Origin of the sequence: Pseudomonas syringae group sp. 243L2 (assembly GCF_032587875.1) — a bacterium.
Lineage (GTDB): Bacteria > Pseudomonadota > Gammaproteobacteria > Pseudomonadales > Pseudomonadaceae > Aquipseudomonas > Aquipseudomonas amygdali.
In genome coordinates this window covers 57672-172628 of record NZ_JAWHPL010000002.1, presented here as the reverse complement: position 1 = coordinate 172628, position 114957 = coordinate 57672, and the positions used below count along the sequence as shown (strand labels likewise).

The 114957-nt window shown below is 59.5% G+C and carries 102 protein-coding genes and 5 pseudogenes (2 of these 107 running past the window's edge); 56 read left to right on the top strand and 51 right to left on the bottom strand.

Going from position 1 to position 114957, the window contains the following annotated elements:
• Together RYB66_RS00840 and RYB66_RS00835 are read left to right on the top strand one after the other, a co-directional pair.
• Positions 1-423 carry the 3' portion of an FGGY family carbohydrate kinase gene (locus RYB66_RS00840; RefSeq protein ID WP_029241005.1) on the top strand. The gene continues 1053 nt to the left of window position 1, outside the view, so 423 of the gene's 1476 nt are visible here — the last part of the coding sequence; its start codon lies beyond the left edge, outside the window; it ends in the stop codon at positions 421-423.
• A gap of 392 nt (positions 424-815) precedes the next feature.
• Positions 816-2438, top strand: a complete 1623-nt coding sequence (locus RYB66_RS00835; RefSeq protein WP_122358955.1) for a methyl-accepting chemotaxis protein — start codon at positions 816-818, stop codon at positions 2436-2438.
• A 143-nt stretch (positions 2439-2581) separates the two neighbouring features.
• Here RYB66_RS00835 and RYB66_RS00830 read toward each other — a convergent pair whose 3' ends face one another.
• A complete protein-coding gene (locus tag RYB66_RS00830; RefSeq protein ID WP_005753663.1) occupies positions 2582-2917 on the bottom strand; it encodes an ArsR/SmtB family transcription factor in 336 nt (111 codons plus the stop codon).
• Positions 2918-2976: 59 nt separating this feature from the next.
• Here RYB66_RS00830 and RYB66_RS00825 point away from each other — a divergent pair, with 59 nt between their 5' ends.
• Positions 2977-4068 (top strand): NADH:flavin oxidoreductase/NADH oxidase, encoded by a 1092-nt coding sequence (locus tag RYB66_RS00825; protein WP_316884571.1) that lies wholly within the window; start codon positions 2977-2979, stop codon positions 4066-4068.
• A gap of 67 nt (positions 4069-4135) precedes the next feature.
• On the opposite strand, the gene RYB66_RS00820 is transcribed toward RYB66_RS00825, so the two are convergent.
• From RYB66_RS00820 to urtA, 11 genes are all read right to left on the bottom strand, one after another.
• A complete protein-coding gene (locus RYB66_RS00820) occupies positions 4136-4993 on the bottom strand; it encodes an urease accessory protein UreD (protein WP_316893541.1) in 858 nt (285 codons plus the stop codon).
• Positions 4990-5652, bottom strand: coding sequence for an urease accessory protein UreG (gene ureG / locus RYB66_RS00815; RefSeq protein WP_316893540.1), 663 nt, complete (start codon positions 5650-5652; stop codon positions 4990-4992). Before ureG ends, RYB66_RS00820 begins: the two co-directional genes overlap by 4 nt.
• Before the next feature lie 26 nt (positions 5653-5678).
• Positions 5679-7391 carry an urease subunit alpha gene (gene ureC / locus RYB66_RS00810; RefSeq protein ID WP_316893539.1) on the bottom strand — a complete coding sequence of 571 codons (1713 nt, stop codon included), beginning with the start codon at positions 7389-7391 and terminating at the stop codon, positions 5679-5681.
• A 3-nt stretch (positions 7392-7394) separates the two neighbouring features.
• A complete protein-coding gene (locus RYB66_RS00805; RefSeq protein WP_316893538.1) occupies positions 7395-8090 on the bottom strand; it encodes an urease subunit beta in 696 nt (231 codons plus the stop codon).
• Between the two features lie 27 nt (positions 8091-8117).
• Positions 8118-8849, bottom strand: a complete 732-nt coding sequence (locus tag RYB66_RS00800) for an urease accessory protein UreF (protein ID WP_005779762.1) — start codon at positions 8847-8849, stop codon at positions 8118-8120.
• Positions 8846-9286, bottom strand: a complete 441-nt coding sequence (gene ureE / locus RYB66_RS00795) for an urease accessory protein UreE (RefSeq protein ID WP_005746865.1) — start codon at positions 9284-9286, stop codon at positions 8846-8848. Before ureE ends, RYB66_RS00800 begins: the two co-directional genes overlap by 4 nt.
• Before the next feature lie 22 nt (positions 9287-9308).
• Positions 9309-9998, bottom strand: a complete 690-nt coding sequence (urtE, locus tag RYB66_RS00790) for an urea ABC transporter ATP-binding subunit UrtE (RefSeq protein ID WP_005746864.1) — start codon at positions 9996-9998, stop codon at positions 9309-9311.
• A gap of 2 nt (positions 9999-10000) precedes the next feature.
• On the bottom strand, positions 10001-10738 hold the full coding sequence (gene urtD, locus RYB66_RS00785) for an urea ABC transporter ATP-binding protein UrtD (protein WP_016981335.1): 738 nt from the start codon (positions 10736-10738) through the stop codon (positions 10001-10003).
• Complete coding sequence (urtC, locus tag RYB66_RS00780; protein WP_058400225.1) at positions 10735-11877, bottom strand: urea ABC transporter permease subunit UrtC; 1143 nt, start codon at positions 11875-11877, stop codon at positions 10735-10737. The genes urtD and urtC overlap by 4 nt, the downstream gene beginning before the upstream one ends.
• A 1-nt stretch (position 11878) precedes the next feature.
• Positions 11879-12781 (bottom strand): urea ABC transporter permease subunit UrtB, encoded by a 903-nt coding sequence (gene urtB / locus RYB66_RS00775; protein ID WP_005746860.1) that lies wholly within the window; start codon positions 12779-12781, stop codon positions 11879-11881.
• A gap of 66 nt (positions 12782-12847) precedes the next feature.
• Positions 12848-14029, bottom strand: coding sequence for an urea ABC transporter substrate-binding protein (urtA, locus tag RYB66_RS00770; RefSeq protein WP_005753684.1), 1182 nt, complete (start codon positions 14027-14029; stop codon positions 12848-12850).
• A 742-nt stretch (positions 14030-14771) separates the two neighbouring features.
• Here urtA and RYB66_RS00765 point away from each other — a divergent pair.
• The 3 genes from RYB66_RS00765 to RYB66_RS00755 all read left to right on the top strand — a co-directional run bounded on the left by RYB66_RS00765 (position 14772) and on the right by RYB66_RS00755 (position 18308).
• Positions 14772-15920: a transporter substrate-binding domain-containing protein gene (locus tag RYB66_RS00765; protein WP_005746857.1), complete on the top strand. Its 1149-nt coding sequence runs from the start codon at positions 14772-14774 to the stop codon at positions 15918-15920.
• On the top strand, positions 15917-16549 hold the full coding sequence (locus RYB66_RS00760; RefSeq protein WP_005746856.1) for an ANTAR domain-containing response regulator: 633 nt from the start codon (positions 15917-15919) through the stop codon (positions 16547-16549). Before RYB66_RS00765 ends, RYB66_RS00760 begins: the two co-directional genes overlap by 4 nt.
• An 88-nt stretch (positions 16550-16637) precedes the next feature.
• The gene (locus RYB66_RS00755) at positions 16638-18308 is read left to right on the top strand and encodes an amidase (RefSeq protein WP_316893537.1); all 1671 of its coding nucleotides are present in this window, start codon (positions 16638-16640) and stop codon (positions 18306-18308) included.
• 60 nt (positions 18309-18368) lie between these two features.
• Here the strand turns inward: RYB66_RS00755 and RYB66_RS00750 are convergent, their stop codons facing one another.
• The 5 genes and pseudogenes from RYB66_RS00750 to RYB66_RS00730 form a co-directional block, all read right to left on the bottom strand.
• Entirely contained in the window at positions 18369-19343 is a 975-nt protein-coding gene (locus tag RYB66_RS00750; RefSeq protein ID WP_316884554.1) for an aliphatic sulfonate ABC transporter substrate-binding protein, read from the bottom strand.
• A gap of 76 nt (positions 19344-19419) precedes the next feature.
• Complete coding sequence (locus RYB66_RS00745; RefSeq protein ID WP_316893536.1) at positions 19420-20379, bottom strand: D-isomer specific 2-hydroxyacid dehydrogenase family protein; 960 nt, start codon at positions 20377-20379, stop codon at positions 19420-19422.
• On the bottom strand, positions 20376-21722 hold the full coding sequence (locus RYB66_RS00740; protein WP_122321258.1) for an LLM class flavin-dependent oxidoreductase: 1347 nt from the start codon (positions 21720-21722) through the stop codon (positions 20376-20378). Before RYB66_RS00740 ends, RYB66_RS00745 begins: the two co-directional genes overlap by 4 nt.
• A 180-nt stretch (positions 21723-21902) precedes the next feature.
• A pseudogene (locus RYB66_RS00735) lies at positions 21903-22049 on the bottom strand (arginase family protein); the annotation flags it as partial.
• Positions 22050-22067: 18 nt separating this feature from the next.
• A pseudogene (locus tag RYB66_RS00730) lies at positions 22068-22263 on the bottom strand (AraC family transcriptional regulator); the annotation flags it as partial.
• 584 nt (positions 22264-22847) lie between these two features.
• On the opposite strand from RYB66_RS00730, the pseudogene RYB66_RS00725 reads away from it, so the two are divergent.
• The 4 genes and pseudogenes from RYB66_RS00725 to RYB66_RS00715 all read left to right on the top strand — a co-directional run.
• Positions 22848-24377: pseudogene (locus tag RYB66_RS00725) on the top strand (PAS domain-containing protein); the annotation flags it as partial.
• Complete coding sequence (locus RYB66_RS26475; protein ID WP_371913370.1) at positions 24378-25004, top strand: methyl-accepting chemotaxis protein; 627 nt, start codon at positions 24378-24380, stop codon at positions 25002-25004.
• Positions 25001-26482 (top strand): chemotaxis protein CheW, encoded by a 1482-nt coding sequence (locus tag RYB66_RS00720; RefSeq protein ID WP_057413524.1) that lies wholly within the window; start codon positions 25001-25003, stop codon positions 26480-26482. Before RYB66_RS26475 ends, RYB66_RS00720 begins: the two co-directional genes overlap by 4 nt.
• Before the next feature lie 59 nt (positions 26483-26541).
• Positions 26542-26673 (top strand): hypothetical protein, encoded by a 132-nt coding sequence (locus tag RYB66_RS00715; protein WP_016981339.1) that lies wholly within the window; start codon positions 26542-26544, stop codon positions 26671-26673.
• Positions 26674-26760: 87 nt separating this feature from the next.
• On the opposite strand, the gene RYB66_RS00710 is transcribed toward RYB66_RS00715, so the two are convergent.
• Positions 26761-27159, bottom strand: a complete 399-nt coding sequence (locus RYB66_RS00710) for a hypothetical protein (RefSeq protein WP_005746847.1) — start codon at positions 27157-27159, stop codon at positions 26761-26763.
• 94 nt (positions 27160-27253) lie between these two features.
• Positions 27254-28129, bottom strand: coding sequence for an MBL fold metallo-hydrolase (locus tag RYB66_RS00705; protein ID WP_005779744.1), 876 nt, complete (start codon positions 28127-28129; stop codon positions 27254-27256).
• Positions 28130-28238: 109 nt separating this feature from the next.
• On the opposite strand from RYB66_RS00705, the gene RYB66_RS00700 reads away from it, so the two are divergent.
• Positions 28239-29135 (top strand): LysR family transcriptional regulator, encoded by an 897-nt coding sequence (locus RYB66_RS00700; RefSeq protein ID WP_044299887.1) that lies wholly within the window; start codon positions 28239-28241, stop codon positions 29133-29135.
• A 120-nt stretch (positions 29136-29255) separates the two neighbouring features.
• Here the strand turns inward: RYB66_RS00700 and RYB66_RS26470 are convergent, their stop codons facing one another.
• The 11 genes and pseudogenes from RYB66_RS26470 to RYB66_RS00650 all read right to left on the bottom strand — a co-directional run bounded on the left by RYB66_RS26470 (position 29256) and on the right by RYB66_RS00650 (position 42874).
• Complete coding sequence (locus tag RYB66_RS26470; protein WP_371913369.1) at positions 29256-29984, bottom strand: methyl-accepting chemotaxis protein; 729 nt, start codon at positions 29982-29984, stop codon at positions 29256-29258.
• Between the two features lie 129 nt (positions 29985-30113).
• Positions 30114-31040: pseudogene (locus RYB66_RS26465) on the bottom strand (cache domain-containing protein); the annotation flags it as partial.
• Positions 31041-31410: 370 nt separating this feature from the next.
• Positions 31411-31983: a sarcosine oxidase subunit gamma gene (locus RYB66_RS00690; RefSeq protein WP_005746842.1), complete on the bottom strand. Its 573-nt coding sequence runs from the start codon at positions 31981-31983 to the stop codon at positions 31411-31413.
• Between the two features lie 3 nt (positions 31984-31986).
• Positions 31987-34893 carry a 2Fe-2S iron-sulfur cluster-binding protein gene (locus RYB66_RS00685; protein WP_016981342.1) on the bottom strand — a complete coding sequence of 969 codons (2907 nt, stop codon included), beginning with the start codon at positions 34891-34893 and terminating at the stop codon, positions 31987-31989.
• On the bottom strand, positions 34890-35195 hold the full coding sequence (locus tag RYB66_RS00680; protein ID WP_002553898.1) for a sarcosine oxidase subunit delta: 306 nt from the start codon (positions 35193-35195) through the stop codon (positions 34890-34892). Before RYB66_RS00680 ends, RYB66_RS00685 begins: the two co-directional genes overlap by 4 nt.
• A gap of 13 nt (positions 35196-35208) precedes the next feature.
• Entirely contained in the window at positions 35209-36450 is a 1242-nt protein-coding gene (locus RYB66_RS00675) for an FAD-dependent oxidoreductase (protein WP_005779738.1), read from the bottom strand.
• Positions 36432-37334 (bottom strand): bifunctional methylenetetrahydrofolate dehydrogenase/methenyltetrahydrofolate cyclohydrolase FolD, encoded by a 903-nt coding sequence (gene folD / locus RYB66_RS00670; protein WP_005746839.1) that lies wholly within the window; start codon positions 37332-37334, stop codon positions 36432-36434. Before folD ends, RYB66_RS00675 begins: the two co-directional genes overlap by 19 nt.
• Positions 37331-38197, bottom strand: a complete 867-nt coding sequence (purU, locus tag RYB66_RS00665; protein WP_004658059.1) for a formyltetrahydrofolate deformylase — start codon at positions 38195-38197, stop codon at positions 37331-37333. Before purU ends, folD begins: the two co-directional genes overlap by 4 nt.
• A 272-nt stretch (positions 38198-38469) precedes the next feature.
• Positions 38470-39198: a DUF4198 domain-containing protein gene (locus RYB66_RS00660; RefSeq protein ID WP_005746838.1), complete on the bottom strand. Its 729-nt coding sequence runs from the start codon at positions 39196-39198 to the stop codon at positions 38470-38472.
• 38 nt (positions 39199-39236) lie between these two features.
• Positions 39237-41348: a TonB-dependent siderophore receptor gene (locus tag RYB66_RS00655; protein ID WP_005779733.1), complete on the bottom strand. Its 2112-nt coding sequence runs from the start codon at positions 41346-41348 to the stop codon at positions 39237-39239.
• A 224-nt stretch (positions 41349-41572) separates the two neighbouring features.
• Entirely contained in the window at positions 41573-42874 is a 1302-nt protein-coding gene (locus tag RYB66_RS00650) for an Nramp family divalent metal transporter (RefSeq protein WP_002553892.1), read from the bottom strand.
• A gap of 162 nt (positions 42875-43036) precedes the next feature.
• Between RYB66_RS00650 and RYB66_RS00645 the strand changes: the two genes are divergently transcribed.
• Positions 43037-43777, top strand: coding sequence for a carbon-nitrogen hydrolase family protein (locus tag RYB66_RS00645; protein ID WP_005779731.1), 741 nt, complete (start codon positions 43037-43039; stop codon positions 43775-43777).
• A gap of 6 nt (positions 43778-43783) precedes the next feature.
• Here the strand turns inward: RYB66_RS00645 and RYB66_RS00640 are convergent, their stop codons facing one another.
• The 3 genes from RYB66_RS00640 to RYB66_RS00630 all read right to left on the bottom strand — a co-directional run bounded on the left by RYB66_RS00640 (position 43784) and on the right by RYB66_RS00630 (position 45699).
• On the bottom strand, positions 43784-45037 hold the full coding sequence (locus RYB66_RS00640) for an MFS transporter (RefSeq protein WP_316893535.1): 1254 nt from the start codon (positions 45035-45037) through the stop codon (positions 43784-43786).
• Positions 45038-45143: 106 nt separating this feature from the next.
• Positions 45144-45326 (bottom strand): DUF1289 domain-containing protein, encoded by a 183-nt coding sequence (locus RYB66_RS00635; RefSeq protein WP_004665593.1) that lies wholly within the window; start codon positions 45324-45326, stop codon positions 45144-45146.
• Between the two features lies 1 nt (position 45327).
• Entirely contained in the window at positions 45328-45699 is a 372-nt protein-coding gene (locus tag RYB66_RS00630; protein WP_316884523.1) for a hypothetical protein, read from the bottom strand.
• A gap of 342 nt (positions 45700-46041) precedes the next feature.
• On the opposite strand from RYB66_RS00630, the gene RYB66_RS00625 reads away from it, so the two are divergent.
• The 7 genes from RYB66_RS00625 (at position 46042) to RYB66_RS00595 (ending at position 52663) form a co-directional block, all read left to right on the top strand.
• Complete coding sequence (locus RYB66_RS00625) at positions 46042-46542, top strand: type VI secretion system tube protein Hcp (protein WP_316893534.1); 501 nt, start codon at positions 46042-46044, stop codon at positions 46540-46542.
• A gap of 23 nt (positions 46543-46565) precedes the next feature.
• Positions 46566-47084 carry a DUF2778 domain-containing protein gene (locus tag RYB66_RS00620; RefSeq protein ID WP_081023588.1) on the top strand — a complete coding sequence of 173 codons (519 nt, stop codon included), beginning with the start codon at positions 46566-46568 and terminating at the stop codon, positions 47082-47084.
• A 25-nt stretch (positions 47085-47109) separates the two neighbouring features.
• Positions 47110-47379, top strand: coding sequence for a hypothetical protein (locus RYB66_RS00615; protein ID WP_016981348.1), 270 nt, complete (start codon positions 47110-47112; stop codon positions 47377-47379).
• A 122-nt stretch (positions 47380-47501) separates the two neighbouring features.
• Positions 47502-48593 carry an SMP-30/gluconolactonase/LRE family protein gene (locus RYB66_RS00610; protein ID WP_005779725.1) on the top strand — a complete coding sequence of 364 codons (1092 nt, stop codon included), beginning with the start codon at positions 47502-47504 and terminating at the stop codon, positions 48591-48593.
• A 110-nt stretch (positions 48594-48703) separates the two neighbouring features.
• Positions 48704-49540 carry a DUF1206 domain-containing protein gene (locus RYB66_RS00605; protein ID WP_005732959.1) on the top strand — a complete coding sequence of 279 codons (837 nt, stop codon included), beginning with the start codon at positions 48704-48706 and terminating at the stop codon, positions 49538-49540.
• Between the two features lie 199 nt (positions 49541-49739).
• A complete protein-coding gene (locus RYB66_RS00600) occupies positions 49740-51725 on the top strand; it encodes a methyl-accepting chemotaxis protein (protein ID WP_016981350.1) in 1986 nt (661 codons plus the stop codon).
• A 17-nt stretch (positions 51726-51742) separates the two neighbouring features.
• Positions 51743-52663, top strand: a complete 921-nt coding sequence (locus tag RYB66_RS00595; protein WP_005732958.1) for a substrate-binding domain-containing protein — start codon at positions 51743-51745, stop codon at positions 52661-52663.
• Between the two features lie 135 nt (positions 52664-52798).
• On the opposite strand, the gene RYB66_RS00590 is transcribed toward RYB66_RS00595, so the two are convergent.
• Complete coding sequence (locus RYB66_RS00590) at positions 52799-53743, bottom strand: DNA/RNA non-specific endonuclease (RefSeq protein ID WP_005744259.1); 945 nt, start codon at positions 53741-53743, stop codon at positions 52799-52801.
• Between the two features lie 210 nt (positions 53744-53953).
• Here RYB66_RS00590 and RYB66_RS00585 point away from each other — a divergent pair, with 210 nt between their 5' ends.
• From RYB66_RS00585 to RYB66_RS00575, 3 genes are all read left to right on the top strand, one after another.
• The gene (locus RYB66_RS00585) at positions 53954-55567 is read left to right on the top strand and encodes a methyl-accepting chemotaxis protein (RefSeq protein ID WP_005744258.1); all 1614 of its coding nucleotides are present in this window, start codon (positions 53954-53956) and stop codon (positions 55565-55567) included.
• A 164-nt stretch (positions 55568-55731) separates the two neighbouring features.
• Complete coding sequence (locus tag RYB66_RS00580) at positions 55732-57528, top strand: methyl-accepting chemotaxis protein (RefSeq protein WP_316893533.1); 1797 nt, start codon at positions 55732-55734, stop codon at positions 57526-57528.
• A 106-nt stretch (positions 57529-57634) separates the two neighbouring features.
• Complete coding sequence (locus tag RYB66_RS00575; RefSeq protein ID WP_029240937.1) at positions 57635-57946, top strand: DUF6482 family protein; 312 nt, start codon at positions 57635-57637, stop codon at positions 57944-57946.
• A gap of 8 nt (positions 57947-57954) precedes the next feature.
• Here the strand turns inward: RYB66_RS00575 and RYB66_RS00570 are convergent, their stop codons facing one another.
• The 3 genes from RYB66_RS00570 to RYB66_RS00560 all read right to left on the bottom strand — a co-directional run bounded on the left by RYB66_RS00570 (position 57955) and on the right by RYB66_RS00560 (position 61391).
• Complete coding sequence (locus RYB66_RS00570) at positions 57955-58353, bottom strand: RidA family protein (protein ID WP_004658073.1); 399 nt, start codon at positions 58351-58353, stop codon at positions 57955-57957.
• 77 nt (positions 58354-58430) lie between these two features.
• Positions 58431-60404 carry a DNA topoisomerase III gene (locus tag RYB66_RS00565; RefSeq protein ID WP_005744254.1) on the bottom strand — a complete coding sequence of 658 codons (1974 nt, stop codon included), beginning with the start codon at positions 60402-60404 and terminating at the stop codon, positions 58431-58433.
• A gap of 159 nt (positions 60405-60563) precedes the next feature.
• Entirely contained in the window at positions 60564-61391 is an 828-nt protein-coding gene (locus RYB66_RS00560) for an HDOD domain-containing protein (RefSeq protein WP_005744253.1), read from the bottom strand.
• A 333-nt stretch (positions 61392-61724) separates the two neighbouring features.
• Here RYB66_RS00560 and RYB66_RS26460 point away from each other — a divergent pair.
• The 16 genes and pseudogenes from RYB66_RS26460 to RYB66_RS00485 form a co-directional block, all read left to right on the top strand.
• Positions 61725-62756 (top strand): annotated as a pseudogene (locus RYB66_RS26460) (cache domain-containing protein); the annotation flags it as partial.
• Positions 62757-62849: 93 nt separating this feature from the next.
• Positions 62850-63614, top strand: coding sequence for a methyl-accepting chemotaxis protein (locus RYB66_RS26455; protein ID WP_371321914.1), 765 nt, complete (start codon positions 62850-62852; stop codon positions 63612-63614).
• A 257-nt stretch (positions 63615-63871) separates the two neighbouring features.
• Positions 63872-64705 (top strand): phosphonate ABC transporter ATP-binding protein, encoded by an 834-nt coding sequence (phnC, locus tag RYB66_RS00550; RefSeq protein WP_316884500.1) that lies wholly within the window; start codon positions 63872-63874, stop codon positions 64703-64705.
• A gap of 38 nt (positions 64706-64743) precedes the next feature.
• The gene (gene phnD / locus RYB66_RS00545) at positions 64744-65754 is read left to right on the top strand and encodes a phosphonate ABC transporter substrate-binding protein (RefSeq protein ID WP_316893532.1); all 1011 of its coding nucleotides are present in this window, start codon (positions 64744-64746) and stop codon (positions 65752-65754) included.
• A 28-nt stretch (positions 65755-65782) separates the two neighbouring features.
• On the top strand, positions 65783-66571 hold the full coding sequence (phnE, locus tag RYB66_RS00540) for a phosphonate ABC transporter, permease protein PhnE (RefSeq protein WP_002553872.1): 789 nt from the start codon (positions 65783-65785) through the stop codon (positions 66569-66571).
• A 36-nt stretch (positions 66572-66607) separates the two neighbouring features.
• On the top strand, positions 66608-67342 hold the full coding sequence (phnF, locus tag RYB66_RS00535; RefSeq protein ID WP_016981355.1) for a phosphonate metabolism transcriptional regulator PhnF: 735 nt from the start codon (positions 66608-66610) through the stop codon (positions 67340-67342).
• 14 nt (positions 67343-67356) lie between these two features.
• On the top strand, positions 67357-67821 hold the full coding sequence (gene phnG, locus RYB66_RS00530; RefSeq protein WP_005744248.1) for a phosphonate C-P lyase system protein PhnG: 465 nt from the start codon (positions 67357-67359) through the stop codon (positions 67819-67821).
• The gene (phnH, locus tag RYB66_RS00525; RefSeq protein WP_005744247.1) at positions 67821-68417 is read left to right on the top strand and encodes a phosphonate C-P lyase system protein PhnH; all 597 of its coding nucleotides are present in this window, start codon (positions 67821-67823) and stop codon (positions 68415-68417) included. The genes phnG and phnH overlap by 1 nt, the downstream gene beginning before the upstream one ends.
• Complete coding sequence (locus RYB66_RS00520; protein ID WP_016981356.1) at positions 68417-69496, top strand: carbon-phosphorus lyase complex subunit PhnI; 1080 nt, start codon at positions 68417-68419, stop codon at positions 69494-69496. Before phnH ends, RYB66_RS00520 begins: the two co-directional genes overlap by 1 nt.
• 11 nt (positions 69497-69507) lie before the next feature.
• A complete protein-coding gene (locus RYB66_RS00515) occupies positions 69508-70380 on the top strand; it encodes an alpha-D-ribose 1-methylphosphonate 5-phosphate C-P-lyase PhnJ (RefSeq protein ID WP_162491491.1) in 873 nt (290 codons plus the stop codon).
• Positions 70377-71198 carry a phosphonate C-P lyase system protein PhnK gene (phnK, locus tag RYB66_RS00510; protein ID WP_005744244.1) on the top strand — a complete coding sequence of 274 codons (822 nt, stop codon included), beginning with the start codon at positions 70377-70379 and terminating at the stop codon, positions 71196-71198. Before RYB66_RS00515 ends, phnK begins: the two co-directional genes overlap by 4 nt.
• A 41-nt stretch (positions 71199-71239) precedes the next feature.
• Positions 71240-71956 (top strand): phosphonate C-P lyase system protein PhnL, encoded by a 717-nt coding sequence (gene phnL / locus RYB66_RS00505; protein ID WP_005744242.1) that lies wholly within the window; start codon positions 71240-71242, stop codon positions 71954-71956.
• Positions 71950-73095, top strand: a complete 1146-nt coding sequence (locus tag RYB66_RS00500) for an alpha-D-ribose 1-methylphosphonate 5-triphosphate diphosphatase (protein ID WP_005732942.1) — start codon at positions 71950-71952, stop codon at positions 73093-73095. The genes phnL and RYB66_RS00500 overlap by 7 nt, the downstream gene beginning before the upstream one ends.
• The gene (gene phnN / locus RYB66_RS00495; protein WP_004665582.1) at positions 73095-73661 is read left to right on the top strand and encodes a phosphonate metabolism protein/1,5-bisphosphokinase (PRPP-forming) PhnN; all 567 of its coding nucleotides are present in this window, start codon (positions 73095-73097) and stop codon (positions 73659-73661) included. The genes RYB66_RS00500 and phnN overlap by 1 nt, the downstream gene beginning before the upstream one ends.
• Entirely contained in the window at positions 73652-74401 is a 750-nt protein-coding gene (gene phnP, locus RYB66_RS00490; protein WP_005779697.1) for a phosphonate metabolism protein PhnP, read from the top strand. Before phnN ends, phnP begins: the two co-directional genes overlap by 10 nt.
• A gap of 138 nt (positions 74402-74539) precedes the next feature.
• Positions 74540-76915 (top strand): glucose/quinate/shikimate family membrane-bound PQQ-dependent dehydrogenase, encoded by a 2376-nt coding sequence (locus RYB66_RS00485; RefSeq protein ID WP_057405300.1) that lies wholly within the window; start codon positions 74540-74542, stop codon positions 76913-76915.
• 62 nt (positions 76916-76977) lie between these two features.
• On the opposite strand, the gene RYB66_RS00480 is transcribed toward RYB66_RS00485, so the two are convergent.
• The 8 genes from RYB66_RS00480 to RYB66_RS00445 form a co-directional block, all read right to left on the bottom strand.
• Entirely contained in the window at positions 76978-78501 is a 1524-nt protein-coding gene (locus tag RYB66_RS00480) for an amidase (RefSeq protein WP_016981362.1), read from the bottom strand.
• A 122-nt stretch (positions 78502-78623) separates the two neighbouring features.
• Positions 78624-79775, bottom strand: a complete 1152-nt coding sequence (locus RYB66_RS00475; protein ID WP_016981363.1) for a M20 family metallopeptidase — start codon at positions 79773-79775, stop codon at positions 78624-78626.
• On the bottom strand, positions 79772-81199 hold the full coding sequence (locus tag RYB66_RS00470) for a M20 family metallopeptidase (protein WP_005744235.1): 1428 nt from the start codon (positions 81197-81199) through the stop codon (positions 79772-79774). Before RYB66_RS00470 ends, RYB66_RS00475 begins: the two co-directional genes overlap by 4 nt.
• Positions 81196-82209 carry an ABC transporter ATP-binding protein gene (locus tag RYB66_RS00465; protein WP_004665574.1) on the bottom strand — a complete coding sequence of 338 codons (1014 nt, stop codon included), beginning with the start codon at positions 82207-82209 and terminating at the stop codon, positions 81196-81198. Before RYB66_RS00465 ends, RYB66_RS00470 begins: the two co-directional genes overlap by 4 nt.
• Positions 82206-83207 carry an ABC transporter ATP-binding protein gene (locus tag RYB66_RS00460; RefSeq protein WP_029240938.1) on the bottom strand — a complete coding sequence of 334 codons (1002 nt, stop codon included), beginning with the start codon at positions 83205-83207 and terminating at the stop codon, positions 82206-82208. Before RYB66_RS00460 ends, RYB66_RS00465 begins: the two co-directional genes overlap by 4 nt.
• A 16-nt stretch (positions 83208-83223) precedes the next feature.
• Positions 83224-84132, bottom strand: coding sequence for an ABC transporter permease (locus RYB66_RS00455; protein ID WP_057405302.1), 909 nt, complete (start codon positions 84130-84132; stop codon positions 83224-83226).
• 8 nt (positions 84133-84140) lie between these two features.
• The gene (locus tag RYB66_RS00450) at positions 84141-85058 is read right to left on the bottom strand and encodes an ABC transporter permease (RefSeq protein ID WP_003348343.1); all 918 of its coding nucleotides are present in this window, start codon (positions 85056-85058) and stop codon (positions 84141-84143) included.
• Between the two features lie 102 nt (positions 85059-85160).
• Complete coding sequence (locus RYB66_RS00445; protein ID WP_057405303.1) at positions 85161-86681, bottom strand: ABC transporter substrate-binding protein; 1521 nt, start codon at positions 86679-86681, stop codon at positions 85161-85163.
• Positions 86682-86886: 205 nt separating this feature from the next.
• Here RYB66_RS00445 and RYB66_RS00440 point away from each other — a divergent pair, with 205 nt between their 5' ends.
• From RYB66_RS00440 to RYB66_RS00425, 4 genes are all read left to right on the top strand, one after another.
• Positions 86887-87795, top strand: coding sequence for a LysR substrate-binding domain-containing protein (locus tag RYB66_RS00440; protein WP_004667697.1), 909 nt, complete (start codon positions 86887-86889; stop codon positions 87793-87795).
• A 174-nt stretch (positions 87796-87969) separates the two neighbouring features.
• Positions 87970-88875 (top strand): GTP cyclohydrolase FolE2, encoded by a 906-nt coding sequence (gene folE2 / locus RYB66_RS00435; RefSeq protein WP_005779673.1) that lies wholly within the window; start codon positions 87970-87972, stop codon positions 88873-88875.
• An 11-nt stretch (positions 88876-88886) separates the two neighbouring features.
• Positions 88887-89447 (top strand): carbonate dehydratase, encoded by a 561-nt coding sequence (locus RYB66_RS00430; protein WP_005779671.1) that lies wholly within the window; start codon positions 88887-88889, stop codon positions 89445-89447.
• A gap of 51 nt (positions 89448-89498) precedes the next feature.
• Positions 89499-90665, top strand: coding sequence for a DUF1624 domain-containing protein (locus RYB66_RS00425; RefSeq protein ID WP_005744228.1), 1167 nt, complete (start codon positions 89499-89501; stop codon positions 90663-90665).
• Positions 90666-90713: 48 nt separating this feature from the next.
• Here RYB66_RS00425 and RYB66_RS00420 read toward each other — a convergent pair whose 3' ends face one another.
• Positions 90714-91319, bottom strand: coding sequence for a helix-turn-helix domain-containing protein (locus tag RYB66_RS00420; protein ID WP_004665568.1), 606 nt, complete (start codon positions 91317-91319; stop codon positions 90714-90716).
• A 291-nt stretch (positions 91320-91610) separates the two neighbouring features.
• On the opposite strand from RYB66_RS00420, the gene glnT reads away from it, so the two are divergent.
• From glnT to RYB66_RS00395, 5 genes are all read left to right on the top strand, one after another.
• Entirely contained in the window at positions 91611-92945 is a 1335-nt protein-coding gene (glnT, locus tag RYB66_RS00415; RefSeq protein ID WP_005744226.1) for a type III glutamate--ammonia ligase, read from the top strand.
• Between the two features lie 124 nt (positions 92946-93069).
• A complete protein-coding gene (locus RYB66_RS00410; protein WP_004665566.1) occupies positions 93070-93990 on the top strand; it encodes a class II glutamine amidotransferase in 921 nt (306 codons plus the stop codon).
• A complete protein-coding gene (locus RYB66_RS00405; RefSeq protein ID WP_004665565.1) occupies positions 93987-94670 on the top strand; it encodes a protein glxC in 684 nt (227 codons plus the stop codon). Before RYB66_RS00410 ends, RYB66_RS00405 begins: the two co-directional genes overlap by 4 nt.
• 15 nt (positions 94671-94685) lie before the next feature.
• Positions 94686-96026: an FMN-binding glutamate synthase family protein gene (locus tag RYB66_RS00400; RefSeq protein WP_005744225.1), complete on the top strand. Its 1341-nt coding sequence runs from the start codon at positions 94686-94688 to the stop codon at positions 96024-96026.
• A gap of 480 nt (positions 96027-96506) precedes the next feature.
• Positions 96507-97832: an ammonium transporter gene (locus RYB66_RS00395; RefSeq protein ID WP_005779665.1), complete on the top strand. Its 1326-nt coding sequence runs from the start codon at positions 96507-96509 to the stop codon at positions 97830-97832.
• A gap of 169 nt (positions 97833-98001) precedes the next feature.
• Here the strand turns inward: RYB66_RS00395 and RYB66_RS00390 are convergent, their stop codons facing one another.
• Complete coding sequence (locus RYB66_RS00390; RefSeq protein ID WP_004660551.1) at positions 98002-99039, bottom strand: LLM class flavin-dependent oxidoreductase; 1038 nt, start codon at positions 99037-99039, stop codon at positions 98002-98004.
• Positions 99040-99247: 208 nt separating this feature from the next.
• On the bottom strand, positions 99248-99583 hold the full coding sequence (locus RYB66_RS00385) for a hypothetical protein (protein ID WP_004665564.1): 336 nt from the start codon (positions 99581-99583) through the stop codon (positions 99248-99250).
• Positions 99584-99906: 323 nt separating this feature from the next.
• Here RYB66_RS00385 and sfnG point away from each other — a divergent pair, with 323 nt between their 5' ends.
• Both sfnG and RYB66_RS00375 read left to right on the top strand, forming a co-directional pair.
• The gene (gene sfnG / locus RYB66_RS00380; RefSeq protein ID WP_005779663.1) at positions 99907-101007 is read left to right on the top strand and encodes a dimethylsulfone monooxygenase SfnG; all 1101 of its coding nucleotides are present in this window, start codon (positions 99907-99909) and stop codon (positions 101005-101007) included.
• A gap of 334 nt (positions 101008-101341) precedes the next feature.
• The gene (locus tag RYB66_RS00375; protein ID WP_005744219.1) at positions 101342-102925 is read left to right on the top strand and encodes a sensor domain-containing diguanylate cyclase; all 1584 of its coding nucleotides are present in this window, start codon (positions 101342-101344) and stop codon (positions 102923-102925) included.
• A gap of 38 nt (positions 102926-102963) precedes the next feature.
• On the opposite strand, the gene RYB66_RS00370 is transcribed toward RYB66_RS00375, so the two are convergent.
• Together RYB66_RS00370 and RYB66_RS00365 are read right to left on the bottom strand one after the other, a co-directional pair.
• Positions 102964-106107: an efflux RND transporter permease subunit gene (locus RYB66_RS00370; protein ID WP_316893531.1), complete on the bottom strand. Its 3144-nt coding sequence runs from the start codon at positions 106105-106107 to the stop codon at positions 102964-102966.
• A 33-nt stretch (positions 106108-106140) separates the two neighbouring features.
• Positions 106141-107301, bottom strand: coding sequence for an efflux RND transporter periplasmic adaptor subunit (locus tag RYB66_RS00365; RefSeq protein WP_316893530.1), 1161 nt, complete (start codon positions 107299-107301; stop codon positions 106141-106143).
• A gap of 180 nt (positions 107302-107481) precedes the next feature.
• On the opposite strand from RYB66_RS00365, the gene RYB66_RS00360 reads away from it, so the two are divergent.
• Positions 107482-108036, top strand: coding sequence for a TetR/AcrR family transcriptional regulator (locus RYB66_RS00360; protein WP_005779656.1), 555 nt, complete (start codon positions 107482-107484; stop codon positions 108034-108036).
• A gap of 17 nt (positions 108037-108053) precedes the next feature.
• Here RYB66_RS00360 and RYB66_RS00355 read toward each other — a convergent pair whose 3' ends face one another.
• Positions 108054-110552: a TonB-dependent receptor plug domain-containing protein gene (locus tag RYB66_RS00355; protein ID WP_016981975.1), complete on the bottom strand. Its 2499-nt coding sequence runs from the start codon at positions 110550-110552 to the stop codon at positions 108054-108056.
• 394 nt (positions 110553-110946) lie between these two features.
• Here RYB66_RS00355 and RYB66_RS00350 point away from each other — a divergent pair, with 394 nt between their 5' ends.
• The 6 genes from RYB66_RS00350 to RYB66_RS00325 all read left to right on the top strand — a co-directional run.
• Positions 110947-111552: an SCO family protein gene (locus RYB66_RS00350; RefSeq protein ID WP_004658527.1), complete on the top strand. Its 606-nt coding sequence runs from the start codon at positions 110947-110949 to the stop codon at positions 111550-111552.
• Positions 111546-112040, top strand: coding sequence for a copper chaperone PCu(A)C (locus RYB66_RS00345; protein WP_004658526.1), 495 nt, complete (start codon positions 111546-111548; stop codon positions 112038-112040). The genes RYB66_RS00350 and RYB66_RS00345 overlap by 7 nt, the downstream gene beginning before the upstream one ends.
• A gap of 439 nt (positions 112041-112479) precedes the next feature.
• Entirely contained in the window at positions 112480-113310 is an 831-nt protein-coding gene (locus RYB66_RS00340; protein ID WP_316893529.1) for an energy transducer TonB, read from the top strand.
• Between the two features lie 117 nt (positions 113311-113427).
• On the top strand, positions 113428-114156 hold the full coding sequence (locus RYB66_RS00335; RefSeq protein ID WP_002553832.1) for a MotA/TolQ/ExbB proton channel family protein: 729 nt from the start codon (positions 113428-113430) through the stop codon (positions 114154-114156).
• A gap of 1 nt (position 114157) precedes the next feature.
• Complete coding sequence (locus RYB66_RS00330; RefSeq protein ID WP_002553831.1) at positions 114158-114559, top strand: ExbD/TolR family protein; 402 nt, start codon at positions 114158-114160, stop codon at positions 114557-114559.
• Between the two features lie 280 nt (positions 114560-114839).
• Positions 114840-114957, top strand: partial view of a TonB-dependent receptor gene (locus tag RYB66_RS00325; RefSeq protein ID WP_316893528.1) — the beginning only. It continues 2285 nt past the right edge of the window; the window shows 118 of its 2403 coding nt (coding positions 1-118); its start codon is at positions 114840-114842; its stop codon lies off the right edge, out of view.

Here is a 114957-nt window from a genome sequence, read left to right as displayed (position 1 = left end):
CACTGGCAGGCTGACGCCCGCGGGCTGATCTGCGGCTTGACCGAAGGGGCTTCCGGCGCCCACATCATGCGCGCTGCGCTGGAGTCCATCGGTTATCAGATTCGCGATGTATTCGATGCGATGCAGGCTGACATCGGCACGCCGCTCAAAGAGCTTTGGGTGGATGGTGGGGCAACCCGCAATCGCTGGCTCATGCAGTTTCTGGCAGATCTGTTGCAACGCCCGGTGATCCGCAGCCTGTCGCCGGAGGTATCGGCGCTGGGTGCCGCGCACCTGGCGGGCAAAGCCCTCGGCCTCTGGAATAACGCCGCCGACCTGCAAGCGCTGGAAAGACAGCGCGAACGCTTTGACCCCGTTCCCGGCAGGAATCTGCAGGGTTTGTATCTGGAATGGAAGGAAGCGCTGCGGCGGGTCGTATGTTGAGCGATTAGTATGACTTTTCCCAACTAAGGGTGCACGTGACTCACCGATAGTCTCCGCTCAACAAGGCGCAAAAGAGTCATTGCACCGCGCATGTCCAAACTTATATAGAAAATAATAACGTTTTTCCAACGTCAATATTTTAGCGAATTCATGTGCGAAAAATTTACATGCTGGTCGTCATTTAAATTATTTTCTTCAGCCTTATCATTAGTTTGACTAAAACAGCATGCCATTTATGCAGTGTGTTTAAAGCCGGACCCTAAAGTTACGGAAAGCACGGGCGACAACACAGATGTCGAAACGACATCACTCGCGCAGAATAGTTCCACCACCTCTGTCGACTAGATAGCTCATCACCCTGCCACGGACAGGCACGGCTAAGGATTAACATCATGTTCAGCAAGCTCAGCATCTCGCAAAAGCTGTACTTCAGTTTCGTTGCTATAGTCGTTCTAATCGCCGTGCTGGTGTTCAGTGCCTACAGAGGCTTCGAGCAGGTTGAGGACGCTACTAACAGCAACGTCCATACCTATCAGGTACTCAGTGATGCACAACTGGCTCTTGAGCAACTAATCAATATCGAAACGGGTATGCGAGGCTTTGTTATCGCCTCGAAAGATGCCTTTCTGGAGCCGCTGTTAGCAGGTGAAAAGCGTTTCACCGAAGAGCTCGATTCGCTCAAGCGCCTGACCGCCGATAACCCGGAACAACAGCGTCGTCTGGCCTCGCTGGGTGAAACTCAGAAGCGCTGGCTCGATGAAGATATCCATCCGATCATCGCCCTGCGCCGCGACCTGACCGCTCGCAACATGTCCGATGACGAGCTGGACAATCGCATTACCTCCGGTGCCGATAAGGCCAAGATGGACAGCATGCGTGCTTTATTGGCTGAAATCAGCGCCACCGAGAACAAGCTTCTGGTGGAAAGAACCCAGAATATGTTGGACGCCAAGCATTTCGCTATCATGATTCTGATGTGTGGCGGACTTGCGGCAGCGCTGCTCTCGGCTATCCTGGCTACCGCATTGGGGCGCAGCACCACAGCACGTCTGCAACTGGCCATCGATGCTGCAACGGCAATTGCCAATGGCAAGCTGGACACAGTGATCGACACCAGCAGCCACGACGAACTGCCGAAAGCGTTTGATCGTATGCAAAACCGCCTGCGTGAGATGATTCAACAGATAAGCCAGGCAGCCAATCAGTTGGTACTTGCCGTGCAACAGATCTCCGGTGCTTCCGAGCAACTTTCCGGTGCAATTCAGGAACAGTCGACGTCTGCGTCGATGATGGCGGCTACCATTGAAGAGCTGACCGTCAGCATCCACCACGTTTCCGAAAATGCCGATGAGGCGCATCAACTCGCCAGTCGTTCGGGTCAGCAGTCAAAGGATGGTGCGCAGGTCATCGAAAATACGCTGTCCAGCATGAACGGCATTGCCAAGACCGTGCAGCTGTCGTCAACACAGGTCGCAGGCCTGGGTCAGCACTCCGAGCACATTTCATCGATCATCAGCGTGATTCAAGGCATCGCCGACCAGACCAACCTGCTGGCGCTCAACGCGGCTATCGAAGCGGCTCGTGCCGGTGAGCAAGGTCGCGGCTTCGCCGTGGTTGCCGATGAAGTACGCCTGCTTGCACAGAACACTGGCAAGTCCACCAAGGAAATTGCCGGAATGATCGAGAAAATTCAGGCAGGCGTACGCGAAACGGTCGAGAGCATGCGCAGCGGTGTTCAGGAAGTGAATCAGGGTGTGGAGATGGCTGGCACGGCCGGTCAGGCCATCATCGAGATTCGCGACAGTTCGGGCAAGGTTCTGCAAGTGGTCGACCAGATATCCTTTGCACTGCGTGAGCAAACCGTAGCCAGCCAGGATGTGGCACGCAACGTCGAGCGTTCTGCGCAAATGGCCGAACAGAACAACATGTCGGTTCAGGAACTGCTCAAGACCAGCGGCGGGCTGAAAAACCTGGCCACCAGTCTGCAGATGGAAGTGGGGAAATTTCAGCTGTAAGGCAGCCTGACAAGCGAGTCGGTAAATAGATTCGCAGCAGCAAAGAAACGCCCGGTATCAGGCAATTGACTGATACCGGGCGTTTTCGCATTCATGCAATGAAGTGGCAGCACAGGTGTGCTCAGGAATGACGCCTTGCTGCTTTACCGCTGCGCCAGAACACTCCCCAACAACCCGGGAAACCGGCTCTCCAGCACCTGCGTGCGTAACGAATTCATGTGCGTGGTGCCGATGTTTCGCGTCTGCACGAGCCCTGCATCCCGTAAAACGCGAAAGTGGTGGGACATGCTGGATTTCGGCCGGCCACCGTCCAGCTCACCGCAAGTGGCTTCGGCGACACCCGCAAGGTAGCGCACAATTTCCATGCGCACCGGGTCGCTCAAGGCGTAGAGCACGCGCTCGAGGGTGAGGTCTTCTGGATCAGGGTGTTGGAAGGTTCGCATGGTGCGGATGATATCAAGGCTTCCGTTGATTGCCATAGTTCGATTACCATCGAACAACTGAAATCAAAAGTCATCTGGCCTACGGGAGCTTTTCAATGTCTGCATTGTTCGAACCCTTCAAACTGAAAGACGTGACGCTGCGTAACCGAATCGCCATTCCTCCGATGTGCCAATACTCGGCAATCGACGGGGTAGTCAATGACTGGCACCACGTTCACCTTGCCAGTATGGCGCGTGGCGGTGCAGGTTTGCTGGTGGTTGAGGCCACCGCGGTTGCACCGGAAGGGCGCATCACCCCCGGTTGCACCGGTATCTGGAACGATGAGCAGGCGCAGGCGTTCGTGCCGATTGTCAAAGCCATCAAGGACGCAGGTTGCGTGCCGGGCATCCAGATCGCCCATGCAGGACGCAAGGCCAGCGCCAATCGTCCATGGGAAGGCGACGACCACATTCCCGCTTCCGATTCGCGCGGTTGGGACACTATTGCGCCTTCCGCTATTGCGTTCGGTGCCAACCTGCCGAAAGTCCCGCGCGCCATGACCCTGGAAGATATCGCCCGCGTTCGTCAGAACTTCGTCGATGCCGCCCGTCGAGCTCGTGATGCGGGCTTTGAGTGGATCGAACTGCACTTTGCCCACGGTTATCTGGGGCAGAGCTTCTTCTCCGAGCACTCCAACCAGCGCACCGATGAATACGGCGGCAGCTTCGATAACCGCAGCCGTTTCCTGCTTGAAACGCTGGCAGCGGTGCGTGAAGTCTGGCCGGAAAACCTGCCATTGACAGCACGCTTTGGGGTACTTGAATACGACGGTCGTGACGAACAGACCCTCACCGAGTCCATCGAGCTGGCGCGTCGCTTCAAGGCTGGTGGTCTGGATCTGTTGAGTGTCAGCGTCGGTTTCAGCACGCCAGACGCCAACATTCCATGGGGGCCTGCGTTCATGGGGCCAATTGCCGAGCGTGTGCGCCGTGAAGCAGATATTCCGGTGACCAGCGCCTGGGGCTTTGGCGAGCCGAAACTGGCAGAAGACGCGGTTAAATCCGGCCAGCTTGACCTGGTTTCGATAGGCCGTGCGCATCTGGCCGACCCGCACTGGGCGTACTTCGCAGCGAAAGAGCTGGGTGTCGAAAAATCGGCCTGGACTCTGCCTGCGCCTTACGCTCACTGGCTTGAACGTTATCGCTGAGCCAGTGTGACGACCGGGGCTGCATCGATCTACATCAGCCCTGGTCCCACATCAACCCCGAACTTTTTCACTTGCGCCGCGCCCGCGGCGCAATGCCGGTCAGTTGCTGGCGAGCGCACGCCCAGGCCAGGTGCAGGGCGTTGCGTAGTGCCACGGCATCGGCGGTCATGATGCGCACAGATACGCCGCAATCATTCGGCAGCGCGCTGACGCCCAGATAGCTCTCTGGGACTATGCACAATGCATCGCGCAAGGCCCGTTTCAAATCCTCCACAGGTAAACCCTGACCCACCAGCATGAACGTCGCCAAGGCTTGCAATTGACCGCTGACGCCCGGCAAACGACGTTGCAGGTCTGCGCCAGTCATTGCCAGCCGATCACCGGCCAGCAGTTTTCCGGCCGGGCAGTGAATCTGCAGATCGGCGCGGTAAAAGCCGGGTAAGCCCTCGCTGCCTTGGGGCGTGTGCAGGCAGAAAGCGTCGCACAACATGACCCGCGCATCAGGGTGCAAGGTGACATTTACCAGGCTGTGCAGCTGCGTCTGCGGAAACAAAATGGTGGCCATCGGCAGGTACTCCAGCAGCGCGCCAGGTTCGGCGACCAGCGTGACGCTCTGCTGCGCGGACCGTTCCAGCATGCTGTGGGCGACCGTTGCCGCGCCCGTGCTGACGTGCACCTGCGCGTGCGGCCCGGCGTGCAGTTGCAGGTGCAGCGTTTCCCCGGCAAACAGGCCGCCCGAACACGATTGCAGATAGATCGCTGCCATGCCGGGCGGGTCTTGCGGCAGCTTCAGGGTGCGCCCCAAGTGGAAGGGGTAGCCGACTTCCTGACGGGACACATAACTGGCCCCCGAAGGCGCTTTGCTGAAGGCAATATGCGCCGTGGTTTTGACCTGGACGGGCGGTAACGTTTGATGGGCGTTCATAGGCGGTCGAACAAGACGGCGCGGCTTATCGCGTCAACCACTGCGTCGACACCTTCACCGGTGCCGCAGTTGGTAAACAGAACGGGCCTGCCATTTCGCGCGTCCGCCGATTCGCGCCGCATGCGTGGCAGATCAACGCCCACATAAGGCGCCAGGTCATATTTGTTGACCACCAGCAGGTCACAGCTCAATACGCCGGGGCCACGTTTGCGCGGTATGTCGTCACCGCCCGCGACGTCGATGACGAAGATCCAGAAGTCCACCAGATCCAGCGAAAAGGTCGAGGCCAGGTTGTCGCCGCCTGACTCGATCAGCACCAGGTCGAGATTGCCGAAACGTGCTTCCAGCTCGTCAGCCATTTGCAGGTTGAGGGTTGGGTCTTCGCGAATGGCGGTGTGCGGACAGGCACCGGTTTCCACTGCGCGCACCCGTTGCGGGTCGATAAGGCCACTGCGCTGCACGCGCTCGGCATCCTCGCGAGTGGCCAGGTCATTGGTGATGATCGCAAGCTCAATGCCACGCGCGATAAAACGTGGAATCAGTTGTTCCAGCAAACGGGTTTTTCCCGAGCCTACCGGGCCGCCGATTCCGACTCGGGCAGCGCCGGGGTGAGGCTGGACATCGGTGTGCGTGGCGGGTGCATTCAAGGGCAGGCTCATCGTCGGGTTTCCTGTGTGGTCGAGGTTCAGCGCAGCATGTAGCGCTGCGCGAGGGGCACTTCGCTGACCGGTTCGCAGTAAAGACGCTCGCCGTCGGCATACACGTCGAAGGTCTGTGGGTCGACGCGGATGTCCGGGCAGGCATCGTTGTGCAACATGTCGGACTTGCGCAGGGTGCGCGTGCCGAACGCGGGCAGCATTTGCTTCTTGAGCCCCAGCCGTGTAGCGGTATCGGCCTCGACGGCGAGGCGGTTGACGAAATTGACCGACAGCGCCTGCTTCGCCTCGCCAAACGCCCCCCATTGCGGGCGCATCACCAATGGCTCGCAGGTGTACAGCGAGGCGGCGGAATCGCCCATCACGCCATGCACAATAAAACCGCCCTTGACCACCAGTTCCGGCTTGATGCCAAAGAACGCCGGTCGCCACAGCACCAGATCGGCCAGTTTGCCGGGCTCCAGCGAGCCGATGTAGCTATCGATGCCGAACACCCGCGCAGCGTTGATGGTGTATTTGGCGATGTAGCGCTTGATCCGCTCGTTGTCGCCCAGTGCCGTGGTTTCTTCCGGCAGGCGGCCGCGTTGGTCTTTCATTTTCGACGCCAGTTGCCAGGTGCGGCAGATCACCTCGTTGATGCGCCCCATGCCCTGGCTGTCAGAGCCGAGAATCGAAATGGCGCCAGTGTCGTGAAGAATGTCTTCAGCGGCGATGGTTTGTGGCCGTACCCGCGATTCGGCGAACGCCACGTCTTCCGGTACGTCTGGATTGAGGTGGTGGCAGACCATGATCATGTCCAGGTGCTCGTCGAACGTGTTCACCGTGTAAGGGTTGGTCGGGTTGGTGGAGGAGGGGATGCAGTTGCTTTTACCCGCCACACTGATGATGTCCGGGGCGTGTCCGCCGCCTGCGCCTTCTGTGTGGTACATGTGGATGGTGCGGTCGCCGATGGCCGCCAGTGTGTCTTCAAGAAACCCGGATTCATTCAGCGTGTCAGTGTGCAACTGGACCTGAAAGTCGTATTCGTCGGCCACCTTCAGGCAGGTGTCGATTACCGCAGGCATGGCACCCCAGTCTTCATGGATCTTCAACCCCAGACAGCCACCGCGCAGTTGCCCGAGCAGCGATTCGGGCTTGCTTGAATTACCGCGCCCCAGAAAGCCGAAGTTGATCGGCCATGCTTCGGCGGCCTGTAACATCTTGCCGACATTCCATTCCCCGCCACAGTCGATGCCGACCGTGATCGGTCCCAGTGAACCGCCGATCAGGGTTGTCAGGCCCGCCGCCAGCGCGTGCTCGCACAGTTGCGCGGAGTCGAAATGCACATGCACGTCGATGCCACCGGGGCTGACGATCAGTCCCTCGGCATCGCGCACCGTGGTGGCGACGCCGCAGATCAGTTGTGGGTGTACGCCGTCCATGATCTGCGGATTGCCTGCCTTGCCAATCGCGACGATCTTGCCATCCTTGATGCCGATGTCGCCTTTGACGATACCGATCACCGGGTCGATGATCAGCGCGTTGCAGATCAGCATGTCCAGGGCACCGTCGGCGCTGTCATGACCGGGCATCAGGCCCATGCCGTCGCGCAGGGTCTTGCCGCCGCCGTGCAGGCACTCGTCGCCGGGCACCGAGTAGTCGAATTCGACTTCGGCCAGCAACGAGGTGTCGCCCAGGCGCACTGCATCGCCCTTGGTGGGGCCGTACATGGCAGCGTATTCCTTGCGGGTCATCGTCGCCATGCTTCAGGCTCCTTTGAAATGTTGGGCGCGGGCACGCTCCAGCGCTGTCTGTTTGCAGGCCGGGTCGTGCAGGTTGCCATTGGTCAGGCCGCTGAAACCGTGAATGTCACCAGTGCCGCCGAACTGCACCAGTTGCACTTCGCGCAGCTCGCCCGGTTCGAAACGCACCGCCGTGCCTGCGGGAATGTCCAGGTGCATGCCGAAGACCGTTTCGCGCGGAAAATCCAGCGCCTTGTTGACTTCGAAAAAATGGTAGTGGCTGCCGATCTGTACCGGCCTGTCACCCGTATTGATCGCACGCAGGGTCGCGGTCGGTCGGCCGCTATTGAGCTGGATATCGCTGTCCGGCGAGAGTATCTCGCCAGGTGTCGGCATGACGGTAAGCGGCAGTTTGCCCGGCCTGATGGGCTGGTGCACGGTGACCAGTTTGGTGCCGTCCGGGAAGGTGCCTTCCACTTGCAGCACGGGCAGCAGGTCGGCGACGCCTGGCATCACATCATCGGTATTGAGAATGGTCGAGCCGAACCCGATCAGCTCGGCAACACTTCGGCCTTCGCGTGCGCCTTCAAGAATCTCGTCGGCAATCAGGGCCGAGGCTTCCGGAAAATTCAGGCGCAGGCCCTTGCTGCGGCGTTTGCGTGACAGTTCGGCGGCGGTGTATAGCGTCAGTCGTTCAAGCTCGGTGGGGGTCAGCAGCATGACAGGGCTCCCGGTAAGGTGGCTGGCTCAATTGGCAAACAGGCGCAGGTCCTGGGTTTCGTGGCGCATCACGGCGATTTCGGCCATGGGCGTGAAACCACAGGCGTCGTCCGGGGTGGGTGGCTCCATTGCGAGAAGTTCGGTGATCAGCGGCTGGATATTGGTCAGGACCCGTTGCCCATCGATATGGCCAATGACCCCCAGGCGCACGGCGGCGCTGACCAGCCCGGTACACAAACCGTGCGCCGCCGCCAGCTGGCAGTGATCGCGCTGCATGCCCAGACGGTTCCAGAGCAAGCCCTGCACAACTGGCAAATGCCCCGGCGCGTTACCCGCCAGAACCTGCTGTTGATAAGCCGCCGCATCCTGCATGCCCAACGCGACGTGCACGGCCAGCAATGCCTGGCCTACACGCCGTGAGCCCTGACGCAGTTCCTCGGCGAGGGTCAAGGCTTCGATCTGCGCGTCCATGGCCATCAACGCAGGCTGGTCATCGGCCGTGCGCCATGCAGCAAGTAGAAATACCCGGTCAAAACTGTTCCAGCGGTGGCGCAACTGGCCTTCGACAAAGCCGTGCACCTCGGCACTGCGGTTGAGGCGAACGGTTCGCTGTCGGCGGCGTGGCACGACGACTTCGCCATTGCCGAGATACCCGTCAGCCAGCAGGGTTTCCAGGCCCCACGACCATGCCACCGCGCCACCGGGAAAGAAGCTGTCGGCCTGTTGCAGGGCAAGCAGCAGACTGCTCATGGCGTTCATGCGCATCGCACCCGGCCGTCCGCAAGCATGGGGGCCAGACGTTCAAGGTAATCGGCTTGCGGGCCATTGAGCGGTATTTGCAGGATGTCACCGGCAAAGCGCACTGCCCAATGCATATTGCCGGCGAAATAACCCAGCTCCAGCGCCGCTGCTGCGTCCCTTGGCAACAGGTCGAGGTATTCCTGATCCTGCATCTGCACGACGATGGCGCGTTGACTGTCGAGCATCAGCACCGAGCCGTTGCGCAGCTGCTGGTGACGCTCAAGGCGAATGGCGCAGTCGGTGCCCCGATCACTGGCCAGGCGCAGGCGATGGCGCTGAATGTCACTGCCGGACAGGCTCAGGGTTTCGACCTGTCCGGCGTGGCTCAGGTCATGCAGGCGGTCGGCGAGGGCAGGGTCGCTGGCCTGGCCCAGAATGCGGTCGAGTATCAGCATGGCGATGGCTCCTGTGCTCTATTCAGATGGTCAGGTAGCGCAGGATGCGCTCGCGGTCGACGGTTTCGCGGACTTCGCTGTGCACGAATTCGCCTTTCTCGATGATCAGATAGCGGTCAGCCACGGCCATGGCGAACGACAGCACCTGCTCGGAAACAATCAGCGAAAACCCGCGCTCCTTTTTCAGCAGATTGAGGGCCTTGGCGATGTCCTTGATGATCGAGGGCTGGATGCCTTCGGTGGGTTCATCGAGGATCAACACCTTGGGGTTGGAGACCAATGCCCGGGCGATGGCCAGCTGTTGCTGCTGGCCGCCGGAGAGGTTGCCGCCCTTGCGCCGACGCATTTCGAACAGCACCGGAAAGTATTCGTAGACGTAGTCGGGAATCGGCGCAGCGGGTGCGCCCTGCATGCCGGTGAGGATATTTTCCTCGACGCTCAGGTAGGGGAAGATCATCCGCCCCTGCGGTACGAAACCGACCCCGGCTGCGACCCGCTCATAGCTCTTGCTGCCAGTCAGTTCCTGCCCGGCCAGGGTGATGCTGCCGCTGCGGGTCGGCAGCATGCCCACCAGGCTTCTGAGCAGCGTGGTCTTGCCCATGCCGTTACGGCCCATGATCGCCAGCGACTCGCTCGGTGCAAGCTCCAGGCTAAGGTCACGCAGCACATGGCTGTCGCCGTAATACACATTGAGGTGAGAGACATTCAGCATGTTCAGTGCCCCAGGTAGACGTCGATGACGCGAGGATCGTTCTGCACCTGATCCATCGAGCCGTAGGCCAGGGTCTTGCCCTGATGCAGGACGGTGACCTTGTCGGCCACCGATTTCACGAACTCCATGTCGTGCTCGATGATGACCATTGCCCGGCCCTTGGCGATGAGCTTGAGCAGGCCGGCGGTTTTCTCCCGCTCGCCAGCGCTCATGCCAGCCACGGGCTCATCGAGCAGGAGCAGTTCCGGACGCTGCATCAACAACATGCCGATCTCCAGCCACTGCTTCTGGCCGTGAGACAACAGCCCGGCCTTGCGCCCCAGTTGGTCCTTGAGAAAGATCATCTCGGCGGTCTGTTCGATTTCGGCGCTCAGTGCTGCGTTCTTCCCGGCGAACAGGCAGTTGAAGATGCCGCGCTTGTCCGGTGAGGAAATGTCGAGGTTTTCACGCACGGTGAGGTCTTCGTACACCGACGGGTTCTGAAACTTGCGGCCCACGCCTGCGCGGGTGATCTGGTACTCGATCATGTTCGCCAGTTGCAGGTCCTTGAAGCGGATACTGCCTGCGCTCGGGCGGGTCTTGCCGCAGATCATGTCGAGCAGGGTGGTCTTGCCCGCGCCGTTGGGGCCGATCACCACATGCACCTGATTTTCCTCGACATAGAAGTTGAGGTTATCGACCGCCTTGAAGCCATCGAATGACACGGTCAGGTCTTCGACACTCAGTAACATTGCGCTCATGACTGCGCCTCCTTGTTGCTCAGGCGTTGCAACAGCCCGGCCAGGCCGGTCGGCAGGAACAGCACCACCGCCATGAACAGAAAGCCGATGAAGTATTGCCAGAAGCTGACGAAGTTCTCCGACAGGTAAGTCTTGGCTGCCCCGATCAGCAGCGTGCCGTATACCGCGCCGACCAGTGAAAGGCGACCGCCCAGCGCGGCATAGATCACTATTTCCGTGGACGGAATGATGCCCACCAGCGATGGCGAAGCCAGACCAACCTGCAGGGTGAACATCACGCCGCCCAGCGCTGAAATAAGGGCCGCCACGGCGAAGATGAACGCCTTGAACAACGCAGTGTTGTAGCCGGAAAAGCGCACCCGGTCTTCGCGGTCACGGATCGCCACGACGACCTTGCCCAGGCGGCTGCGCAGAATGAAACCGCACATTGCCACACTGGCCAGCAGTAACAGCGTGGTGATCAGGTAAAGAATCCAGGGCGTCTGAGGGGCTTGCAGGCTCATGCCGAAGGCGGTCTTGAAGTCGGTCAGACCGTTTACACCGCCGGTGTAGCCCTGCTGGCCGATGATCATGATCGACATGATCGAGGCCAGTGACAGGGTAATGATCGAGAAGTACACGCCACCGACGCGCTTCTTGAAGTAGGCATAGCTGAACAGAAACGCCAGCAGCGCAGGCAGGATCAGGATCGCTGCGAGGGTGAAGGTGGCCGATTCGAACGGTTTCCACCACCAGGGCAGGGCCTCGACGCTGTTCCAGATCATGAAGTCCGGCAGCGCCGAGCCGTAGAAAGCGGCGAGGGCGCTGGCGGCTTCGTCCGTGGCAGTGGCTTCCAGTTTCAGGTACATCGCCATCATGTAACTGCCCAGGCCGAAGAAGATCCCCTGGCCGAGGCTGAGAATGCCGCCGTAGCCCCAGATCATCACCATGCCCACGGCGCAGAACGCCAGGCTCAGGTATTTGCCCGCCAGCCCCAGACGGAAATCGCCCAGCAGTAGCGGCAATACCACCAACAACAGCAGCGATAGCCAAATCAGGCTGTAGCGCTCGATCAGCGACAACCAGCCACCACTCAGCCAGTCTGATCGGGCCGCTTTGACCTGCGTCCCGGCCAGTGGCTTTTCAGTCATGTTGTTCATCTCAACGTCTCACTTTCGTGGCGAACAGGCCATTGGGGCGGAAAAACAGCAGCACGATGACCACCAGCAGGGTGATCGCCTTGGCCATTGAGCCGGTGGTGAGGTATTCCAGCGAGATCTGCGTCTGGCCGATGGCGAATGCCGAGAGAAAGGTGCCGAGCAGGCTTTCGACGCCGCCGAACACCACCACGATGAAGGTATCCACCAGATACTGCTGGCCACTCACCGGGCCGGTGGAGGCGAGCATGGTGAATGAACTCCCGGCAATACCCGCCAGGCCGCAGCCCAGCGCGAACGTCACCGAATCGACCCGCGCGGTGTTGATCCCGGCCGCTCCGGCCATCGCGCGGTTCTGGGTCACGGCACGAATGCGCAGGCCCCAGCGGCTGCGGTAGAGAAACAGAAACACCGCAGCGGCAATCACGAAGGTCAGACCGATGATGAAAATGCGGTTGAGCGGCAGCTCCAGCCCGTCGCTGATTTTCCATGCGCCCTGCAACCACTGCACGGTAGGCACGCTGACTTCCTTGGGGCCGAAGACCTGGCGGAACAGTTGCTGCAGTACCAGCGACAGCCCCCAGGTTGCCAGCAATGTGTCCAGTGGCCGGTTGTACATGAAGCGGATAAAGCAGCGTTCCAGCAGTAGACCGAAGGCGAAGGTCACCACAAAGGCCATCCCGATGCCTATGATGAAATACCAGCCCATGAGCTCGGGGAAGTAGCGCTGAAACACCACGGAGGTGACGTAGGTCATGTATGAGCCCATCGCCATCAGTTCACCGTGGGCCATGTTGATCACGCCCATCAGGCCGAACACGATGGTCAGCCCGAGTGCCATCAGCACCAGCACGGAAAACAGCGAGAACCCGCTGAAGACTTGCATTACCAGCGTATCGAGAGTCATGCCGTCGCTACCTGTTGCTGCACATTGACGAAAGCGGGCGCGAACCAGATCGCGCCCGGCCCGGTATCAGAGTTTCGGAAACGGGTTGGGCTCGATCGGTGCGGACTCGTAGATCACGTCCACCTGACCCTGCGCGTTGAGCGTGCCGATGCGTGCACGTTTCCACAGATGGTGGTTGTCCTTGTGCACCTTGATCTCGCCTTCCGGGGCGTCGAGGGTCAGCTCCGAAGAGGCGGCAATCACCTTGGGCACATCGAAGCTACCGGCTTTCTCGACGGCTTTTTTCCACAGGTACACCGCGGTGTAGGCTGCTGCCATCGGGTCACCGACTACGCGTTGCTGCCCGTAGCGCGTTTTGAAGGCCTGAACGAACTTCTCGTTGACCGGGTTTTTCAGACTCTGGAAGTAGCTCATGCAGGTCAGGAAGCCGACGAGGTTTTCCGCGCCGATGCCGGTGACTTCCTCTTCAGTGATCGCAAGGCCCATCAGCGTCTGGTTACTGCTGTCGATACCGGCAGCCTTGAGCTGTTTGTAGAACGCCACGTTCGAGCCGCCGACGATGGTCGACAGCACGATGTCCGGCTTGGCCACCTTGATCTTGTTGATCACCGAGGAAAACTCGATAGCGCCCAGCGGCAGGTAGTCTTCGCCGACGATGGAGCCGCCCTGTTTAGTGACCGATGCCCGCGCCAGCTTGTTGGTAGTGCGTGGCCAGATGTAGTCGGAACCGACCAGATAGACGCTTTTGCCCTTGTTGGCCATCAGCCAGGTGACGGCTGCCAGGGTCTGCTGCGAGGCCTCTGCGCCGGTGTAGATAATGGCCGGGGATTTTTCCAGCCCTTCATAGAAGGTCGGGTAATAGAGCAGGCCTTTGTTGCGCTCGAAGACCGGCAGCACCGCTTTGCGCGACGCCGAGGTGAACGCGCCAAAGGTGACTGCGACGTGGTCGTTTTCCAGCAGCTTGCGTGCCTTCTCGGCGAAGGTCGGCCAGTCGCTGGCACCGTCCTCGACGATTGGCTCGATGGTTTTGCCCATCACGCCGCCACTGGCGTTGATCTCTTCGATGGCGAGCTTTTCGGCGTCGACCACCGAGGCCTCACTGATGGCCATGGTGCCGGTCAGCGAGTGGATGATGCCGACTTTCACAGTCTCGGCCGCCTGAGCCTCACCGATCAGGGAAAACGGCAGCAGGCTGATCGCACCCAGCAACAGAGCATGCTTGATCAAACGGCGTTTGTCGTTGTGCATTCACTTTTCTCCCAGGAATAAAAAAAGCCCGACATCCCGGCCAAATCAATGGGCGGGATGTCAGGCTTCTGTGCCGAATCTGGCGGGACAAACTGTGTCCGATCCAGTCGTACGCGAGGTGTCTCCCTACTTGCCAAGGGGGCGTAGGGCAGACAGCTGGCGCGATGTCTCAGGGGGAACATAGCAAGGGCAGTGCCAAGTGCCGAAACGGCTGTTTGCACGGGTTTTGAAACCGTGTGGCAGAGCATCCCTGCATTAATTGCACGAACAAACCGGTATGCGCCGCTTTGGCGCGAACGGGCCTCTTGCGCACCAAAAACGTGAGGCTACCGACGTTTTTCTGGGACATTCGCACAGCTTTTGTGGGAGCGAACTTGTTCGCGAATGCTATGTTTTGAGCGACAGACCCCCTGCGAATGTACGCCCGTTTCTGCCAGCAAATGCCTGTTACCAAGGGAACGCCCCGGCCAGCAGACACACGAGTCATCAACACCCACGCAGCACCTATGGCCCGCTCCCTGCATAAGCCTGATCAGCACCCTCGCAGGGTCTCTTGCCACACGCCCACTCTCGGCAGGTGTGGAAGGTCCCTCGCACGACTGGTCCTGACACTGCCGTCACGCCAGCCCCAGGCACAACCGCCTGAGAGCCACCGTTGAATCCACGGTTATTCGCTCAGTCTTCTTTCAGGCTCCCGGCCAGGTTCGGGCGTCTCACCTCACGTTGAACAAGGTTCATAGACATGGTTGACCCGTCGATCCGCATAGGAGGTCTGTTTTCCAATACCGGCGTTACTGCTGCCGGTGAGTGTTCAACAATGCGCGGCGCACAGTTTGCAATCCATCAGATCAACGCGGCAGGAGGCGTGAATGGCCGTCCTCTGGAACTGATTACCCGTAACCCGGATTCAACGCCTGCGTTGTTTGCCATGCACGTTGAATCGCTGATTCGTGAAGAGAACCTGCGGTTTTTCTTCGGTTGCTACACCTCGGCGGCGCGCAAGGCAGTCTTGCCCGTCGTCGAACGGTACAACGCGTTGCTGCTCTATCCGGTTTACTACGAGGGCTTCGAGTATTCGCGCAACATCATTTACACCGGTGCCACGCCGAACCATAACGCCGTGCCATTGGGCAGTTACATGTTCGACCACTTTGGCAGTCGCGTGCTGATGATCGGCTCCGAGTACGTCTACCCGTACGAAACCAATCGGCTGATGAGCGACCTGCTCTACGAGCGCGGTGGCAGCAAGCTGGGCGAGTACTACTTGCCATTGAAAAACGCCAGGCCAGAGGACTTCGCCAGGCTCATGGTCAAGGCCCGGGAGCTGAAACCGTCGTTCATCTTTTCCACCGTGGTCGGTGACACCATGGCGCACCTGTACCAAGCGTACGCCGATGCCGGTTTCGACCCTGCGGTCATGCCGATTGCCAGTGTGACCACCAGTGAAACCGATATTCAGCAGATGGGCGTTCATCTGGGCACAGGGCACATTTCGGCAGCCACTTACTTCCAGTCGATCGATACGCCGCTCAATCGCCAGTGCATCGCGCAATACCGGGAGATGTTTGGCCAGCATCAAGTGACCGATCGCTGCTGGGAAGCCGCTTATTTTCAGGTCCATCTGCTGGCCAAGGCGATAGCCCGGGCGGGCAGCACGGAGGTGGAGGATGTCTTGCAGACCATGCGCGGTCTGGAATACGACGCGCCTCAGGGACGGGTGCGTATCGATGAACACAATCACCATACCTACCTGTACTCGCGGATCGGCCGTGCCAATGCCGACGGGCAGTTCGACATCCTTTACGAAAGTCAGAAAGCGCTGAAGCCCGATCCGTATGCGGTGGCGCCTGACTTCAATGGCTGGTCCAGCCTGACCGGGAGGCGTCCATGACCCTGCGTGCCGCCAAGAAACGTTTGCGTAACGACAGCGCAGGCGGCATCAAGGACCTGCGCGACATCAGCGTGCTGGTGATGCACCCCGATGATGAAGACGGTCGCAACCTGATCGCCCAGTTGCAGCGTATTGGTTGCCAGGTACGCGTGCAGTGGCCGATCCCCGAACGGTTGCAGAGTGAGGCTGACGTGATCGTGCTGGCGGTGTCGCCGGAAAGCCTGTCGACCAATACGCCCTGGCTGCTGCACAGCTCGACGCCGCCGATCATTCCGGTGATCGCCTATGAAAACCCGATCATTGTCGAGGCGCTGGTGCAGCTCAATGCCTGTTCGGTGATTCCCTCGCCGGTCAGGTCTTTCGGCCTGTTGACGGCGCTGGCCATCACTCTTAGCCAGGCACGCAAAACACGGGAACGGGAAAAACACGTCAAGCGCCTGGAAGGGCGCATGGCGGTGATGCGTACCGTGCAGCAGGCAAAAATCATCCTGATGGAAACCAAGGGTATGTCTGAAATAGACGCTTACAACGCGCTGCGGGATCAGGCGATGGCCAAGCGTGAGCCCGTGGAGAAAATCGCCGAGGCGCTGGTCAAGGCCCACGAACTGTTTCAACAAGCCTGTTCCTGACAGGCTGCAGACTCGCTTCGAGTGTCGGGCCTCATCGGTCTGATCCTCTTCTGCGCGGACGCTTGCCATACGCCCTGAACCGGCAGGTATGGAACACCGCGTGGCGACCGGCATGGACAACGGCGTCCTCCGGATCGAGCCCATGCCTGCGCATCCTGCGCAGGCGGCTCCAGTCAGTGTCTGCCCGATCCCGGGCGGCCCTTACCGTTATCTGGAGAACACCATGTCCGTAAAACGCCCCGACAAAGCCGACTTTCTGATTGCCGCCCAGGATCACGGGTACGACCTGTCAGACAGCCAGATGGCATCGTTCCTGAGTCTTGCTGACGAAACCCTGGGCTCCTACGAAGCCATTGATGAGCTGTACGCCGCTCACGTTGCGCAGCCCACGCCGCTGCGCGAGCACAGCAAACCGACAGAGGCCGAAAACCTGCATGGCGCCTGGTACGTGAAGACGCACATAGCCGGTGCGGCGAGCGGCCCGTTGGCGGGTAGAACGGTGGTCATCAAGGACAACGTATCAGTGGCCGGCGTACCGATGGCCAACGGCTCGCTGAGCCTTGATGGTTACGTGCCGTCCGAAGATGCCACGGTGGTCAAACGCTTGTTGGCCGCAGGCGCGACGGTGGTCGGCAAATCAGTCTGTGAAGACTTGTGTTTCTCCGGAGCCAGTTTTACCTCGGCTACCGGTGCGGTAAAAAACCCGTGGGACCTGACTCACAACGCAGGCGGCTCCTCCAGCGGCAGCGCCGTGCTGGTCGCCTTGCAGGAAGTGGACATGGCCATCGGCGGCGACCAGGGCGGGTCGATCCGCATGCCGTCGGCCTGGAGCGGCATCGTCGGGCACAAGCCGACCTACAGCCTTGTGCCTTATACCGGGGCTTTTCCGATCGAGCGGACCATCGACCATGTCGGTCCGATGGCCAATAACGTGCGCGACTGCGCGGTGATGCTCGACGTAATCGCCGGGGCTGACGGGCTTGATTCAAGGCAGAAAAACCCGCCGGCGGTCAGTTGTGTCGCGACCCTCGATCAGGGCGTTGCCGGCTTGAAAATCGGCCTGCTGCGCGAAGGTTTTGCGATTCCCGGCATGTCCGAACCGCAAGTAGACGCCCTGGTTCGCGCCGCAGTGGCACAGTTGGAAAGCCTTGGTGCGACGGTCGGAGAGGCAAGCGCTCCGTGGCACCGCGGTGTGGCGCTGGACATGTGGAATGTCATCGCCACCGATGGTGCGGCGTATCAGATGCTGCAAGGCAACGGCTATGGCATGAATGTCGACGGCTATTACGACCCCGACATCATGAGCTACTTCGGTACCAGGCGTCGTGAGCATGCCAACGCATTGTCCAGCAGCGTGCGTGCCGTGGCACTTACCGGGCATTACAGCCTGAAAAACCTGCACGGTGCCTACTACGCCAAGGCGCGGATGCTGGTGCCGGAACTCACCCGTCAATACGACGAAGCATTCAAGAATTTTGATGTGCTGGTGTTGCCGACCATGCCGTTTGTAGCCACCACGCTGACCGCCGCCGATGCGCCGATTGAAGAGTACGTGCACAGCGCCCTGAACATGCTCGCCAATACCGCGCCGTTCGACCTGACCGGCCACCCGGCCACGTCAATCCCGGCAGGCCTGGCCGAGGGCCTGCCGGTCGCCATGATGATTGTCGCGCCGCGCTTCAAGGATGCCTTGGCGTTGCGTGTCGCGCAGGCTTATGAAACCGCCCGCGGAGCGTTTCCCAGGCCGCCGCGTGTTTGAGTTCAGAGACTGATCGAGGGGCATACTCGCTCCATGCGAGCGGGTGTGCCCCTTCATTCCTCAAGGCTTCCATACCTCCACATCCTGCGCATCCACCGCCTTGGGCAGAAGGCCCGCTGCGAAGAAGGCATCGGCGATATGCTGCTGCTCGTCCAGTTGCTCATGCGTGACCGGCTGTATCTGATAGGTGCGGTGGCTGTTGGCGATTTCGACCGTTTCGATATCCAGATTGCCCCATAAAGGGCTCAGTACCTGCGCGGCTTCTCGCGGGTTGGCCTTTAGCCAGATACCGGCGCTGTGCAACTGCTCGTAAACCACGCTGAGTACTTGCGGATGAGCCTTGGCGTAACCAGTGCCGGTCAGGTAATAGCGTTTGTAGCTGGACAGCCCCTTGCCGTCAGCCAGGGTGCGCGTTGGCAGTTGCCGTTGTGCGCTGGTCAGGAAGGGCTCCCACGTGACCCAAGCGTCCACCTTGTTGTTTTCGAAGGCCGCTCGGCCGTCGGCGGGCGACAGGTAGGCGGGCTGGATATCCGAAAATGCCAGACCGGCCTTTTTCAACGCAGCAATCAGCAGGTAGTGGGAACCCGCCGCCTTGGTAACAGCGACCTTTTTGCCTTTCAGGTCTGACAACTGCTGCACGGGCGAGCCTTTATGCACGATGATTGCCTGCGCGGAAGGCGAGGCCGCTTCCTGGGCAAAGTAGGTCAGCCTGGCCTGTGCTGCCTGAGCGAAGATCGGTACGGTGTCCGCCACATCCGCGCTGATATCGACGTTGCCGACGTTCAGCGCCTCCAGCAGCGGCAGACCACTCGGAAACTCATGCCAGGTGACGGTGACGTCCTGTGGCGCAAGGGCTTTTTCCAGCGTGCCGCGTGTTTTCAGCAGGGTGATCAGCGTGGAAGACTTCTGGTAACCGATCCGCAACGTTTGCTGTGCCTCGACGGGGAGGGCGATGCATAACGCCAACGCCGCGAGCAGACCTGCCAGCAGCGGACGGCGGTAGCCAGGTTGTGTGTTTTTTATCGGTTTGGGCATGGCACGCTCGGTATTTGAGGGTGACGCTGAGTGTCAGGAGTTGTATTTCCACGCAGCGTAATGGGTGTGATCTGTGTCAGTAGCCGCGCTGGCGATCAGCCTGATTCTGCAAGGCCTGCCCTTTGAGAAAACGCTCAAGGTTGGCCAGAAAACTGTCGGCTATTTCGTTACGGCTGTTGCTGGAGATCGCCGAGGTGTGCGGTGACAGGCGCACGCGAGGATGTGAGTACAGTGGATGCCCATCCGGCAGGGGCTCGGGTTCGGTGACGTCCAGCGAGGCCAGGCCGATGTTTCCATTATCCAGCGCATTGAGCAGCGCTTCATGGTCAAGCAGGCCGCCACGGGCGATGTTGAGCAAGTGCAGGCCGGGTTTGGCACTGTTCAGCACCTCGGCGTTAACGATGTGCCGCGTCGCCGGTGTCAACGGCGCGGCCAGCACCAGATGGTCTGCGCGCGCGAACAGGTCATGAATGTCACGTGCAGCCTCGACACCGTCAACCTCGAACGGAGCCGAACTTTGCCGCAATGCGATCACGTTGATACCCAGCGCCTGGGCCTTGCTGGCCAGGCTGCGACCGATGGCACCAAAGCCTAGAATCCCGAGCGTGGTGCCCTTGAGCGGCGTCAGGGCGGTGAAGTTCCATTGCGAGTCATGCACCCAGATATCCGGCAGATGCTTGGCTGCGGCAAAAATGGCGGCCAGCGAGAACTCTGCGATGTTTTCTGCCGCGCTGCCCCGCGAGGTGCTCACCGGCGGCCCGTTGAACAGCCAGCCTGGGTAGAAGTCGATACCCGAAGACACCACCTGAATCCACTTCAGGCCATAGGGCCAGCCCGGAGGCGGCGAGGCCGGGGCTTCATAACCACGCACGTTGATAGGACGCGCCAGCAGAATGCTGACCTCGCCGGGCAAGTCGCTCGGCACTCCGGCAGGTACGCCGATGAGCCTGGCTTCAGGGTGGGTCACTGCAAGCCGCTCGCGAATCACCTGATTGAAATCATCATCCAGCTGGCTGGCAATCACGAGTCGAGTCATGCCAACGCCTCGTCAGATTGATGGGCGACAGCCTTCGCATGACGATTGACCGGCACCTCAAGGCCGAGGTTTTCACGTAGCGTATTGCCGCTGTATTCGGTGCGAAACAGTCCGCGTCGTTGCAGCACCGGCACCACCCATTCGGTGAAGTACTGCAGGCCGTCGGGCAGGACGCTATTGATGATGAAACCGTCGGCTGCGCCTGCTTCGAACCACGTTTGTATCGCGTCGGCGACCTGTTCCGGTGTGCCGACAAAGTCACGGCGGGGCAGGGAGAAGCGCAGGGCGACTTCACGCAGGCTCAGGCCTTCGTCTTTGGCCAGTTGCTTGATCCGGTCCGAACCGCCTTTCTGGCTGTTGGAGCCCAGATCGCCCAGTTCCGGGAAGGGTTCGTCCAGTGGGTACTGGCTGAAATCGTGATCATTGAAGGGGCGACCAAGGGCGACGATTGCGTCTTCGATCGTCACCAACTCCACGGCCTGGCGATAGCGGCTCTCCACCTCAGCTTCATCGCGCCCGACAATCGGGCGAATGCCCGGCAGAATCGACAGCGCGTGAGGGTCGCGACCAAAGCCGCCAGCCCTTTGTTTCAGGTCCTGATAATAGGCGCGCGCTTCATCGAAACTCTCGGCGTGGACGAAGATCGCGTCGGAGTTTTGAGCGGCGAAGTTACGCCCGGCCTCGGAGGTGCCTGCCTGAAAAATCACCGGCTGACCCTGCTTCGACCGGGCGATGTTGAGCGGGCCTTTCACCGAGAAGAATTCGCCCTTGTGGTTCAGCGCGTGCAGTTTGCCAGGCGTGAAAAATTCGCCTTTCTGCTTGTCGTAGGCGAAGGCGTCGTCTTCCCAGGAATCCCACAGACCTTTGACCACCTCGATATGCTCTTTGGCGATACGGTAGCGTACGGCGTGCGGTGGGTGTTCGCCCTTGCTGAAGTTGTCAGCGGTGCCACTGAGCCAGGAAGTCACCACATTCCAGCCAGCCCGACCGCCACTGATGTGGTCCAGCGAAGCAAACTGGCGAGCTACCTGAAAGGGTTCGGTGTAGCTGACCGTCACCGTTGCCACCAGACCGATATGCCGGGTGGTGGCTGCGAGTGCGGAGAGAATGGTCAACGGTTCGAAACGATTCAGGTAATGCGGACTGGATTTTTCGTGAATGTGCAGGCTGTCGGCGATGAACACAAAATCGAAGCGCGCCGCTTCGGCCAACTGGGTCTGCTGCTGATAAAAGCCGAAATTCACACTGGCGTTGGCCAGTGCGTGCGGATGGCGCCATTCGCCCCAGCCATGGCCGACCCCGTGGACCATTGCGCCAAGTTTAAGGTGTCGTTGTCTGCTCATGGTTTTGCTCCGGACGGTTCAGAGAGGTGGATGCACCTCCGCCTGGAGAAAGGGGTCGGTATAGGATGACGATATGCCTATAAAAACCCGCAGTGAAATTCTATTTTGTTATATGTTAATTATTAAATTAAATAATTATTAAGTATTTAAATATGCATAAATTGAATTTTGCTCGCTGTTTCATGAGTCAGCCCCGAGGGTTGGCAGCCAATCGCCAAGCAACGGTAGTTTCGTCAGCATGTTCTTCAGCGCCAGAGCATCCCATGGCAAATGCTCGGCAATGCCAAGGCCGACCACGTCCACTGCGCTGGCTATGTCTGTCAGCAAGCTCCGATCGTCACCTTAGGGGTAACTGCATGCATAAGGTTGTGCGCTATCGTAAAGGACGATATCGCCAGCGCCTTGCCGAGACTCCCTGTCTTGCTGCAATCGCCGGTGATGTAGAGGAAGGCTGGATGCGGGTGAAGGTAACGCTACTCTGATCCCTGACATTCAGTCTGCCGTCAAACGGCGCTTCGTTCAAAGACTGGCCGGTGACCAGGCCATACGTCGGTTATCAGACGTTGATCCAGAGCAAGACCCCTGTGCTGGCAGCGTTTCAAGGTGGTGAAAATAGTTTATATACCTGTGATCCAGCCGTTATATCCCTACGTATGCAGCGCTCTGCTTACCCAAGCCTTCTAGAACAGGAGTTCCATGGACCCGCGCCTTGCTGGGCTTTCTTTCTTACTCACCTTGGGATGGACGGGGGCCGTGATTCTCGTCATCTGGTTTTATGCTTGATGACGCAACGGTTTTCAGCAGAGGAAGGAAGTTATGTACGAAGCGGTCCTTGCCGGTGATCGGGAGGGCCTGACCGTGTGTGTTTTGATAGTGGCTAGATAATAGCTAGCTGACAGCGCTAAAGCTAATCTGACTGAAGCCGATGTTTATGTAACGGCTCATTGCCGAGTGACTTCGATAGTTCCACCTGGCTCTGACGGCCTTGAAGTTTGCGCTATGGAAGGCATTGAGAAAGACGATTAACCGGCTTGATCAGCAGGCACCATAGTCAGTCCGCGCCTCATGTTTGAAGCGTTTGACCGGGCCCGCACAGACCGGCGCTTTATAACAATACTTCCATAGATGCTGACTCGCAGAGTATTTTACATGTCGACCACAATTGAAAGCACTCCCAGGGACCGGGCCGAGCTAGAGATGGACCTGCACTCGCTGATGGCGGCCATTGACCGTTCGCAGGCGATGATCGAGTTTGATCTTGAAGGCAATATCCTGCGGGCCAATACCAATTTTCTGGATTGCGTCGGGTATCGCCTGGACGAAGTCCAGGGTCGGCATCACCGCATGTTCTGCACCCCGGAACACGCTTCCAGCGTTGAGTATGCGACGTTTTGGGAAAAACTGGGCAAAGGTGCCTTTGACGAAGGGCAGTACAAGCGCCTGGGCAAGAACGGTCGCGAGATCTGGTTGCAGGCAACCTACAACCCGGTTTTCGACGAACAGGGCAACCCGTTCAAGGTCGTAAAATTCGCCACCGACGTCACGCAGCAACGCAAGACCAACGCCGAGTACGAAGGTAAGGTCGCAGCGATCGATCGTTCGCAGGGCATCATCGAGTTCGACCTGAACGGCCGCGTGCTCAACGCCAACGAAAACTTTCTCAAGGTGCTGGGCTATCGTCTGGATGAGATACAGGGCCAGCATCACCGCATGTTCTGTGAAGACGACTACCTGAACAGCCCGGCCTATCGTGCTTTCTGGGCCAAGCTCGAGCGTGGCGAGTATGACTCCGGCGAGTACAAACGAATCGGCAAGAACGGTCGAGAGCTATGGATCAGCGCCACTTACAACCCGATTTTTGACCCTGATGGTCGTCCTTACAAAGTGGTGAAGTTCGCCAACGACGTCACCGAGAGCCGCGTCCGTCAGGCCGAGTCCGCCGGCAAGGTGACGGCGATCGAGCGTTCTCAGGCGGTTATCGAATTCGATCTGACCGGCAAGGTGCTGCATGCCAACCGCAACTTCCTTGCGGTATTCGGCTACGACCTTGAGGAAATTGTCGGCGAACACCACCGGATGTTCTGCTCTGAGGAGTTTGTCAGCAGTCTGGAGTATCGCGAGCTCTGGGAAAAACTGGGGCGTGGCGAATACGACGCCAATGAGTACAAACGCAAGCGTAAGGATGGCAAGGAAATCTGGATTCAGGCGACCTACAACCCGATCCTCGACGCGCAGGGCAAACCCTACAAGATCGTCAAGTTCGCGCTCGACGTGACAGTTGCCAAGGAAACCAGCGTCGAGCACCACGGCAAGGTGAATGCAATCGACCGCGCCCAGGCCGTCATCGAGTTTGACATGGCCGGCAACATTATTACCGCCAACGCCAACTTCCTCAAAGCGCTGGGCTATGGCCTGCAGGAGATCAAGGGCCAGCATCACCGTATTTTCTGTGATGAGGAATATGTGCGTGGCACTGAATACCGGGAGTTCTGGCACGGGCTGGGGCAGGGCGAGTTCTATTCCGGACGCTTCATGCGCGTCAGCAAGTACGGGCAGAAAATCTGGATTCAGGCGACTTACAGCCCGATTTTAGACCATGACGGGCTGCCGTTCAAAGTGGTGAAATTCGCCACTGACATTACCCGTCAGGTCGAGATGGAGCAGGCGATAGAAGCCAAGACCCGCGCCATGGGCGAGTCGGTTAAAGCATTGATGAACGCCATTTCCTACGTGGCACAAAGCACCCAGACGGCCACCGATCTGGCCAGAATGACGCGTGAGCAGGCCAGTACCGGTTCGCAGACTCTGGTCAAGGCGTCCGATGCGATGGGCATGATCGCCAAGTCGGCCGAGGGCATTCAGGACATCATCCAGGTGATCAGCGAGATCGCCAGTCAGACCAACATGCTGGCCTTCAACGCCGCTATCGAGGCGGCCAGGGCTGGCGAGCACGGTCTGGGCTTCTCGGTGGTGGCCGATGAAGTGCGCAAGCTGGCCGAGAAGTCCTCGCGTGCGACCAAGGAAATCAACAAGCTGATCCTCGAAACAGTCAGCCGGATCGAGTCGGGCAACGAGATTTCGCGCAGTGCCGGCGAAGCCTTCGAACACATCGTGGAAGGCGTGATGCAGACCACTCAGGCAATCGACGGGATCAACACGGCGACAGAGAAGCAACGTCTGTCGGCGCAGGAAGTCGAGACACTGATCGTCGAGCTGCATAAAGCCAACCTGACCGGCTACACCCAGACTCTGGACAAGGTATCCATCGGACAACCTGCATGAGCAGCCTGAATGCCTATGGCGTCGTGCAGATCAATGGCGTTTATCTGGCGGTGGTTGCCGAAGCGCTGATGGAGGCCGTGCACTGGCCTACCGACCTGTACCCCCATCCGCTGACTCGCGGTGCGTTGCGCGGGGTGTTTACCTTGCGCGGCAAACCGGTGCCTTTGGTTGACCTGCGGGGCCAGTTGGCGGAGGGCGGCGATACATCGTTGCCCACGCCTCTGGTCGCTATTCTCAAGTACGGCGGTGGCTACCTGGGGCTGGCGATTGATGCGGTCTGCGACATTCTCAAGGCCCGCGACTCTCAATTCAGCCCCTTGGGCCCTGGCGGCACCAGTGTCGGGTTGCTGCCATCACTGCTGCTGGGCGCAGAAGAATCGCGGATGATCTACAAGCTCGACCTGGGTTTTCTGAGTAGCTTGCCAGGCGTACTGTTTGCTGCTGATCCGAGCGCGCAGGTGCTCAAGGAAGAAGCGCTCGCGGCCAAGAATCGTTTGCTGCATTACCTGGTGTTCGAGTGTGACGGTCGCAACTTCTGTATCGATGCGAGCGTCGTGACCGAACTGGTGGATAATCCTGAAATTTCGGCTTCGGACTTTGCCAGTGAGTGCTGTTTTGGCGTTACGTCGGTGCGTGGCACCAAGGTCCCGGCGCTCAATCTGTCCGAAGTCCTTGGTCTGGACCATAAACGCCAGACCTCCAAGCCGCAGTTGTTGCTATTGACGGCTCCGGACGGTCGGGTATGCGGGTTTGGTTACGACCGCATGGTCGCCATCCAGCGTCAGGACCCGGGCAGCCTTCTGGCGGCACCGGGTTACGGCCTGCCGCATCCTGAACTGCTGGCCGGGGTCATGAACCTGGAGGAGGGGCAACAGGCATTGTTGCTGGATCATCCAATGCTGTTGCAGCGCCCGGAAGTCAAAAGCTACACCCAGGTTTATCAGCACGACGTCAAACCTGCACAAGCCTCGCACGATGTGACCAAGGCGATGTTGCGCCATGCCTGTCTGCTGTTTGACGCACCGACCCGCTTCGTCGCGCCGTTGAGTCAGATCGTCGAGATCATGAGCGTGCCGCAACAGCTGATCGGTTTGTCGCAACCGGCGACGCACCTGCTAGGGCAATTCAATCTGCGTGGCGAGCAAGTGCCGCTGATCTGCCTGAGCAGCCTGCTGGGCGAGGGGGCGCAAACCCCGGGTGAAGCGTCCCGTGTCCTGATCGTGCGTGGCGAGCGCCTGTGCTTCGGTTTTGCCGTGAGCCGGGTCGATGCGATCGACGCGTTCAATCAGTTCGACCCGGCCATGCTCGAGCAGGGCTGGCAGGCCAATACCGGCAAGGGGATCTCGGTCAATGACCGAGTGCGCTCGCTGGTCAGCGTCGGCAGTCAGGAACGCAGTTGGCGCGCAACCCTGCTCGATTTGCAGGGGCTGGCCAGGCAACTGGAGTGCAATGTCGCCGAACGAGTGGCAGCGCGCTAATCAATCGGAACCGAATGCTTCGCGCGTGGCCTTATTTTGAGTGTCCACGAGCGGAGAGAATGACCATGACTGACCAGAAAGACGAGAAAAAGCAGGAACCGGCAAACGATGTGCCTGCGCACTCGACGCCAGAAGAAAAGGAACGCCTGAAGGACTTCAACAAAGGTGGTATTCCGCCGGGGGCCTGTTGATCAGTCAACAGGACAATGCACATGACGCCCGGTCTGTTTTAGATCGGGCGTTATGGTTTCAAAGGCCTGTTCGGGCTCTGTATTGACTCACGCGTCGCGCAGCAGGTCGTTGGCGTTGAGTAGTTCATAGGCGATCTGCGGGCGTGCCTCAAGTGCACTGCGGATTGCGCTTGCAACCGACTTGCGCGTCTTGCGGCACAGGCCGGTCTTTTTCTGCACGACGATGCTGATGCCGCGCATGGTGCGTACTTCGTTGAAGCCCGGTGCGATTTCGACGCGCACACCCAGTTGCTCGAAAATCTTGCGCTGCATGTGCTCCAGATCCTTCAGGCTTTCGACACGGCTCAGGCGCTCAAGCAGCGTGTTTTCCGCATCACGGGTCAGCTTGAGGATGCGCAGGTCGGCGTCTTCCGCATCCAGCCGTTCGCGCTCGCAGTCGCAAGCGCCGGGCGGGCAGGGGTTACGGATTTTGACAGGAGCGTTCATGGGTGCAGCATAGCGATTGACGGGGGCGTCTGACCATCCCCCGGAACTGCTGCGTGCAACTGCGGCGATGCGGCAACAGTTCCCTGGTTTCAGATCAGTTCGGCCACTTCATCTCGCCCTTGATGACCTTGGCACTCAGTTCCAGCGAGCTCGGTTCGGCCAGTTGTGGCCAGGCATTCTGCATGGCATCGATCAGGCCCTTGGAATCCTTGGCTTTGGCCGCTTGTTGTTCAAAGGACTTCAGATAGTCGGCGGTGAACGTCACAGCCTTGGTGCCCGCTGGAATCTCGCCCAGATAATGGCCCGGAATTACCGTGACCGGTTTCAGCGCCTCAATGCCCTTGAGGGTCGCGAGCCAGTCCTGACGCGATTTCGGGCTTTGGGTATCAGCAATCCAGACATGAATGCCGCTGGACACCACGACGCCGCCGACCACCGCCTTGAGCGATGGAATCCATACGTAGCTGCGCTCGGGGGCCGGGCCGTTCAGGCCTTTGATCTGTAATGGCTGACCCTCAAGGGTAAGATGGTCACCCTTGAGCACCTCTGGCAGGACCAGTCTGGCCGGAGCATTGTCCTTGAGAATCGGTCCCCAGTAGGCAAGCTTGCCCTGCATCGACGCCTTGATCGCTTTCACGGTAGGAGCGCTGGCAACGATCTTCGCATCGGGGAAAGCAGCTTTGATGACGTCCAGCCCGAAGTAGTAATCCGGGTCGCTGTGGCTGATGTACACGGTAGTGAGTTTCTTGCCGCTGGCCTTGATCTTCTCTACCAGCGCCTGAGCATCGTTACGCTGAAACTGCGCATCGATCAGCACCGCATCATGCTTGCCGGTGATCAGTTCGGATGACACCGGGAAGATGGCTTTTTCGGCCGGATTGTAGACCTCGATCGCCAGTGGATCAGCGGCCTGGGCTGCAAGCGGGAATAGCACCGCGAACGATAGAGCAAGCAGGGAATTGCGTAGCATGGGGTACGACCTTTTTATAGAGCAAAACTGAGGTCGTTATCTTATGTTGCTTAAAATGAAACAAAAGCCTCAATATTGGCAACTATTGATTGCTTATATCGGATGAATCATGGATCGGATCATGGCGGCGCGGGTGTTCATGGCCATCAACGAACGCGGCAGCCTCATCGCTGCCGCTGAGGCGCTGGACATGTCACGGGCGATGGTGACCCGTTATCTGGCGCAGATGGAAACCTGGGCGGGAGCGCGCTTGCTGCACCGCACCACGCGCAAGCTGGGGCTCACTGCGCCCGGACAGGTGACGTTGCTGCGTTGCCAGCAGCTTGTCGAGCTGGCTGACGCAGTGCCGCTGGCAGCCGATACGCAAGTCGATGAGCCGCGTGGCATGCTGCGTATTGCCTGTTCGCAGTCACTGGCACTGGCGGTTCTGGCCCCAGCGGTGACGGCTTACCTGCAACGCTACCCCGGCACCTCGGTGGATCTGCTGATTGGCAACGAGGCCGTGGACCTGGTCAGCGAGCGCATCGATCTGGCAATCCGCATCACCAACCAGCTGGACCCCAATGTGATTGCCCGTCCATTGGGGCATTGCGATTCGGTTGTCTGTGCCTCTCCAGCCTACCTCGCCATGCACGGCACTCCCTCCAGTCCGCAAGAACTGGCTGCACACAACTGCCTGACCTATTCGTACTTCGGCAAGAGCCTGTGGGAGTTCACCCGGCAGCAGTTGCCGCTCAGCGTTCCGGTGGGCGGCAACCTCAGCGCCAACGATTCAGTGGTGTTGCTGGAGGCCGCAGTGGCTGGCGCGGGGATCACCTTGCAACCGGTGCATTCGGCAGCGCCGCTGATTGCAAGTGGCAAGCTGATCGCGGTGCTGCCCGACCACCAGCCAAGGGCGCTGGGCATCCACGCGATCTACACCTCGCGGCATCACCAGTCGGCCACCTTGCGCACCATGCTGGATTTTCTGACTGAATGGTTTGAGAGGAGCGGCGCAGAGCCTTGAGGTTGGATCACCTGCTGCGCAAAGGACGCAGAGCGCCCAGAACGGCATGCCCACGCGGAGCATGGGCACGATAGGGGACACACAGACACCTATCGTTTCTCACGCTCCGAGTGTGCAGTATCAGGTCTTGAACTTGCGCACCAGGCCGTCGAGTTCGCTGGACAGTAGTTCCAGACTTCTGGAATCCGCACGGGCGGAGTCCGAGAGGTCGGCGATCAACTGGGCGTCGCCATGGATCTGGCTGATGTGACGGTTGATGTCTTCGGCCACCTGATGCTGCTCTTCGGCGGCGGTTGCAATCTGGGTGTTCATGTCGCGAATCACATCAACTGACTCACGGATCTGCCCGAAGCTGCTGCGTGCCTGCCCGATCTTGATCACCGATTGCTGCGACACGTCGAGGCTGGCGTGCATCTGTTGCGCCACCGAAGCGGTGCGTTTGGCCAGATTGCCCAGCAGGTTGTCGATTTCGGCGGTCGAGTCCGAGGTACGTTTGGCCAGCGCGCGGACTTCGTCGGCTACCACGGCAAAGCCGCGACCCTGCTCGCCTGCGCGAGCTGCTTCGATGGCCGCGTTGAGGGCCAGCAGGTTGGTCTGCTCGGCAATCGAACGGATGGTGTTGAGGATCGACTGAATGCCTGCGCTGTCCTTTTCCAGTTGCGTCATATCCTTGGCCGAGCGGGTGAGTTCCTCGCTGAGCTGGTCGACACTGCGCACCGCATCGTCGATCTGTCGCTGACCTTCGCGCGCCTGCTGCTGACCGCTGTCGGCCGAATCGGCGGCCTGGCTGCAGGAACGAGCGACTTCGTTGGAGGTGGCGACCATTTCATGGAAGGCCGTGGAGACCATGTCCACCGCCTCGCGCTGACGTCCAGCGGCTTCGGCCATGTCGTTGGAGACACGGGTGGAGCTGTGTGAGGCTTCAAGAATCTTCCCGGCAGCCTGGCCGATGTGCTGGATCAGGTTGCGAATCGCGGTAAGGAACTTGTTGAACCAGCCTGCCAGTTGCGCAGTTTCATCCTTGCCGCGCACGGCGAGGTTCTGGGTCAGGTCGCCTTCGCCGCCAGCAATGCCTTCCAAACCGCTCGACACGCTGTGGATCGGACGCACGATGACGCTGGCAAAGCTGGCACCGACAATCGCAAAGACCACCGCCAATACCGCAGCGATAACGCCGATCAGCCAGGTCAGGCGGGTGGCCGAGGCCATCACTTCGTCCTGTTTGATCAGACCGATGAAGTTCCAGCCCAGTTGCTCGGACGGGTACACGTTGGCCATGTAGCGTTCGCCGTTGAGTGTTACCTCGACCAGACCGCTGCCGGTTTTGGCCAGCTCGGTGAAACCGTCGCCCAGTTCACCCAGTTTCTTGAAGTTGTGTTCCGGCTGCTTGGGATCGACCAGCACGGTGCCGCTCTTTTCCATCAGCATCAGGTAGCCGCTGTCACCCAGCTTGATCTGCTTGACGATGTTGGTCAGCTGCTTGAGTGATACGTCGATGTTGACCACGCCGCCAGGGTTGCCCAGTTTATTGGGGATCGCCCGAATGGTGCTGACCAGCACCGCGTCATCGTTGGCCCAGTAATAGGCGTCGCTGCGCACGGTTTTGCCAGCATTGGCCATTGCGGTCTTGTACCACGGGCGAACACGTGGGTCGTAGTTGCTCATTTTCGGGTCTTCCGGCGTCATGATGTAGCTGCCGTTGATCAACCCGTAAGAGACGTAGGAGTAGGCCGGATGGGCCTTGGCGATACTGGCGAACAGCTCGGTCGCCTGCCTGTCATTCTCGGACTGCGGGGGAGGCGTTGCGCCCATGTAGTTGCGGAAATCATCGCTCGCCCCGGCGATCAGCGGGTGCGCCGCGATGTAATTGACGTTCTGCGTAATGCCGTCGAAAAACAGTTGCATGGCATTGTCGACCTGGCGAATCTCGCGTGCGCTGCTGTCCACGAAATCACTGGTCGCCTTGTCACGCAGATTCACGATCACGATGGCGGCGACGACTAATATGGGCAAACACGCAATGACTGCGAACGCCCACGTCAATTTCTGTTTGATATTCATTTGAGCTCCGGGGGGCGCGTTACTGCCGCAAGTGTCGGGTGCTGCATGGGTGCAGTCTGCGACCCCAGGCGTTGAGCCGAGGGTCGCTCTTATGGTCTACCAAATGTCCAACGGCTTTATGCCAGCATTCTTTAGGCGGCTTGGCGGTAACAGACACTTGTTGTCGTTCATGAGCACGAAACGGCCTTTATTCACTGAAGCAGTAACCCGTTGTTCATGAGAGGCGCCCTCCAAACTCGGTCATGGCATCCAGCATCGCTTCCTTGAAGTAAGCCAGTGAAGCCCGATCAAAGAGAATCTGAAAACAGGGTTCGCTCTGCGCGCCAACATTGATCACGATCACATTGATTCGCGCTGCCGAGGTCTGCGCCACCGAGCCGACTGCGAATGCTGACGGACGCAGGTCCACGCCGCACAATTTAGCCATCACCTCGGGGATGCACGGGCCGCTCAGTTGCAGCCACGCATGGCTGTCTTCGCGAGGCAGCAGGTAGTTGGCGTTATGGTCCAGTTCCCAACGGGCTTCCTCGTCGGCTATGCGCTGGCCTTTATCAAGCGGGCTGCCGAGCAGCAGGTATTCGGTCTGCGAAAGACGTGCAACATGGCTGCCGTCGGCCTGAGTAACCGCGCGGTTCGGCGTGTCGGGCAGACTGAAACCACGTGCTGTCAGGTATTCGGCGCTTTGCGTACCGCGAAACCCCACGCGCGGCAGATCGGTCAGGTCTTGCAGTGTGCACAGTGAGGGCGCGCCAGCTCTGACCGGGCGGTCCTGGATAAGGCTAGTCATGGTTCAGAGCTCCTGGCGCTGGTTTTCAGGATCGAAGAAGGGCATTTTCACGACGGTCGCCTGAACCACCACACCGTCTTCGACGCGAATCGGGATCTGCTGGCCGGGTGTGCTTTGGTCGAACGCGGCATAAGCCATGCCGATAATCATGCCGAGGGTTGACGAGTATTCGCAGGAGGTCACGTTGCCACTGATGTCCGGACCTTTGAGCACCAGATGACCTTCAAGCGGCAGCGGACTGGCCTTGGGCAGGGTGAAGCCCACCAGCTTGCGTTTCTGTGGCTGGGCTTCGAGGATATCCACTGAGCGGCGGCCGACAAAGAACGGCTTGCTCCGGCTGACCGCCCAGCCCATGTCGATTTCGGCTGGATGGGTCATGCCATCGGTGTCCTGGCTGATGATGACGTGGCCTTTTTCCAGACGTAACAGACGCTGCGTTTCGACGCCGAACGGACGCATATCAAACGCCTTGCCAGCCTCGGTCAGCGCGTCCCACAGTGTCAGGGCATGCCGGGCCGGAACGTGGATTTCGTAGCCCAGTTCGCCGACGAAACCGACTCGCAACAGCCGCGCCTTGATGCCGGCAACAGTGCCCAGGCGCACGCCCAGATAGGGGAAACCTGCTGCGGACAGATCAAGGTCGGTACACACTTGCTCCAGTACCTTGCGTGAATCCGGGCCCGCCACGTTGACCGCAGCAATGGCCGCTGTGACGTTGGTGATGTCCACATTCAGACGCCACTGGGCATTCCACTTGAGCATCTGTTGGTAGATGCGATCCACACCGCTGGTGGTGGCGGTGACGTAGAAGTGCTGGTCGGCAAAGCGTGCACAAACGCCGTCGTCAATGACCACGCCGTGCTCGTTGGTCATCAGCGCATAGCGTGAACGCCCGACCGGCTGCTTGAGGAACGCAAAGGTGTACATGCGGTTGAGCAGCTCGGCGGCATCGGGTCCGCGCACGTCCAGGCCACCGAGTGTCGACACATCGATAATCCCGACCTTGTTGCGCACATGCAGTGCTTCTTGCTGCATGCAGGTATCGCGTTGCGATGGCTTGCCATAGAACGCTGGACGCTGCCAGATCCCGGCCGGCATCATCTTCGCGCCTGCCTGCACATGCCGTTGGTGCATGGGCGTCTGGCGGTAGGGGTCGAAGGCCCGTCCAGCGACGTGCGCCAGTTTCTCTGCCTCGAAGGGCGGCCGGGCAGTGGTCACACCGGTTTCGCTGATGCTGCGCTGGGTAGACGCGGCCACCAGTCGTGCGGTTGGCAACGCTGAGTGACGACCCTGCGACGGCCCCATCCCGACAGTGGAATAACGCTTTACCAACTGAATGTCGCGATAGCCAATGCGGGTGGCATTGACGATATCGCGCACCTGCAAGTCTTCGTCGAAATCGACAAAATCCTTGCCTTCGGGATGCGGAAAAATCGGCCAGGCGAAGTTGACCTGCGCTTCGCTGCGCAGTGCGGCCGGTTTGTCGGTCGATTCCAGGCCTAGCGCCGAGAGCACCCCGGCGGCGGCATTCGCCGCATCGGTCAGCACGTTATCCAGCGCGTGATAACCGTTGACCGAACCGGCGATGCCCAGGTTCTGCGGCAGGCTGCTGATCGCGAACTCGGCCTGCCGATCGTCATAGGCCAGCTTGCCGCCCGCCTGACACAGCAACTGGTAGGCCGGCATGTAGCCGCCGGACATGCACAGCAGGTCGCACTCGACACTCAAACCCTTGTTGGCCACCTGACCCTGGCCGGTGATCTTGCGCAGCTCGGCCCCGCTTACGTGACGCATGCCTTTCTCGTGCAGCGCTTCATACACGGTGGTGCTCATGTGGCAGACGATGCCGCGTTGCTCCAGCGCAACCTGCAATCCCCGATCCGACGGATTGGCGCGCATGTCGGCGACCGCGACCACTTCGACACCCTGATCGTGCAAATCCAGTGCAGCGAGGTAACCGTCATCATTGCCGGTCAGCACCACCGCGCGCTTGCCGGGCTTGACTGCGTACAGCCTGATCAGACGCTGCACGGCGCTGGTCAGCATCACACCGGGCAAATCATTGTTGCGAAAAATAACCGGCTGGTCGAACGAGCCACTGCACACCAGGCATTGCGTAGCGCGCACCTTGTACAGACGCTTGCCCTGAATCACTGGCAGATAGTTGTCGGTAAACCAGGCATTGCAAGTGGCCTGTGTGAGGACCTGAATATTGGCGTGCGCCTGCACGGCGTCGACCAGTTCGCGCCGCAGTTGCCCGGCACGCTGACCGTCGATATCGAAGCGCGCGTAAGTCAGCGAACCTCCGAGTATCGGCTGCTGTTCGATCAACAGCACCCTGGCTCCGGCGTTGGCTGCGGTCAGAGCCGCCTGTAACCCGGCAGGTCCTGCACCGATTACCGCCAGATCTGTGAACAGGTAGGCCTTGTCGTAGTATTCAGGCTGAAAGTCCAGATCCAGCACGCCGAGGCCCGCTTTCTTGCGAATGATCGGCTCCCAGACTTTCCACATGCCTTTGGGCTTGTAGAACGAGCGGTAGTAGAAACCCACCGGCATGAACTTCGAGAACTTGCCCAGCCAGGCATCCCTATCGTGGTCCAGCGAGCCGCTGAAATTCTGTCCGGTTGCCTGCAAGCCATCCTGCAAGACAAAAGTGTCGGCCAGCACGTTAGGCTCGTGTGGCAACTGGATCAGGCTGTTGGCGTCCTGTCCGGCCATGCTCAGCGGTCCGCGCGGGCGATGGTATTTGAACGAGCGCGAGAGCAGAAAGCGACCATTGGCCAGCAGTGCGCTGGCAATGCTGTCGCCTTGCAGGCCCTGATACGTTTTGCCATCGAAGCTGAAGGTGAGCGGCTGGTTGCGATCGATCAGCAGGCCCATGGGCTCGGGCAAGCGGGCTGGGGTGGTCATCCTGCGATCTCCTTGGATGGGAGGGGAGCGAAGTCGATACGTGCGGTAAATATTTCCCGCGGGTCGAAGGTGCGAATGATCTCGTCGCTGCCGGTATGACGTTCGGCCAGAAACCAGTAGCTGGACGGGTTATGCATCCACCACTCGCGCACCACGCCCAGGGTGTCCTCACTGTTGAACACGTAATCGGCCCATTGCGCATCGCTGCAGGTTTGCGGGTCAGGCATGTGCTTGAATTCGCCGCCGTAGGTGAATTCGCTGATGTTGCGCGGCCCGTTGAGCGGGCAGGTCATGATTTTCATGTGTCGCTCTCCGTCAGTGGCTGGCCGCTGTCGCGCCCATTTCGTTGACTTGCTGGAAGGTCGAGAAGCGTTCCAGCGCGAATGGCCTGATCAACTCGGGCACCTTGCCGCCACTGGCCACCAGTTCGGCCATGGTCTTGCCGCAGATCGGCGTCGCCTTGAAGCCCCAGGTGCCCCAGCCTGCGTCCAGGTAATAATTCTTGACCGGCGAAAGCCCCATGATCGGGCTGTAGTCCGGGGTCATGTCGGTGATTCCGGCCCACTGGCGCATCAATTTGGCGTTGGCCAGAAACGGAAACATCTCGATGGCGTGTGCCAGCAGGCTTTCCTTGAGGTCCAGCGTCGAGCGCGTGTTGAACAGCGGATACGGGTCCGAGCCGCCGCCAAACACCACCTCGCCACGACTGGTCTGCTGGACATAGCAGTGCAGGGCAGACGAGCTCACCAACGGGTCGAGGAACGGTTTGAAGGGTTGAGTGACCATCGCTTGCAGCGGGAAGGTCTGGATCGGTGAGCGAATGCCGGCCTTTTTCATCATCTGCGAACTCATGCCCGCGACCGCCTGTACGGCGCAACCGCACTGGATGGTGCCGCGATTGGTTTTCACAGCAGTGATGGCGCCATTCTCGATTACCAGTTCCTGCACTTCGGTCAGTTGATGAATCTCGACGCCGCGCTTGGCCGCCTGTTTGGCATAGCCCCAGGCCACCGCGTCATGACGTGCGGTGCCGCCGTCGATATGCCACAGGCCCGCGAGCACCGGCAGATGGCCAGGGTCCAGATTGAGGCTCGGCACCAGTTCGCGGATCTGCTGGCGGTCGATCATTTCGGTGCGGCCGCCGAAATGCTTGTTGACCTCGGCGCGCTGACGGAACGAGCGTACGGTGGCGTCGGTATGCGCGAGGGTTAGCTGGCCGCGCTCCGAATACATGATGTTGAAGTCGAACTCGTTGGACAGGCCCTGAAACATCTTCACCGACTCGGCATAGAACTTCACGCCTTCGCTGGTCAGGTAATTGGAGCGGATAACCGCCGTGTTGCGCGCCGTGTTGCCGCCGCCCAGATAGCCTTTTTCCAGCACGGCTATATTGGTGATGCCGTGGTATTTCGACAGGTAGTACGCGGTCGCCAGGCCATGACCACCGCCGCCGATGATCACCACGTCGTAGGAAGGCTTGAGTTCCTTGGGCGCAGGCAGATCCACCTCGACCGGATACTCCGGGCTGAGCCCGTATTTCAACAGGTTGAAAGGCATACGGCCTCCGATTGGCTGCGCTGTGCGAGGGCTTGCTGCCTAGCAGCAGTCACTGTGTTTTTCATCAGAAAGGCGATGGTCATCGGCCCGACGCCACCGGGTACCGGTGTGATGGCAGAAGCCACGCTCAGGGCGTTGTCGAAATCGACATCGCCCACCAGGCGGCTGCGGCCTTGATCCTCGATGCGGTTGATACCGACATCGATCACCACCGCGCCGCGCTTGAGCCAGCTGGCATCTATCAGGCGCGGGCGGCCAACCGCTGCCACGACGATGTCGGCCAACTGACACAAGGCCCTGGCGTCATTACTGCGCGAATGCACCACCGTCACCGAGCAGTGCGCTTGCAGCAGCAGGGCGGCCATGGGTTTGCCGACGATGTTGGAACGACCGATTACCACCGCATGCTTGCCGCTCAGATCGCCGCAGGTCTCTTCAAGCAAGTGCATGCAGCCGCTGGGCGTGCAGGGCGTCAGTACGCTGCGTCCCTGGCTGAGGCCGCCCACGTTTTCACTGTGAAAGCCATCGACGTCCTTGCCCGGATCAATGGCCTGCAAGGCGCGGGCTTCTTCCATGTGCGACGGCAGTGGCAGTTGCAGCAGGATGCCGTTTACCGAGTCGTCGGCGTTCAGTTCGGCAATCAGCGCCAGCACCTGTGCCTGGCTGCTCTTGGCAGGCAGGCGGTGCTCCAGCGAACGAATGCCTGCTTCCTCGGCGCGCAGGATCTTGTTGCGCACATACACCTCACTGGCCGGGTCGTTACCGACCAGAATGACCGCCAGTGCCGGTTCGATGCCGTCGGCCTTCAAGATTTTCACTTCGGTGCTGACTTGTTCCAGAACACGAGCGGCGGCTGCCTTGCCATCGATGATGCGCGCGCTCATCGGAAGATCACCGTTCGGTCAGTGTTGAGAAACACCCGATGCTCAAGGTGGTACTTGACTGCCCGCGACAGCGCGATGGTTTCGTTGTTACGGCCTGCTGCGACCAGATCTTCAGGCAGGTAGACGTGATCGACACGCTGCACTTCCTGCTCGATGATCGGGCCTTCGTCCAGGTCGCTGGTGACGTAATGCGCAGTGGCACCGATCAATTTCACGCCGCGCTCATAAGCCTGGTGATATGGCTTGGCGCCCTTGAAACCTGGCAGAAACGAGTGATGAATATTGATTGCCCGACCCGCCAGTTGCTTGCACAGGTCGTCGGAGAGAATCTGCATGTAGCGCGCCAGCACCACCAGTTCGGTACCGGTTTCGTCGACCACCTTCATCAGCGCAGCTTCCTGCGCAGCCTTGGTTTCTTTACTCACAGGCAGGTAAATGAAACGAATGCCTTCCCGCTCGGCCATCGGCCGCAAGTCCAAGTGGTTGGACACAATGGCGGTGATGGTCATGTCCATTTCCCCCTTGTGGTAGCGGTACAGCAGGTCTGTCAGGCAGTGATCGAACTTGCTGACCATCAACAAAACGCGCATCGGGCGACGCGTGTCATGCAGTTCCCACTGCATGGCGAAGTCTTTGGCCACCACATCGAAACCGGTTTTCAACTGCTGGATGTCGCCGTCGTGACCGTCGTTGAAGCGAAACACTGCGCGCATGAAAAAGGTGCCGCTGTACTCATCGTCGAACTGGGCCATTTCACCGATGTAGCAGCCGTTGCCAGCCAAGCAGGAAGCCACTGCCGCGACAATGCCGGAGGTCGCCGGGCAGCTGATCTTCAGGATGAAATGGTTCTTCTCGTGTTGCATGGCTTGTCCTCTGGAATAGGGCGGCAGCTCGGCAAAGGGGGCAAAAGTCAGATACAGAGGTTTTTGAGTGGCGAATAAAATTCTCTACAGGAATTTAATATTCTTGAAGGCTGTTTTATAGGCGAAAGGAAAAGCAGCGTCCAGAGGTTTCTGGAAACTTTGTTTACTAAAGGGAATATGGGGAGTTGGCGTGGTGGGGAGCCGGTGCCTTTTTTTCAGTTGCCGTGAGGCAGAAAACGCCCAGGGCGGGCGTTTTCAGGAAGCAGTAAGGGTCAGTCGTGATGCGCCTCACCGACAAACGTTAATGAGGTAAACAAGCCGCGCTCGGCGATATCGACATTATCCTTGACCGGCTGCGTGACCTCGGCAGCGATGATATTCAGCCCTTCGTTGCGCACGATCACGCTGGCCAGGCCCTGGGCGTCGGTTTCGGCGCTGACCACGTCTGGTGCGCTGCGGTAATCGCCGATCAGCTTGATACCGGCGGCGGGTTTGCCGTCGATCAGTACGCGTACCGGTAAGGGTTTGCCAACCCCGACCTTCAATGGATCAGCCTGTGGCACGATCACAAAATTCAATTTGCTGAACGAGGGCAGGTGCGCGTCTTCTGCGTAGATTGCCACGCTGTATTTGAAGGTATGAATCGAGTCGGTGCCATTGGGCACTTTGCTGCGGCCTTCGTTGATCCACTTTTTCTCGGCGTTGCGTGTCCACATGCCGTTGTCCAGCGCCACCGTCATCACGGCGGGCGGCTTGAGCGGCACCAGTCGCGCGTGATCCTCAAGGCGTTGTACCGTCACCGGGATCATTTTGCCCTGCTGGTCATACGCCCATGCGCCGCTGACTTTTTGCGCTTTGAACGCGTTGTCTTCCGCACCATGACCGTAGACCACCTCGATATTGCCGCGCCGCTGTTCGGTCCACAGGCCGTGTGCGTTTACTTGACTGGCGAACAATGCGCCGAGCAGGCCCAAGGCCATGAAAGGTTTTGTTGACAGCATGGTGCATCCTTATTGTTGTGAAGCGAGGGTTACAGGAGTCAAAGGCCGAGTGTCAGGCTGACCGTAAAGTTACGCGGTTCGCCGGGCGCGACCCAGTAATTGCTGTAGGAGCGCTCGTAGTATTTTTCATCGAAAATGTTGTTGAGGTTCAAGCCCACTGTCACGTTCTCGCTGGCTTTATAGTGAGCCAGCAGGTCGACGGTCTGGTAGGCCGGCAGCTCGAAGTCGGTGCCGGACTGGCCGGAACGATCGCCGACGTAGGTATATGCCGCGCCCACGTCCGAACCGCGCAATACGCCTTCCTGAAATTCATAGACGCTCAACAGGCTGCCACTGTGTTTGGCGACCCCGAGGATGCGACTGCCTGCCGGGATGGTCCGGTCGCCCTTGGTGACTTCGGCATCAATGTAGGCGAATGCTCCGATGATCCGCACCGCGTCAGTGATTTGTCCGGTGAATTGCATGTCGAAACCCTGGCTGCGAGCCTTGCCCACGGCGCGATTGGTGTCGGTGCCCGGGTCCAGGGCCAGAACGTTTTCCTTTTCTATGTGGAAGGCGGCGAGGGTGGTGCTCAGGCGGTTGTCGAACAGTTCGCTCTTGATCCCGGCCTCATAACCGATGCCTTCTTCCGGGTCGAAGGTTTTGCCGGCGGCGTCCAGACCATTGTTCGGCTTGAACGAGGTGGATGCGTTGGCGAACAGGCCAACCTGCGGTGTGAGCTGATAAAGCAGCCCGGCGCGCTGGGTGAACGCGTCGTGACGCTGCCCGGAGGTAGCATTGGTAGTGAAGTCATCGACCTGTTGATCGAAGTGCTCGTAGCGCGCGCCGATCATCCCGCGCAGCTTGTCGGTAAAGACAATCTGGTCCTGCAGGTTCAGCGCACGGCTTTCAATGTGCTCGTAGAAATCAGTGCCGGAACGCGCGCCATTGGGTTTCGGCTGGCCATACACCGGGTTGTAGATGTCGATGGCATAGGGGCTGCCTGCAATGGTGGTCACCCGCTCGTTCTTGCGGTAATTCTCGTATTCGGTGCCGATCAGCACTTCGTGCTCCAGACCGATCGCGTCGAAATGGCCGCGCAATTCCAGTTGGGTGATGCTGTCGTGCCAGTTGTTGTCGCGTTCGCGGTAACGACGGTTGACGGTACGACCGTCGGCATTCAGGGGGCGTGCCTCGCTGGCAAAACCTGACATTTCGCCTTGCTTGTAGTGGCTGGCCAGACGCAGCGACCACACATCACTGAGTTGATGGTCAATGGCAAACTGAACCATGTTGTTGTCATTGTCGATGTCGTCGTCCGGTTCGCCGAGGAAGGTCGAGCGGGACACGCCACTCCATTTATTGTTGGGGGCGACCACACCCCGGTCGAAAGTCGATGTCTGCCGCACGAACTCGGTTTCCACCAACAGACTGGTGTCGGGGTTCAACTGCCAACTGAATGAGGGGGCGAGGAAGACCCGCTTGCTTTCGACATGGTCACGAAAGCTGTTGTTGTCTTCGACGGCCAGATTGACACGAGACAGCAGCCTGCGTTCCTCATCCAGCGGTGTGTTGACATCCAGTGCGGTGCGATAGCGATCCCAGCTGCCCGCACTGGTTTGCAGGGTGGTGAATGCTTCACGCTGGGGTTTTTTAGTGACAATGTTGACCGTCCCGCCAGGGTCGCCACGGCCATACAGACTGGCAGCGGGGCCTTTGAGCACTTCAATACGCTCGATGTTGGCGGCATCCGGCGTGGCAGGGTAGCCGCGGTTGGCGCTGAAGCCGTCCTTGTAGAATTCGGAGGTGGTGAAGCCGCGGATGCTGTATTCGTAGAGCGTCAGGCCTCCGAAGTTGTTTTGCTTCGACACGCCCCCGGCAAACTCAAGCGCGCGCTCGACACTGTTACTGCCCAGGTCCTTGAGCACCGAAGCGGGCACTACGCTGATCGACTGCGGAATGTCCTGGATGGCGGTATCGGTTTTGGTGGCGGTGGCCGAACGGGTAGCGCGATAGCCCTGAACCGGGCTGGTGGCTGTCTCGTACTGATAGTCGGAGGTTACGTTGACGCTTTCCAGTTCAATGGTTTGCGGATGTTCCTCCGCATAGCCGGTATTGCCAAAAACCCCGATTGCCAAGCCTGCCAGAGACGCGATTCTACGAGACGACATGTGAGACTTCCTGATGATAATAGATACAATATAACATCTCCGTTGAGAATTATTTCTGTTTGTTTTTGGCGGGATGTGACAGTTGTACCCATCGACAGGAGCCTGACGCGTGAGGGTAGGGTTTGAGGTAGGGGGAAGATTCGATACTGAAACCGAGTCCATTTCCATGGACGGAAATGGACTCGAAGACGGTTTATTCCGCGCACATGTAGCGTTCTATCTGCTCAGGCGAGCAACTCTGTCCCCAGTTGAAACGCCACCCACAAGGCCAGTCCGGTCGCAAAGGTCAGCGCAATGTTCTCGAACCAGTTGTTGCGGTATTCCTTGCTCAGCAGCGACTTCTGATTGGACATGATCAGCAGCCCCAGCGAGATGACCGGTAGCCCCACGATGTTCAGTGCGTTGACGCCCAGCGTCAGGGTCACGAAGTCCGGCATGCCGGGCAGCGACCAGATCAGCGGGGTGACCAGAATGAACAGCATGAACCATTTGTGCATCGGGTCGTTGTGGAACACTTTGCCGTAGCGTTCGCGACGCTTCGGGCGAATGTGCTGGAAGGCATCGGTGATCAGCATCGGGAAGGCGGTGGTTTTGCCGGAAATACTGGCAAACAGCGTGGCGAACACACCGATGAAGAAGATGTACCAGCCCAGCGGGCCGAAGAATATCTCCAGCGCCTTGCCCAGATCAGCCAGGGTGTTCACCTGAATACCGTTGGGTCGCAAAATTTCGACGCCCACCACCCAGATGGCCAGGTTGATGATAATGCCGACGATCACGGCGAACAGCAGATCGTTGCGCTGAATACGTTTGTGCTCGGGGCCGGTCCAGCCTTTTTCACGCATCACGTAAGGGTGGACGAAGTTGGCGATGGAGCCGGCTACGGCACCGATCACCGAGACCGCCACCAGCAGCGCCCCATGCACGCCTTCATCGGGTGGAATGCTGAAACCGATAGTGCCTTTGATGATGCCGCTGACATCCGGACCGGACATGATCGCCAGGGTAAGAAACGCCAAGGTCATGATTGCCAGCAATACCTTCATGACGCCTTCGATCATCGTGTAGATATTGCGTCCCACCAGCAGCCATACGGCGATCACCACCGCAACCGAGCAGAGCAACGGCTGATTGATGTGCAGCAGCATGGCAAGCGCTTCACCGGCACCCTTGATCATGTAGGCGTTGATCAGATGGCCCATCAACAACGCGTAGCCCAGCATGAACCAGGCAAACAGCGGATGCAGTTGCGCATAGCCCTGCAGAATGGTCATGCCTTGGTTATTGCAGAGCTGGAAGCGGGCAATGATGTTGACGATCAGGAACCTGAGCAACAGCGAAATCGCCAGCACCCACATCATGGCGTAGCCATAACTGGCACCTGCCACCGACGATGTGATCAGATCACCCGCGCCCAGCCAGGACAGTACCGCGATGATGCCGGGGCCGAGCAGTTTGGCGAGTTTTTTGAGACGAGGTTCGCTGGCGGGTGTAGCTGTTTCTTTGAGAGACGGGGTATGAGGCATGCGTTGAATCTCCGTTTTTATTGTAATGAGATGTCATTCACTGCCAGCTAAGATAAGACGTCGTACAACATTGGTCGTGGTTGAAAATGTAACCAGGTGTGAACCGGGCAGCGCGTGTTAGATAATGTCCGACTTGTCACCACTGTGTTCTCAGGAGAGTCCATGAAGTTTCCGATACTCGCTGTTGCTCAGTTCTGCTCTGCAAGGGGCGATATCGAACAGAACCTGGCCGGGCACCTCGCGTTCATGCAGCGCGCCGCTGATCTTGGGGCCAGTTACCTGCTGTTTCCCGAGCTCTCATTGACAGGCTACGAACCCGATCTGGCCCGAGCGCTGGCGTTGCATGCGGACGACGCCCGTCTTGAGCCGATTAAGGCGTTGGCCATGAAGCTGCGCCTGGTGACCACCATTGGCGTACCGCTCAAAGGAGCAAATGACAGCATCCTGATTGGTGCGCTGACCTTCACCGCTGACGGCGACGTTACTACCTATGCCAAGCAATACCTGCATCCCGGTGAGGACAAGGTGTTCAGTGCTGGAGACAAAGACTGCTATCTGCCCATTGATCAGCAACAGATCGGCCTATGCGTGTGTGCCGACTTCACGCAGCCTGCGCATGTGCAGCGTATGGCAGCAGGTGGCGCCTGGGTGTATGCCGCGAGCGTGCTGATTTCGCCGGGTGGCTATGCGCAGGATGCAGAGCTGCTCGCGGGGCATGCCCGACGTCATAACCTACCGGTGCTGGTGGCCAATCACGGAGCACCGACTGGCGGCTGGGAGTCAGCAGGCCGCAGCGGCCTATGGGACGGGGCAGGGCGCTGGATAGGCGGTATGCAGGGCGCAGGAAGCGGGCTGGTCATCGTGACCTGCCAGCGCGAAGGCTGGCAGGTTCGGGTGGCGTAAACAGATTTACGTGCTCACCGCGTGGTCAGGTTTGAGGTCAGGTTCATTATTCGAACGTGAAAGTGTCTCCGGTACGGCTACCAGCAACAGGCAAAACGCCGCCGCCGCCACACCCGCGAGGGTCAGAAACGCAGCGCTGTAGCCTGCTGCATGTACCACGAATCCGGCCAGGCCGTTGCTCAGCGCCGCGCCCAGTCCGAACAGAGTGGACAGTGCCCCGAGGCTTACATTGAAACGTCCGCTGCCTTGAGTGAGGTCCTTGACCATCAATGGAAACAGCGCGCCGAACAGGCCGGCACCGATGCCGTCGAGCATCTGCACCGCCACCAGCCAGTAGGGGTCGTCTGACAGGGTGTAAAGCACACCACGAATCGGCAGAATCAGAAAGCCTGCCAGCAGCAGCGGCTTGCGACCCCAGTCATCCGCTTTCATACCCACCAGCAGCGCGGCTGGCACCATGACCAGCTGGGCTGCGACGATGCACGCCGAGGTCAGCGGCGTCGCCATCTGCATATTGATTTGCGAAAGCTTCTGACTGACCAGTGGCAACATGGCTGCGTTGGCCAGATGGAACAGTGCGCAACAGATGCCGAACAGCAGCAGCGGCTTGTTGCTCAGCAACGTAGCAAGTCCGGAAGGCTGAGCTCCATGAGCGTTGTGGTTCGCATCAAAACCCCGGGCGACGTCGTGATCGATGGCATCCGCAGAAACGAAGCTGATCGCGATAACACTCGCCAGGGCCATCGCTGCCATCAGATAGAACACCGCAATAGGCCCGAAGAGGTAGGCAAAGCCGCCCGCTAACAGGGCTGCGCAGGCATTACCGGCATGGTTGAATGTTTCATTGCGCCCGGTACGACGGGTAAAGGCTTTCGGCCCGATTATGCCCAGAGAGATGGCCGCGATGGCCGGTGCGAACACCGAGGACGCGATGCTGCTCAGCGCCTGGGTCAGGGCGACGACGGAGAAGGACGAAGTGAAAGGCAGAATCAGGCAGCTCAGGGTCACCAGCAGCGCCGCCACACCAATCATGGCGCGCTTGTAAGGCGTCCGGTCGATAAGCGCGCCAGCAGGGGTTTGGGTCAGCAGCCCGGCGATACCTGCGATGGTCATCACCACGCCTATGCTGGCCGGGTCCCATTTATGCACGGCCAGTAGATAGATCGCCAGGTAAGGCCCGAGGCCGTCACGCACATCGGCGAGGAAGAAATTCAGGCTATCCAGTGAAAGGGTGTTGCGGCGATCTGCATGACTGGCCAAGAGCGGAATTCCCGTAATTCGTCAGACTCCAGGTAGCCGAGTCACGGGTAATACTGACCGGGGCCGTTTTAAAGAAGTTTCCGCACCGAAGATGAAATTTTCGGTTTCACACGTTCTTTTTCTGCAGGCTTTTCATGCGCTGTGTGGCACGTTGCACGGCGGCCATCTTTTCCGGACGTTTCATGCGTTTCCACTTGCGGATATCGTCCTTGGTACGCCCGCAGCTCACGCACAGATCGCCGCTGAGCTGGCACACGGAAATGCACGGGTTTTCAATGTCTTTTGCCATATTAACTCCGCCTGGCGTATTTGCGCTTGATACGCTGCTGCCAGTCGCCACCGTTCTCGCGCAGGCACTGCTCTTCGCAGTCGACATGCACATGAGCCGGTACATTTGTCAGGCTAACCTGTGCATCGTCAAGTGCCTCAACCGTGAGACCGATCATCCGCTCCACCAGCCCGCGCGCCAGCGCAGCGTTCTTTTCGGCCAGCGTGTCAAACACCCACACCACCTGAAGGCTGGCCGGGAAGGCTGCGTAATCAACTTCGTGAGTCAGCCAGCAAAAGCCGGGCATTTCGGTTTTGGCTGTTTCACAGGCATGCGTCAGCGCTGTAACAAGCTGGCGCTCAGTGCGGGCCTGCTCGCGTTTGCTTGAGGGCATCTGGTGTGCTCGGGCAGTAAAAGGGATAGCTGCGTACGATACCTGAATTGTCGGCAGCTTCGCAGTACCGAGCAATCATGATTTTTTTGGATACCGTGCTGACAGGTAACTTAACCAGTTCGAATGCGGCACGCAAAAAAATCGATGTTTGTATTTAAACTTTTTTTGACGATCATTCCTTCATCATCTTCAGATAAAGATGATGGTTTTGGCGAGTATGCTCATGTAGTCTTTTACTTGATGCATGAATACTTACGATTCTGACGCGGTTAATCAGTGGCTTTCAAAATCACAAGACTCAGTTAGTAAAGGGTTTTCTTCGTTTTAATAGGGGTTTTTACTATGGCGCTTGACACTTATATGCAGATTGAGGGTATTCCGGGCGAATCTCTTGATGCGGTATTTAAAGATTGGATCGAGCTTTCTGATTTCGATGTTGGTGCCAGCCAGTCAGCGTCAGCGACTGCAACAAGTGCCGGCGGTGCAAGCAGTGGTCGAGCCAGTATGAGCGATTTTTTCTTTCGTAAGGCTGTGGACAAGTCTACACCTAAGCTTCATGAGGCCTGCTGCAGTGGAAAGCATTTTAAAGAGGTTACTATTGCTGTAAATCGTGCGGGGTCGGAAAAAATAAAATACCTAGAGATTAAACTTGAAGAGGTTATACTTTCGTCGGTATCTCCCAATGGTAATGGTTCGGTAGAGAATGGTTTTCCAACCGAAACTATACGCCTTAATTATGTGCGAATAAAAATGCTTTATACTCAGCAAAAGCGCTCCGACGGTCAAGGTGGCGGGCAAGTTGTTGGCGGATGGGATGGTATAAAAAATAAGGTTTACGCTTAATTTTGGCAAGGGACGGGCGTCGCATGTCTGGAAATACCAATAATCCTAATATTGCATACTGCAGTTTTTCTTTAAATGGTGAGCCTGTAAGCAATTTGCGTTGCGGGCAAGCTACCTATGAAGCTTTCTCGGGTATGGGCGTCCCTTTTGTCAACAGTCCGAAGTATCAGTCTGTGGAGGGAAAGGGTGCAATTCCAGTTGGTCGATATTTTATTGTTGATCGGCAAAGTGGGGGTAGTCTTGGTTGGATTAAAGAGCCTATACAGGACTTTTTAGCTGGTACAGATAGGGGGGAGTGGTTTGGTCTTTACAGAGATGATGGAGAGGTTGATGATCAGACAACCATTGATAACATAAGACGAGGCGCGTTTAGGCTTCATCCCGTTGGGCCGCGTGGTATAAGCCAAGGCTGTATCACTCTTAACTCTCAGATTGGATTTGATGAGCTTAAAAATTTTCTTCGCAGTCAGCATGGCGAAATTCTTCCGGGGACGAATCTGAAGTACTATGGCGTAATAGATGTGTCTGCTTTTAGCGAATAGTGAAGATATCTCAATGAAAAAAATAATGAAGCTCATCACAAAGAGCACGCTAATTTTAGTGTTGGCTGCGCTGCTCACTAAATGGCTTGTCGCGCTAGGCCTGATGGGCTGGCTGCTTCAAACTGAAACAGGCCTCGATATGTATGTTTCGGCTGCAAGTGCTTTGGGTATAATCGGCGGAGAAAATGGAGAGTTCATGCTTCTTGTCATAATGGTATTGGTGATGTTGGTGCCGTCAACATTTATTGTACGGGGTGCGGCTAAAACTCTTTGTCGATTCAGATCAGTAAGGTGATAAACGCAGGGCATGGGAATTGGAGGTTTACCAGAGCCCTGTCGTGACTGAAGATATCTTGTAGGATGCCTTGCGGCTGCAAGGCGGACGCCGTTCCAAAAATAACAACAAGGAGACGCACCATGGATTTCTCACCCCTAACCACCACCGCAGACCAAAGCCGTAGAGGCTTCCTGAAACAATCACTGGCTGTTTCGGCCACGGTCGCCGCCATTGGCGCATTGCCGCGTCTTTCCAGCGCTCAGCCGTTGACCCAGCGCTACCCCGACCCATTGGTCAGTGTTCTGGATGACAGCTTTACCCAAATACGAATATTCAATGCCAGCGTCGAGAAGCTGGCCAGCGGCATGCGCTGGGCCGAAGGGCCGGTGTGGATTGGAGACGGTCGCTACTTGCTGGTCAGCGATATCGCCAACAATCGGATCATGCGCTGGGACGAGGTAACGGGTCAGCTGTCGGTGTACCGCGAGCATTCGAACTTTTCCAATGGCATGTGCCGCGATCGCCAGGGCAGGCTGCTGGTCTGTGAGGGGTCGAGCACTACCACCGAAGGACGGCGGGTGACGCGTACCGAATACAACGGGCGTATTACCGTGCTGGCCGACAGTTTCGAGGGCAAGCCTTTCAATTCGCCCAACGACATCGCCTGCAAACGCGATGGGTCTATCTGGTTCACCGATCCTACCTTCCAGGCCGAAAGCAACTATGAAGGTCAAAAGGTCAAGCAGGAGCAACCCTTCGGCGTCTATCGCATAGACCCCTCTAACGGCAAGGTTTCCAGGGTTATCGATGATCTGGCAGGTCCGAATGGTTTGTGCTTCTCGCCGGACGAGAAAACCTTGTATGTGGTCGAAGGGCGCGCCAAACCCCACGGCCTCATCTGGGCGATAGCGGTCAACGAAGATGGCACGCTGGGCGAGCGGCGTAAACACATCGAAGGTCTGGACTACGCGGCCATCGACGGCATCAAATGCGACGAAAGCGGCAACTTGTGGTGCGGCTGGGGAGGTAACGGTGATCCGAAGGCGGATATGGAGAAACTCGACGGCGTGCGAGTGTTCAACCCCCAAGGCAAGGCCATCGGCCACATCAGCCTGCCCGAACGCTGCGCCAATGTCTGCTTTGGCGGGCGAGAGGGCAATCGGCTGTTCATGGCCAGCAGCCATTCACTTTACTCGGTGTTCGTGAATACGCGAGGCGCCACGTTTGCCTGAAGGGTCATGAGCCCATTGACGGCGTGCAATGTGCGCACGCCGTCAATCGGGTCGAACCCCTGTGAACATGCCGGGTCTGTTCCTGTAATTACTCTCAGGGATAGTTATTTATGTCGGCGCAACGCGGCCTTGTTCTACTTGCACGAGGCGGTTATGCCGCCCGTGGTGTTGTTTATCTGATTATTGGTTTGTTCGCGGTACTGGCGGCGCAGGGATCTTCACAGCCTGCCGACAGCCACAGCAGTCTTGAAGCCTTGTTGAGCCAGCCGTTCGGCAGCGTGCTGGTCGGGGTGGTAATTGTCGGTCTACTGGCGTTCGCCGCATGGCGTGTGCTGCAGGCCACGCGTGATGTGGACCATCATGGCCGCGAACTCAAGGGGCTGGTGATTCGTGGCGGTCTTCTGGTGGGCGGCTTTACTTATGGGGCATTGGCGTTTTTCGCGCTGGGCCTGCTGGTCAGCGGGCTCAAGAGTTCCGGTGGCTCATCGGGTGGTGGTCAGGCCAAGGACCTGCTGGCAACGCTTCTGTCCTGGGATCACTCCAACCTGCTGGTCTACGTCGTGGCACTGGTGCCACTGGCGCTGGGCATTGTGCATATCATCAAGGGCTACAAGGCGTCTTTCGAGAAGTATTTCGAGGCTGATGAAGACGTCATGAAATATGTGCGTCCAGTGTCGCGCTTCGGGCTGATCGCCCGCGGCGTGGCGTTTATCGAAATTGCAGTGTTGCTGGCCGTAAGCGGTTCCAGCTATCAGGCCATGCACCCGCCGGGCATGAAGGATGCGCTCAACGGTTTGCAGGATCTGCCTGCCGGTGGTCTGGTGCTACTGATCGTGGCGCTGGGTCTGATCGCGTTTTCGGTGTACAGCTTCGCCCAGGCCGCATGGCGCAGGATCAACATGGATGTGCCTGATGCACCGGAGGCGGTAGCGCGTCATTTCCGCTGATCTCCATTGGGGTAGTCAGAGGGCTGCGTGATCTTTCAGGTCAGGCGGCCCTTTTTTCGATAAAGATAATGTGAACCATGCCTCAAGTCGCCTTCCGCCCGGCCGACATTCTCTCTTGAGCTCCGATCATTTTCCGGACTGACGTTCTCTACGCAGGCCCGGATCAGATTCGGCGCAATAAAAATAAAAGAGGATAGCCATGACCATTCTTCAGCGAGTGATCGGTGGGTTTGCCGTGCTGGTTGTGCTGCTGCTCGCCATGGCAGGTATCAGCTACCAAAGCACCCATTCCATAAGCGACCGGATCAGCATCATTACCGGGCAGTCGGCACCCTTGAGCAGGGCGGCGAGCGAGCTTTATGTACATGTGTTGCGCGCCAATCAGGCACTGCTCGGGATTCTGGTCAGCACTGACCCCAAGCAGATTGACGATGGCAAGCAGCCCTTTAACGACAGCATGGCCCGGTTCAATCAGTTGCTGGACAGCACGCCTGCCTACATCGGCGACCGCGCTGAACTGCGCGACAACCTGAATCAGCAGCGTCAGTTGAGCGCGGCTTATGCCGAACAGGCGCAGACCCTGATTGCCAGCCATCGACAGCACGTTTTGCGGTCACTCCAGAGCCGGGTATTGCAGGGCTACAGCAGCAGCCAGGGCGCCCAACTGACCGGTTATCTTCGTGATTACATTGCCCGCGAGCGCAGTGCAGGGGCTGCGGATAACGTGGCCGCAGGTGAAAAGCTGTTGCTGGAAGTCGGCAAATCCTACGAGGGGCTGGCTGCCCACGCGGCGACGCCGGATATCCAGACCTTGCAGCGTGTGCTCAACCTGCAGGATGAGGTAATCAGTACTCGGGCGCGCGAACTCAAGGCAGTAGATCCACGCGGCGGTCGTATCGCTGGTGTGATGGTCAACCGCCTGCTCAACGACCTCACCGGCAGTGACGGCGTTTATCAGGCCTACAGGCAGGAGGCGGCGCTCGCCGAGCAGGTTGGTAAACAGCGCCAGGCGGCGGAAACCCGGCTTCAGGCAACACTGGACAAGATCGGCGAGTTCGGTAATCAGTCACTGGCGGTGGCCAACGAGGCCAAGGCGGGTGCGGATTCGACCATCGCCACCAGCCTCAGCCTGCTGTTGATCGCTTGCCTGCTGGCGGTAGTTGCAGCGGCAGTCATCGGTACCTGGGTCGCGTTCAGCCTTCGGCGTCCATTGGCGGCGTTTCGCGAGGTGCTCAAGACCCTCACCAGCGGCGACATGCGGGTGCGTTTCGATGTCAGCCGTCGCGACGAGTTCGGCGAGCTGGGCGGTTACCTCAATGAGTTCACCCAGTCGTTGCAACAGACGTTTCGGCAGTTGATCGGCTCTGCCGACACCCTGGCGTTGACTGCCAGTCAGAACGCCCAGATCAGTGAGCAGACTACCCGCGTGGTCGACGAGCAGAAAGACCGTCTCAATTCTGCCGCGTCGGCCATGAATGAAATGGAAAGCACCGTGGAAGAAGTGGCCCGTCGTGCTCAGGACACGCGTGGAGCGGTGGACAGCACCAGCGAACTGACCGACAAGGTGCAGAAGCGCGTGGCTGAAACCATCGTCAACATTCGTCAGCAGGCTGAACAGGTCAACAAGGCGTCTGCGGTCACCGACGAGTTGCAGAAGTACGGGCAAAACATTGACGGTATTGTCGATGCCATTCGTACCATTGCCGAGCAGACCAACCTGCTGGCGCTCAACGCGGCCATCGAAGCGGCACGCGCTGGCGAGCAGGGCAGGGGCTTTGCGGTGGTGGCCGATGAAGTACGCTCGCTGGCCAGTCGCACCCAGACCTCGACCAGCGAGATTCAGGAAATGATCGGCCAGATGCAGAGCAAGATCCACTCGGCTGTGCAGGTGATGAACGAAAGCCAGATCCAGTCCAATCATTGCGTGACGCTGGCTTCCGGTGCCGACCAGTTGCTGGTGGAAATGGGTGAGGCGGTGGACACGATTCGCGACATGAATATCCAGATCGCAGCTGCCACCGAGCAGCAAAGCGCAACGGTGCAGGAAACCAGTCGCATGGTCACGCACATCAACGATTCTGCCCAGCAGGCCGCCGACGGTGCCGAACAGTCTGCGAGCAGCAGTCAGGACCTGTCGAAAATGGCCAGGGATCAGCGCGAGCTGCTCCATCATTTCAGCGTTTGATGCCCGGGAGTCAGAACATGAAACAGTGGTTATCGATTTCCCTGAGTGCAAGCCTGCTGGTCGCGGGCCTGGCACAGGCGGCCACGCCATTGATCGGCGTGGGTATGGCCAAGTACAACGACAATTTTCAGACCATTCTGCGCCACGGCGTGGAAAAGCAGGTGGCGCTGCTGGATGCCGACATCTTCATGGAGAACGGCCAGGACGACGTGGAGTTGCAGATGCGTCAATTCCGCAACCTGGTCAATTCGAAAGTCGACGCCATCGTTGTTGCTATGGTGAACGGCAAAAGTGCAGCGGAAATGATGCGTCTGGCCAACGAAGCCAAGGTTCCGCTGGTATTCGTCAACCGCAATCCGGAACCTGCCAAGTGGCCTGCGCTGACGGCATTTGTCGGCTCTGACGAACTGGAGTCCGGCACTTTGCAAATGGAAGAGCTGGCCCGTCGTGCCGGTTACAAGGGTAACGTGGTGATTCTGGTGGGTGATCCGAGTAACAAGTCGTCGGTCATGCGCACCGAGGACGTGGAAAAGGTGGTCGCCAAGTACCCGAACATGAAGGTCGTGCAGAAGAAAATCGGCAACTGGGAGCGCAGCCAGGCCGCGACAATCGTGATTGACTGGGTCAAGCAGGGTGTGGACTTCTCTATCGTCGCGGCTAACAACGACGAAATGGCGATCGGTGCGATCATGGGGCTGGAGAAGGCCGGAAAGAATGCCAGGGATTATCTGGTGGGCGGCATCGACGGCACCCCGGACGGCTTGAAGCTGATGGCCGAGGGCAAGATGGCCGTCAGCGTGTTTCAGGATGCGGTCGGCCAGGCCAACGGCGCAGTAGATGCCGCGCTGAGCATGGCGCGTGGCGAAACACTGGCATCTCCGGTCATTTGGGTACCCTTCAAACTCATCACCCCGGAGAATCGCCAGCAGTTCGAATAGGGCCGCGGTGTGGACTGACTGTCTTTCCAGTGAACCGCACGCGGAGCGCTCAGCGTTGTTTCAATTAGCCCGGAAGCTCGACGCTTTCCGGGCACAAGCCCACTCTACGGTATCTCAGGGCTTGTCTATAACGCGCTATAACCGGATATCCTGCGGCCCGCGAATCTGTGCTTCGATGCGTGTGCCGGTCAGGCGCTCTTCGTTGGAGAAACCATCGTAGCTGGCCAGGTCGCCGAAGCTGATGCCAGTGAGTTTTTCGATCTGCAGGACGCTGCGCTGCCAGGTTCTGAGTGGACCGAATACGATCTCCAGCTTACCCAGCTCGCTGCTCTGGTCGATCATGTAGGCACTGGCCGAAGGTTTGCCGTCGTCGCCAAGAAACGCCACGACCTTCCAGAATGCCGAAGGGATCTTGACGTTGCGGTAGCTGCGGTCGTCTTCGCGCAGCACCGGCCCGCTGAAAACGGTTACCCGGGATTTCCAGCGTCGCGTGTTCTCAAGGATGTAGTCCTCAAGTTCCAGCCATGTCTTCTGATTGAAGGCGGCCATCTGCGGTGAGCAGTTGGTGAAGTGAAAGGTATCGCTGTTGGCCGTTTCGGCTTCCTTGCCCCAATTAGGGTCCTGACGCCTGACCAGATGACCGCGATCCAGCAGATTGTCGGCGTACAGGCTTTCGCCGATCTGCGCCTCGGCAGGCAGCCTGCCATCAAAAGACCACGAATCCTTGCCACGCTTGACCTCGACGCTGCTGGCACCGTCGATATTGACACCGACATACAGAGCAAGACGCCGACTGCGGGACATGGTGATTGAAAAGTGGGTGTAATCGAGGCGATTTCCAGCGTTGTCCAGCGGATAGACATCCGGTGCCAGCTCCGCGTCGGTCGAGGGCCATGGCACGACGAAGTCACCGAGAAAATTCTCGACATACCCCTTACGTTTCTGCAATTCGCTCGCCGGTGTGGTGCGTGGCGATGCAAGAGGTTGCGGTGCAAGCAATTCGGCCGAAGGGAGCAGTGGCTTGAGGTCGGCGAGGCGTGGTCGGTAGGTGAGATCGATAGCGGGTTTTTTGTCAGACACTTGGTTGGCTCCTGCGGTGGGCGTGAGTTCATTACAGTTCACCATAGCCGCGTTACAGGTCGACGTCAGGCCGGGTAATCGATCGTTCGCGGGCACTCATACAGTAAAAAACTGTAAACGGGTTCAAGTTACGGGTAACAGGCGTCGATAAGCTCTGAATAAGAGCACTCCGCAGTTCATGTTATTTCACTGATCGCAGGGGACATCAGGATGTCGATAAAGCTACGTCTATTGTTGTTGATTGGCACCAGCGTGCTGACGGTTCTGATCATCAGTCTGGTCAACTATGTGGGCAATACGCGCACGGAGACGGCGATGATCGACAGCGAGGTCAGCATGACCGCGCTCAGCAATCATCTGGAAGCCGACATGATGCACGATGCGCTGCGTGCCGATGTGCTGTCGGCAATGCTGGTCGGCCTGGGCAAAAGCAACAGCACGCGTGAAGAGGTGCAGAAATCCCTTGATGAGCATGCTGCACATTTTCGCGCTGTGCTGAACGATAACCTCAAACTTCCCATCACCGAAGCGATCAAGGCGGAGCTGAACAGGATCAAGCCCAGCCTCGATACCTATATTGCCAGTGGCGAGCGTATTGTCGGTCTGGCTCTGGTTAATCCGGAACGAGCGCAACAGGAACTGGGCACGTTCACCAGCGCCTTCACGCAACTGGAAGAGCAGATGTCCAGTCTCAGCGACCTGATCGAGGAGAACTTCAAGGCAAGCGGCGAAGGTGCCCGTCAGGCAATCCGCAGCGCCAACATCGCTCTGGTTGTGGTGCTGGTGGCCAGTATCCTGCTGCTTCTGGTTCAGGGCCGCTGGGTAACCCGCAGCATCATGATTCCTCTTGCCTCTGCCAGCCGCATTGCCGACAGCATTGCTCACGGCAATCTCAGTGAACCAATCGCCGAGCCCCGTGGCCGTGATGAGGCCAGCATGCTGATTCGCAGTCTGGCGGTCATGCAGCGCGACCTGCGCGGGATGATCGAAGTGGTGCGCAGCAACGCGCATGGCGTCAGCGGTATGAGCCGCCAGCTCAGCAGTGGCTGCCATGAAGTGGCCGACAGCAGTCGGCAGCAGAGCTCGGCAGCGGGCACCATGTCGGCAGCGACCAGCGAGATGACGGCGAGCATCGAAGAAATCACCCGGCATGCCGGCCACGCACTGGAGATGGCAAATCAGGCTGAAACACTGGCGAAAAATGGTGGCCGGGTTATTCATCAGGTGGTCAGTGACATGGACAGCATTGCCCGCTCGGCGCAGCTGTCGGCGCAGGTTATCCGTACGCTGGACAAGGACTCGGAAGGAATTTTCAATATTATTCAGGTGATCAAGGGCATTGCCGATCAGACCAACCTGCTGGCGCTTAACGCAGCCATTGAAGCTGCACGCGCTGGCGAGCAGGGTCGAGGTTTTGCCGTAGTTGCCGACGAAGTTCGCAATCTGGCGGGGCGCACCAGCACCTCGACCCAGGAAATCACCGCGATGGTCGCTCGTATTCAGCAAAGTACCCGCGAGGCGGTGACCAGCATGGAAGCAGGCGTTGCCCAGGTCGACAAGGGCATGGCCGTCACCGCCGAAGTGCAACGCTCGATCAGCGAGATACTGGAGGCCACGTTGAGCACCACACAGCTGGTCAACGACATCACTCGCACCATTGGTGAACAGAGCCTGGCCAGTAACGAAATCGCTCACCAGGTGGAGATGATTGCCAGTATGTCCGAGGGCAATAGCCGGGTCATCGGGCAGACCGCCAGCACTACCGACGAACTTTCGGCAATGGCCGGACAGCTTTCGCAATCGGTGGATCGTTTCCGTCTTTGATATCAAATAGCCTCAGCGTGCAGTACTCTCCGGCGCATTCGACCCCCGGTCGAGTCGCGCAGGGGCATCACAGGCCTGTATCGGCCGGTTCAGCCATTGAATCTTCGGCACCGACAAGCGTTAATTTTCGTGGATGAATCATTTTTCACCCCAGGAGCAGCGACATGCAGACGTTAAAGGCCTTATACGAGTCAGTCGAAAAGCAGTTTTTCGACACACTGACCAAAAAGCTCTCGAGCCTTTTTCTGCTGGTCCTGTTCAGCGCGCTGCTGTACTGGGTGGCTCTGAACATCCGCTCTGACATCATGCTGCAACTCCACGGCACGCAACTGGATGCGACCGAATTGGGCAAAATTCAGGGCCAACTGGATGTCCTCAGCAACGCAATCCTGCTGAGCACCCTGTTTACGCTGGTCATGGTCAGTTTCATGGTCTGGTACTTCCGCCATTTGATTGTGCGTCCAGTGATGTTCATGACTCACGCACTCGAAGAAATCGCCAACGGCGAGGGCGACCTGTCCCGTGACTTGCCATTATTGACCCATGACGAAATTCGAGTGCTGGCCAGTACCTGCAATCGTTTTCTGGCCAAGCAGCGCGAGGTTATCAGCAGTATTCAGGCGCTGACGGTGCAGATCGCAGTCGAATCGGCACGCTCGCTGAAAAACATCAGTGATTCCAGCGACAGCGCGACCGATCAGGCGCGTTTCGCCAGAGAGGTGATGGACCAGAGCAATATGGCGGTGGGCAGCATTGAGGACGTCTCGCAGCAGACGCAGGGCATTTCCACGACCACTGCGCAGAACCTGAGCATGGCGCGTGACTCTTATGCCGAATTGCTGGAGGTGACTGGAAACATTAGCCAGATATCCAGCAGTCTCAATGAATTCGGTGGGCTGGTATCCGGCTTGAATGAGCGTTCTTCAAGCATCAAGTCGATTGTCGGGCTCATACAGCAGATATCCTCGCAGACCAACCTGCTCGCGCTCAATGCGGCCATCGAAGCGGCGCGGGCCGGTGAAAGCGGTCGAGGGTTTGCTGTGGTGGCGGATGAGGTGCGCACCCTGGCGCAGAACGTCAGTAAAGCCACTGACGATATCTCCCGGAACATCGACGCGATGCTTCAGGAGGTCAGCTCCACCCACGAACAGACCATTCAGATCAGCCACAGCGCCCGCGAAACCCAACAGGTCGTAGAGCGCGCATCCGGCCATTTCGAGAGCATGATCGGTGATTTCGAGTCCACCAATGACAAGTTGGCCGACATCGCTGCGCATATCCAGCAGTTCGCAACCACCAACACAGGCATCAACGAACGGGTGACGCGAATTTACTCCGACAGCCAGGCTATCGACCAGCGTATGCAGCACTCTGCTACCGCCACCCGTGACCTGTCCGGTGTAGCCGAGAAGGTTCAGGCCTTGCTGGGGCGTTTCGTGCTGGGGCATGGCGAACTGGACGCTGCCATTACCCGCGCGAGTCAGTGCCGGGACATCCTGCAGGTGCGGCTGGCCGAGCTGCACAAACAAGGCGTCAATCTGTTCGATCAGAGCTACAAGCTGATTCCTGGCACCGACCCCAAGCAGTACATGACCGGTTACACAGAACGCTTCGCACAAGTCTGTCAGGAAGAGTGCGACAAACTCACCAAGGGCACCCGGGGCGGCAAGGTCACCTTTATCGTGGATAACAAAGGTTACTGCCCGGTCAACAACAGCTGGGTGTCACTGAAACCAACCGGCGACCGTGCCGTCGACTTGCCGGTGTGCCGCAACAAGCGCATGTTCTCCGACCCGATAGGCTTGCGTGCTGCGGGCAACCAGCAGCGTTTTCTATTGCAGACCTACCTGCGTGATACCGGCGAGATCATGACCGAAATCGATGTGCCGTTCTTTTTTGAAGGGCGTCATTGGGGCAACTTGCGGATGGGCTTCGACGCGGCGCTGTTGCTGGGCAAGTGAGGCAGCGTTACTGTTGCGTCGATAAGGCATGCAACACGACTGAACGTTCGCGCCGGTAAAAGCTCCACTTCTACAAGGCGCTGATTTTCAGAACGCCACCGGAGGTGTGACTTTGAACATTCAAGATCTGACAAAACATGCGAAGGATAAAAAGGTTCGTGAACTCGATCTGATCTCCATCGAGGGCGGTTCCTATGTGCTCCATGCACAACTGGACGGCAAGTCTGTACCGGTGGAAGACTCGACTGGCAAAACCTTGCACGTTGCCTCGGTGGAAGAGGCGCGCAAGGTGCTTTCTTCGGTATCTGATGTAAAGCTGTTCCTGACCCAGGCTGTGGCTCACGACGAAATGGTCGGTCTGGGCAGCGCTCAGGCAGAGTCATCACGCCAGGAGATCCCGTTGCGCTCAAGCCACTGATCGCGATGTCAGGCGCTGCGCCTGACCGCGATGCACTTGATTTCCAGCAGCAGCCCGGGATGCGCCAGCTCGGCAACGCCGATGCAGGTCCATGCACATTGGCCCCGCGGAAATATACGGTTTTTCACGTCACGAAACACCGCCATGTGCTCGCTCATGGCTACGTGATAAGTCGTCATGTCGACTATATCGTCGAACGTGCAGCCGCCCTCAGCCAGTACCGTGCGCAGGTTTTCCCAGCAGGCGATGAACTGCGCTTCGGGGTTGAGGATGACTTCCATTTCCCGTGTGCGCCCCACCTGACCGGCGCAGTAAAGAGTGTCGCCGACTCTGACTGCGGGTGCATAGCCTGCTCGGTCCATAATCGGCTGCATGGTGGGCGGAACGATGATCTCTCGGTCTGACATGTTGTAACACCTGTTTGTAACGCTTGAGTGTGTAACACCCGACTATGCGATGGCTGATCGGGTTGTATATGAGCCAGTCATCTGGCCGCCGGTCTGGCTGTACGTCGCGGTTTTTTCGCCGCAGTGCCCGTTGCAGCAGAGGACGTAGCAGTGCTGCGCTTCGCGGTCTTGCGTTTTTTCTTCCAGGGCGGCGCAACGCCTGCCGGGCTGGCCGGGCCGCTGATGCTCATGCGCATGCCGACGCAGCGGCTGACCTGTTTGCTCATCCACGCTGCCTGTTTGGCGACGAACTCTTCAAGGCTCATTTCGCCGCTCTGTACCATGTCGAGTGCCTGTTCCCAGATCGCTGTAGTGCCTGGGTCGGCGATGGCGCGGGGGACGGCGTCGATCAGGCTGAATGCTGCGGGCGCTGCGCAGAGTGCCTTGCCCTGTTTGGTCAGATAGCCACGGTCCAGCAGGCCCTGAATGATGCCGGCGCGGGTGGCTTCGGTACCGATGCCGGTTGTGTCCTTGAGCTTTTGCTTGAGCAGCGGGTCTTCCACCAGTTTGGCGACGTTTTTCATGGCCTTGATCAGATCGCCTTCGGTAAAAGGTTTGGGCGGTTGGGTCCAGAGGTCCTTGAGGATGACCTCAGCGACGGCGCACTCGCAGCCCTGGAACAATGCCGGCAACGGCTGCGGCGCAGGCGCTTCGCGACCCTTGGCCGGTGCCAGTGCCTCGGGCATGGCACGTTTCCAGCCTGGCTCGACAATTTGTTTGCCGACCGCCCGCAGCGCATGGCCTGCGCAGTCGAAGTCGGCCTGGGTACGGTCGTATTCGTGGTTGGGCAGGAACTGCGCCAGATAGCGCGCCCTGATCAGGGTGTACACCGCTCGCGGCTTGCCGGTCAGACGCTCGACGCCGCGCACGGCAGCAGTGGGAATGATGCCGTGGTGGGCAGTCACTTTGCCGTCATTCCAGGCCCGCGATCGGCGTTGCGGGTCAAGGTGTGGCGACAGGCTGGCCAGCGTCGGGTCTGCCTTGCACAGCGCTGCGATGATACCCGCGGCTTCGCCATGCTGACTGTTCGGCAGGTAACCGCAATCGCTGCGCGGGTACGTGATGACCTTGTGTGTTTCATACAGCGACTGAGCTATATCAAGGGTTTCCTGCGCCCCAAGCCCGAGCTTTTTCGAGCAGATTTCCTGCAGGGTGCCCAGATCGAAAGGCAGCGGGGCAACTTCGCGAATCCGCTCGGTGCGCAGCTTGACCAGCCGTGCGCTGGCCGCACTGCGCATCGCTTCGGCAGCCTGTTGCGCCAGCGGCTGATTCAGGCAGCGGTCCTGATCGTCGCAGGCGTCGGACGGTGCGCGCCATTGGGCGATAAAAGCCTGATTGTCGTGCAACAGCCTGACGTCAATGGCCCAGTAGGGTGCCGGTACGAAGTTGGCGATGCTGCGATCACGGTCCACCACCAGCCGCAGGGTCGGGGTTTGTACCCGCCCGACTGGCAATACGCCCTGATAACCCGACTGGCGACCCAGCAGGGTGAACAGGCGGCTCATGTTCATGCCGATCAGCCAGTCGGCACGGGATCGACCCAGTGCCGAGTGATACAGGCTGAACGTATCGGCACCGGGTTTGAGCGCTGCCAGCGCCTTGCGGATGGAGGCGTCATCGAGTGCCGACAGCCACAAACGCTGAATCGGCCCGCGATAGCGACAGTGTTCGACCAGTTCGCGGGCGATCATCTCGCCTTCGCGGTCGGCATCGGTGGCTATCACCAGCTCTTGAGCTTCGCCCAGCAATCGCTTGACTGCCTTGAACTGGCTGGCAGTTCTCGGCTTGACGAGCATCTTCCACTTTTCCGGAATGATGGGCAGGTCTTCCAGCACCCAGCGTTTGTAACGCGCATCGTAGGCGTCGGGCGGGGCGGTTTCCAGCAAGTGGCCGATGCACCAGGTCACAGTGGCATTGGCGCCCACCCAGCAGCCGTCGCCACGCCGGGTCGCGCCGAGCGCAGCCGCAATGTCTTTGGCCTGGGAGGGTTTTTCGCAAAGAAACAGCCGCATGACTACCGTCGTCGATTACCGGTGCAAGGGCTGCAAGGATGAACGTTGAATACGCTACGGGCAAGTTTTATCTGTATGGATATACAGATAAATGAGGAGGGCCATGGGGTGAAGCACTCACGCCATGACCGCTCTTGCAGCCGCGGAGAGTGTGCCGGCTCAGCTCAACAGGTCGGAGAACGCCTTGTCGGCTTCAAGCACCGCTGGCAGCCCGGCAAACAGTGCGTCCAGATCGACTCCTTCCATCAATGGCCCGCCGCAGGCCTGCTGCGCTTGCGCAGTTGCGCCGCCGTGGGCTTCCAGTGCATCAGAGATGGTGATGGCCTGAGCGACGATCTTTGGCAGCGGTGCGTCGGCCGGAGCCTTCAGCGGTGTTGCCTGATAGGCGATAGCCTGTTTGATCAGCTCTGGCAGATGCCAGCGACTGGCCAGCTCTGCGCCTACTTCCGGGTAGCTGAAACCCAGTTGCAGGGTTTCGTTGGCTGCACGCCCCGGTGTACCGGCCTTGGCTGCGTTGTTCAAGCGCTCTGCAACGTCGGGGGCGCCGGTCTGGATCAGCAGTTCGCCGATGTTATGCATGACCCCGCAGGTAAAGGCGATTTCTGGGTCGACACCCGTCTGTTTCGCCAGCATTCGGCAGATCCCTGCCACCTGAAAGCTTTTGAGCCAGAACCCTTTGAGGTCAAAACTCGGCCCGGCTTTGAACGCGCCGGTCACTGCCGAGGCCATTACCAGGGTGCGCAGGGTGTTGAAACCCAGGCGCATGGCCGCGTCTTCGATACTGGAGGATTCTCGCGAGCCGCGAAACCGCGCCGAGTTGGCAAGGCGCAGCACCTTGGCAGCAATCACCGGGTCTTTCTCGATGTTTCGGGCAATGCTTTCCAGGTTCGAGGAAGGGTTGTCAAATTGCAGCATCAGGTCCTGAGCCACTTTGGGGATGCTCGGGAGACTGTGCAAATCGTCAAAAAGTTTTTCGATACTCAGCATGGCAAGACCATCCTCTGCACGGCGGGGATGAGTTCACCATAGCCAGTTTTTCCGGCTCTGCACGTTTCACCGTCGATTGTGGGAGACAGGTCTCAGCACGCTTTGAAAAAAATAATCAAGGACTCGTCCATCGCGGCCGATATGGCGATACAAGCGTCTCTGTAAGGTTTCGGTACCTGAACCTGCCTGATGATCGACATGGCAGGTGCTGGTGTATCGACTCCGGTTGCTGAACGGCCTGTAGGTTGTTACGTGAAAAGGACGGCACAGTTGGAAGTTTGATTGGCGATTCAGAGATCGTCCTTATTGGTTTTTGCCGTGGAAGTAACCGCTATGAAAAGTCTGGGTTTCAGCAAGAAAATTCTTCTCGCCGCCGCATTGATTGTGGTTGTCGCGTTCAGTGTGTTCATTGTCATCAATGACTATCGACAACGTCAGTCGCTCAAATCCAGCGTCAGGTCCGAGTTGCAACAACTGGGTACGCTCACCACGCAGAACATCCAGACCTGGCTGGAAAGCCGCATGCAATTGCTGCAATCGATGTCGCAGCAAGTCGCCGCGGATGGCAAGGAGCTGCCACAGTTGCAGCGCGCCATTGGCCTGCCTGCCTACAGCGAAAGTTTTCAGTTGAGTTACTTTGGCAGCACCGATGGCGTGATGTTCTCGGTGCCGTCGGCCAATCGCCCCGCTGACTACGATCCGCGTGCACGTGGCTGGTACAAGGCGGCACAGAATGCGCCCGGCACCATTGTGACCGAACCCTACATCGCGGCATCTTCCGGCAAGCTGGTCATGACCATGGCCACACCGGTCAAGTTTCAGAATCAGTTCGTGGGCGTGGCCGGTGCTGATATCGCTCTGGACAACGTCACCAAGATCATCAACTCGCTGAACTTTGATGGCCATGGTTATGCGTTTCTGGTCAGTGCCGACGGCAAGATTCTGGTGCACCCGGACAGCAAACTGGTGCTCAAGAACATCAGTGAAGCCTACCCGACCAACACTCCGAAAATTGCTGCCGGGGTGAGTGAAATCGACTCCGGTAAAAAGCCGGAGATCATTTCCTTCACGCCCGTTCAAGGTGTCTCGACGGCCAACTGGTACGTGGCACTGGTACTGGAGCAGGATTCCGCCTACGCCATGTTGACCGAGTTCCGTACCTCGGCCATCACTGCGATGGTGGTTGTGGTGATGGTGATCATCCTGCTGCTGGGCCTGTTGATCCGGGTGTTGATGCAACCCTTGCATCAGATGGGCCGCGCGATGCGTGATATCGCCGATGGCGAGGGCGATTTGACCAAGCGTCTGGCCATCACATCGCAGGACGAATTCGGTGCCCTGGCGCAATCGTTCAACCATTTTGTCGAACGTATCCATACCTCGATCCGCGAAGTGGCCTCGACTGCCGCGCAACTGGGGGCGGTGGCCACACAAGTGGTCAAGGTCTCCAACGCGTCGATGGACAACTCCGACCAGCAGGCCAACCGCACTGAAAGCGTGGCAGCGGCGATCAACGAATTGGGTGCCGCTGCCCAGGAAATCGCCCAGAATGCTGCGCGCACCTCGCAGCAGTCGAGCGATGCGAGCGGCCTGGCCAGCGACGGCCAGAACGTTGTGCAGCAGACCATCAAGGCCATGAACGAGCTGTCCGGCAAGATCAGCGAGTCGTGCGTGAACATCGAAAGCCTGAATGGCAAGACCGCCAACATCGGGCAGATTCTCGAAGTGATCACCAGCATTTCCCAGCAGACCAACCTGCTGGCGCTCAACGCGGCCATCGAGGCGGCGCGTGCCGGTGAAGCCGGGCGCGGGTTTGCCGTGGTGGCTGACGAGGTGCGTAACCTTGCGCACCGCACTCAGGATTCGGCGCAACAAGTGCAGAAGATGATTGAAGAGCTGCAGGTCGGCGCTCGTGAAGCGGTGGTCAACATGACTGAAAGCCAGCGTCAGAGCGAGGACAGCGTAGGCATCGCCAATCTCGCTGGCGAGCGCCTGGGCAGCGTGACCCGACGCATCGAAGAGATCAACGGCATGAACCAGTCGGTGGCCGCAGCAACGGAGGAGCAGACCTCGGTGGTGGAGTCGATCAATGTCGACATCACTCATATCAACACCCTCAACCAGCTGGGCGTCGACAACCTGCGCCAGACCCTGGACGCCTGCAACTCGCTGGAAGAGCAGGCTGCCCGCTTGCAGCAACTGGTCGGCAGCTTCCGGATCTGATCCGGCAGCTGTCTGTACCAAGCGAAGGGCTCATCGTGATGTACAGGTCCCGATGGGCCTGTAAATAGGGCTCAAACCACGATGATGATCGTTACCACGCTCCGCGTGGTAATGCATTTTGTGACGCTGCAACACCTTCTGCGACAAACTGTTATCAGCTAGTCACTCACGGTTCATGAGGCTGCAACAACAAAGGTTCAGTTTGGTTGACAACCGAATACGACCTGTCCCGGGTCGTGCGCAGACCGAGAAGCCTCATGAACGATGCCATTCATGTACAGGGCCTGAACAAGACCTTCTCGCACAAAAGTGCGCTGGTTGACCTTGCGTTGTCTATACAACCTGGTGAGATGGTTGCGCTGATTGGCGCTTCCGGCTCTGGCAAATCAACCTTGCTGCGCCATCTTGCCGGCCTGGCGTGCTGTGATCGCAGCAATGGCGGTCAGGTTCAGGTGCTGGGGCGCGAGGTTCAGTCGTCCGGTCGTCTCAACGGTCAGGTGCGACGTCTGCGCGCCGATATCGGCTATATCTTCCAGCAATTCAATCTGGTCAATCGCCTCAGTGTGCTGGACAACGTTTTGCTCGGTTGTCTGGGACGCATGCCGCGCTGGCGCGGCAGTCTGGCGCTGTTCAATCGCGAGGAAAAACAGCGTGCGATGGCCGCGCTGGACAGGGTAGGGCTGGCAGATCTTTCCACCCAGCGGGCTTCGACCCTGTCTGGCGGCCAGCAGCAACGAGTGGCGATTGCTCGTGCCTTGACCCAGCGCGCCGAAGTGATCCTTGCCGACGAACCGATTGCCTCGCTGGACCCCGAATCGGCCCGCAGGGTCATGGAAATTCTTGCCGACATCAATCGCAGCGATGGCAAGACCGTCGTCGTCACCTTGCATCAGGTGGATTACGCGGTGCGCTATTGCCCGCGTGCCGTGGCCCTCAAGGGCGGGCGGATCCATTTTGATGGCCTGGCGCAGGATCTCAGCAAACAGTTCCTCAATGACCTCTACGGTGCAGACGCGGACGCGAGCCTGATGATCACCGAACGAAGCCGTCGCGTTCGGCAGAAGCCGCGTCTGGAACTGGCCAAAGTCTGAAGCTTTTCAACATCACCCTATTTATCAGGAGAGCCTGCATGTTCAAGCGTATCGGTCGTCTTCTCGCCTCTGCCGCCTTGCTGACCGCCTGCGCGTTGGGCACGGTCCAGGCTGCAGAAGAAAAAGCCATCAATTTCGGCATCATGTCCACCGAGTCATCGCAGAACCTGAAAAGTATCTCGCAGCCGTTTCTCGATGACATGAGCCGCAAAACCGGTCTGAAGGTCAATGCCACCTTTGCCTCGGACTACGCCGGTCTGATTCAGGGCATGCGCTTCAACAAGGTCGATGTGGCCTGGCTGGGCAACAAGGCCGCGATGGAAGCGGTAGACCGCTCCAATGGCGAGATCTTTGCCCAGACGTCTGCCGCCAACGGCGATGCGGGCTACTGGAGCCTGTTGATCGTGCGCAAGGACAGCCCGATCAACTCCGTCGAAGACATGCTCAAGAACGCCAAGAGTCTGACCTTCGGCAACGGTGACCCGAACTCCACGTCGGGTTATCTGGTGCCTGGCTATTACGTATTTGCCAAAAACCACGTGGATGCCTCCACCGCCTTCAAGCGCACCTTGAACTCCAGCCATGAGGTCAATGCCCTGAGTGTTGCCAAAGGTCAGCTGGATGTCGCGACCTTCAATACCGAAAGCTGGGACCGCCTGGCCGTGACTCAACCGGACAAGGTCGAGCAATTGAAGGTGATCTGGAAGTCGCCGCTGATTCCAGCCGACCCGATTGTCTGGAGCAAAGCTCTGTCGGACGAAAACAAGGCGAAGATCCGTGATTTCTTCGCCGATTATGGCAATACCGCTGAAGAGAAAACCGTCCTGAAGAACATGCAGATGGGCAAGTTCCTCAAGTCCAGCGACGACCAGTTGTTGCCTATTCGCCAGCTTGAGCTGTTCAAACAGCGTACTGAGGTGGCCGCCAGCACCACGCTGGATGCTCAGGAGAAAGCGACCCGCCTCAAGGACATCGACGCCAGCCTGAACAAGTTGCAGGAGCGCATCACCGAGCTGAACCAGAAAACGGCAGACAGCTCTGCAGGTTGAGCCAATCGATCACTATCAGGAGTTCGCCATGACCACTCAAGTTGCCTATGCCCAGGCTGCGGGCAAGCCCAACTGGTCTCGTTACCTGGGTTGGGGGCTGTTGCTTGCGGCACTGGCCTGGGCCTGGCAGGGCGCGGAAATGAACCCGATGACGCTGGTTCGAGACTCGTCGAACATGGCGACCTTCGCCGCCGATTTCTTCCCGCCGGACTTCCGTGAGTGGCGCAGCTACCTCAAGGAAATGCTGGTGACCATCCAGATTGCCCTGTGGGGTACGGCGCTGGCGATTGTCTGTTCGATACCGCTGGGCGTTCTTTGCGCCGAGAACATCACGCCGTGGTGGATTCACCTGCCATTGCGGCGCTGCATGGACGCCTTTCGCTCGATCAATGAGATGGTTTTTGCGATGTTGTTTGTGGTCGCGGTCGGGCTTGGGCCGTTTGCCGGGGTGCTGGCGCTCTGGATCAGTACCACCGGTGTGCTAGCCAAGCTGTTCGCCGAAGCCGTCGAGGCCATAGAGCCTGGTCCTGTCGAAGGGGTACGTGCGACCGGTGCCAGTGCTTTACAGGAAGTGATCTACGGTGTAATTCCTCAGGTTATGCCGCTATGGATCTCCTATGCTTTATACCGGTTCGAATCCAATGTGCGCTCGGCGACCGTGGTGGGCATGGTCGGTGCAGGCGGCATCGGGGTCATTCTCTGGGAGAATATCCGGGCCTTTGCGTTCGTCCAGACCAGCGCCGTGCTGCTGGTGATCATCGTTGTGGTAAGCGTCATCGACATCATGTCGCAGCGCCTGCGCAAGCAATTCATCTGACAGAAGAGGGGTGTTCAATGAACACTTTTTTTAATCATGCAGTTGTCTAGACAAGCTGAGCCGATGTACCTCGAACTGGCTGAAACCCTGCGCGATGAGCTGGTCTCGTATCGGCCCGGCGATTATCTGCCTGCCGAGTTTCAGTTGGCCGAACGCTTCTGTGTCAACCGCCATACGATCCGCCGAGCGGTCGATGAACTGGTCCGTGAGGGCAGTGTGTTGCGACGCCAGGGCAAGGGCACGCAAGTGCTGGAACGTCCGTTGATCTACCCGATGCAGGCCGACAGCGCCTACAGCCAGTCACTGTCGGCACAAGGCATCGGCGTGGAAGCGATTCTGCTGTTGCGCCGCGAATGCCTCGCCAGTCACGAAGATGCGCGGCATCTGGGGCTGGCCGAGCATGCGCCGCTGATCGAAATGCAGACGTTACGCAAGCTGGATGGCCAGCCTGTGAGCCTGATCTGCCATCGCTACAGCGCCCGCTACAGCGATGTGCTGGCTGACTATCAGGGTGGCTCGGTTCGCCAGTATCTGGCTGAGCGCGAGTTGCCGCTGAGCCGCGCGCAGAGCCTGATCGGAGCCCGCCTGCCGTCCCGTGAAGAGGCCGGGCTGCTGCTGATGCCCCGGCACATGCCGGCGCTGACGGTGTTGACGGTTTCGTGTGACCGATCGGGGCGGCCGGTGGAGCTTTCCCGCTCGGCCAGCCGCTGCGACCGCTTCCAGTATCAGGTGGCGTTCAACCAGATCGCCGTCACCCCAACGACTGACTGACATCGAGGTGTTCCATGCAAGCAACCCCTGAAACGGCCGCGCGGCAGCACTGGATGGGCGTACTGGCGCGCGCCCTTGTCGATGAGCCGAGCCGCGAACAGTTGCAGCGTCACGAGGCGGCGTTGCGCGACACCGATTACCAGATAATCCGTGCCCCGGAAATCGGCATGACCCTGGTGCGTGGTCGCATGGGCGGCACCGGTTCGGCGTTCAATCTTGGCGAGATGAGCGTTACCCGCTGCGTGGTCCGTCTGGCCGATGGGCGCACGGGTTACAGCTACCTGGCCGGACGCGACAAGCGCCATGCCGAACTGGCGGCGCTGGCTGATGCCCATTTGCAAGGCGCGCAACAGGCCTGGTGGCTATCCGAACTGATCGAGCCCCTGGCGCGTGCGCAAGCCGAGCGTCGGGCACGCAAGGACGCAGAAGCCGCTGCAACCAAAGTGGAATTCTTTACCCTGGTCCGAGGAGAAGACTGATGAATGCCGTCCTTCTGCAACCTGCCTTCACCGATCCGGTGCTGGATGCCCAGCGCAGTTTTCGCATAGCTCTCAAGGCTTTGTGCGGTCCGGGTGTGATCCAGACCCTGCCCACCAGACATCAGCCGCCTGCCTTGCAGGGCCTGGACAGTGCCACTCATGCCTTGTGCCTGGCGCTGCTGGACCTGGACACTCCGCTCTGGCTTGCCCCTGAGTTTGATACCCCGGCGATTCGCGCGAATATTGCCTTTCATTGCGGCAGCCCGATTGTCACTGACCGGAGTGCTGCCCGTTTCGCGTTGCTCGATGCGTCGACTGTCGGGGACCTGCACGGTTTCGATACCGGCAACGACCGTTACCCTGATCAGTCCTGCACCTTGCTGATTCAGTTGCCAGGCCTGCAAGGCGGACAGACCCTTGCCTGGAGCGGTCCCGGCATCGAGCAGCAAAATTCTGTGGCCTTGCCGCTGGACGAAGCGTTCTGGACCGAGCGTGAAGCACGGAATGTCTTCCCCTGTGGGCTGGACGTGTTCTTTGTGTCGGGCAACCAGATGCTCGGCTTGCCACGCAGCACCCGCGTGCAGGAGTGTGCCTGATGTACGTCGCCGTGAAGGGTGGCGAACAGGCCATCGATAACGCCCACCGCCTGTTGGCCAACAAGCGCCGTGGCGATACAAGCATTGCCGAGCTCGATGTCGAGCAGATCCGCCAGCAGTTGCCACTGGCGGTTGCGCGAGTCATGAGCGAGGGTTCGCTGTACGACCCGCCGCTGGCCGCACTGGCGATCAAGCAATCGGCGGGGGATTTGATCGAAGCGATCTTTCTGCTGCGCGCCTACCGAACGACGCTGACGCGTTTTTGCGCCAGCGTGCCCATCGACACCTCGAACATGCAGCTCAACCGGCGCTTGTCTGCCACGTTCAAGGACGTCCCCGGCGGGCAATTGCTGGGCCCGACATTTGACTACACCCACCGCCTGCTGGATTTCACCTTGCTGGCCGAAGGCGAGCACCCTGGCCCGGACGTGGCGCCGGATGCAACGCTGCAACCCTGCCCGCGAGTGCTGGGGTTGCTGGCCAAAGAAGGGTTGATCAAACCTGAAGTGGACGATGGCGAGAGCGTCGCGGACATCACCCGCGAACCGCTGGAGTATCCGTCCAGTCGTGCCCAGCGTTTGCAGGCGCTGGCCCGTGGCGATGAGGGTTTCCTGCTGGCGCTGGGTTATTCGACCCAACGTGGTTACGGCCGCAACCATCCGTTCGCCGGGGAAATCCGCATCGGCGAGGTAGAGGTCTGGATAGAGCCTGAAGAACTGGGTTTTTCGATTGTGATCGGCGACATCGAAGTGACCGAGTGCGAGATGGTCAACCAGTTCGTCGGCTCGGCCAGCGAACCTGCGCAGTTCACCCGTGGCTACGGCCTGGCATTCGGCAACGCAGAGCGCAAGGCAATGGGCATGGCGCTGGTGGACCGCTCGTTGCGCGCCGGGGAATTCAACGAAGAAGTCCGCTCGCCGGCCCAGCAGGAAGAGTTCGTGCTGGCGCATTGCGACAACGTCGAGGCGGCCGGTTTTGTCTCGCACCTCAAGCTGCCGCATTACGTGGACTTCCAGTCCGAGCTGGAGTTGATCCGCAAGCTGCGCAAGTCCGCACCGCAACCGGAGAGCGACCAATGACTAATGCACCGATGAACACCGCAGAGCAAAGGTCCGCACGGGATGACGCCTACAACTTCGCGTATCTGGACGAGCAGACCAAACGCATGATTCGCCGTGCCTTGCTCAAGGCGGTAGCGATTCCCGGTTATCAGGTACCGTTCGGCGGGCGCGAGATGCCGCTGCCTTATGGTTGGGGCACCGGCGGGATGCAGCTGACCGCTGCGATCCTGGGTGCCGATGATGTGCTCAAGGTCATCGACCAGGGCGCTGACGACACCACCAACGCAGTCTCGATCAGGCGTTTCTTTGCCCGTACGGCCGGTATCGCCACCACCGAGCGCACCCCCGAGGCGACTGTCATCCAGACCCGTCACCGCATTCCGGAAACACCGTTGCACGCCGATCAGATCATGGTCTATCAGGTGCCGATTCCCGAGCCGCTGCGTTTCATCGAGCCTTCGGAAACCGAGACCCGCACCATGCACGCGCTGGACGATTACGGCGTCATGCACGTCAAGCTCTACGAAGACATCGCTACCTTCGGCCACATCGCTACCAGTTACGCCTACCCGGTGATGGTCGATGAGCGTTACGTGATGGACCCGTCGCCGATCCCTAAATTCGACAACCCCAAGCTGCACATGAGCCCTGCGCTGATGCTGTTTGGTGCGGGACGGGAAAAGCGTCTGTATGCCGTACCGCCGTTTACCCGGGTGGTAAGTCTGGACTTTGAAGATCACCCGTTTGAAGTGCAGCGCTGGGAGCAGTCCTGCGCAATCTGCGGCAGCCATGAGTCCTTTCTCGACGAGCTGATTCTCGACGATGCCGGGACGCAGAGCTTTGTCTGCTCCGACACCGATTACTGCGCCCAGCGCGTCAAGCAGCAGGAGAACGACCGATGATCAGTGCACGTTCGTTGGACGCGGCGGGCGGGCGCCTTCCTGACGCTGTGCAGCCGCTGCTCAAGGTACGCGGCTTGACTCGCCTGTACGGTGTGCAGAAGGGCTGTCAGGACGTCAGTTTCGATCTGTACCCCGGCGAAGTGCTGGGCATCGTTGGCGAGTCCGGCTCGGGGAAGTCCACGCTGCTGTCGCTGTTGAGCGGGCGCTGCCCGCCGGATCGCGGCAACATCGATTATCGAAGCAAGGATGGCAACTGGTTTGATTTGTACAGTTCCAGTGAGGCGCAACGTCGCACCTTGTTACGTACCGAGTGGGGCTTTGTCGAGCAGAACCCGCGTGACGGTTTGCGCATGGGCGTCTCTGCCGGAGCCAATATCGGCGAGCGCCTGATGGCCCAGGGCGTGCGCAATTATCAGCAATTGCGCAGTGCAGCGCTGGATTGGCTGAGCCAGGTCGAGATCGACCCGCTGCGCATTGATGATCTGCCGCGCACATTTTCCGGCGGCATGCAGCAACGCCTGCAAATCGCCCGCAACCTGGTGTCCAGCCCCAGACTGGTGTTCATGGACGAACCCACCGGCGGGCTGGACGTGTCGGTGCAGGCGCGGTTGCTCGACCTGTTGCGTGGTCTGGTTCGAGAGCTGGACCTGGCCGTGGTCATCGTCACTCACGACCTGGCGGTCGCACGGTTGCTGGCTGATCGGCTGATGGTCATGCGTCGCTCGGAAGTGGTCGAAAGCGGCCTGACTGACCAGATTCTCGATGACCCGCAGCATCCGTATTCACAACTGCTGGTGTCCTCGGTATTGCAGCCATGAGCCGCACTGTCCGAACAGCCTGTACAGAAGAGGTGAGCCCGATGACAACCTTGATCGAGGTCCGTGACCTGTCGAAAACCTTCACCCTGCACCAGCACAACGGCGTGGTCCTCGATGTGCTGCGCGGGCTCAGTTTCTCGGTGCGCGCTGGCGAATGCCTGGTGCTCAGCGGGCAGTCCGGCGCGGGCAAAAGCACATTGTTGCGCACTTTGTACGGCAACTACCTGCCTGCCGCTGGCAGCATCCGCGTACAGCACGAAGGCGAGTGGACCGAACTGGTCGGGGCAACCCCGCGCCAGGTGCTTGAGGTGCGGCGCAAAACGCTCGGCTATGTCAGCCAGTTCTTGCGCGTCATTCCGCGTGTCTCCAGCCTGGATGTAGTGATGGAGCCGGCACTCGCACGCGGATGGTCGCGCGAACAGGCTCAGGAGCGCGCGCAACTGCTGCTGAACCGGCTGAACATTCCCCAGCGCCTTTGGCCACTGGCTCCCAGCACCTTTTCCGGTGGTGAACAGCAGCGTATCAACATCGCCCGGGCATTCATGGTGCCGTGGCCGGTTTTATTGCTCGACGAACCGACGGCTTCGCTGGACGACGCCAACCGTCAGGTGGTGCTGGAGCTGGTCGACGAGGCCAAACAGGCCGGTGCCGCACTGATCGGTATTTTTCATGACCGCGACGCCCGTGAGGCAGTCGCCAATCGTCAACTCGACATGAGCCCGGTGGACCTCACCGCCAAGGAGTTGCTGCAATGCTGAACGAACAGATCTTTAGTAACGCCCGTGTGGTGACTGCCGAGCAGGTGTTCGTCGGCACAGTCGTGGTCCGCGACGGCCTGATTGCCGAGGTTCAGAGCGGGCGCAGCCAACTGAGCCAGGCTCAGGACATGCAGGGCGATTACCTGCTGCCGGGCCTGGTGGAGTTGCACACCGACAATCTGGAGAAGCACCTGTCGCCGCGGCCGGGTGTCGACTGGCCGTCGATGTCGGCGGTGATCAGCCATGATGCGCAAATTGTCGCGGCCGGGATTACCACGGTGTTCGATGCACTGTCTATTGGCGACATCAACCCCAAAGGCAAGCGCATGCAGCAACTGCCCGCAATGCTTCAGGCGATTGCCGACGCCAACGCAGCGGGCCTGACCCGCGCCGAGCACCTGTTGCACCTGCGTTGTGAGGTCAGTCATCCGGATACCCTGAGCGTGTTTCGTGACCTGGTGGACCAGCCACTGGTGCAACTGGTTTCGGTGATGGACCACGCGCCCGGCCAGCGCCAATTTGCCCTGGAGTCCAAGTACCGCGAGTACTACATGGGCAAGTACCACATGAGTCATGAGGAAATGGACCGCTTTATCGTCGAACAGGTGGCCAATTCCACCGAGTATGCCGACCGCTACCGGCGCGCGATTGTCGAACTGTGCCTGGCGCGCGGCCTGTCGATTGCGAGCCACGACGACGCAACCATGGCACATGTCGAGGAATCGGCAGGTTTCGGCATGAACATCGCCGAATTCCCGACCACACTCGAAGCGGCCCGCGGCTGTCGGCAACTGGGCATGAGTGTGCTGATGGGCGCACCGAACATCGTGCGCGGCGGCTCGCACTCCGGTAACGTGGCGGCAGCATCGCTGGCCCGACACGGGCTGCTGGACATTCTGTCCAGCGATTACTACCCGGCCAGCCTGTTGCAGGCCGCGTTCATGCTGGCCGAACAGGACAACGACTGCGAGCTGCCGCACGCGATCAATATGGTCAGCCGCACGCCCGCCGTTGCGGCAGGGTTGGCGGATCGGGGCGAGATTCGCATCGGTCTGCGCGCTGATCTGATTCAGGCGCGCAATCATGCAGGCCTGCCGGTTATCGACAAGGTCTGGCGACAAGGCAAGAGGGTGTTTTGATGGTTGGCAGGTTGATCTATCTCATCGGGCCGTCCGGTTCAGGCAAGGACAGCCTGCTGGATGCAGCCCGTGAAACGCTGGCGCAACGCAACTGCCGGGTTGTACGGCGGGTGATCACCCGTTCTGCCGAAGCGGTGGGCGAGGCGGCACAGGCGGTGACGGTCGAACAGTTCGAGCAGATGCGCGAGCGTGGCGCGTTTGCCTTGAGCTGGCAGGCCAATGGCTTGCACTACGGCATCCCCATCGAGATCGATCAGTGGCTGCTGGAGGGCCACGACGTGTTGATCAACGGCTCCCGGGCGCATCTGCAGAAAGCGCAATTGCGTTATCCGACGCTGCTGGCGGTGCTGCTGACCGTCAATCAGGACGTGCTGCGCCAACGGCTGTTGGCGCGCAACAGGGAAACCCTTGCGGAAATCGAGGAGCGCCTAGCGCGCAACTCGCGCTTTGCCGGGGATTTACTGGCGAACAATCCGCAGGTCTTCCCGCTGGATAATTCGGGTGATCTGCAACAGACCGTCGCCACGCTTATCGGCCTGATGGAGCGGCGTGACGCATGCGCCTGACCCTGCTGGGCACCGGTGACGCACGACAGGTGCCGGTCTACGGTTGCCAGTGCCCGGCCTGCTCGGCGGCGCGGGCGAATCAGGACCTGCGACGCTTGCCGTGCAGTGCGCTGATTGAATGCGCCGATCAGCGCTGGTTGATCGATAGCGGCCTGACCGACCTTACCGAACGTTTCCCGCCGCGCAGCCTGAATGGCATCCTGCAGACGCATTACCATGCCGACCATGCCCAGGGCCTGCTGCATCTGCGCTGGGGCCAGGGGCTGGTGATTCCGGTCCACGGCCCGGCGGACCCGGAAGGCCTGGCCGACCTCTACAAGCACCCCGGCATTCTCGATTTCAGCCAGCCGTTTGCAGCCTTCGAAACCCGGGCACTGGGCGCACTGCAGGTTACGGCGTTGCCGCTGACGCACTCCAAGCCCACGTTCGGGTACATGTTTGAAGGCGACGGGCAACGTTTTGCCTACCTGACCGACACAGTCGGCTTGCCCGACGCGACCTGCGAGTTTTTGCAACGCCAACCGCTGGATGTGTTGATTCTCGATTGTTCCATGCCCCCACAGCCTCAGCCGCCACGCAATCACAATGACCTGACCCTGGCGCTGCAAACCATCGACCAGTTGCGACCGGGCAAGGCGGTATTGACGCACATCGGCCATACGCTGGATGCGTGGTTGATGGGGCTGCCGCCAGGACTGCCGGGCCATGTATTGATCGGTCGGGATGGCATGGCGCTATAGGCGTGCGCATAAACGCAAAAACTGTGCGCTGATCGCCCGCAAAAGCCTGTTCCAGAAGCTTGGCAGCCTGCGACAATTTGTCATTATGAACCGTTTGGTACATTCTGTTCGGCTGTAAAAATCCGACAGGTTTGAAAAATGACAAACAAGCAAGACACAGGAACTGGCGGCAGGTTGCTGCTGCTTGGGCTGGGAGTACTGATCGCCCTGATCGGGCTCGGTCTGGCAGGTGGCGGCGGCTATCTGGTGACATTGGGCGGCAGCTGGTTCTTCCTGCTGATGGGACTGGCGATGCTGATCAGTGGTGCGCTGATCGCCGCGCGCAAACCCAAAGGTGCTTTGTTGTATGGCATCGCCCTGGTACTGACCGCCATCTGGGCTATCTGGGATGCAGGCCTGCACTATTGGCCGCTGGTGTCCCGCCTATTGACCTTTGCCGTGATCGGCCTGGTGATTGCGCTGATCTACCCGACACTGGTGCGCGCTTCGGGTGCTCAGGCGGGTCGTGGCGCATATGGTCTGGCCGGCATGCTGGCCATCGGTGTTGTGGCGACCATTGGCTACATGTTCGTTCCGAGCCATGTGGTCAGCGCCAGCAGCGTGCCGCCTATTGTCCCGGTGGCGCCGGGTGCCGAGCAGAAGGACTGGGCACACTGGGGCAATACGCCGGCAGGTAACCGGTTCGCTGCTCTGGATCAGATCAACAAGAGCAACGTCGACAAGCTGCAGGTTGCCTGGACCTTCCACACCGGCGACATTCCGCAGAGCACAGGTGCCGGTGCAGAAGACCAGAACACCCCGCTGCAGGTCGGCGACACGGTCTACACCTGCACCGCCTACGGCAAAGTATTCGCACTGGATGCTGACACCGGCACTCAGCGCTGGAAGTTCGATCCGCAGGGCAGTGCGCCCAACTGGCAGCGCTGCCGAGGCCTGGGCTACTTCGCCGCACCCGCACCCGCAGCTGCACCCGACGCACCTGCCCAGCCAGCCGCCGCGTGCGCCACACGCGTGTTTCTGCCGACTGGCGACGCTCGCCTGATCGCACTCGATGCCAGGACCGGCGAGACCTGCAAGGACTTTGGTAATCAAGGCGTAGTCGATCTGAAAACCGACATGGGCGAAGTCAAGGAAGGCTACTACCAGCAGACCTCGACGCCGCTGGTGGCCGGTAATGTAGTGGTGGTGGGCGGTCGGGTTGCCGACAACTTCTCCACCGGCGAACCTCCAGGCGTGGTGCGTGCTTTCGACGTACACAGCGGTGAGCTGGTTTGGGCCTGGGATCCGGGTAACCCGAATACCAACAAGCGTCCGCCAGCAGGTGAAACCTATACGCGTGGCACGCCGAACGTCTGGTCGGCCATGTCCTACGATGACAAGCTCGGCCTGATCTACCTGCCGACCGGTAACGCTACACCCGACTTCTTCGGCGGGACGCGTACCGAGCAGGACGACAAATGGTCCTCATCAGTCGTTGCGGTGGACGTAAAGACCGGTCAGGTGCGCTGGAACTTCCAGATGACCCACCATGATCTGTGGGACTTCGACATTCCGGCGCAACCGTTGCTGTATGACATCCCGGACGGCAAGGGCGGTACGCAGCCGGCATTGGCGCAAGTCACCAAGCAGGGCGAGATTTTCCTGCTCAACCGCGAAACCGGCGTGCCAATTTCGCGTGTCGAAGAACGCCCTGTGCCGCAGGGTAATGTGCCGGGCGAGCGCTATTCTCCGACCCAGCCGTTCTCGGTGGACATGCCGTCGATTGGCAACCAGACCCTCAAAGAGTCCGACATGTGGGGTGCCACGGCGTTCGACCAACTGATGTGCCGCATCGCTTTCAAAGGCATGCGTCACGAGGGCGTTTACACACCGCCAGGCCTGGACCCTGCGTTGCAGTTCCCCGGCTCGCTGGGCGGCATGAACTGGGGCAGCGTCTCGGTCGACCCGACCAACAACTATATGTTCGTCAATGACATGCGCCTGGGCCTGGCCAACTACATGATCCCGCGCGACAAGATCGCCGCCGGTGCCAGTGGTATCGAGATGGGCGTCGTGCCGCAGACCGGCACGCCGTTTGGTGCAATGCGCCAGCGCTTCCTGTCTGCCGTCGGCATTCCGTGCCAGGCACCGCCGTTCGGCACCATGTCGGCGATTGACCTGAAAACCAAAAAGCTGATGTGGCAGGTTCCGGTCGGCACCGTGAAAGACACAGGTCCGATGGGCGTCCGCATGGGCCTGCCGATTCCGATTGGTATGCCGACGCTGGGTGCTTCGCTGTCCACCCAGTCGGGCTTGCTGTTCTTCGCCGGTACCCAGGACTTCTACCTGCGTGCCTTCGACAGCGGCAACGGCAATGAAATCTGGAAGGCCCGTCTGCCAGTCGGCAGCCAGTCCGGCCCGATGACCTACGTGTCGCCCAAAACCGGCAAGCAGTACATCCTGCTCACCGCCGGCGGTGCACGCCAATCGCCGGATCGTGGCGATTACGTGATTGCCTACGCGTTACCCAAGTAACGTGCTTCAACGTTGAGGGGCAGATTTTGCCCCTCATCTTTCCGAACCTGGCTGCGCCGCGTTCACATCGCCCCAATCTCCGGCTTGCCCGTTCTCGATCCGCCGTAAACCGGTGGATGCGTGACGATGTGCGTCAGGTCGACCGCCGAGGCCAGCAATTTTTGCAGGTCCGGGCGTGGGCGGGACAAGCGTGGGTCATTCGTCGTCGCCTGTTCGAGCGCTTCGGCGCAGGCGAGCAGTTTTGCGTCGCCGCGGAACCCGCCGATCACCTGTAACCCGAACGGCATGCCGTTGTGGTCGGTGCCGCAGGGCAGGGACAGTGCCGGGTTGGTGGTCAGGGTGATGGTGTAGCACAGCGCCAGCCAGCGATAGTAATTGTCCAGTGGTACACCGTTGACTTCGCGCAGGTACAGTTCGCTCCACGGGAAGGGCGAGACTGGCGTGGTCGGGGCGAGGATCAGGTCGTAGTGTTCGAATTGCTTTTGGAAACCGCGAAAGATCCGGCTCTGCTCGCCGTGCGCCTTGACGCAGTCCTGCAGCGACATGGCGGCGCCCATCTCAAAGTTGGCGCGGGTGTTGGGTCCCAGCGCATCGGGGTCGCGGTCATGGGCGTCCTGCAACCCTGCAACGAAGGCTTCGGCACGCAGTACATCGAAGGTGCGATGGGCGCTGCCCAGATTCAGGTCGATGGCTTCGCAGGATTTGAAGAGCGGCTTCAGTGCATTGATTTTTTCCCGGAAAACGGCACGGATTGTGTCATCGACTGCGCACGCGCCGAAGTCTTCGCTATAGCCGACCCGCAGTTGGCTGAGGTCGACGGTGCGTGGTGCAAATTCGTCATCGGCAATGGCATAGCTCAACGGATCAGACTGTCCCAGCCCGGCGCTGGCGCGCAGTTGCAGCAGCGTGTCGGCGACATTGCGACCCATCGGGCCAACAACGGAAATCGGCGTCCAGCCGAGTTTTTTGCGTTCGCTCGGTACCAAGCCGGGTGAAGGTCGCAGGCCGACGATGCCGCACAGTGCTGCGGGAATGCGCAACGAACCACCGGTGTCTGAACCGCTGCACAACGGCACCATGTCCACAGCCAATGCGGCGGCTGAACCACCCGAGGAACCGCCTGCGTTGAGTTCCGGATTGAACGGGTTGCCGGTCGCGCCCCAGACTACGTTGCGGGTGTTGGCTCCGGCGCCGAGTTCCGGGACATTGGTCTTGCCGACGACGATTGCTCCGGCAGCACGCAGGCGGGCGACGAACAGGTTGTCCTGCGCGGGGATGTTGTCGCGGAACAATTGTGAGCCGTAAGTGGTGAGTACCCCGGCAGTTTCTTCCAGATCCTTGATGCCGATTGGCAGGCCATGCAGCAGCCCCAGCGGTTTGCCTTGCAGGACTGCATGCTCGGCCAGCAGTGCCTCGTCGCGGGCGCGCTTGAAACAGGTGGCGGCGAACGCATTGATTTTCGGGTTCAGGCTTTCAATGCGCTCGATACAGGCGTCGAGCAATTCCACTGGCGAGATCTGTTTGTTGCCGATCAGCGCACGCAGTTCGGTGGCGGATTTGCCAAGGAGCTCGGATGGGTTTTGCATGGAATGTTCTCCCGAATGTCATCGTTCCGCACGCTCCGCGTGGGAATGCATTTCGTGACGCTCTGCGTCACACACCTGCGTCGCGCCTCTTTTTCCAGGTCGGGCGCACGTTGGCAGTCTCTTCAACCATCCCCCAACGCCAGTATCGTCGCCACCAGCGCCTGGCCTCTGGGCACCAGGGTATCAAGCTCCAGATACTCACGGTCGGTGTGTACCTTGCCGCCGACCGGGCCGAGGCCGCACAGCGTAGGGATACCCAGGCTGGCGGTGAAGCCCGAGTCGGCGCAGCCGCCGGTGAACTCACCTTCCACGCTGAAACCCAGTTCCTGCGCGAGACCTTGATAAATACTCAGCAGTTCAGTGCTGTGCCGGGCTTCCATGGGCAGGAAGGTCGTGGCTTCCAGCAGTCTGGCCGATGTGCCGGGCAGTTCCTCTTCGGCGACAATGGCCTGGACGGCGGCGAGAATTTCATCCCATTGGCGCAGTTCGACAAAGCGCACATCAAGCTTCGCCGTGGCGCTGGGTGCAACGGTGTTGCTGGAGGTGCCGCCCGAGATCAAGCCGACGTTTGTGGTAATGCCCGCTGCGTAGTCGGTCAACGCATGCAGCGTGATCACCTTGTGCGCCAGCGCCTGAATCGCGCTGGCACCGTCGGCGTGATTGACCCCGGAATGCGCCGCGCGGCCGCTGACTTCGATGATCAGCGTGGCACCGCCTTTGCGGGCACTGACCACGTTGCCGCTGGCGCGTCCCGGTTCCGGGTTGAGCACCGCGCGAGCCTGGCGGGCGTATTTTTCGATGTGAACACGAGCGCTGGCCGAGCCGATTTCTTCGTCGCCGGTATAGAGGATCTGTACTGGAAACGGCAGCGGGCCGATGCGCTTCAACGCTTTCAGCGCAAAGCAGTTCAGCACCAGTCCGCCTTTCATATCGGCCACGCCAGGGCCATAGGCCAGTTCGGCATCTTTGGTATAGCCGCGAGTGGACGTGGTGCCTTTGGGAAATACCGTGTCGCGATGGCCGAGCAGCAGCACCGGCTTGCCGGGGCCGCCTGGCAATTCAGCCAGCAGCACATCGCCGAAACCGTCAACCGGGATACGTTCGACGCTGATCCCGTCGGCCAGCAATTGCGCGGCGAGCAGTTCGCCGACCGCATCCACTCCGGCCTTGTCGTAACTGTTGGAGTCGGTATCGACCAGGCTCTGCAACAGCTTCTCCATTGCCTCGTACTGCCCGCTCAGCCAGTCGGTGGCCTGCCGTTGTGCCTCATTCATTCACTCAGCTCCTGTATCCGATGCTCGCGGGTCAGCCGTACGCCGTCCGTTCCCAGGTCCCAGAACAGTCCGGCCATGATTTGCAGACTTTCTTTGACCACCGGTGCCAGCAAATGCTCGTCGGGGGCATGTTGTGAGCACGCCGGGTACGAGTGTGGCACCCAGACAGTCGGCAGGCCCAGCACTTCAGCGAACACGTCATTGGGCAGCGAGCCGCCCAGATTGGGCAGCAGTGCCGGCTTCTTGCCGGTGGTGACGGCCAGCGATGCCAGTGCCCAACCGACCCACGGGCTGTCGGGTGACAGGCGCGTGGCGTGCATTACGTCCATGCGCGTCTGACGGACTTCGACCTGGGTGAAACCGTGCGCATCCAGGTGTGCACGCACGGCGGGAATGAACGCGTTGTAATCGCTGTCGACCACAAAGCGAATGTGGCATAACGCGTGCGCTTTACCGGGAATGGCGTGTACCGGGGCGTCCGGGTTGCCGGTCTTGAAGGCGAGAACGTCGAGGGTGTTCCAGCCGAAAACTTTTTCGCTGAGCGACAGCGCCGGGTCGCCCCAGCCAGCGTCGATGTCCGGGTCGCCGGGGCCGCCGCCGACCTCGATATCCGCCAACGCAGTACGCACGGCATCGGGGATGGCTGTCGGCATCAGGCCCGCGACTTTCACCCGGCCATGCGCATCGACCATGCTGGCAATTGCGTTGGCCAGAATGATGCCTGGGTTGGCCAGCAGCCCGCCCCAGTTGCCGGAATGGTGCGCGCCTTCACGCAGGTTCACCGTCAGCTCGAAGTTGAACACCCCGCGCGAGCCAAGAAACAGGGTAGGGCGCGCCGCTGCCAGGCGTGGGCCGTCGGAGGCGATGAAAATGTCTGCGGCGAGTTCTTCTGCGTGGGCCTGGCAGAACGCGCCAAGACCCGGCGAGCCGTCTTCTTCGCCCATTTCCAGCAGCAGTTTGACGTTGAAACCCAGCTTGCCGTCGCGTGCCTTGAGGGTCTGCTCCAGAGCGGTCAGGTTGATCAGGTGCTGGCCCTTGTTGTCCGCAGTGCCACGCCCGTACCAGCGTTCGCCACGTTCGATGACCTGCCACGGCGACAAGCCCGGTTGCCACTGCGCGTCATAACCGCGAACCACATCGCCATGACCATAACTGAGCAGGGTCGGCAGGGCCGGGTCTTCGATACGGGTCGCGATCATTAGGGGGCCACGCCCGGCGACCGGGTTGTCATGCACCGCCACGCTGAAACCCAGACGCTCGACATGCGGTGTAATGAATTCGTGCAGATAGCGATAAAGCTCCGGCAGGCTCTCGGCCTCCTGGCTCTGGGTCGGATAGGCGACGCTTTCGCCAAGCAGGGCGAAAAATGCGCCGTTGTCGAATTGTTCAGTGACGTTTTCGATGGCGTGCGAACGGCTACTCATGAGGGCATCAGCTCCAGGGTTTTCGAGGTGTCGCGCAGGTGGCAGCGCACGGTTCCGCCTTCCATGCGGCCAATCACCGGAGACTTCTCCTTGCACACCGCCATGCAGGCCGGGCAGCGCGGGTGAAAAGCACAGCCGGATGGCGGCGACATAGGATTGGGGAAGGTCCCGTGCAAACCCAGATCGGGAATGCCCAGATGCGGGTCAGGGGTCAGTACCGAGTCCAGCAACGCTTGCGTGTAGGGATGACCGGGTCTGGCGAACAGCGATTCGCGGCTGCGCTCTTCGACAATCCGCCCCAGGTACATCACCGCGACGCGGTCGGCGAGGTGTTCGATGACGGCCAGGTTGTGGCTGATCAGCAGGTACGTCAGGCCGAATTCCTGTTTCAGGTCCTGTAGCAGATTAAGAATTTGCGCCTGCACCGAAACGTCCAGCGCCGAGGTCGGCTCGTCACAAATCAACACATCCGGGCGCATCACCAGGGCCCGGGCAATCGCTACCCGCTGGCGCTGGCCACCGGAAAGCTGGCTCGGGTAACTGTCGATCACGCGCTTGGGCAGACCAACCACGTCCATCATTGCTTCGGCACGCTGGCGACGCTCGGTATGGGTGCCGATGTCATGCACGATCAGTGGCAAAGTGACGATTTCGCGCAGAGTCTTGCGCGGGTTGAGCGACGAGTAAGGATCCTGAAAGATCGGCTGGATGCGCCGTGCCATCTCCTTGCGGTCGGTTCCGGCGAGGTGTTTGCCATTGACCAGCACATCGCCGCTGCTGGGCGCGAGCAGGCCCAGCAGCATCTTGGCCAGGGTGCTCTTGCCGCATCCCGATTCGCCGACCAGCCCGAGGGTTTCGCCGCGCATCAGGCGCAGTGACACACCGTCGACTGCTTTCAAAGTGGCATTGGGTTTGAAAAATCCACGGCTGATGCTGAATTCGCGACGGATGTCGCACAGCTCCAGAGCAATGTCTTTTTTGACACTCGTGTTAAGGGCCTGATTGTTCATGACGTCATGCCCTCACGGTGCAATACAGTTTCTTCGCCCGTTGAAGCAAACAGGCAGCGGGTCATGTGGTCCTGGCTATTGATTGGCGGCACGTCTTCGGCGCAGGCCGGGATTGCCAGCGAGCAGCGATTGCGAAATGCACAGCCATGTTGCTCGCCCACCAGGCTGGGCACCAGCCCCGGAATCGAACCCAGCGGCTGACCCGGTTGAGTGCGTCCGGGGATCGGTATGCTCGCCAGCAAGCCGCGGGTATAGGGGTGTTGCGGGTTCTCGAACAACTCGACCGCCGGGGCGGTTTCGACGATCTGTCCGGCGTACATCACCGCAACCCGGTCGGCGATACGTGCCACCAGCCCCAGGTCGTGGGTGATGAAGATCACGGCCAGACCCAGCTCCTTCTGAATGTCGCGGATCAGGCGCAGGATCTGTGCCTGAATGGTCACGTCCAGTGCGGTGGTCGGCTCGTCGGCGATGATCACGTCCGGTTCGCACATCAGTGCCATGGCGATGATCACCCGCTGGCGCAGGCCGCCCGACAATTGATGTGGATACTGACGCAGGCGTTCGCTGGCGTTGCTGATCCCGACTTTTTCGAGCATCTGCGCGGCGCGCTGCAGTGCCTCCTTGCGGGACACGTTGCGGTGTCGGGTGAGCACTTCGCTGAGCTGATCGCCGATGCTGTAGGCCGGGTTCAGAGAGGTCATCGGCTCCTGAAAGATCATCGCCAGGCGGTTGCCGCGCAGGTCGCACATCTGCCGCTCGCTCTGGGTCAGCATGTCGATGCCGTCCAGGCTCAGCGTCGTTGCGGTACGCCGGGCCTTGCGCGGCAGCAGGTCCATGAGTGCCAGCGAAGTCAGGGATTTGCCGCAGCCGGACTCGCCGACGATACACAGCATTTCGCCGCGCTCGACCTGAAAATCCAGGCCGCGCACTGCGTGCAGCGTGTCTTGGCCGAGAGGAATCTCGACACGCAGGTTTTCAACATGCAACAGCGCCATGTGCGTATCTCCTCTGTCAGTTGCGCCCGTCGGGCAGGATCAGGTCGCGCAGGCCGTCACCGACCAGATTGATACCCAGCACCAGCACCATCAGGGCGACGCCTGGAATGGCGATGACCCAGGGGGAAAAGAACATGTACGGTTTGCCTTCGGCGATCATCAGTCCCCAGGACGGAATCGGTGGCTGTACGCCGACCCCGAGGAACGACAGCGCCGATTCCAGAAGAATCGCGTGGGCCATCTCCAGCGTGGCGACCACGATCAGTGCGCCGACCAGATTAGGCAGAATTTCGCTGGCCAGAATGCGCAGCGTCGAGCAGCCCAGCGCCTGGGCCGAGGCAACGTATTCAGCGTCGCGGATCTGCTGCACAGCAGCGCGGACCACCACGGCAAAGCGGTCCCAGAGCAGGCAGCCAAGCAGCACGATCACCACTTTCAGCGAGCCACCGATCAGCGATGCAGAGGCCAGTGCGATCATCACCACTGGCATTGCCAGGCGCGTGGTGATCAGGTAGCTGATCACAGCGTCGGTCTTGCCGCCGAAGTAGCCGGCCAGCAGGCCCATGATGGTGCCGATGACGCCAGAGATGAGCGCCGCCGAGAAACCGATGAATAGCGAGATGCGTGCGCCGTACAGCAGGCGTGACAAGTAATCGCGGCCCAGTTTGTCGGTGCCCAGCACATAGTCCCAGGTGCCGTTGGCCATCCATACCGGTGGTTTCATGCGCAGCATTACATCCTGCGTGTAAGGGTCGTAGGGGGCCAGCCAGGGGGCGAACAGTGCGCCGAACAGGATGATCAGCAACAACACCGCGCCGATGGCAAAACCGCGGTGCGCGAAGCTGTTGCGCAGGGTGCGCCAGACACTGCGCGCCGGTGGCTGGTAATCGTTGATCAGCAGCGGCGATGAGGTGGTTGTGCTCATGTGGCCTCCTATTTCACGCGAATGCGCGGGTCGAGCAATGCGTTGAGCACGTCGGCCAGCAGGGTCAGGACGATGTAGATCACCGCGATCAACAGCACGACCGCCTGCACCACCGGGAAGTCGTCACGGGCAATCGCATCCCAGGCCAGTTGGCCGATGCCTTGCAGCGAGAACACTGTTTCAATGACCACCGAGCCGCCAAGCATGAAGCCGAACTCCACGGCGGCCAGTGCCACCACCGGGATCAACGCGTTGCGCAACGCATGCTTGAACAGCACGGTGGCGGGGCGCAGGCCCTTGGCACGCGCGGTGCGGATGTAATCGGAATTGAGCACGTCGAGCATGCCGGCGCGGGTCAGGCGCATGATCGCCGGTGTGGCGTAATAACCCAGCGCGATGGCAGGCATGACGAAGTGCGCCCAGGTCGAGTTGCCCGACACCGGCAGCCATTTCAGGGTGACCGAGAACACCACGATCAGCATCAGCGCAAACCAGAAACTCGGCATCGCCTGACCCAGTACCGCGATGCTCAGCGCCAGGCGATCAATCCATGTGTCGCGCTTCACGGCGGCCAGTACGCCCAACGGAATGGCAATCAGCAGCGCAATGCTCAGGGCCATTGCGCCCAGCCCGAGGGTAATCGACAGGCGCGAGGCGATCAGGTTGTAGACCGATTCCTGAAAGAAGAACGAGTCGCCCAGATCCAGGCGTACCACGTCGGCCAACCATTCGAAATACTGGGTCACCAATGGTTTGTTGAGGCCGTATTGCACACGGATCTGTTCGATCTGCTCGCTGCTGGCTTCCGGCCCGCCGATGGCGGTGGCCAGGTCGCCGGACAGGTGCAGCAGGGAAAAGCTGATCACCGACACGGTGATCGCTACGCACAGGGCAATGCCCAGGCGGCGCAAGAGAAATCCGAACATGGCAAGTGACCTTGTGTTCAGGGAATGACGGGTTGGCTGACGATGCTGCAAGGCACGTCACGTACCTCACAGCCGGTCTCGCCAAATAACTTCACTAACGATCTATTTCCAGCTCGACAGCACGAAGCGCGGCAGCTCGTCCGGATACGGCTTGAAGTTCAGGTCCGAGACGTAGGCGTAGTTCATCGAGTAGTTGAACAACGGTGCCCAGTACGCCTGGTCGCTGATGCGCTGCAAGGCCTTGCGGTAATTGTCCTTGCGCACCTGCGGGTCCAGTGCATTGTCGGCGGTCTGCAGCCAGCCCTGGACTTGCGGGTCCTTGATGTTGTCGTCCGGGTTGCCCTTGAACCAGGTGCCGGCCGAGGCCGATGTATCGAGAATCGAGAACGAACCCCAGGCCTGAAAAGACATTGGCACCTTGCCGCCACGCTGCTGGTCACGCAGGGCCGCGTACTTGAGGTAGCGCAGCTTGGCGTTGATGCCGACTGCACGCAGGTTGCCGATGATTGCTTCAACGTAGTCGCGGTCGCGGTAGGCGAATATTTCGGTTTCAAAGCCGTTCGGGTAACCCGCTTCGGCGAGCAGCGCCTTGGCCTTGGCCGGGTCATAGTTGTAGACCGTGGCTGCGCTGGTGTCGCAACCGAACTGACCGGGGTAGCAGGCGACCTGCAATGGTTTGCTTTCGCCACCGACCAGTTGCGAGGCCAGACCGTCACGGTTGATCGCATAGTTGATTGCCTGGCGTACTTTCAGGTGTTTCATCGGCGAGTCGGCGCTGGAGGTGCCGCGCGCATCCAGAATCAGAAAGCCGATACGCATAGTCGCGCCGCTGGTGACCACCAGGTTGGGCATGGCTTTGAGGTTTTCGGCCTGATCCGGCGCTACGCGCCAGGTCCAGTCGATGCCACCGGTCATCAGCTCGGCCAGACGTGTTTCAGCATCGGCAATCACGCGAAAATTGATGTGAGCGATCTTCGGCTGGCCCTGTGGGCTGCCCTGAAAGTAATCTGGGTTCTTGTCCATCTTCACGCCTTCACCGGTAGCAATGGCCGTCACCTTGTAAGGCCCCGTGCCAATTGGTTTACGGCTGAAGCCTGCCATCCCGACCTCTTCGAAATACTTTTTCGGGAACATCGGCACAGCGTTGGAAAGGTATTCCAGCGCAGGCGGGAAAGGCTTTTTCAGGTGCAGGCGTACGCTGTAGTCACCCAGTTTTTCGGCACTCTTGATCCAGTCGACGTTTTGTACCGTGACCACCTTGGATTCGGGCGATACCACGTAATTGAGGGTGAATACCACGTCATCTGCCGTGAACGGATCGCCGTTGTGAAACTTCACGCCCTCGCGCAGCTGGAAATCGATGGTGGTGTCGTCGACCTGCTTCCAGCTGGTGGCGAGCATGGGTTGGTACTCGCCATTGTCCGGGTTGCGATAGACCAGGTTGTCCCAGATCAGGCGACCGAGAATCACGCCCTCGCGCAGGTCGTTGTGATAGGGGCTGATGTTCTCCGGTTCGCTGTCGGAGGCGTAGACCAGTGTGTCGTCGGCCTTGCCAGCCAGGGCGGAAAAACTGCTGAACAGGCTCAATAGCGCGATGCTGCGAGCGAAACCCTTGATTCCCATGCCGTCGTCTCCAAAAGGCAAAGTGGATGTATCAAAGGGCAGTGGGGTCGCAAATGCGAGAAGAGGGGAGAAACGAGGCTGCAGTGTTCTTTTGATTGGGTTGTATTGATGTTGCGCCTCGACATGACTCTAGGCAAAGCGTATCAATGCCACAAGCACAATATTTCGAACCTTTCATTGCCGAAAAGGCAACGCAGGAGCCGCGATGCAACTCTACGGCGTACAGTCCACCGCGTTGCGCTACTTCCTTGAAGTGGCGCGTTGCGGGTCGATCAGCGAGGCGTCGATACGGCTCAATGTCGCGTCCTCGGCAGTCAGTCGGCAGATCAGCAAGTTGGAGCGCGAGCTGGATGCCGTGCTGTTCGAGCGCCAGGCACGCGGCATGATGCTTAGCGAGGCGGGTATCCGTTTGGCAGCCTATGCGCGCAAATCACAGCTGGAAGCCGAGCAGGTCGTACTGGAAATCACCGAGCTGCAAGGCTTGCAGCGTGGGCATGTGCGCATCGCATGCTCGGAGGGCTTTGCCCTGGATTTTCTGCCGCAGTGCATTGCGCGTTTTCGGCGGCAGTATCAGGGTATCCATTTCTCGATGGAGGTTTGTGCTCCGGCGCAGGCCACCGAGCGGGTGCGCTCCGGGGATGCGGACCTGTGTCTGACCTTCAGCCTGACACCGCAGAACGAGATCAAGGTCGAGCACATTCACAGCGGCGCGATCTGCGCGGTGGTCAGTCATAACCATCCGCTGGCCTCACGCACCGAAGTCTCGCTGGCCGAGCTGCAACCCTATGCCATCGCCCTGACCAATCCCGACACGACCTTGCGCCAGTTGTTCGACATCTGTTGCGGGGTGCAGGGTCTGCTGTTCGATCCGGTGCTGACCAGCAATTACATTGGCGCGCTACTGCGGTTTGTACGTGAGGAGGGCGGTATCAGCCTGTCCAGCGAGATGACGCTGGACAAGCGCGCACACGAAAAACAGCTCAAGTCGCTGCCGATCAGCGACGAAGGCATGAAGGCGCGTCGTATCGAACTGCAAAGCATGGCCGGCCGCAACCTGCCCGCAGCGGTTGCGGCCTTTCGGGATTTTCTGATCGAGGAGCTGGCAAAGACCTGACACGCAGGTGGCGTCGGTGGTGCGCTGTAACGGGCTGGTAGCGTTTGGTTGATGAAGTCCATAAGCATGATGTTATAGTGTAACGAATTTGCGGCTGCACGCTGTGCGGCCTTGAACCGCCAACATCAGGCTTCGCCCCCTCGGCGAGGTTCGCCAAAGAGACGACTGACGCACATGAACAACCCCCTCCCAGACGTTGCCCTGACGGAAGTTTCCTCGGCCCTGGTTTCACTTGACTGGGTCGGCATGCAGGGCGTCGAAGTGCCTGTCAGGCTGGCCGAAGCGGGCGTCCGGCACCCGGTCCATGCGCATGTCGATCTGCAAGTCGATCTGGCCGATCCGAGTGTCAAAGGTATCCATATGTCGCGGCTCTACCGGCTCCTCGACAGGTATGCCGAGCACCAGATACTGAGCCCCGATACGCTGGGTGCGCTGATGGAAGCCATGGTCGAAAGTCACCTGGACTGCCATTCCAGCCGCGCCCGGCTCACCCTGAGCTTCAATCTGCTGTGCCGTCGCCCGGCGTTGATTACCGAAGGGCTCAGCGGCTGGAAATCCTACCCGGTGAAGCTTGACGCCACATGGCACGCCGGTCGTTTGTGCCTCGACGTTTCAGCCGACATCACTTATTCGTCTACCTGCCCGTGCTCGGCTGCACTGTCTCGACAACTGCTGGAAGGGGCTTTTACGGCACGCTTTGGCAGGCAGTCGTTCGTCGACCCGATGCAGGTTGCGACCTGGCTGCGCGAGAACGCCTCGTTCGCCACGCCGCACAGCCAGCGCAGCGTGGCTACCGTCCAGGTGCGGGTGGCAGAGCAGGCGACCGAACTGGGCCTGATGACGCTGATCGACGCGGTCGAGCAGGCGTTGGGCACCCCGGTACAAACCGCCGTCAAGCGTGCCGATGAGCAGGCATTCGCCCGGCTCAACGGCCAGAACCTGATGTACGTCGAAGACGCCGCGCGCAAGGTCCAGCAAGCGCTGGAGGGCCGCTATGCAGCCTCCAGCGTCAGTGTGCGTCACTTCGAAAGCCTGCATCCGCACGATGCGGCCGCCCAGACCTCCAACTACCTGTCCTGAGGCTTCATACCGTGATCCGTAAAAATCCTTCCGGCCATCTGCCTGTCATCGCCGAATCCGCCTACATCGATAAGACCGCGATCATCTGCGGCAAGGTGATCATCAAGGACAACGTGTTTGTCGGTCCCTATGCCGTGATCCGCGCCGATGAAGTCGACGCTACAGGGGACATGGAGCCGATTGTCATCGGCGCCAATTCCAATATTCAGGATGGCGTGGTGATTCACTCCAAATCGGGTGCTGCGGTGACCATCGGCGAGTTCACCTCGATTGCCCACCGCTCCATCGTGCACGGACCTTGCATGGTCGGAGACCGCGTCTTCATCGGCTTCAACAGCGTGCTGTTCAACTGCCGGGTCGGCAACGGCAGTGTGGTCAGACACAACTCGGTGGTCGACGGTCGCGATTTGCCGGAGAATTTTTACGTGCCGTCCACCACCCGGATCGGGCCTAATACTGATCTTTCGCAATTCCCGCCGGTGAGCATTTCGGCCTCGGAATTTTCCGAAGACGTGGCGCACACCAACATTGACCTGGTGCGCGGCTACAAGGCACTTCAGAACGAGTTCTGACACAGAACACAATCGACTCATTGCACTTCCGGCTACGGATCTGGATTTTTCATGACAGCAGTTGTTCAACCAACCCGCGCGCCAGCATCACGGCTGCGCTCTATCGATGCTCTGCGCGGGCTGATCATTCTCTTCATGCTGCTGGACCACGTGCGGGAAACCTTCTTCCTGCACCGCCAGGTCCTCGACCCGATGGAGGTCGCGAGCACCGAGCCCGCCCTGTTTTTCAGCCGCACACTGGCGCATTTATGTGCGCCGCTGTTTGTTCTGCTGACCGGGCTTTCGGCGTATCTGTATGGCGAGAAATATCAGGGCAAGACTGACGTGTCGGCGTTTCTGCTCAAGCGCGGGCTGTTCCTCATTGCCCTGGAGTTCACCCTGGTGAGCTTCGCCTGGACCTTCCAGTTCCCGCCGACCATCATCTACCTGCAAGTGATCTGGGCCATCGGCCTGAGCATGGTTGCGCTGTCGCTGATGGTGTATCTGCCGCGCTGGGCGCTGGTGGTCATTGGCGTGGTGATCATTGCCGGGCATAACCTGCTGGACTCACTGCACTTCGGTGTCGAGTCGGCCATGCACATTCCGTGGGCGATTCTGCATGATCGGGGCTGGATCGAGGTCTCCGATAACCTGCGTTTCCGTACCTCTTACCCGTTATTGCCGTGGATTGGCATTATCGCGCTGGGCTACGCCGCAGGCCCTTGGTTTGCCGGTAGTTACGATGCGGCGAAACGACGTGCAAACCTGTGGATGTGGGGTGGGGGAGCGCTGTCGGGCTTTGTGGTCCTGCGCATGATCAACGGCTACGGTGAAAAACCGTGGAGCGTTGGCGAGACCGGTGTGCAAACGGTCATGAGCTTCTTCAACATCACCAAATACCCACCGTCATTGCTGTTCATCAGCCTGACGCTGGGGATCGGCCTGCTGATTCTCATCGCCTTCGAACGCAGTCAGGAAAAAAGCTGGTTGCGGCCCTTGGTGGTGCTCGGCTCGGCACCGATGTTTTTCTACCTGCTGCACCTGTACGTCCTGAAGATTCTGTACCTGATTGCCGTAGCGATCTGGGGAACCAACCAGGGCAAGTACTTTGGTTTCGACCACATATGGGGTGTCTGGCTGACCTCGGTGGTACTGGCGGTGCTGCTGTTTCCGGCCGTGCGCTGGTTCGCTGAGCTGAAGGCGCGTCGTCGCGATATCAGCTGGTTGAAATACCTGTAACCACCGTAGGCACGGCGCGCCATCAGGCGCGCCGCTGCCGGTCTGACCTCAATCGCCCTGCGCACCATAGTTCATGATCGACAGCAGCTTGATCGGCACCTGCACCAGTTGCTCGGGACCGTGGGGAATGTCGCCGTCGAAGGTCAGGCTGTCACCGGCCTGCATCGGATACAGCTGATTGCCGTGGCGGTAGATCAGCTCGCCTTCGAGCAGGTGGAGAAACTCGGTGCCGGGGTGTGAGAAGGTCGGAAACTCCTCGCTGGCATCGTCCATCGTCACCATGTACGCCTCGAAACTCTTCTTCGGCCCACGGGTATGGTTGAGCAAGTGATAGGTGTGGCCTTTCTCGGTGCCGCGCCTTACCACCTCAAGCCCTTCATCGGCTTTCACCAGCAGTGCACTGCTGCCTTGCTGATCGTACTGGCTGAACAGCTTGGACATGGGCATGCCCAGCACGTCGCAAAGACGGCTGAGGTTGTCGAGACTGGTCGACACCTGTGCGTTCTCGATCTTGCTCAGCATGCCCTGGCTGATACCGGCAATGCGCGCTACGTCGGCAAGCTTCAGCTCCTGAGCCTGGCGCTGGCGTTTGATCTGAATACCCAGGTATTGCTCAAGCTTCAATTTCGGATGCGGTTCGGTCGGCATATTCATCGGCTGCGCACAGTTTCCGTTCAATAATTTTTATTTCGCACTGGGAATGTGCATTTCGCCGCTGTCATCGGCGTACTTCAGTTGCAAATTATTCCCGGAGAGAAAACGAGTTTCCCATATAAACAGCTGAATTGTCCCTTCCACGTCTCTTCGATTTGCTGGCATACCAAACTGGCAAGCGCTTTGCATTCCTAAAGGGAAAGTAACTTTCCTGATCAGAATATATTCTCGGCAGGTAGTGAAACAACGGTCCTTCCCTGAAACGTTTTGCCATGCCAGGAGACACGTCCCATGTTGCCACCCGAAACACAGCGCCTGATCGAACAGCACGGCATCAAGTATGTGCTGGCTCAGTTCGTGGATATTCATGGTTCGGCCAAGACCAAGTCGGTTCCTGTGACGGGCCTGGAAATGGTTGCAGAGGACGGTGCCGGGTTCGCCGGTTTCGCTATCTGCGGCATGGGCATGGAACCCCACGGCCCGGACTTCATGGCCAGGGGCGACCTGTCGTCGCTGACCCCGGTGCCTTGGCAGCAGGGGTATGGGCGGGTGGTGTGCATCGGTCATGTGGATGGCAAGCCGTGGCCCTATGACAGCCGTTATGTGTTGCAGCAGCAGGTCGAACGCCTCAGCCAGCGTGGCTGGACCCTCAATACCGGGCTGGAGCCCGAGTTCAGCCTGTTCAAGCGCGATGCTGCGGGCAGCCTGCAAATGGTCGATGCCAGCGATAACCTCGACAAGCCTTGCTATGACTACAAGGGGCTGTCGCGTTCACGTGAGTTTCTCGAGCGCTTGACCGAGGCGCTACAGCCGGTGGGCTTCGACATTTATCAGATCGATCACGAAGACGCCAACGGCCAGTTCGAGATCAATTACACCTACAGCGAGGCCATGGAGTCGGCGGACCGCTTCACTTTCTTCCGCATGGCGGCCGGGGAGATCGCCAACGACATGGGCATGATCTGCTCGTTCATGCCCAAACCCGATCCGAAGCGTGCGGGCAACGGCATGCACTTCCACCTGTCGATCGCCAGTGCCAGCAGCAAGAACCTGTTTCACGACGCCAGCGACCCCAGCGGCATGGGCCTGTCGAAGATGGCCTATCACTTTGCGGCTGGCCTGCTGGCTCACGGCCCCGCGCTGTGTGCCTTCGCGGCACCCACGGTCAACTCCTACAAACGCCTGGTGGTCGGCAACTCGCTGTCGGGGGCGACCTGGGCTCCAGCGTTCATTGCCTTCGGCGCCAACAACCGTTCGGCGATGGTGCGGGTGCCCTATGGCCGACTGGAGTTTCGCCTGCCGGACGCCGGTTGCAACCCGTATCTGGTCAGCGCCGCGATCATCGCCGCAGGGCTGGACGGCATCGACCGGCAACTGGAAATCGATCACGTCTGTAACGAGAACCTTTACACATTGAGCCTGGAAGAAATCGCCGCACGGGGCATCAAGACCCTGCCGCAGTCGCTCAAGGAAGCCTGCGATGCACTCGAAGCCGACCCTTTGTTCGCCGAGGTGCTGGGCAACGAGATCGTTGGTGAGTTCATCCGCCTCAAACGCATGGAATGGGTGGAGTACAGCCGCCACGTGAGTGACTGGGAAGTGAAGCGTTATATCGAGTTTTTCTAGCTGCACGTTTCAAGCTTCAGGCTGCAATAAGAAGCTGGATTGCGGCGTATTGAATTTTTCTGTCTATGCGGTTGGCTTGCAGCTTGTAGCTAAAAGCTTGCCGCTTCCGAACAAGGTGAGGCTTATGTGCGGAATCGTTGGTTTGTATCTGAAGAACCCGGCGCTGGAATCACAACTCGGCAGGTTGTTCGAACCGATGCTCGAGGCTATGACGGACCGCGGGCCGGACAGCGCCGGGTTTGCCATTTATGGCGATGAAGTGGCGCAGGGCTGGGTCAAGCTGACCTTGCAGGCCACCACCGAACAGTATGATTTCAAGGCGCTGATCGCAGCGCTGCAAAGCAGACTGGATGCACCACTGGACTGGTTTCAGAACGCCAGCGCCGTGGTATTGAAGATTCAGGCAGAAGAAGCCCCGGTGCGTGCTGCACTGGCGCAGCTGGCGCCCACCGTGCGCATCATGAGCGCCGGACAGAGTATCGAGATCCTCAAGGGCATGGGGTTGCCGAGGGAGATTTCCGAGCGCTTCGGTCTGGCGTCCATGAAGGGCAGCCACATCATCGGCCATACGCGCATGGCCACTGAAAGTGCGGTGACCATGGAAGGCAGTCATCCGTTTTCCACGGGTTCGGACCTGTGTCTGGTGCACAACGGTTCGCTGTCCAATCACTTTCGCCTGCGCCAGAACCTGCGCCGTGAAGGCATTCACTTCGAGACCGACAACGACACCGAGGTGGCCGCCGGTTATCTGGCCTGGCGCCTGCAACAGGGCGACAGCCTCAAGCAGGCGCTCGACAAATCGCTGGAGGACCTCGATGGCTTTTTTACCTTCGCCATCGGCACGCGCAATGGTTTTGCGGTGATTCGCGATCCGATTGCCTGCAAACCGGCCATTCTCGCCGAAACCGACGATTACGTCGCCATGGCCTCGGAATACCAGGCGCTGTCCAGCCTGCCGGGTATCGAAAACGCCAGGGTCTGGGAACCTGTCCCGGCCACTATGTACATCTGGGAACGCGAGCCAGCCGAGGGAGCACGCTCATGAAAACCGTCGATCTTTCCAGCGCCACCGTGCGTGATCTCAACCAGGCTCTGCACGATCAGGTCAAGGCATTGCAAGAGCGCGAATGGCTGGTCACCCACCCTGACGGCGCGCATAACCTGGCGGTCGGCGTCAACGAGGCCATCTCCATAGATATTCAGGGCCATGCCGGCTATTACTGCGCGGGTATGAACCAGAAAGCTTCGATCACCGTGCACGGCAATGTCGGTGTTGGTTGCGCCGAGAACATGATGTCCGGCGCAGTCCGGGTCAAGGGCAGCGCCTCGCAGGCGGCAGGTGCCACGGCGCACGGCGGTTTGCTGGTGATTGAAGGCGATGCCGGAGCGCGCTGTGGCATTTCCATGAAAGGCATCGACATTGTGGTCGGCGGCAGCATCGGCCACATGAGCTGCTTCATGGGCCAGGCCGGTCGGCTGGTGGTCTGCGGCGACGCGGGCGATGCGCTGGGCGACTCGTTGTACGAAACGCGGATCTACGTCAAAGGCAAGGTCGAGTCGCTGGGCTCTGACTGCATCGCCAAGGAGATGCGCGAAGAGCATCTGCAGGAGTTGCAGGAGCTGCTCAATCGCGCGGGCTTCAACGAGAAGGCCGCGGATTTCAAACGCTATGGCTCGGCCCGGCAGCTTTACAACTTCAAAGTCGATAACGCCTCCGCGTACTGATTCAGGAGCATTACCATGAGCGACCCTATCAGCAACAAACCTGCTCCAGTCCTGCGCGAGTCGGCCACCTTTGATCGCCTGACCATTCAGGAAATCCAGCGTGCTGCGGAAACCGGCATCTACGACATTCGCGGTGGCGGCACAAAACGCAAACTGCCGCACTTCGACGACCTGCTGCTGCTTGGCGCAAGCGTCTCGCGCTACCCGCTGGAAGGCTATCGCGAGAAGTGCGGCACCGACGTGGTGCTGGGTAATCGTTTCGCCAAAAAGCCGCTGTACCTGAAAATTCCGGTGACCATTGCAGGCATGAGCTTCGGCGCATTGTCGGCCAACGCCAAGGAAGCGCTGGGCCGCGGCGCAACCATTGCCGGCACCAGTACCACCACCGGCGATGGCGGCATGACTCCGGAAGAGCGCGGTCAGTCGCAGCATCTGGTCTACCAGTACCTGCCATCGCGTTACGGCATGAATCCCGACGATCTGCGCAAGGCCGATGCCATCGAAATCGTCCTGGGGCAGGGCGCCAAACCCGGTGGCGGCGGCATGTTGCTGGGCATGAAAGTGACCGAGCGCGTGGCTGGCATGCGCACCTTGCCGGTCGGCGTCGATCAGCGTTCTGCGTGCCGACACCCGGACTGGACCGGCCCCGACGATCTGGCAATCAAGATTGCCGAGATCCGCGAGATCACCGACTGGGAAAAGCCTATCTACGTGAAGATAGGTGCCAGCCGCCCGTACTACGACGTCAAGCTGGCAGTGAAGGCTGGTGCTGACGTTATTGTGCTCGACGGCATGCAGGGCGGTACTGCGGCCACTCAGGAAGTGTTCATCGAACACGTCGGCATTCCGATTCTGCCCGCCATCCCGCAAGCCGTGCAGGCGCTGCAGGAGATGGGCATGCATCGCAAGGTGCAGTTGATCGTCTCCGGCGGCATCCGCAACGGCGCCGATGTGGCCAAGGCCATGGCTCTGGGCGCTGATGCAGTGGCAATTGGTACAGCCGCTTTGATAGCCCTGGGCGACAATCATCCGCGTCTCGACGAAGAACTGAGAAAGATTGGCTCGGCAGCGGGTTACTACGACGACTGGCAGAACGGCCGCGACCCTGCGGGCATCACCACCCAGGACCCGGAACTGTCCAAACGTCTCGACCCGGTCGAAGGCGGTCGGCGTCTGGCCAACTACCTGCGCGTGCTGGTGCTGGAGGCTCAGACCATGGCCCGCGCCTGCGGCAAGTCGCACCTGCACAACCTCGACCCGGAAGACCTGGTGGCGCTGACCGTCGAGTCTGCGGCGATGGCCCGAGTGCCCCTGGCCGGGACATCTTGGATTCCTGGCTCGGGTTCTGGTTACTAGTGCCATAACGTGCTTTTCGACCGCGATGGCACCGACTGACGCCATAACGTGCTTTTCGATCACGATGGCACAGACGACGCAGAGTGCGACGTTAGTGACGGCTGAGTCCTGGCACTGATCCGGGGGTAGCCTGGCAGGACGCCAGGCTAGCCGCACCGGACCATGGATGGTCCGTTGCGGCGACCCCCGGATCAGTGACAGGGCGAAGGAACCCGACGAAGTCGGGCCGGAAACAGGAGCGAAGGGATTTGCCTACTTTGGCCCCATCAAAGTAGGTCGCCGAGGGGCGAAAAGGTGACTCAAGTCGAGCCTGAATCTCACTGAGTCGCAGAACTGTGTGACGCGGAGCGTCACGAACGGCATTACCACGCGGAGCGTGGGAACGAGAATTAGCCCCCCCAAGAGGCCGAAGAGCCTCGCCTGTCTCGATGACCTTTCTTGCTGCCAGACACTTTCCATTCATTTGCGGGAGCTTTGAACATGGTCAATCGTCTACACGGCAAATCCCTTACAGCTTTACTCGCGCCAGGCGCCTTCGCTCCGATTGCGCAGGCAGCTGACGCCCCCGTTCTGAACACCGGCAGCACGGCGTGGATGATCACCGCAGCTGTGCTGGTGCTGTTCATGTGCCTTCCGGGGCTGGCGCTGTTTTACGGCGGGCTGGTACGGGCCAAGAACATGTTGTCGCTGTTCACTCAGTGCTTCGGCATTGCCGGAGTGGTCGGCGTGCTGTGGGTCATCTACGGGTACAGCATGGTAGTGGATACCAGCAACATGGTCGAAGGGCAGGTGAGCTTCAACAGCTTTGTCGGCGGACTGAGCCGCGCGTTTCTGGCCGGCATGACCCCCGACAGTCTGGTCGGTGACATTCCGGAAGGCGTGTTTGTGACCTTCCAGATGACCTTCGCCATTATCACGCCTGCGCTGATTGCCGGAGCCTTTGCCGAACGCATGAAATTCTCGGCCGCGCTGCTGTTCATGGCGCTCTGGTTTACGCTGGTGTATGCGCCGGTCGCGCATATGGTCTGGGGCGGGGCAGGTGCACTGATGCATAACTGGGGCGTGCTGGATTTTGCCGGTGGCACCGCTGTGCACATCAATGCCGGTGTCGCGGCACTGGCGGCGTGTCTGGTGCTTGGCAAACGCAAGGGCTATCAGAATACCCCGATGCCTGCGCACAACCTGAGCCTGACCATGGCTGGCGCGGCGATGCTCTGGGTCGGCTGGTTTGGTTTCAATATCGGCTCTGGTGGCGGCCTGAACGGCACTTCCGGCATCGTCATGCTCAACACGCAAGTGGGGTCCTGCGCCGGGATACTCGGCTGGATGTTCACCGAGTGGTTCAAGGTCGGCAAACCCAGCGCGCTGGGTCTGGCAAGCGGGGCGCTGGCGGGGCTGGTCGGCATTACGCCTGCCTGTGCCTATGTCGGCGTCGGCGGGGCACTGGCGATTGGCGTGCTGTGCGGGGTGTTCTGCTACCTGAGCGTGACCGTGCTGAAAAAACGCCTGGGTTATGACGACAGCCTCGACGTGTTCGGCCTGCACGGCATCGGCGGCATGATCGGCGCAGTGCTGACCGGCGTGTTCTGCGTGCCCTCACTGGGCGGGCTGGTGCCGGATGTCAGCATGGGAGCTCAGGTAATTGCCCAGATCAAAGGCGCGCTGTTCACCACGGTATATTGCTTCGCAGTCAGCTGGATCATCCTCAAGGCCGTGCAGGCACTGATCGGCCTGCGTGCGCATGAATCAGTGGAAGAGATGGGGCTGGATCTGGCCGAGCATAACGAGCGGGCTTATAACCATTGAAGGTTGGCCTTAACTGAGTGGAGCGAGAGTAAAGTCCAGACACCTCTCGTTCCGCACGCTCCAGCGTGGGAATGCATTTCGCGACGCTCTGCGTCGCAAGGGACGCGGAGCGTCCTGAACTGCACGCCAACCCGGAGTATTGGCAAGCGAGCTGTCGTTCTCGTTCAGCTCAACGAAACACCGGCACCACGTGCTTGATAAACAGCTCAAGTGATTTTTTCTTCTCCGCGTGCGGCAAGCTGTTGTCGCACCAGAAACTGAACTCGTCGACTCCCAGCTCCTGGTAATGGCGGATGCGCGGGATGATCTCTTCCGGCGTGCCGATCATGGTGTTCTTGCGGATATTCTCCAGCTCGAACTCCGGACGCTCCTTGAATTTCTCTTCCGGGCTGGGTGCCAGAAAACCATTCACCGGCGTCTGCTTGTTGCCGAACCAGGCGTCGAAGGTGCGGTAGAACTTCGCGATGGCGGCAGCACCGGTTTTCCAGCCCTCAGGATTGTCCGCAGCATGCACATGCGTGTGGCGCAAAACCATCAGTTGTGGACGAGGTACGTCGGGGTTATTGGCCAGCGCTGCTTCGAACTTGTTCTTCAGGTCGACGACTTCTTCGTCGCCTTTCATCAATGGCGTGACCATCACGTTGCAGCCGTTCTGCACGGCGAAGTTATGCGAATCAGGGTCGCGAGCAGCGATCCACATGGGTGGCGTGTTGATTGGCTTGGGTACGGAGGTCGAAGTCGGGAATTTCCAGATATCGCCGTCGTGGGCATAGTCACCCTGCCACAGCGCACGGACTACCGGCACCATTTCGCGCAACGCCTTGCCGCCTTCGGAGGCCGGCATGCCGCCCGCCATGCGGTCGAACTCCACTTGATAGGCACCGCGCGCCAGGCCGACTTCCATGCGCCCGTTGCTGATCACATCCAGCAGCGCGCATTCTCCTGCCACCCGCAACGGATGCCAGAACGGCGCAATGATGGTACCCGCGCCCAGATGAATGCGCGTTGTTCTGGCGGCCAGGTACGCCAGCAGCGGCATGGGGCTCGGCGATATTGTGTATTCCATCGCATGGTGTTCGCCGATCCACACGGTGCTGAAACCGCCTTGCTCGGCCATCAGCGTCAGCTCGGTCAGGTCTTCGAAAAGCTGGCGATGACTGACACTTTCATCCCAGCGTTCCATGTGCACGAACAACGAAAACTTCATGACACTTACCTCGCTTAAATCCTGCTGCCTGCACGGGCATGGTGAGTTATTTCTGTCTGATGGTATACCGTAATACTTTACGTGCAAGCGTTTTTTGCGTCCGACGTGTTGGCTGGATGGCGAGGCAGCCGAAACGAAAAAAGCGCCTCATGAGAGGCGCTTTCGGGCGTAGTGAATTCAGCCGGGGAGGTGCTTGATCAGTGCGACATCAACTGCAGGCTTCGGACTCGATGTAGTCGGCTGTGGAATCGCGTATCACCGGACCCATGCCGCTGACGGCGCGAGCCTGTTGCATGATTTCCAGAGTAGAGCCGGTGCCCACCAGGTTCACTGTGTGATTGGCGCAGTTGTAGACGCGCTTGGAGTAGATCACGCCCAGCAGACCTTCACGTCGAGTGACGACGACGCGCGCTTGGGGACTGCCGCTTTTCTCCACCAGCGCGTGCTGCCCGGTCGGGTCATGGGGGACGTTTATGGTTTTGGCTTCGGCATGCGCCGACAGTGCGGGGATCATCAAGGCCAGTAAAAAGGCATGCAGTTTCATCGGTGCTCCTGCGGATGAACACGGTTTCATTGGATCCAAAAATACCCTAGCCATTTGATTCTGGATAGCTGGGCGATCAGCCTTCCGTCGGTTTGTTTCCGCTAAATTAAACACTGCATGAATGCGCAACCCGGCCAGACACTGTTGCCCTGGCAACAGTGTTTCGACAGCTTGCCGAAGTGCAAACAGTTGACGCTGTCCTCCAGGCATTGCAACTCGTTGATCTGTATTCATTTAACTGTCTGGCACGGTTGCTGCTCTGTGGTTCTGCAAGCCCGTTCGACTAATGCGCTCGGGAAGCCTGCAGTCAGAGGAGTGCCGATATGAGCCAATCTTCCATAAAATTTGCGTACTGGGTGCCGAACGTCAGCGGTGGTCTGGTCGTCAGCAAGATCGAACAGCGTACCAGTTGGACCATCGACTACAACCGCAAGCTGGCGCAGATCGCCGAACAATCCGGTTTCGAATATGCGCTGACGCAAATTCGCTTCACTGCCGGTTACGGTGCGGAATTCCAGCATGAGTCCGTAGCGTTCAGCCATGCTCTGTTGGCGGCCACCGAAAAGCTCAAAGTCATTGCAGCAATATTGCCAGGTCCATGGACGCCCTCTGTTGCGGCCAAGCAACTGGCAACCATTGATCAGCTCACCGCCGGGCGCGTGGCGGTCAATATTGTCAGTGGCTGGTTCAAGGGCGAGTTTCAGGCCATTGGCGAACCCTGGCTGGAGCACGACGAGCGCTATCGCCGTTCCGAAGAGTTCATTCGGGCCCTCAAGGGTATCTGGACCACCGACAATTTTACCTTCAAGGGCGACTTCTATCGCTTCCACGATTACACCCTCAAACCCAAGCCGATCCAGCGTCCTCATCCCGAGATCTTTCAGGGCGGCAGCTCACGTGCTGCGCGGGATATGGCGGCCCGGGTGTCAGACTGGTATTTCACCAACGGCAATACTATCGAAGGCATCAAGGCTCAGGTTGATGACATTCGAGCCAAGGCCGCCGCGAACGGCCATTCGGTGAAGATCGGCGTCAATGCCTTCATCATTGCCCGGGACACCGAAGAAGAGGCGCGAGCGGTGCTGGCTGAAATTGTCGACAAGGCAGATCCGGAAGCCGTCAATGCGTTTGGTGATGCCGCGAAACAGGCCGGCAAGGCCAGCCCGGAAGGCGAGGGCAATTGGGCCAAATCCACCTTTCAGGATCTGGTGCAGTACAACGATGGCTTCAAGACCAATTTGATCGGCACGCCGCGTCAGATTGCCGAGCGCATCGTCGAGCTCAAGTCCGTTGGTGTCGATCTGGTACTTTCCGCATTTCTGCATTTCCAGGAAGAAGTCGCCTATTTCGGCGAGCACGTGCTGCCTTTAGTGCGCGAGCTGGAAGCTGCGGCACTGCGCAAACCTGTCGCCGAAACAGCATGAAGCCCGGCAAATACGTGCGTCCTGCCTTGCCCCTGTAAGCGAGCTTCGCTTCCAGCCCCTTCAGAAAACAGCCCTCCAGAAAATCAGGCACCACTGTGATCCAGTGCGTGCCTGCCTGCGTATGTTGAACCCCGATCAACCAATAGACCGCTGTACGTGGCATTATGATGCCACTCTCTGGCATGCTTCATTAATGCCAGGCCTTCAGGTACGGCCGAACGCTTGCCGACAATGGCAGTTGATAGCGAAAGGATTGTCGATGGCCCCTGAGCAATCAGGTCCGGTTTTCAGAAAAACCAGATGCACTGGTTCTCACCTGTTGTGGAGGCAAGTTTTGAAACGCGACCTTCGGCTTGCGTCATGGCTGATCTTCGTAGTGTGCGCCTGCGTGGTGATGTTGATGGCCTGGCAAGCATGGACCGCGCGCCGCAACACGCTGGAGAACATCCAGACCAGCACGATTAATCTGGCTGGGGCGCTGAGCACTTACACCGATGGCATTTTCAAACAAAGCGAGCTGATGCTGATCGGCCTGACGGAGCGTGTCGAAAACGACGGTGCCGGGCCCGAGCAGATGGAGCGTCTCAGATGGGTCATTGCCCGTGAAATGGGCGCATTGCCGCAAATCGACACGGTTTCGCTGTACAACGCTGACGGCATTTGCACCTTTTCAACCAATCCCAAGGCCATTGGCGTCAACAGCGCCCAGCGCGAGTTCTTTCAGCACCACCTGCAGACGCCTGGCAAAGCACCTTTCATCGGCCCGACGATCCGCAGTCGTGCCTCCGGCGAATGGGTCATATCGGTCAGCAGGCGCATCAACCACCCTGACTCGAGTTTTGCCGGGCTGATGGTCGTGACCATTGGTGTCGATCATCTGTTGAAGTTCTATTCGGATATTCAGGTCGGCAAAACCGGCATCATCAGCCTCACGTCGGCGGCCGGGCAGTTGCGTGTGCGCTATCCGCACCTGGAAGCGGAAATCGGGCGTGACCTCTCATCGACGCCGATCTTTACTTCTGAGCGCAATCGACCCTCTGGCACCACTCAGTTTGTCTCCAGAATCGACGGTGTTGCGCGTTTTTATGCGTTCAAGCGCAGCGCCGTGTACCCGATTGTCACTGTGGTCGCGCTGGGCCAGAAAGAGGCCATGCTCGACTGGTTGGGCCAGACCAAGCAGTCGATTCTGGTCATGCTGGTGCTGCTCGGGCTGGTGGTCGGCCTTGGCATCCGCCTGATCGGGCACATTCACAGCCGCATCCGCGCGGAAGATCAGTTACTCGATTCTCAGGCAGCCCTCATCCAGTTGAATCAGCACCTGGAGTTCATAGCCTCGGAAGACAAGCTCACCGGGCTGGCCAATCGCAGACGGTTCGATCAGTTTCTGGAGGTTGAATTCAAGCGTGCCAGACGCGAGCGCAGCCTTCTGTCACTGATTCTGATAGATGCCGATCATTTCAAGCGCTACAACGATCACTACGGCCATCTGGCCGGTGACGAGTGCCTGGTGGCACTGGCCCGTGTGGTCGAACAATGCATCCGCCGCCCCGGTGATGTCGCTGCTCGTTATGGCGGTGAAGAGATCGCGGTGGTGCTGCCCGGCACTGACGAGTCGAGTGCTCGTCAGGTGGCCGAGAACATCCTGCAGGCTATCCGCGACGAGCAGATCGAGCATCCCGCCAGCCCGTTTGGCATCGTGACGGTCAGCCTCGGTGTTGCCACATTCGTCGGCACGGATCGACAGCTCGACCAGCGCAGCCTGATCGAACTTGCCGACCGTGCGCTGTATGCTGCCAAGTCGCAAGGTCGCAACCGTGTGAATGTGGCGTCGGAAATCGCTACCAGCACACTGCCGGCCTGGACCCGCGTCAAGGCATCGGCGGACCCGCAAACCGGCAGCAGACCAACGGCGGAGTGACGGGATTGAAGCCCGCCAGCCCGCTGGCCGCTTACTGTTTATTGTTTCTCGGGCAGGTGTTTATCGTCATTAACCTGCTGTACATGCGGCTTACGGCGCAACACTGACAGCACCCAGACAAAAAATATCGGCACCAGAATCACGCCCAGCAGTGTAGCGCTGAGCATGCCGCCTATGACGCCGGTGCCGATCGCGCGCTGGCTCGCAGCGCCTGCGCCGGTCGCCAGCGTGAGGGGCACGACGCCAAGGATGAAGGCCAGCGATGTCATGACAATCGGCCGAAAGCGCAGTCGCGCAGCCTGAAGTGCCGCGTCACGCAGCGAATGGCCTTGATCCCACAGCTCCTTGGCGAATTCGACGATGAGAATCGCGTTTTTTGCTGCCAGCCCGATGATGGTGATCAACCCGACCTTGAAATACACATCGTTAGGCATGCCGACCGCAGTCACTGCCAGCACGGAGCCCAGCGCACCGACGGGTACGATCAGCATCACCACCAGCGGAATCGCCCAGCTTTCATACAGCGCAACCAGCAGCAGGAACACCACCAGCAGCGCCAGGCCGAACAGGCCGGCTGCCTGGCCGCTGGCGACTCTTTCCTGATAGGAGAGGCCGGTCCATTCATAGCCGATGCCTTGCGGCAGCTCGGAAACGATCCGTTCGATTTCCGCCATCGCTTCACCTGTACTCACACCCGGTGCTGCATCGCCGGAAATCCTGAACGCGGGGTAGCCGTTGTAGCGGGCGATCTGCACCGGGCCTTGTTCCCATTGCGTCGAAACGAATGCGCCCAGCGGCACCAGCGTGCCGCTGCTGTTGGGCACGTAGAGCTTGAGTACGCTTTCCGGAGTCATTCGCGAACTTTGTTCTGCCTGCACGACCACACGCTGCTGACGTCCGGCATTGGCGAAATCGCTGATCACCGAGGAGCCGAAGGCGGTGGACAGCGCATTGCTGATCGATTCGAAACTCACGCCAAGCGCACGGGCTTTTTCGCGGTCGATATTCAGGCGCAATTGCGGCGCTTCGGCCAGACCTTCCATCATCGCGTAGAGAATCTTCGGGTTGCCGTTGGCCTCGCCGAGCAGCTTGTCGCGTGCCGCCAGCAGGGCTTCGCGGCCCAGGCCTGCACGGTCCTGCAGGCGCAGTGAGAAGCCGCCCGAGGTGCCCAGGCCATCAATGGGCGGAGGCGTCACCGCCATCACCGTACCGTCGGCGAGCCCGGTAAAATGCTGGTTGAACGCCGCCGCTTCTTCAGCTGCCGACTGGCCCTTGCCGCGCTCCGACCAGTCCTTCAGGGTCGGGAACGCAAGACCGGCGTTTTCACCCATGCCCGAGAAGCTGAAGCCCAGCAGCATGGTCACCGCACCTGTGGCTTCGCGGGACAACATGTAGTTCTCGAGCAATTGCGCGGTGAGGTCGGTACGCGACCGGGTCGCGCCGGGCGGCAGTTGCACGTCGATGATCAGATAGCCCTGATCTTCCACGGGCACAAAGGACTCCGGCAGACGCAGGTAGAAAAGGCCCAGCAGACCGACAATCCCGACGTACAACAGCATGTAGCGGCCAGCGCGTTTGATCATGCTGGAACTGACCCGTTCGTAACGGTCGGTGAATCTACCGAACAGCCGATTGAAGCCGCCGAAGAACCCGCGCTTCTCACTGTGCCCGGCCGGAATCGGCTTGAGCAACGTGGCACACAGTGCCGGGGTAAAGGTCAGGGCCAGGAAACCCGAGAACAGAATCGACACGGCCAGCGACAGCGAGAACTGCTGGTAGATGACCCCGACCGAACCCCCCATGAACGCCAGCGGCAGAAACACTGCGGCCAGTACCAGCGTGATACCGAAAATCGCGCCGGAGACCTGCTGCATCGCCTTGACTGTTGCGGCTGCCGGAGAAAGGCCTTCTTCGGCCATGATCCGCTCGACGTTTTCCACCACCACAATGGCGTCGTCGACCAGAATACCGATGGCCAGCACCATGCCGAACATGGTCATCATGTTCACCGAGAAGCCCATCAGGTACATGATCGCCAGGGTCCCGGCCAGACACACCGGCACCACGATGGTCGGGATAAGCGTGTAGCGAATGTTCTGCAGAAACAGGAACATCACCAGAAACACCAGCACCATGGCCTCGATCAGGGTGTAGATCACCTTGTCGATGGCCACGTCGACGAAGCGCGAGGTGTCGTACGGTATCGAAAACTCGACGCCTTCCGGGAAATTGACCGACAGCTCGGTGAGGCGCTGATTGACTGCCCGGGCAGTCTGGATCGCATTGGCATCTGGCGACAGTTGCACGGCACCGGCCACTGCACGTTGCCCGTTCAGGCGCGATTCAAAACTGTAATCCTGACTGCCGATGGCCACGCGTGCCACATCGGACAAATGCACCGTGGAGCCGTCTTCGTTGGCACGCAATACGATGCGGCCGAACTCCTCCGGGTTGTCTAGCGTGCCCTTGACCGCCAGTGTCGCGGTCAATTCCTGCAGTGATGAGCCCGGGCTGCTGCCGAAGCTGCCTGCGGGAACCTGCACATTCTGCGCACGAATGGCCGCATTCACGTCGTCGATGGACAGCCCATAGCCCACCAGCTTCTGCGGGTCGATCCAGACCCGCATTGCGGCTTCGGCGGCGAAAAACTGCAACCTGCCGACACCGTTCACCCGACTGATTTCGTTATTGACGTTGCGGGCCGCGTAGTCGGCCAGCGCGACCGTATCCTTGGTGGCCGAGCCGTCCTTGTAGTTCAGGGTAAAGATCAACAGGAAGCCGGAGCTGGCCTGTTCGACTTGCAGGCCCTGGCTGAGCACCGTCTGCGGCAGGCGCGCTTCAGCCTTCTTGATACGGTTCTGAACTTCAACCTGTGCCATGTCCGGGTTGGTGCCCGGTACGAATGTCACGTTGATTTCGGCGCTGCCGGTCGAGTTGCTGGTCGACTCGTAATACAGCATGCCCTTGGCACCGTTCAGCTCTTCCTCGATGACGCTGGTCACCGAGTCGACCAGCACTTTCGCGGATGCGCCGGGGTAAGTAGCGGTAATGGTGATCTGCGGCGGTGCCACATCAGGGTACTGCGCCACTGGCAAGGAGGGCAGGGCCATCAGGCCTGCCAGCAGAATGAACAGGGCCAGCACCCAGGCAAAGTTGGGTCGCTTGATAAAGAACAGAGACATGAACGGTGATCCTCGATCGCGCTGAAGGCGGCTTTATTGCGACTTGGATTGCGGCTGGGCGGAGGGCGATTTGGCGACGACCTTGTCACCGGAATTGAGCCCGGTCATGTTGCCGACGACAATCTGTTCACCTGCCTTCAGCCCCTCGGTGATCTGCCAGCGCGAATCCTGCATTGCGCCGGTTTTGACCGGACGCGCTTCGACCGTACCGTCCTGGGCAATCACCAGTACGCGAGCTGCGCCATCACTGGAGCGCTGAACGGCACGTTGCGGGACGAGAATGGCATTGGCATCGACCCGCTGCGGTGTGCGCACCCGCACATACATGCCCGGCAGCAACACGCCTTTGGGGTTGGCGAAGCGGGCGCGTAACGAAACCTGGCCGGTGGTCCGGTCTACTGCAACGTCGGTAAACAACAGGGTGCCAGTGCTTTGATAGTCAGTACCGTCGACGCTCAGCGACAGCGCGTCTTCGCCACCCTTGGGCAGGCGACCCTCCTGAATGGCCTCGCGCATTTGCAAGGCGTCGGCAACCGGCTGGGTGAAGTCGGCGTAGACCGGGTCGAGTTGCTGGATGGTTGCCAGCAGGGTGGTTTCGCCCTGACCGACCAGCGCGCCTTCAGTGACCATCGCGCGGCCGATGCGCCCTGAAATCGGTGCCTTGACTGTGGCGTATCCCAGGTTCAGTCGGGCCGTTTCGACATCTGCCTGAGCCGACTTTTTAGCGGCGATGGCGTTTTGCAGCGCAGAGCGGGCGGTGTCGAAGGTCTGGCGGCTGACCGCTTCGATTTCGACCAGCGAATCGTAACGTTTAACCGTAGCCTGAGTTTCGAACAGTGTGGCTTCTGTGCGGGCCAGGTCGCCCTGAGCTTTGGACAGCGCGGCCTTGAACGGTGCCGGGTCGATCTGGAACAGCACCGCGCCCGCTTTCACATCGGCACCTTCCTCGAAGTTGCGCGTGAGCACGATACCGGCCACCCGGGCGCGTACCTGCGCCACACGAACCGGTTCGATACGGCCGGGCAGTTCATCAACGACCGTGAACGATTCGGCTTTGACCGCAATGGCCTCCACCTCTTTGGGCGCTGTCGATGCAGCGTGATCCTGCTGCTGTTTCTGCTCGCACCCGGCCACACCCAACACTGCCAGCAGCGCTACCGCAGGCATGACACGCCAATCGCTCAAACCACTCATCGCTCACCCGGGCGCAGCCCATCAGACACTAAAGCCGCGAATGATCTACCGTGTAAGAGAGTGAGTCAACATTGACTCATGTGAGACGTTAGTGACTAATTGTGTATAGGCTTTGAGAACGCGGTAAGGTTTCTGCACAATGCGCCGCCTGCCACTTAACACGAGTTGAAGACGTACCCGATGGAATTACCTGCCGCTGACGACAAATTTCTGAAAGCCCTGGCCGTTGCGCTGGTTGACCACTCCAACGGTACGCTCAAGGATATTGCTCAAGCGGCTGGCGTCAGCAAGGCGACGCTCAACCGCTTCTGCGGCACCCGCGCCAACCTCGTGGAACTGTTGCTCAATCACGCCTCGGACCTGATGAACCAGATGGTTGCCGACGCGGATCTGCAGCATGCTCCGCCGCTGGAAGCGCTTCAACGACTGGTCGACAATCACCTCATGCACCGCGAAATGCTGGTCTTTCTGGTGTTTCAGTGGCGCCCGGATTCGCTCGATGAAAGCAGCGGAGGACGCCGCTGGTTGCCTTACTCCGACGCCCTCGATGCGTTTTTCCTGCGTGGGCAGCATGAAGGTCTGTTCCGGATCGACGTCAGTGCGGCCGTCCTTACCGAAATGTTCGCAGCGCTGCTCTCCGGGATGGTCGACGCCGAACGCCGCGGCCGTGTGGCACGCGCCGGTATGGGCGCATTGGTGACGCAGTTTTTTCTGCATGGCGCGGCGGCACGATAAGCAAATCTGTGCGGATGTCAGAAATCATAGGCAATCTTGCTGTACCAGAACCCTCCGCCCGGATAGAACGGTGAGTTGCCGTACAGGTTGAGTCCTACGGCGGAAGGAATTGCGTGCTTGTCCGGGCGCACATCGAAGATATTGGTGCCGCCAACACTGAGGGTGATGTTGTCGTAGAGGGTGTAGGACACATCCAGGTCGGTGATCCACTTGGCCCCGAAGCTGCGATCACCGCTTTCCAGCTGCTGGAGGGTCTTGACCTTGCCGTAACGGGTGGTTTGCAGATTCACGCCCAGGTCGCCCAGCGTCCATTTGCCGCCCAGTACCCATTTGGTTTTCGGTTGAGCATCGGTCAGGTCGCCCTCGCGGGCCCGGCCGACCCAGGTCAGGCTGCCGCCAGGGTTGCTGCCCAAGCCCTGCAAGGCTGCCGGTGCGTCCTTGACGTCGGTGATAATGGTCTTGTTGTAGTTGAACCCGGCGCTCCAGCGCACGTTGCCCCATGCACCGTACTGGCTGGAATGGTCGAGGACGATGTCCAGGCCGCGGGTGCGGGTGTCAAACGCGTTGGTGTAATACGAAGTCCAGGTGCTGGTGTCCACACCTTGAGCCGCCAGGATGGGCGCCAGCGCTGGGCCGTACAGGCTTTCGGTACGGGCGATGCGGTCGTCGATCTCGATCCAGTAGGCGTCTGCGGTCAGGCTGGTGCGCGGTGCCGGTTGCCAGGTCACGCCGAACCCCAGATTGCGCGATTTTTCCGGGTCTAGGGTGGTCGCACCGAGCGCCTGGGCCAGCGCCGAGTTGACCGGCGCGATGCGCGTCACGGCGGGCACGATGGTGCCATCCGGCGCAGCACCGACCCGGTTGTCCGAGATGCTGTAGCCGACCTGGGTCAGCGAGGGCGCACGAAAGCCCGTGCCGACGGTACCGCGTACGGCGAAGGTGTCGGTAAATTCGTAACGCGAGTTGAGCTTGGCACTGACCGTGTTGCCCGAGTCATCGTCGAAATGCTCTGCACGCAGCGCCAGGTCGACAAACAACGGTTCTATCGGGGTGATACCGAAATCGACGTAAGCTGCGTAGTTGTTGCGTTGCAGGCTGGTGGCATCTTGCGGCGAGATGACCGCTGCGGCCTGGGCGGCAATCGACGCCAGCTGTCCGGCCAGCGGGTTGGCCTGACCATTGGGCAGAGTAGCCGGAAAGCGATAGCCGCCCACCTGATAGGCCTGCGCGTCGCCGGAAAACGTCCGGAACCGCTCCCAGCGATGTTCAAGCCCTGCGGACACTTGCAGCGGCACGCCAAACAGCCCGTCGAACGCACGAGTGATGTCGACGTTGTTGACCCATTGTTCGAATCGGTAGGTCGCCAGGTCGTCGAACGACGTCGGCGAGGCCGGTCCCAGAGACGGGTTGATGGTCAGGTCGCTGTACTGATGGTTGTTGTTGCGCCCGTATGTAGTGCTCAGGTCCCAGTTCCAGCCCAGCGCTTCACCCTTGGCGCCAATCAGGTACTGATAGTCGGTGTCGTCCAGATTGTTCAGCGGGTAGTAACCGTCGGCAAACAGTTCGGGAATGTTGGCGTTGCTGTTGGGATAGCGGAAGTAGTTGTTGATGATGGCGTCACGCTGCCCATAGGTGCCGTAGGAATACAGTGTGGTCTGATCATCCAGCGGCAGTTCGGCGTTGTAGGCCAGGTTGAACGCCTTGATCTGCGGGTCGCCATTCTTCACGCCGACCCGATCCCACGTCGCCTCTCGAGGGTCGCCAGGAAAGTAGGCGTTATTGGTGGCTTTTTCGTTCCAGCTTGCATCGCCACGCTTGCGGGCGTCGGCAGAAAGATGCAGAAAGCCGCCGTCGCCCAGTTCGAAGCCGGTGTCCCCTTCGAACTTGGTCACTTCGCCTTCACCGCTGTACAGCTTGCCGTACGTCACCCCCAGATGGCCACCCTCGGCGCTGGATTTGAGAATCACGTTGATCACCCCGGCAATCGCATCCGAGCCGTATTGCGCAGCGGCACTGTCCTTGAGCACCTCGATGCGCTCCACCGCGCTGATCGGGATCATGTCGATGTCCACCGAGTTCGCGCCGCTGCTGTCGGTCGAGCCATTGGCGGGCAGGGCGCTGTTATGGCGGCGTTTGCCATTGACCAGCACCAGCGTATAGGCCGGTGCAAGGCTGCGGTTGGACAACGGGCGGATGGTCGAGTTATAGCCTGCGACGTTGGTGCCATAGTTGAACGAAGGCAGCAGTTTGGCGATGGCTTCGGTCAGGTCGGCGCGACCGGTTTTCAGTAACTGATCGCTGGTTACGATATCAATCGGGGCCGGGCTTTCAGTCACGGTGCGCTGTGTACCGCGAACCCCGGTGGAAATCACCGTGACCTTGTCCAGCCGGGCCTCACGGTCGAGGGTTTCATCGGCGGCCTGAGCGGGGTTCATCAGGCCAAGGCCGACAAGCGCTATGCTTTTGATCAGCGGGTTGCGCAGGGCGTGGCGGGGAGCGTGAGCGGGTAAGGCCATGACGGAGTGATCCTTGGGCAATGCTGAGAAAGTTCTGGGCACCTCCACAAGGCAAGGGTCGGTTTGCTGGCGAATATAGGGTTATGAAACGAGCCTGTGAAAGGCCTTTTGGTTATATGTTAATTATAAAAATATTGAATTATTTTTATTTATTATATGTTTTATATGCATTTAAAGCGTTGCGCACGGGTGGTCGGTAACAGTACTTGAGGGTGGTAAAGCTGCCTGTGCTGTTTTGTCGCACGACGTATTGCAGCCCATGAGCCCGACGTTTGCGCGCCTGCTCATGGTTTGAAACAGGATTGGCGGTATTCCCTGTTGCCTTGGGGTGGTAAATTCGCCGCCTTTGAATGTGTCAGAACCCACGCGCCTAACCCTCCAGGGGACGCAAGACATGACGTACCAACCGACCCGCCGCGAGGTGGTCACAGGCCTCTCGTTGCTGAGCCTTGGCCTGCTGACTGGCTGCGGCAATTCCAATGCCTTGCCGTTCAAGCACGGCAAAGACATGAGCAACGAGATAGTTGGCCGCAACTTCCGACTCAAGGATGCACAAGGCAACGTCAAGACCCTGTCGAGTTTTCGTGGCCTGATGCCGATGATCTTCTTCGGCTTCACCCAATGCCCGGCCATTTGCCCGACGGCACTGGCGCGAGCTGCACAGATCAGAAAGCTGATGGGCGAAGAGGGCAAGACCCTTCAGGTAGTGTTCATTACCCTCGACCCGGAGCGTGATACGCCCGAGGTGATCGACGCCTACGTGAAGGCTTTCGATCCGACCTTCGTCGCCCTGTCCGGTACGCTTGAAGAAACGGCCGCAACGGCAAAGGAGTTCGGCGTATTCTTCGAAAAGGTCCCGCTGGGCGACACCTACACGATCTCGCATACCGCCACCAGTTATGTCTACGACACCCGCGGCGTGCTGCGCCTGGGCTTGTCGCACAGGCTGTCCGCCCAACAATGCACTGAAGATCTGCTCACTTTGATGGAAGTATGCTGATGACCGTTCTGATTCGTAACGTCGCAAAGCCGCTGTTGTTGACCCTTTCGCTGCTGGGCCTGAGCGCTCAGGCGCTGGCCGAAACCAAAGTCGATGACGCCTGGGTGCGTGCCACCGTGCCGGGCCAGTCCGCCACTGGTGCGTTCATGCGCATCACTTCGGACACGGACAGCAAGCTGGTCGACGTTGCTTCACCTGTTGCGAAAACCGTGCAGATCCATGAGATGAGCATGAAAGGCGACGTGATGAGCATGCAGCGCGTCAACTCGGTTGACTTGCCAGCCGGCAAACCGGTGATGCTCGATTCCGACGGCTACCACGTGATGTTCATGGGCCTTGCAGCGCAGGTCAAAGAGGGTGATCAGGTGCCTCTGACCCTGACCGTGGAAGACGCCAAGGGCGTGAAAGAGTCGATTCAGGTCACCGCAGTCGCCAAGTCGCTGACCAGCGACGAGCACAGCGGGCATGGTGATCACAGCGGTCATTGAGCCTGATCTACCTGACGACTATCGTTCCTCACGCTCCAGCGTGGGAATGCCTCTTGTGACGCTCCGCGTCACAACTCTGCGCCGCACTGCAATTCAAGAGAGGACGCAGAGCGTCCAGAACGGCATGCGACGCGGAGCGTCGCACGATAGTTGATCTACCTGACGACTATCGTTCCTCACGCTCCAGCGTGGGAATGCCTCTCGTGACGCTCCGCGTCACAACTCTGCGCCGCACGATAGTTGAGGTTATCGTTCCTCACGCTCTCGCATCACGGTCTGCGCTGGTTCATATATTCATTTAAAGTCTAACCGGCGAACCAAATATTCTTTTCAGGAACAAGCCTCTTTCAGCGATGATTGCCTTGCCACATCAACTTTGGAAAGGTGACTGATACCAACAGAACCTGGATTTTTATCATGAAAATGCAGGAGTGTATCAATGGGCAATGTCCAGACCGCAGCCAGCGCACATGATGTGCCCTGGCGCCAGACGCCGAGTGGCGACCTGGTCGATCTGGGGCGTCCTTTCCGTGCGCCTCTGGCGTTATCGCGGTTGCAAAGCACCCCCAAACCCATACTTGGACGACGCGAAGCCATTCTGCTGGGTGCACTGGCGCTGGTATTTCATGGCGCGGTCATCTACTGGTTGAGCCAGAACCCGACACCCGCATTGCCGGTCGTGCCGCCGGAAATTCCGCCGATGACCATCGAGTTCTCTCAGCCCGCGCCGCCGGTTGTGGAGACGCCGCCACCACCGCCCGAGCCTGTCGTGCAGCCTGTGGTCGAGCCGCCGCCCCCGGTCGAAGATGAACTGGCCGTCAAGCCGCCACCGCCCAAACCGATTCCAAAACCCAAGCCGCAGCCGTCCAAGCCGGTGGTCAAACCGGTCGTCAAGCCAGTGGCAAAACCGGTCGAGCAACCAGCCCCACCGGTGCCCGCGCCACCTGTCGCTGCACCTGCCGCTCCCGCACCGCCCGCGCCAAAACCGGTAACTCCGGCTTCTGCCAGCGCTGGCTATCTGCGCAACCCGGCACCGGAATACCCGTCGCTGGCAATGCGCCGTGGCTGGGAAGGCACCGTGCTGTTGCGCGTCCATGTATTGGCCAGCGGCAAGCCCGGCGAGATTCAGATACAGAAAAGCAGCGGCCGCGATCAATTGGATGACGCAGCGCTGGCAGCGGTGAAGCGCTGGAGTTTCGTGCCCGCCAAACAAGGCGACGTCGCCCAGGACGGCTGGGTCAGTGTGCCGATTGATTTCAAGATCAAATAACGTTTCAAGTTCCAATAACCACGACATTCGATTGACCCGGCGAGCTACCTGAACCAAAGGCGCATCGCGATACACCCAATGCCTTGTTCAGACTTCGTTCATAAAGAGAGCTGCGCCATGAACCTACTTGCTTCGCCTTTTGAATCCATCGAACACGCGGTCATCTGGCTGCTGGTCATTTTTTCCGTCGCCACCTGGGGCCTGGCCCTGCTCAAAGGTGTGCAGTTCTCGCGCCTGAAGTCCCAGGACCGCAAGTTCCACAAGCAATTCTGGGCTGCATCGAGCCTGGATTCGGCCGCGCAACTGGCCCAGGAACAGCCCGGCGCTGCTGCTCGTGTTGCGCTGGCCGGTTACGCCGCCATTCAGGTGCCGGACGGCGCGCAGGCTAACGACCTCAGTCAGTCCATCAACCATCAGGACCGCCTTGAACGTGCCCTGCGTCAGCAGATCGTTCGGGAGCGCCGCTCGCTGGAGACCGGTCTGGCGATTCTCGCCAGTATTGGCAGCACCTCGCCGTTTATCGGCCTGTTCGGTACGGTCTGGGGCATTATGTCGGCGCTCAAGGGTATCAGTGCTGCCGGTTCGGCAAGCCTGGAAACCGTTGCCGGTCCTATCGGCGCAGCGCTGGTGGCAACCGGTGTCGGCATCGCCGTCGCCGTGCCTGCGGTACTGGTTTACAACTACTTCCTGCGGCGCCTGAAACTGACCGCTGCCGACCTGGATGACTTCGCCCACGACTTCTATAGCCTGGCGCAGAAGAGTGCATTTCGCGTGCTGCTGCATCCGGTCCTGAAGTCTGGCGCTACAGGCGGGCAGGCTGGACAGAAAGTGAAGGAGGCATCCTGAGATGGCTTTCTCCACACAAGATACCGATGAAGTGCTGAGCGAGATCAACGTTACGCCGCTGGTGGACGTGATGCTGGTGCTGCTGGTGGTGTTCATCGTGACCGCGCCGCTGCTGACCAACTCGATTCCGATCAACCTGCCCAAGACCGAATCGGTTGCGCCGGTGGAACAGAAAGACCCGCTAGTGGTGAGTATCGACGGGCAGGGCAAGCTGTTCATCAACAAAGATGAAATTCAACCAGATCTGTTGGAAACCAGCCTCAAGGCGGCCAAGGACAAGGCCCCTGACGTGCGCGTGCAGTTGCAGGCGGACAATGGCGTGAATTACGGCGAAGTGGCACGAGCCATGGCTTCCATCGAACGCGCAGGCATTACCAAACTGTCGGTGATCACCGCAAAGTAAGCAATTCTTCGTCCATCAGCTTCATCAGTTTTGGGCCGCATCCTCAGGCAGGTGCGGCCTTTTTTTGTCCGCGCTTCCGGCATTTTTCAGTCTGGACACAAATGTAGATGCTTATTCTTTATTGATATTTAAATATTTAAATCAATGTCATTAAGCTATAAAGCATCGGACTTCCGGAACACCAATCAGACACTGTAATGATCGCTACCGTCCGCCGCACGGATCGCTCGTTGTAACCAGAACAGAGTTTCTGGATCAAGGATTTTCAAGGGGTAGTGGTATGGGGAGTTTCAAACGGAATGTATTGGCCACGGCGATTTTTTCAGCCAATTTGCTGAGCGTCGCAGGCATCAGTGCAAGCGCTCATGCTGCACAGGCAACAGATGAGCAAAACAGCC

What these genes read in the sequence shown, in the direction of transcription:
- RYB66_RS00835 (WP_122358955.1), top strand. Translation starts at nt 816, where the DNA reads ATGTTCAGCAAGCTCAGCATCTCGCAAAAGCTGTACTTCAGTTTCGTT.
- RYB66_RS00830 (WP_005753663.1), bottom strand. Translation starts at nt 2,917, where the DNA reads ATGGCAATCAACGGAAGCCTTGATATCATCCGCACCATGCGAACCTTC.
- RYB66_RS00825 (WP_316884571.1), top strand. Translation starts at nt 2,977, where the DNA reads ATGTCTGCATTGTTCGAACCCTTCAAACTGAAAGACGTGACGCTGCGT.
- RYB66_RS00820 (WP_316893541.1), bottom strand. Translation starts at nt 4,993, where the DNA reads ATGAACGCCCATCAAACGTTACCGCCCGTCCAGGTCAAAACCACGGCG.
- ureG (WP_316893540.1), bottom strand. Translation starts at nt 5,652, where the DNA reads ATGAGCCTGCCCTTGAATGCACCCGCCACGCACACCGATGTCCAGCCT.
- ureC (WP_316893539.1), bottom strand. Translation starts at nt 7,391, where the DNA reads ATGGCGACGATGACCCGCAAGGAATACGCTGCCATGTACGGCCCCACC.
- RYB66_RS00805 (WP_316893538.1), bottom strand. Translation starts at nt 8,090, where the DNA reads ATGCTGCTGACCCCCACCGAGCTTGAACGACTGACGCTATACACCGCC.
- RYB66_RS00800 (WP_005779762.1), bottom strand. Translation starts at nt 8,849, where the DNA reads ATGAACGCCATGAGCAGTCTGCTGCTTGCCCTGCAACAGGCCGACAGC.
- ureE (WP_005746865.1), bottom strand. Translation starts at nt 9,286, where the DNA reads ATGCTGATACTCGACCGCATTCTGGGCCAGGCCAGCGACCCTGCCCTC.
- urtE (WP_005746864.1), bottom strand. Translation starts at nt 9,998, where the DNA reads ATGCTGAATGTCTCTCACCTCAATGTGTATTACGGCGACAGCCATGTG.
- urtD (WP_016981335.1), bottom strand. Translation starts at nt 10,738, where the DNA reads ATGAGCGCAATGTTACTGAGTGTCGAAGACCTGACCGTGTCATTCGAT.
- urtC (WP_058400225.1), bottom strand. Translation starts at nt 11,877, where the DNA reads ATGAACAACATGACTGAAAAGCCACTGGCCGGGACGCAGGTCAAAGCG.
- urtB (WP_005746860.1), bottom strand. Translation starts at nt 12,781, where the DNA reads ATGACTCTCGATACGCTGGTAATGCAAGTCTTCAGCGGGTTCTCGCTG.
- urtA (WP_005753684.1), bottom strand. Translation starts at nt 14,029, where the DNA reads ATGCACAACGACAAACGCCGTTTGATCAAGCATGCTCTGTTGCTGGGT.
- RYB66_RS00765 (WP_005746857.1), top strand. Translation starts at nt 14,772, where the DNA reads ATGGTTGACCCGTCGATCCGCATAGGAGGTCTGTTTTCCAATACCGGC.
- RYB66_RS00760 (WP_005746856.1), top strand. Translation starts at nt 15,917, where the DNA reads ATGACCCTGCGTGCCGCCAAGAAACGTTTGCGTAACGACAGCGCAGGC.
- RYB66_RS00755 (WP_316893537.1), top strand. Translation starts at nt 16,638, where the DNA reads ATGGAACACCGCGTGGCGACCGGCATGGACAACGGCGTCCTCCGGATC.
- RYB66_RS00750 (WP_316884554.1), bottom strand. Translation starts at nt 19,343, where the DNA reads ATGCCCAAACCGATAAAAAACACACAACCTGGCTACCGCCGTCCGCTG.
- RYB66_RS00745 (WP_316893536.1), bottom strand. Translation starts at nt 20,379, where the DNA reads ATGACTCGACTCGTGATTGCCAGCCAGCTGGATGATGATTTCAATCAG.
- RYB66_RS00740 (WP_122321258.1), bottom strand. Translation starts at nt 21,722, where the DNA reads ATGAGCAGACAACGACACCTTAAACTTGGCGCAATGGTCCACGGGGTC.
- RYB66_RS26475 (WP_371913370.1), top strand. Translation starts at nt 24,378, where the DNA reads ATGGAGCAGGCGATAGAAGCCAAGACCCGCGCCATGGGCGAGTCGGTT.
- RYB66_RS00720 (WP_057413524.1), top strand. Translation starts at nt 25,001, where the DNA reads ATGAGCAGCCTGAATGCCTATGGCGTCGTGCAGATCAATGGCGTTTAT.
- RYB66_RS00715 (WP_016981339.1), top strand. Translation starts at nt 26,542, where the DNA reads ATGACCATGACTGACCAGAAAGACGAGAAAAAGCAGGAACCGGCAAAC.
- RYB66_RS00710 (WP_005746847.1), bottom strand. Translation starts at nt 27,159, where the DNA reads ATGAACGCTCCTGTCAAAATCCGTAACCCCTGCCCGCCCGGCGCTTGC.
- RYB66_RS00705 (WP_005779744.1), bottom strand. Translation starts at nt 28,129, where the DNA reads ATGCTACGCAATTCCCTGCTTGCTCTATCGTTCGCGGTGCTATTCCCG.
- RYB66_RS00700 (WP_044299887.1), top strand. Translation starts at nt 28,239, where the DNA reads ATGGATCGGATCATGGCGGCGCGGGTGTTCATGGCCATCAACGAACGC.
- RYB66_RS26470 (WP_371913369.1), bottom strand. Translation starts at nt 29,984, where the DNA reads ATGGTCTCCACGGCCTTCCATGAAATGGTCGCCACCTCCAACGAAGTC.
- RYB66_RS00690 (WP_005746842.1), bottom strand. Translation starts at nt 31,983, where the DNA reads ATGACTAGCCTTATCCAGGACCGCCCGGTCAGAGCTGGCGCGCCCTCA.
- RYB66_RS00685 (WP_016981342.1), bottom strand. Translation starts at nt 34,893, where the DNA reads ATGACCACCCCAGCCCGCTTGCCCGAGCCCATGGGCCTGCTGATCGAT.
- RYB66_RS00680 (WP_002553898.1), bottom strand. Translation starts at nt 35,195, where the DNA reads ATGAAAATCATGACCTGCCCGCTCAACGGGCCGCGCAACATCAGCGAA.
- RYB66_RS00675 (WP_005779738.1), bottom strand. Translation starts at nt 36,450, where the DNA reads ATGCCTTTCAACCTGTTGAAATACGGGCTCAGCCCGGAGTATCCGGTC.
- folD (WP_005746839.1), bottom strand. Translation starts at nt 37,334, where the DNA reads ATGAGCGCGCGCATCATCGATGGCAAGGCAGCCGCCGCTCGTGTTCTG.
- purU (WP_004658059.1), bottom strand. Translation starts at nt 38,197, where the DNA reads ATGCAACACGAGAAGAACCATTTCATCCTGAAGATCAGCTGCCCGGCG.
- RYB66_RS00660 (WP_005746838.1), bottom strand. Translation starts at nt 39,198, where the DNA reads ATGCTGTCAACAAAACCTTTCATGGCCTTGGGCCTGCTCGGCGCATTG.
- RYB66_RS00655 (WP_005779733.1), bottom strand. Translation starts at nt 41,348, where the DNA reads ATGTCGTCTCGTAGAATCGCGTCTCTGGCAGGCTTGGCAATCGGGGTT.
- RYB66_RS00650 (WP_002553892.1), bottom strand. Translation starts at nt 42,874, where the DNA reads ATGCCTCATACCCCGTCTCTCAAAGAAACAGCTACACCCGCCAGCGAA.
- RYB66_RS00645 (WP_005779731.1), top strand. Translation starts at nt 43,037, where the DNA reads ATGAAGTTTCCGATACTCGCTGTTGCTCAGTTCTGCTCTGCAAGGGGC.
- RYB66_RS00635 (WP_004665593.1), bottom strand. Translation starts at nt 45,326, where the DNA reads ATGGCAAAAGACATTGAAAACCCGTGCATTTCCGTGTGCCAGCTCAGC.
- RYB66_RS00630 (WP_316884523.1), bottom strand. Translation starts at nt 45,699, where the DNA reads ATGCCCTCAAGCAAACGCGAGCAGGCCCGCACTGAGCGCCAGCTTGTT.
- RYB66_RS00625 (WP_316893534.1), top strand. Translation starts at nt 46,042, where the DNA reads ATGGCGCTTGACACTTATATGCAGATTGAGGGTATTCCGGGCGAATCT.
- RYB66_RS00620 (WP_081023588.1), top strand. Translation starts at nt 46,566, where the DNA reads ATGTCTGGAAATACCAATAATCCTAATATTGCATACTGCAGTTTTTCT.
- RYB66_RS00615 (WP_016981348.1), top strand. Translation starts at nt 47,110, where the DNA reads ATGAAGCTCATCACAAAGAGCACGCTAATTTTAGTGTTGGCTGCGCTG.
- RYB66_RS00610 (WP_005779725.1), top strand. Translation starts at nt 47,502, where the DNA reads ATGGATTTCTCACCCCTAACCACCACCGCAGACCAAAGCCGTAGAGGC.
- RYB66_RS00605 (WP_005732959.1), top strand. Translation starts at nt 48,704, where the DNA reads ATGTCGGCGCAACGCGGCCTTGTTCTACTTGCACGAGGCGGTTATGCC.
- RYB66_RS00600 (WP_016981350.1), top strand. Translation starts at nt 49,740, where the DNA reads ATGACCATTCTTCAGCGAGTGATCGGTGGGTTTGCCGTGCTGGTTGTG.
- RYB66_RS00595 (WP_005732958.1), top strand. Translation starts at nt 51,743, where the DNA reads ATGAAACAGTGGTTATCGATTTCCCTGAGTGCAAGCCTGCTGGTCGCG.
- RYB66_RS00585 (WP_005744258.1), top strand. Translation starts at nt 53,954, where the DNA reads ATGTCGATAAAGCTACGTCTATTGTTGTTGATTGGCACCAGCGTGCTG.
- RYB66_RS00580 (WP_316893533.1), top strand. Translation starts at nt 55,732, where the DNA reads ATGCAGACGTTAAAGGCCTTATACGAGTCAGTCGAAAAGCAGTTTTTC.
- RYB66_RS00570 (WP_004658073.1), bottom strand. Translation starts at nt 58,353, where the DNA reads ATGTCAGACCGAGAGATCATCGTTCCGCCCACCATGCAGCCGATTATG.
- RYB66_RS00565 (WP_005744254.1), bottom strand. Translation starts at nt 60,404, where the DNA reads ATGCGGCTGTTTCTTTGCGAAAAACCCTCCCAGGCCAAAGACATTGCG.
- RYB66_RS00560 (WP_005744253.1), bottom strand. Translation starts at nt 61,391, where the DNA reads ATGCTGAGTATCGAAAAACTTTTTGACGATTTGCACAGTCTCCCGAGC.
- RYB66_RS26455 (WP_371321914.1), top strand. Translation starts at nt 62,850, where the DNA reads ATGGACAACTCCGACCAGCAGGCCAACCGCACTGAAAGCGTGGCAGCG.
- phnC (WP_316884500.1), top strand. Translation starts at nt 63,872, where the DNA reads ATGAACGATGCCATTCATGTACAGGGCCTGAACAAGACCTTCTCGCAC.
- phnD (WP_316893532.1), top strand. Translation starts at nt 64,744, where the DNA reads ATGTTCAAGCGTATCGGTCGTCTTCTCGCCTCTGCCGCCTTGCTGACC.
- phnE (WP_002553872.1), top strand. Translation starts at nt 65,783, where the DNA reads ATGACCACTCAAGTTGCCTATGCCCAGGCTGCGGGCAAGCCCAACTGG.
- phnF (WP_016981355.1), top strand. Translation starts at nt 66,608, where the DNA reads ATGCAGTTGTCTAGACAAGCTGAGCCGATGTACCTCGAACTGGCTGAA.
- phnG (WP_005744248.1), top strand. Translation starts at nt 67,357, where the DNA reads ATGCAAGCAACCCCTGAAACGGCCGCGCGGCAGCACTGGATGGGCGTA.
- phnH (WP_005744247.1), top strand. Translation starts at nt 67,821, where the DNA reads ATGAATGCCGTCCTTCTGCAACCTGCCTTCACCGATCCGGTGCTGGAT.
- RYB66_RS00520 (WP_016981356.1), top strand. Translation starts at nt 68,417, where the DNA reads ATGTACGTCGCCGTGAAGGGTGGCGAACAGGCCATCGATAACGCCCAC.
- RYB66_RS00515 (WP_162491491.1), top strand. Translation starts at nt 69,508, where the DNA reads ATGAACACCGCAGAGCAAAGGTCCGCACGGGATGACGCCTACAACTTC.
- phnK (WP_005744244.1), top strand. Translation starts at nt 70,377, where the DNA reads ATGATCAGTGCACGTTCGTTGGACGCGGCGGGCGGGCGCCTTCCTGAC.
- phnL (WP_005744242.1), top strand. Translation starts at nt 71,240, where the DNA reads ATGACAACCTTGATCGAGGTCCGTGACCTGTCGAAAACCTTCACCCTG.
- RYB66_RS00500 (WP_005732942.1), top strand. Translation starts at nt 71,950, where the DNA reads ATGCTGAACGAACAGATCTTTAGTAACGCCCGTGTGGTGACTGCCGAG.
- phnN (WP_004665582.1), top strand. Translation starts at nt 73,095, where the DNA reads ATGGTTGGCAGGTTGATCTATCTCATCGGGCCGTCCGGTTCAGGCAAG.
- phnP (WP_005779697.1), top strand. Translation starts at nt 73,652, where the DNA reads ATGCGCCTGACCCTGCTGGGCACCGGTGACGCACGACAGGTGCCGGTC.
- RYB66_RS00485 (WP_057405300.1), top strand. Translation starts at nt 74,540, where the DNA reads ATGACAAACAAGCAAGACACAGGAACTGGCGGCAGGTTGCTGCTGCTT.
- RYB66_RS00480 (WP_016981362.1), bottom strand. Translation starts at nt 78,501, where the DNA reads ATGCAAAACCCATCCGAGCTCCTTGGCAAATCCGCCACCGAACTGCGT.
- RYB66_RS00475 (WP_016981363.1), bottom strand. Translation starts at nt 79,775, where the DNA reads ATGAATGAGGCACAACGGCAGGCCACCGACTGGCTGAGCGGGCAGTAC.
- RYB66_RS00470 (WP_005744235.1), bottom strand. Translation starts at nt 81,199, where the DNA reads ATGAGTAGCCGTTCGCACGCCATCGAAAACGTCACTGAACAATTCGAC.
- RYB66_RS00465 (WP_004665574.1), bottom strand. Translation starts at nt 82,209, where the DNA reads ATGAACAATCAGGCCCTTAACACGAGTGTCAAAAAAGACATTGCTCTG.
- RYB66_RS00460 (WP_029240938.1), bottom strand. Translation starts at nt 83,207, where the DNA reads ATGGCGCTGTTGCATGTTGAAAACCTGCGTGTCGAGATTCCTCTCGGC.
- RYB66_RS00455 (WP_057405302.1), bottom strand. Translation starts at nt 84,132, where the DNA reads ATGAGCACAACCACCTCATCGCCGCTGCTGATCAACGATTACCAGCCA.
- RYB66_RS00450 (WP_003348343.1), bottom strand. Translation starts at nt 85,058, where the DNA reads ATGTTCGGATTTCTCTTGCGCCGCCTGGGCATTGCCCTGTGCGTAGCG.
- RYB66_RS00445 (WP_057405303.1), bottom strand. Translation starts at nt 86,681, where the DNA reads ATGGGAATCAAGGGTTTCGCTCGCAGCATCGCGCTATTGAGCCTGTTC.
- RYB66_RS00440 (WP_004667697.1), top strand. Translation starts at nt 86,887, where the DNA reads ATGCAACTCTACGGCGTACAGTCCACCGCGTTGCGCTACTTCCTTGAA.
- folE2 (WP_005779673.1), top strand. Translation starts at nt 87,970, where the DNA reads ATGAACAACCCCCTCCCAGACGTTGCCCTGACGGAAGTTTCCTCGGCC.
- RYB66_RS00425 (WP_005744228.1), top strand. Translation starts at nt 89,499, where the DNA reads ATGACAGCAGTTGTTCAACCAACCCGCGCGCCAGCATCACGGCTGCGC.
- RYB66_RS00420 (WP_004665568.1), bottom strand. Translation starts at nt 91,319, where the DNA reads ATGAATATGCCGACCGAACCGCATCCGAAATTGAAGCTTGAGCAATAC.
- glnT (WP_005744226.1), top strand. Translation starts at nt 91,611, where the DNA reads ATGTTGCCACCCGAAACACAGCGCCTGATCGAACAGCACGGCATCAAG.
- RYB66_RS00410 (WP_004665566.1), top strand. Translation starts at nt 93,070, where the DNA reads ATGTGCGGAATCGTTGGTTTGTATCTGAAGAACCCGGCGCTGGAATCA.
- RYB66_RS00405 (WP_004665565.1), top strand. Translation starts at nt 93,987, where the DNA reads ATGAAAACCGTCGATCTTTCCAGCGCCACCGTGCGTGATCTCAACCAG.
- RYB66_RS00400 (WP_005744225.1), top strand. Translation starts at nt 94,686, where the DNA reads ATGAGCGACCCTATCAGCAACAAACCTGCTCCAGTCCTGCGCGAGTCG.
- RYB66_RS00395 (WP_005779665.1), top strand. Translation starts at nt 96,507, where the DNA reads ATGGTCAATCGTCTACACGGCAAATCCCTTACAGCTTTACTCGCGCCA.
- RYB66_RS00390 (WP_004660551.1), bottom strand. Translation starts at nt 99,039, where the DNA reads ATGAAGTTTTCGTTGTTCGTGCACATGGAACGCTGGGATGAAAGTGTC.
- RYB66_RS00385 (WP_004665564.1), bottom strand. Translation starts at nt 99,583, where the DNA reads ATGAAACTGCATGCCTTTTTACTGGCCTTGATGATCCCCGCACTGTCG.
- sfnG (WP_005779663.1), top strand. Translation starts at nt 99,907, where the DNA reads ATGAGCCAATCTTCCATAAAATTTGCGTACTGGGTGCCGAACGTCAGC.
- RYB66_RS00370 (WP_316893531.1), bottom strand. Translation starts at nt 106,107, where the DNA reads ATGTCTCTGTTCTTTATCAAGCGACCCAACTTTGCCTGGGTGCTGGCC.
- RYB66_RS00365 (WP_316893530.1), bottom strand. Translation starts at nt 107,301, where the DNA reads ATGAGTGGTTTGAGCGATTGGCGTGTCATGCCTGCGGTAGCGCTGCTG.
- RYB66_RS00360 (WP_005779656.1), top strand. Translation starts at nt 107,482, where the DNA reads ATGGAATTACCTGCCGCTGACGACAAATTTCTGAAAGCCCTGGCCGTT.
- RYB66_RS00355 (WP_016981975.1), bottom strand. Translation starts at nt 110,552, where the DNA reads ATGGCCTTACCCGCTCACGCTCCCCGCCACGCCCTGCGCAACCCGCTG.
- RYB66_RS00350 (WP_004658527.1), top strand. Translation starts at nt 110,947, where the DNA reads ATGACGTACCAACCGACCCGCCGCGAGGTGGTCACAGGCCTCTCGTTG.
- RYB66_RS00345 (WP_004658526.1), top strand. Translation starts at nt 111,546, where the DNA reads ATGCTGATGACCGTTCTGATTCGTAACGTCGCAAAGCCGCTGTTGTTG.
- RYB66_RS00340 (WP_316893529.1), top strand. Translation starts at nt 112,480, where the DNA reads ATGGGCAATGTCCAGACCGCAGCCAGCGCACATGATGTGCCCTGGCGC.
- RYB66_RS00335 (WP_002553832.1), top strand. Translation starts at nt 113,428, where the DNA reads ATGAACCTACTTGCTTCGCCTTTTGAATCCATCGAACACGCGGTCATC.
- RYB66_RS00330 (WP_002553831.1), top strand. Translation starts at nt 114,158, where the DNA reads ATGGCTTTCTCCACACAAGATACCGATGAAGTGCTGAGCGAGATCAAC.